This window comes from Ornithinimicrobium panacihumi (genome assembly GCF_052073805.1).
Taxonomy (GTDB): Bacteria; Actinomycetota; Actinomycetes; order Actinomycetales; family Dermatophilaceae; genus Ornithinicoccus; species Ornithinicoccus panacihumi.
This window is the reverse complement of record NZ_JBQGWG010000008.1, coordinates 57,298-151,069: the sequence shown is the minus strand read 5'-3', so window position 1 is coordinate 151,069 and position 93,772 is coordinate 57,298. Positions and strand designations below refer to the sequence as shown.

Below are 93,772 nucleotides of genomic sequence, written 5' to 3'. Positions count from 1 at the left end.
TGACGAGGCTCGTCGAAGTTCCCCAGTGATGCTCACTGAATTTCCCCACCTTGGGCGGTGGTCAGTGTAGGGGTTGGCGGGTGGCGGCTCGCAGGGTGCCCTGGCGGGCGTGGTGGTCGCGCAGCCGGTAGGAGTCGCCTTCGAGGTTGAGCACGACGGAGCGGTGCAGGAGCCGGTCGAGCATGGCTGCGGCGACGGTGCTGTCGCCTAGGACCTCGCCCCAGGATGCGACGCCGCGGTTGGTGGTGAGCACGATGGACGTCTTGAGGTAGCGCTGGGAGACGACCTGGAACAGCGCGGAGGCGGCCTCGCCGGGCAGCGGCAGGTAGCCCAGCTCGTCGATGATGAGCAGGGTTGGGCCGGCGAAGAAGCGCATGGTGGTGGCCCAGCGTCCTTCGATCGCGGCGCGGTGGCACCGGGCGGCCAGATCGGCGGCGGTGGTGAAGTAGGTGCGGTACCCGGCCTCGGCCGCGGCCCGGCCCAGGCCGACGGCCAGGTGCGTCTTGCCGACGCCGGGCGGGCCGATGAGCAGCACGTTGGTCGCCGACTCCAGGTACCGGCAGGTGGCCAGTTCGTCGATGAGCTTGCGGTCGACGTTCGGGGCGGCGTCGAAGTCGAAGTCGGCCAGGGTGGCCGGGGTGGGCAGTGAGGCGAACCGGAGCCGGCCGGCGAGCTTGCGGGCCTCGGTCGCCTCAACCTCGCGGGCGAGCAGGTGCTCCAACGTCGCGGTCATCGACCACCCCTGCTCGGCGGCGGTTGCCAGGACGGTGGGCAGGTGCTCGGCGGCGGCGTGCAGCTTCAACGCGGCCAGGTGGGAGCGCAGCTGCTGGTAGGTCGACGCCTGGCTGGTGATCATCGGCGCCGGCAGCGCCTCGGTCGTCGTCGCGGTCGTGGGTGTGGTGTTCATCGGGTCAGGGTGTTCCTTCCTCGGGCTGCTTTGTCGTAGGCGGACAGGTCGATGACCACGTCCGCGGTGGTGGCGGGCTCGGGTTGGTGGCGGGCGCGCAGCGCCTGCGCGGCTGCCTGGGCTGCGGGGCCGGGTGGGATGCGTTCCTTGCGCCGGTGCGGCACAGAGGCGTCGTGCCCGGCGAGGACGCGCGCCTCGAGCGCGGTGACGTGGGCGTGCTCGCGGACCATGACGCCAGCACCGTCGGGGGCGAGCTCGTGCCGGGCGATCACCGTCCCGGAGGTGGTGGCGATGTCGATGCGCGTGCTGCCCAGGCGCCAGGTGACGGTCACCTGGGCACGGGCGAGCTCGGGGGCGACGGAGTAGAAGTTGCCGCGCCAGGCCACCAGCGCCTGCGCCGAGACGACCCTCTCCTCGGTGATCGACGCGGGGAACGGGACGGTCGGGACCGGGGCCAGCGGTTCCTTGGCGGCGAGGGTGAGCACGGAGGCCTTCCCGTCGGGGCCGCCGGGCCGCATGCGGGCATCGCCACGGGTGGTGCAGAACTTGTCCAACGACGCCTGCGCCTGCTCCACGGTGACCTCGTCGGCCAGGGTGCGCCACCAGCGTTGGGCGGCGGTGTGGTTGGCCTTCTCCACCACGCCCTTGCGGTTGCCGCGCCGCGGCGGGCAGATCTCCACACCGACGCCGTAGTGCTTGGCCACCGCGGCGAACGACGCGGACACACGCCCGGTGGCCGGGTGGCACACGGTGGCCATCCGGTCGAACCGCCACGAGCGCGTGAGCCCGCCGAGCGCTCTGGTCACGCGGTCGAGGGCGCCGATGAGGTGAGCCTGGTCCATCGAAGGGCACAGCACGCCGCGCCACCGGCCGGAGTGGGCCAGGGCACCGACGAGCAGGAACGCCTTGGTGCCCCAGCCCCAGTGCTCGGGCGGGTCCGGCAGCTCGACCCAGTCCCACTGGGTCTCCTCACCCGGTGGGTGCTCGATCACCGCCGCCGGGCGGCCCTTCGTGCCGGCGCACGGTTCGCAGTGCGGGCGCAGCCCGCGGGTGCGGACCTGCCGGGTGAAGGTGGAGTAGGCCTTGTCGTACCCCAGCTCGACGACCTCGTCGTACAGGGTCATCGCCCACAGGTGCGGGTCCTCGGCCAGCCGGGCGCGGACGTAGTCCACGAACGGCTCGAACGGGTCCTGCCCCGCCGGCTTGCGGACGCCCGCGGCCCGGTCTCCGCGCAGGTAGGCGCGGATGGTCTTACGGTCCCGACCCAGATGCCGGGCGATCGCTGAGATCGTCCAGCCCTGCCGGGCCAACGCGTGAACTTCGATGTCTTCCTCCCGTGACAGCATGGGACGAGGGGCTCCTTCGAGTAGGCGTGTGGTCAGAGACCGCCATCATCGAAGGAGCCCCGCCCGTCCCCGGATGGGGCCACAGGGTGGGGAATTTCAGTGAGCAGAACTGGGGAGATTCACCTGAGCGCCGTCAAGAACGTCGGCAACCCAACGATGGCGAGTTGAGCCGTCGTGCTGGTAGTCGGTGTCCAGCTCCTGGAAGAACTCAGTGATGTACATGCTGGAGCGATACGGGAAGTACCTGGCTTCGTCCTCGTTCGCGGGATCATCACGGCCTACATTGCCTACGACGAGCTCGCCGAGGGATTCGAGATTACGACGACGGAACTTCACAAGTCCATTGTCGCAGGGGAGCGTCGACAGCCAACGGCTCCGCCGACAGCCTGCTCCGAGCGAACCGGCGTATAACCACGGCATCACTCCATGACCGAAGACGGGAGTGTCGGACTTGACTACGGCCGTCAAGCTTCGTGGCCGACGTCAGAGCAAGTCCTTCGCGTATGTCTACACCGTCATCCGGTGGATGCCGAACCGGCGCGAGATGGAGACCACGCTTTCGCCGCTGGCTCGGGCAGTTCGGATTGAGTCTAGTTCCCTCCCGGTCAGGGGTGTTCTAGTTCGTCTCCTTGGGGTTCTGACCACGCCAGGCTCACGCTCTGACGGCTCCAGCGGCGCGCCGCCAACCGAGAGTTTCGCCTGCTTCCACGCGGAACGGAGCCTCTCGAACCGCTGCCAGGTGTTCGGTTTGAGTCCGCCCAGGTCTACAGATCGAGACTTGATAGAACTCCTGCGCCCACGACTCGGCGGGTAGACTGGGGCGTGTGCCGATGTCCCGTCGGAGCGGCTGAACCGGCTTCCAGCAGGAGGGGCACGCAGAGGGCACGGGGTTGCCAGCGGGCTTCAGGAACCGCATGATTCCGCGCTTCTCAACTAGAACTGGGAGTTCTGAGTCGCGCCCTTCCCCTGCTGCTTCCCTGGGCCCGGACTGTCCTCGGGACCATGGGGAACGGTGCGCGCTACGAGCTGAACTACGACTGGTCCAGGCTGGGACCGACCCGCTGGGACGAGGGCTCGATCGTGACGCTGGAGGTCGATCTGGAGTCCTACGACGAGGCCGATGCCCTGCGGGCGGGGATCGAGCGGTGGTGGCGGGTCGAGACCGAGGGCAGGCTCACCCTGTGGCTGGTCTCCCACGGGCAGGACGCCTTCGACACGATCGCCCACTACGCGGACGAGGTGTATGAGGTGGCCCTCCACCTCGATCCTTCGGTCCGGATCGTCTGGACCGAGCTGCCCCATGAGCAGGGAGCCTCCGACGGTGTGCCGCGGCTCTCGCGCTGGGTGGCCGGGTCCGACCGCAGCACGACCTGACCCAACAAATCATCGGAGAGACATGCGCATCGTGATCGGTGCCCCGGCCAACGGGGCCGCGCTCAAGGACGCCATCGTGGCGGCGCTCAAGGCCGACGACCGGGTCGAGGAGGTCCTGGACCTCTCGACCTCGGACATCACCTACCCGGACGTGTCCTTCAGGGCTGCGGAGGCGGTGGCGGACGGACGTGCCGACCGCGGGATCCTGGTCTGCGGCACCGGTGTGGGCACCGCGATCGCTGCTTCCAAGGTGCCCGGGGTGCGGGCCGCGACGGCCCACGACCTCGTGACCGTCCGCGGGTCGGTGGAGAACTACGACGCCCAGGTCCTGTGCATGGGGCAGAACGTGATCGCGGCCCCCGCGGCCGTGGCCCTCGTCGACCTCTGGCTCGACCTGCGGCACGACCCCACCAGCGCCTACGGCGCCAAGCTCGCCGAGATCGAGGCCTACGAGGCGAGGTGACCCGCTCCCCGTCGGTGGGCCGTGGACGGGGCACGCCCGGTCACCAGGGCGGGCCTTCCCAGATGTCGGGATAGTCGGCGAGGGCGAGGAAGGCCTCGGCCTGGTTGGACGCATGGTGGCCCACGTCCGTCACCAGCTCCGACGCCAGGCCACGGCGGACGACCTGGCGCGCGCACTCCTCGCGCACGCCCTCGTCGCGCAGGGGGTCGCGGTCCGTGCGAAGTCCCGGGCTGGTGGCGAGCGCTCTGGTGATCACGAGCAGCTCGTCGTCGCGGAGCCCGGGGACGCCGGAGAGCGTGGCGGGCGGGTGCGTGCACTGCACGACCGGGCGCGGCGGCGGGCTCGAGGCGAGGTGGCCCTCCCATTCGTAGTCCTCGTCCGCCAGGAGGTTCTTGCGCAGCTGCTCGACCGCGCGGTCCTGGGGGACGCCCCGCTGGTCGACGGGGAGCATCCTGACCGCGCGCATCCGCACCGACGTGGTGCTTCGCGCGAGCTGCTCGGCGATCTCCTCGATCTCGACGCCGTCCCGGACGAGGCGCAGCAGGGTCTGGTAGTCGTCGTCGGTCCAGGGCTGACCGGTCCGTCTGGGTGGGGGCAGGGGAGTGCCTTCATGCAGGTTGCGGAGCGTCATGGCACGACTCTGCCCGGTCCGGCCCCTGCCCGGCAGAAGTTATCCACAGCCGGGCCTCAGAAAGCCCGGGCCAGCGCGACCTGTGCGTCGCTGCCGGGCAGCGCAGCCCCGCTTCCGCAACGGCGGTCAGGCAGGTGAACCGACCGGGTCGCCCTGGGCCTCGGGGACGTCGAAGTCGTCGCCGCTGAGCCGGTCCACGATCATCGCGATCGCCCCGTCGCCGGTCACGTTGGTGGCGGTGCCGAAGGAGTCGATGGCGATGTAGGTCGCGATCATCAGCGCGACCTGGGGCTCGGTGAAGCCCAGCATCGAGGAGAGCAGGCCGGCCGCGGTGACGATCGCGCCGCCGGGCACGCCCGGCGCGGCGACCATGGTGATGCCGAGCATGAAGATGAAGCCGATGAACAGCGGGATGTTGACCGGGACGCCGGAGAGGAACATCACGGCCAGCGAGAAGGACACGATCTTGACCGTCGACCCGCCCAGGTGGATGGTCGCGCACAGCGGCACGACGAAGGAGGCGATCGGGCGGCGGACGCCGGCGGCGATCGCCTGGCGCAGCGTGACCGGGATGGTCGCCGCCGAGGACGAGGTGCCCAGCGCCGTCACGTAGGCGGGGAGCATGGTCTTGAGGGCGGTGAGGGGGTTCTTGCCCGCGATCACGCCCGCGACGGTGAACTGCACCAGCAGGAGGAGGACGGTGAGGGCGAAGACGAGCAGGATCACCCCGATGAACGTCGCGATGACCTCGAAGACCTGGCCGCCGGAGGTCATGTTGAGGAAGATGCCGAAGATGTAGACCGGCAGCAGCGGGATGATCACGCCGGTGATGACCTTCTCGATCACCGTGCGGAACTCCACGAAGCCCTGCTGCAGGACCCCCTTGGGCATCAGGGTCAGCGCGATGCCGATGACGAAGGACAGGATCAGCGCGGTCATCACCGAGAAGGGCGGCGGGATCTCGACGGTGAAGAAGGGACTGAGCAGCGCGTCCTCGGGGTTGCCGACCTCGTCCAGCGACCCTGGCCTGAGCATGCGCGGGAAGATCGCCATGCAGACCAGGAAGGCCATCACCCCGCCGAAGAGGGTGGAGGCATAGGCGATGGCGGCCGTGATGCCCAGCCACTTCCCGGCGCCGCGCCCCAGCTCGGCGATGGCCGGGGTGATCAGTCCCAGGATCAGCGGCGGGATGATGAAGGACAGGAAGTTGCCGAAGAGTCCGTTGAAGGTGGCGAAGACCCGCACCAGCCAGTCCGGCGACCACAGCCCGACCAGGATGCCCAGCAGGATCGCGATGCCGATGCGCGGAAGGAGACCGATCTTCGTCATAGCCACACCGGGCAGGCTACGCGAGTTCGTCGTCGACGAAGACGGGCCGGGCGACACGCAGACCCGTCAGGACCAGGGCGACACCGCTGGCCATCAGGAAGATGAGGACCTCGGTCCAGCCACCGGTGAGGTCGTGGACGACGCCGACCGCCATCGGCCCCGCCGCGGCCAGCAGGTAGCCCACCGGCTGGACGAAGCCGGAGAGCCTGGCGGTGACCCGGGGGTCACGGGTGCGGGCGGTGATGAGGGCGATGGTGGTCGGGAAGGCGAAGCCCGCCAGCCCCAGCAGGACGGCCCACAGCCACGGGACCGTCGCCGGGGCGAGCAGCAGGCCGGCGTAGCCGGCGACGCACAGCGCCCCCATCGCCAGCATCCAGGGGGCCAGCGTGGGGGAGCGGTGGATCACGGTCGGCATGACCAGACCGCCCAGGACCCCGAGCGTGGTCAGCAGCGCGATGAGCGCTCCGGCGTAGACGGCTGACAGACCGGCGTCCCGGTAGATCTGCGGGAGCCAGCCGAACTGGACGTAGGCGTTCATCGACTGGATCCCGAACAGGAGCGTCAGGGCCAGGGCGGTGGGGGAGGAGGCGATCCGGGCCTCCCGCACCCGCGGCAGCGGGATGCGCCCGCGGCGGGCACGGCGCTCGCCGACCAGGATCGGCACCCAGGGCAGGACGGCGAGCAGGGCGACCACGCCCCATACCCCCAGGGCGGCCCGCCACCCCCACGGCGAGGCGGACGCGATCGGCGCGGCGACCAGCGACCCCAGGGCACCGCCGAGGGTCAGGCCGGCGCCGTAGATCGTCATGAGCAGCACGCCGCCGTCGACGCTGTGCCGCTTGATCCAGGCCGGGACGAGGACGTTGCAGACCGCCATGCCGGCCAGGGCCAGGGCCGTGGTGACCAGGAACAGTGCGGTGGACCCGGTGAGCACCCGCGACGTCAGCCCGGCGGCGATGGCCAGGATGCTCAGGAAGATGCTGGAGGTCACCCCGATCCGCCGGGCCAGCCCGACGGCCACCAGGCCGAAGGCCCCGAAGCACAGCCCCGGCAGGGCGGTCATCATCCCCGCGGTGCCACCGCTCATGCCGAGCCCGACCCGCACCTCCTCCAGGACCGGGCCCACCGAGGAGGCACCGGGCCGCAGGTTGACCGACAGCAGCACGATCGCCACCGACGCCAGGAGCGTCGGCGCGACATAGCGGAAGCCGCCGGCCCCGGGAACCGGGTCCGGCGACTTCCCGCCCTGCTCGTCCTGGCTCACTCGCGCAAGGCGTCGATCACCGCGTTGAAGGTGGCGGAGGGGCGCATGGCCGCGAAGGTCTTCTCCTCGTCGGGGTGGTAGTAGCCGCCGAGGTCGACCTCCTTGCCCTGCACGTCGAGCAGCTCCTGGGCGATCTGCTGCTCCTTGGCGGCCAGCTCCTCGGCCACCGGGCCGAAGCGCTCCGCGAGCTCGGTGTCCTCGGTCTGCTCGGCCAGGGCCTGGGCCCAGTAGAGCGCCAGGTAGAAGTGGCTGCCGCGGTTGTCGATCTGGCCCAGGCGTCGTGCGGGGGAACGGTCCTCGGTGAGCACCCGCTCGGTGGCCTTGTCGAGGGCGTCGCCGAGGACGGCCGCGCGCGCGTTGCCCTCGCGGTCGGCCAGGTGGCGCAGCGACTCGGCGATGGCGAGGAACTCGCCCAGGCTGTCCCAGCGCAGGTAGTTCTCGCTCTGCAGCTGCTGGACGTGCTTGGGCGCCGACCCGCCGGCACCGGTCTCGAAGAGCCCGCCGCCGTTCATCAGCGGGACCACCGAGAGCATCTTGGCGCTGGTGCCCAGCTCCAGGATCGGGAAGAGGTCGGTGTTGTAGTCGCGCAGCACGTTGCCGGTGACCGAGATGGTGTTCTTGCCCTCGCGGATGCGCTGGACGGAGAAGGTGGCCGCGTCGACCGGGGACATGATCTGCAGGTCTAGGCCGTCGGTGTCGTGGTCCTTCAGGTATGCGGTGACCTTGGCGATGAGGTTGGCGTCGTGGGCGCGGTTCTCATCCAGCCAGAACACCGCGGGGTCGCCGGTCGCGCGGGCGCGGGTGACGGCCAGCTTGACCCAGTCGCGGATCGGCTCGTCCTTGGTCTGGCAGGCGCGCCAGATGTCGCCCTCGGCGACCTCATGCTCCATGAGGACGGTGCCGGAGGAGTCGACGACCTGGACGGTGCCGGCGGCAGTCATCTCGAAGGTCTTGTCGTGGGAGCCGTACTCCTCGGCCTTCTTGGCCATCAGGCCCACGTTGGGCACCGAGCCCATCGTGGTCGGGTCGTAGGCGCCGTGGGCCTTGCAGTCCTCGATCACGGCCTGGTAGATCCCGGCGTAGGAGGAGTCGGGGATCACCGCGACGGTGTCGTCCTCCTCGCCCTGGGGGCCCCAGAGCTTGCCGCCGTTGCGGATCATCGCCGGCATCGAGGCGTCCACGATCACGTCGCTGGGGATGTGCAGGTTGGTGATGCCCTTGTCGGAGTTGACCATCGACAGGCGGGGCAGCTCGGCCAGCCGGGCCTCGATCGCGGCCCGGATCTCCTCGGCGCCCTCCACCTGGTCCAGGCCGGAGAGGATGCCGCCCAGTCCGTCGTTGGCCGACAGGCCCGCGGAGGCGAGCTGTGCCCCATACCGCTCGAAGACGTCGGCGAAGAAGGTCTCGACGGCGTGCCCGAAGATGATCGGGTCGGAGACCTTCATCATCGTGGCCTTGAGGTGCAGCGAGAAGAGGATGTCCTCCGCGGCGGCCGCCTCGACCTGCTCGGCCAGGAAGGAGCGCAGCGCAGCGACGTCCATGAAGGTGGCGTCGACCACCTCTCCGGCCTCGACCGCCAGGCCGTCCTTGAGCACCGTCGTGGTGCCGTCGGCGGCGACGTGCCGGATGGTGAGGGTGTCGGCCTGGTCGAGCACCACCGACTGCTCGTTGCTGGCGAAGTCCCGCTCGCCCATCGTGGCGACACGGGTCCTGCTGTCGGCGGACCAGGCGCCCATCGAGTGCGGGCGGCTGCGGGCGTAGTTCTTCACCGCGTCGGGCGCCCGGCGGTCGGAGTTGCCCTCCCGCAGGACGGGGTTGACCGCAGAGCCCTTGACCTTGTCGTAGCGGGCCCGGACGTCCTTGTCCTCGTCGGTCTGCGGGGACTCCGGGTAGTCGGGCAGGTCGAAGCCCTGCGACCGGAGCTCGGCGATCGCGGCCTTGAGCTGCGGGACCGAGGCCGAGATGTTGGGCAGCTTGATGATGTTGGCCTCGGGGGTGGTGGCCAGCTCGCCCAGCTCGGCCAGCGCGTCGTCCTGGCGCTGCTCATCGGTCAGGCGCTCGGGGAACTGCGCCAGGATGCGGCCGGCCAGCGAGATGTCACGGGTCTGCACCTCGATCCCGGCGGCGCCGGCGAAGGCCTCCAGGATCGGCTTGAGGGAGTAGGTCGCCAGCAGCGGCGCCTCGTCGGTGCGGGTGTAGACGATGGTCGACATCTTGGGCTCCTGGTGGGTTGCGGGCAGGACTGCCCACGAGTCTACGGAGCGGGGGCACCGGCCGGAAAAGGTGCGCTCACTCCTGCCGGTCGGAGGCGGCCTCGGCGGCCCGCTCGGCGATGGAGGCACCCGCGCCGTCGTAGAGGTTGATGACCACGTCAGCCCCGGTCCGTCGCAGGTCCTCGGCCTCGTCGTCGTACTGCGCGACGGCCGCGAGCACGCCGGAGTAGTCGCTGGCCACCAGCTGCTGCAGAGCGATCCGGTTGGCGCCGTGGAAGGGCATGGCCAGCACGACGATCTCGACCTGGCCGGTCGACTCCAGCCGGTGCCAGAAGTCGGCGTCGGCGGCATCGGCCTCCACGATCTCCATCCCCTGCTCGCGCAGCTCGGCCACCCGGGTGGGCAGGTTCTCCACGCCGAGCACCCGCAGGCCGTACTCCTGGGTGAGCTCCTCGGCCACGGCCCGCCCGATCCGGCCCATCCCCATGACCACCGCGGTGGCCTCCCCGAAGGAGATGGGGCGCTCGTGCGGGTGGACCCGCTCGGGGGAGTGGCCGGGCATCACCCGGCGGGCCAGGCCCAGGATCTCGTCGGACTTCTCGTTGATCAGCGCCGCGGCGACGAAGCTGGCCGCGACGGCGACCGAGACGACGACCAGCCAGTCCTCCTCCAGCCACGACGCGGAGCAGGCTGCGCGCGTCGAGCTTGAGCCCTATCCCGAAGAGCAGGAGCGTGACGCCCATCTCGGCGAGCAGGTCCAGATAGGGCAGCTCGCGCACCCCCGCGGCGTGCAGCAGGAAGCCGGCCAGCAGGAAGCCCAGCAGGGCCGGCAGCCGGAGCATCGTGGCGAACAGCCCGACGGCGAAGGTGGCCGCGATGAACAGTGTGACATCGCTCAGGGGCGCTCCGGGGGGTCGGGACGGGCGGCTGACGTCAGTCTCCCACCCGTCGATAGGATGGAGGGGAACGGATCCCGCTCGCGACGGGGCGGTCGGGAGGGCCGCGCTGGAGGTGGAGAGATGAACGCTCAGACGTCCGGATGGGTCGTGGTCGGGGCCGATGGTGGCCTGACCGACGGGGCGGCGGTGAGGTGGGCCGCAGAGCACGCCCGACGCACCTCTCGACCCCTGCTGATGGTGCACGCCAGCGAGCCTGAGTCCTTGGCCGCCCGGGCGGCCGTCGCGGGAGCCACGGACATCACCGCGCTGCTCGAGGCCGAGGACGAGACCAGCCAGGCGATGGCGGCGCAGGCCGAGCGGATCAAGGAGTCCTACGGCATCGAGGTGACGTTCGAGCGCCACCGCGGCTCGCCGGTCCGGGCGCTGCTGGCGCACGAGGACGACGCCGCCGTCATCGTGGTGGGCACCGGCCGCAAGGGCCCGCTGCGCGAGTTCGTGCTGGGCACCACCTCGCTGGGCGTGGCCGCCCAGGCGACCTGCCCGGTGGCCGTGATCAACCCCGATGTCGACGTCGAGTCGCTCACCCGCGGCCGGATCGGGGTGGCGATCGACGGCAGCCCGGACAGCCTCACCGGAGCTCTCGAGGCGGTCGAGCACGCCGCCCAGGTCGGTGCCACCGTCGAGGCGGTCAGCACCTGGTATCTCGAGATGGTCGACGGCTACGTGGTCACCGAGCCGGACAGCCCGGAGTGGAAGCATCTGGAGGACGGACGCACCTCGATGCTGCAGGCGGCGATGGCGCCTGCGCTCGAGCGCTTCCCGGACGTGCCGGTGGAGTATGTCGTGCGGCGGGGCCCGGTCACCTCGACCCTGGTCGAGATGGCCGAGGGCTGGGACCTCGTCGTCCTGGGCAGCCGTGGTCTGGGCGGGGTGCAGGGCCGTCTTCTCGGCTCGGTGAGCCAGCGTCTCATGCGCGCGGCACCGTGCCCGGTCGTGGTGGTGACCCGCCCCAAGTTGTGACGACAGCCGCCGCCCGAGGGTCGGTCACTCCCGCAACGTCAACTGCGCGAAGCGCCTGAGCAGGATCTCCCAGGGGCGGTGCAGTTCGGCCTGGCGGGTCCGCAGCTGCGCGATCGTGGCAGCCTCGGCCTGCGGGTCGGGGCCGGGCGACCAGGACGCGACGATGTCCGCGCCGACCTCGGGGTGGAACTGCACGCCCCAGGCGCGGCGCCCGAACCTGACCGCCTGCGGGGTCCCGTCAGGGGCCGTGGCGAGCAGGCTGGATCCGCGTGGCAGCCGCGTGACGATGTCGTTGTTCCAGTGCAGCACGGGGGTGCCGGTGGGCAGGGCCGAGGTGAGGGCGTCCACCCGGCCCTCGTCCGTGGCGGCGAAAGGCGCCAGGGTATGCAGCGCTCCGCCCGGGTTGCGGACCACCTCGCCTCCGAGCGCGGAGGCGGCCAGCTGGTGGCCCAGGCAGACGCCGAGGAAGGGGAGCCCCGCCGAGGCGGTGCTGGCGATCAGGGCCTTGGTGGGGGTCAGCCACCGGTGCTCGCGGTCGTCGTCGGCACCCATCTGGCCGCCCAGCACGATTAGGCCCACGTGCTCGACCAGGGCCGCCGGCACCGCCCGGCCCTGGTGGGCGGGCAGGATGTCGCACTCCAGACCTTCGGCGGCCAGCCAGGGCTCGATCATCCCGACCGGGCAGTCATCCTCGTGCTGGATCACCAGCACCCTCACGGTCACGTGCGTGGACCTTGTGGTGGTCCGCCGGGTCAGCCGGTCGCGTCCGTGACGCCCTTGGCGCCCAGGGAGGTGTCCGCGGCCTCGGAGGAGACCTCGGTCGGGTCGGTGACCTCATCCAGCGCGACCTCGTGCGGCCGGAGCTCACCGCTGGCGATCTGCTCGGCCCAGTGGCAGGCGACGCGGTGGTCGGCGGGGACACCGTCGATCTGCACCACCCGCAGCTGGGGGCGCTCGTCGTCGCAACGGGTCTCCTGGCGCCATGGGCAGCGCGTGTGGAAGCGGCAGCCCGAGGGCGGGTTGGCGGGGGAGGGCAGGTCGCCGGCCAGCAGGATCTGCTCGCGGGTGTCCTCCTGCACCGGGTCGGGGACGGGGACGGCGGACATCAGCGCGCGGGTGTAGGGGTGCAGCGGCGACTGGTAGAGGCTGTCGGCGTCGGCCTCCTCGACCAGGGCCCCGAGATACATCACCCCGATCCGGTCGCTGATGTGCCGGACGACCGCCAGGTCGTGCGCGATGACCAGGTAGGTCAGCCCGAACTCCTCCTGGAGGTCCTCCAGCAGGTTGATCACCTGGGCCTGGACGGAGACGTCGAGGGCACTGACCGGCTCGTCGGCGACGATCAGCTGGGGGTCCACGGAGAGTGCCCGGGCGATGCCGATGCGCTGACGCTGTCCGCCGGAGAACTCGTGGGGATACTTGCTCAGCGCCGTGCGGGGCAGACCGACGGCCTCCAGCAGCTCGGAGAGCCGGGCCCGGGCGTCGTGGCCCTTGGTCAGGCCGTGGGCGCGCATGCCCTCGAGGAGCAGCTGCTCCACCGTCTGGCGGGGGTCGAGGCTGCCCAGGGGGTCCTGGAAGACCATCTGCATGTGGCGGCGCTGCCGGCGCAGGGCCTCGCCCTTGAGCTCGGCGAGGTCGGTCCCGTCGAAGTGGACCTCGCCCTCGGTCAGCTCCTCTAGCTGGAGCAGGGCGCGGCCGAAGGTGGACTTGCCGCAACCCGACTCGCCGACCAGGCCGTAGGTCTCGCCGCGGTGGATCTGCAGGTCCATGCCGTCCACGGCGTAGACGTGGCCCACGGTCCGGTCGAAGATGACCCCGCGCTTGATCGGGAAGTGCACCTTGACGCCGCGGACGTCGACGAGCAGGTCGCCCTGGCCCTCGGTGCGCGGAGTCTGGTCCTCGACGGTGCTCGGGGACGTGCTCATCGTGCGGCCTCCTCGGTCGGGGCGGTCCCGGCGTCGTCCAGCCGGTTGGACTCCAGCGGGTTGTGGCATCGCAGCAGGCGGTCACGGCCCAGCTCTGGCCGGTCCGGGACCAGATCAGGCGTGCGCTCACGGCATGCCTCGATCTCCGAGGAGCAGCGCGGCGCGAAGGCGCACCCACCCTCCCACGGGATGTTGTCGGCGACCGACCCCGGGACGGGGGTGAGCCGCCGACCGCGCTCCTCGGTCAGCCGCGGGATCGAGGCCAGCAGCCCGCCGGTGTAGGGATGGCGGGGCTTGGCGAAGAGGTCGTGCCGCTCCGCCCGCTCGACGATCCGGCCGCCGTAGAGGACGTTGACGGTGTCGCACAGGCCGGCGACGACACCCAGGTCGTGGGTGATCATCATCAGCGCGGTGCCCGACTCGGTGACCAGCTCCTTGAGCAGCGCCAGGATCTGGGCCTGGATCGTCACGTCGAGGGCGGTCGTGGGCTCGTCGGCGATGAGGAGGCGCGGCTCGCAGGCCAGGGCCATCGCGATCAGGGCGCGCTGCCGCATACCTCCGGAGAGCTGGTGGGGATATTCCTTGAGCCGGCGGGTGGGGTCGGGGATACCGACCTTCTCGAGCATCTCGGCCGCCCTCTTCGAGGCGGCGCCGGACTTCATGCCCTTGTGCCGCTGGACCACCTCGGCGACCTGGACACCGAGGGGCACGACGGGGTTCAGCGAGGACAGCGGGTCCTGGAAGATCATCGCCATCTCGGCGCCGCGGCGGTCGGTCATCTGGGCGTCGGTGAGCGAGGTCAGCTCGGTGCCGTCGAAGCGCACCGACCCGCTCACCGTGTTGCCCCGGGAGGGCAGCAGGCGCATGATCGCCAGGCTGGTGACGGACTTGCCGCAGCCGGACTCGCCGACCAGGCCGACGGTCTGGCCGGCCTTGACCTCGAAGCTGACGCCGTCGACGGCGGTGAAGGGCTTCTTGCGGCCGAAGGTGACCGTGAGGTCCTCGACGGTGAGCAGGGCGTCGCCTGAGCCGGCCGCACCGCCCGGGGTGGAGGTCACGGTGGAGATATCTGTGGAGGGGCTCATCAGGTGCTCCTCAGCGACGGGACTTGGGGTCGATGGCCTCGCGCAGCGACTCGCCCATCAGGGTGAAGCCGAGCGCGACCACGATGATGCAGATCGCGGGGTAGAAGGCCAGATGCGGGAAGGAGTTGAAGTAGGGCTGGGCCTGGCCGAGCATCTGGCCCCACTCGGGCCGCGTGTCGTCCGGGTTGCCCAGGCCGAGGAAGGACAGGGCTGCCGCGTCGATGATGGCGACGGCCAGCACCAGGGTCGCCTGCACGATCACCGGGCCCAACGAGTTGGGCAGCATGTGCCGGAAGACGATGGGGGCCGGTTTGACGCCCAGGGCGCGAGCCGCGAGCACGTGGTCGCTGTGCCGCTGGGCCAGCATCGAGCCACGCAGGAGCCGGGCGAAGATCGGGATCTGGATGATCGCGATCGCCAGGATGACGCTCCACTGCGACGGCTTGAGGATGGCGGCCAGGGAGAAGGCCATGAGCAGCGAGGGGATCGACAGCATGACGTCGACCAGGCGCATCACGGCCGCGTCGACCCAGCCGCCGAGGCCGCCGGCGAGGGTGCCCAGGATGAGGCCGCCGGTGAGGCCGCCGAGCGTCGCGAGCACACCCACGATGAGGGTCTGCCGGGAGCCCACGATCAGGCGGGACAGCAGGTCGCGTCCGCGGTCGTCGGCACCGAGGGGGAAGCCCTCCCGTGGCGGGGGGACCGGGTTGGTCTGGCGGCTCACCTCGCCGATGAGCAGCCGGTCGGCCGGGTCGTGGGGCGCCAGCAGCGGGGCGAACAGCGCCAGCAGCACGAAGAGCACCACGATGCCGGCCCCGAAGAGGAAGACCGGGTCCGTGCGCAGCCGCTGCCAGGCGGACTGCCACAGGCTGACGCCGCGGTCGTCGCTGAGCGCGCCCGCCTCGGCCAGGGAGTCGATGCGGGCCTTCTTGCGGTCGCCGTAGCGGGGCCGGCGGGGCGGCTCGGGCTGGCCGGGCGTCGGGGCGCCGGGCTGGTCCGGCGCAGGGGCGCCGAGGCCGCGCCGGAAGCCCTCGCCACCACCAGACATCTCGGTCATCGGTCAGTTCCTCACTTCGTCCGGACCCGCGGGTCGATCAGCGCGTAGGCGATGTCGACGAGCAGGTTGACGACGATGTAGATCAGGGCGGCCATCATGATGAGGACCTGCAGGACGGGATAGTCGCGCTTCTCGAAGCCGAGCGCGAGGGCCTGGCCGATCCCGGGGAAGGCGAAGACCTTCTCGGTGAGGACGGCCCCCGCGAGGAGCGCTCCGACCTGCAGGCCGATGATCGTGATGACGGGGATCAGGGCGTTGCGCATGATGTGCCGGACCCGGATGGTCTGGGCCTTGAGGCCCTTGGACCGCGCGGTGCGCACGTAGTCCTCGTCCATGACGTCCAGGACCGAGGCGCGGGTGATGCGGAAGATCACGGCGAAGGGGATGGAGGACAGCGCCAGGGCGGGGAGCAGCAGGTGCTTCAGGGCGTCCCAGGAGGCGTCCCACTCACGGGTGAGGATGCCGTCCAGGACGGCGAATCCGGTCACCCGCGTGGCGTTGATCCCGGCGGTCTGGTAGCCGGACGGGGGCAGCAGGCCCCAGCGCACGGCGAAGAGGTACTTGAGCACGAAGGCCAGGAAGAAGACGGGGACGGCCACCCCGATGAGCGAGCCGATGACCAGGCCGGTGTCCATGGGGGTGCCCCGGCGGCGGGCGGCGATGTAGCCCAGCGGGATGGCCAGGACGAGCGCGATGCCCAGGGCGAAGATGCTCAGCTCGATCGTCGCCGGGAGGCGGGTGAGGAAGACGTCGAGGGCGGGCTGACCACGGAAGACGCCGGTCGAGATGCCGAAATCGCCGGTGAGCGCACGCTGCAGGAAGGACCAGTACTGCACCGGCAGCGGCCGGTCCAGCCCGAGCTGACGGGTCAGCTCGGCGGCGGCCTCCGGCGACCCGCGCTCACCCAGCAGGGCGCTGACCGGCCCACCGGGGAGGGCGTGCAGCCAGGCGAAGAGCAGGATGCTGAGGATGAAGAGGGCGAGCACCATCTGCAGTGCTCGCCGGACGATGAACTTCAGCACGGGACCTCCAGGTGCGCCGGCTCAGGACGGGGGTGTGCGTGGGGCGGCGGGCCGGGAAGTGCTTCCCGGCCCGCCGCGTCGGTCCCGACCGCAGGGCCTCGGCCCTGCGGTCAGGGCCTCACTCCGTGATGGTGACGGTGGAGAAGTCCTCCGCCGTCAGCGGGCTGGCGACCAGACCCTGGACGTTCTCCGCGACCACGATGGCCGGCGGGGAGTGGCTCAGCGGGGCGCCGATCAGCCACTCGGGGCTCATGATCTTGGCGTTGAGCTCCTCGTAGAGCGCCGTGCGGGCCGCCTCGTCCGGCTCGGCGTCGGCGGCCGTGATGGCCTCCTGCAGCTCGGCGTGGAAGTCGTAGGCGCTGGTCCCGAACTGGTTGTCGTCACCGCAGAAGAAGGCGCACAGGAAGTTGTCCGCCGAGTTCAGGTCACCGGTCCAGCCGAGGAAGAACGCGGGAGCCAGGCTCTGCTGGGTGCCGTCGATGTAGCCACCGGCCCAGGGCTTGGAGATCGGGTTGACCGTGATGCCCGCGGCCTCCCAGTCGGACTTCACCGCGTCGTAGATGGCCTGCGGGTTCGGCATGTAGGGCCGGGTGACCTCGGTCGGGTACCACAGGTCGATCGTCAGGTCGGACTTGCCGGCCTCCTCCAGGAGCTGCTTGGCCTTCTCGACGTCGTACTCGTAGGCGGCGATGTCGCTGTTGTAGCCGGAGACGGTGTCGGGCATGAACTGCGTGGCCACGGTCGCGCCGTCGGGCAGCTGGCTCTTGACGAGCTCGTCACGGTTGATCGCGTGGTAGAGCGCCTGGCGGACCAGCGGGTCCTCCAGCTGCGGGTCGGCCACCGGGTTGAAGGCCAGGTAGAGGATGTTGAACGGGTCGCGGATCTCGACCTGGTTGCCACCGGCCTCGAGCTCGGCCCAGTCGACGGGGTTCGGCAGGTCGTAGCCGTGGATGGTGCCGGCCTCGAGCTCCTGGCGGCGGGCGGTCTCGTCGGAGATGATCCGGAAGATCAGCTCCTTGACGCCGGCCTTGTCGCCCCAGAAGTCGTCGTTGCGCTCCAGGATGACGTTGCTGGTGCCATCGAAGGACTTGAACTTGAACGGGCCGGTGCCGGTCGGGTGCTCGCTGGCGTAGGCGGGGAAGGCGAAGCCCTCACCCTCCACGGCGATGTCGTTGGCGTCGTATTCCTCCAACGCCTTGGGCGAGGAGATGCCGTAGGAGCTCTGGGACAGGACGCCGGGGAACTTGCCGGTCGCGCGGGAGATCTTGACCTCGGCGGTCATCTCGTCGACGGCCGTGCAGGACTCGTAGAGGGAGCCGTCGCCGAAGCCGAAGTCGTTGCCGTAGTAGTAGGCCGCGGACGGGTTCTGGCCGGCCTCGTTCTGGTCGGCCCAGCGCTCGAAGTTGTAGCAGACCGCCTCGGCGTCGAAGGGCTCGCCGTCGTGGAAGGTCACGCCCTCCTGGAGCGGGAAGGTCCAGGTCAGGCCGTCCTCGCTGCTCTCCCAGCTGGTGGCCAGCTCGGGGACGAACTCGGTGCCGCCGGGCTCGATGCCGACCAGGTTCTGGAAGATCTGGCGGGTGACCCGGAAGGTCTCGCCGTCGCTGGCGTAGAACGGGTCGAAGGTCGTGGGGGCGCCGGCCGCGCCGAAGACGAAGGTGGCGTCGCTGCCTTCGCCACCGGGGGCCGCGGTGCCACCGGAGCCGTCGGTCGAGGCGCCGCCGTCCGTGCTGCCGCCGCCGCCGTCGTTGCCGGTGTCACGCTCGGACTGGGCGCAGGCCGACAGACCGAGGGCGAGGATTGCCGTGGCCGCGGTGAGCGCGACCTTGCGGTTCTTCATCGATGTCCTCCTGAAGGGGGTGCCGGACAGGGCTGTATCCGGTTTCCGCAGACCTCATCACATCCGGAGGGGTGAGGGGAAGAGGCGTGCCGCATTCTTGACAGGACTGTGACCAAACTTCGGTGACCGACCATCTGCGCCTGTGCGGCATCCCTGCGGCCGGGTCGTGACTGCGGCACCTGCGGTGCCAGGATCGGGGGTATGGAGCACACGGCACCTCTCCCTCCGGTCCTGGTCGCGGCCGTGGCCCTGGTGGACGACCTGGCCAGGCCCACGCGGGTGCTGGCCGCACGGAGGACCGAGCCGCCGGCGCTGGCCGGTGGCTGGGAGTTTCCCGGCGGGAAGGTCGAGCCGGGGGAGACCGGTGAGCAGGCGGCGGTCCGGGAGTGCGCCGAGGAGCTCGGGGTCCGGGTCGTCCTGGGGGACCGGATCGGTGGCGGCTGGCCCCTGTCCGGCCGGGCGGTGATGGACCTGTGGTGGGCGGTGGCCGCACCCGGGGAGCCGGAGCCGGAGCCGCTCGAGGACCACGACGCGCTGCGCTGGCTCACGCGGGAAGACCTTCTCGACGTCGCCTGGCTGCCCGCAGACCTGCCGATCGTGGAGCACCTGGCCGAGCTGCTGCATACCGGAGCGTGACGGAGCAGGGTCAGATTCCTGCGAGAATATTCCTCATGCCTCATACCCCCACCGGGACCAGCGTGCGCGCTGACATCCGCAACGTCGCCATCGTCGCCCACGTCGACCACGGCAAGACCACCCTCGTCGACGCCATGCTCACCCAGGGCGGAGCCTTCGCCGAGCACCGCAAGGAAGGCACCGAGGTGGAGCGGGTCATGGACTCCGGCGACCTCGAGCGTGAGAAGGGCATCACGATCCTGGCCAAGAACACGGCCATCCGCTACACCGGCGTCCACGCCCCCGAGGGCGGGATGACCATCAACATCATCGACACCCCCGGGCACGCCGACTTCGGCGGCGAGGTCGAGCGCGGCCTGTCCATGGTCGACGGAGTCGTCCTGCTCGTCGACGCCTCGGAGGGGCCGCTGCCGCAGACCCGTTTCGTCCTGCGCAAAGCGCTCGCGGCCCACATGCCGGTCGTCCTGTGCATCAACAAGGTCGACCGCCCCGACAGCCGGATCTCCGAGGTCGTGGACGAGGTCTACGCGCTGTTCATGGACCTGCTGGACGAGCACGACCCCGAGATGGTGGAGACGGCGCTGGAGTTCCCCATCGTCTACGCCTCGGCCAAGAACGGCCGTGCCTCCCAGACCGCCCCGGCCAACGGCGAGCTGCCGGACAGCCCGGACATGGAGCCGCTCTTCGAGACCATCCTGGCGACCGTGCCCGCCCCGACCTACGACGAGGGCCACCCGCTGCAGGCGCACGTCACCAACCTCGACTCCAGCCCCTTCCTGGGTCGCCTGGCGCTGTGCCGGGTCCACCAGGGCACGATCCGCAAGGGTCAGCAGGTGGCGTGGTGCCGCAAGGACGGCAGCGTCGAGAAGGTCAAGATCACCGAGCTCCTCCTCACCGAGGGCCTGGAGCGCAAGCCTGCCGAGCACGCGGCGCCCGGCGACATCATCGCGATCGCCGGCATCCCGGAGATCACCATCGGGGAGACCCTCGCCGACGCCGAGGACCCGCGCCCGCTGCCGCTCATCACGGTGGACGAGCCGGCCATCTCGATGACGATCGGCACCAACACCTCGCCCCTGGCCGGCCGGGTCAAGGGCGCCAAGGTGACCGCCCGCCTGGTCAAGGACCGCCTGGACAAGGAGCTCATCGGCAACGTCTCGCTGCGGATCCTGCCGACCGAGCGCCCCGACGCCTGGGAGGTCCAGGGCCGTGGCGAGCTGGCGCTGGCGATCCTCGTGGAGCAGATGCGGCGCGAGGGCTTCGAGCTGACCGTCGGCAAGCCCCAGGTCGTCACCAAGGAGGTCGACGGCGTGCTGTCCGAGCCGGTCGAGCGCCTCACCATCGACTCGCCCGAGGAGCACCTCGGCACCATCACCCAGCTGCTCGCCTCCCGGAAGGGACGGATGGAGCAGATGACCAACCACGGCACCGGCTGGGTCCGGATGGAGTATGTCGTGCCCGCGCGCGGCCTCATCGGCTTCCGCACCGAGTTCCTCACCGAGACCCGGGGCACCGGCATCGCCAACCACGTCTTCGAGGGCTACGCCCCGTGGTTCGGGGAGATCCGCACGCGCCAGTCCGGCTCGCTCGTGGCCGACCGCGCCGGCGCGGCCACCAGCTATGCGATGTTCAACCTCCAGGAGCGCGGCACCCTCTTCGTCGAGCCGGCCACCGAGGTCTACGAGGGCATGATCGTGGGCGAGAACTCCCGCGCCGACGACATGGACGTCAACATCACCAAGGAGCGCAAGCTGACCAACGTCCGCTCCGCCGGTGCCGACGTGCTCGAGCGGCTCATCCCGCCGCGCCTGCTCTCGCTGGAGCAGTCGCTGGAGTTCTGCCGCGAGGACGAGTGCGTGGAGGTCACCCCGGAGGCGGTGCGGGTCCGCAAGGTCGTGCTCGACGCCACGCTGCGGGCCCGGACGGCGGCGAGGGCGAGGAACCAGTCGTGACGGGCAGGACCGCCGCCGCGCAGCAGCCGGTCACCGGCCCGGACGCCCGGCCCGACCTCCGGGACGGGTTCGACGACCTGGGACGGCCGCTGCGGGTGGTGGCGGTCCACGCCCATCCCGACGACGAGACCCTCGCCACCGGGATCGCGCTCGCGCACCACGCCGCCGCGGGCGACGACGTCCACGTCGTCACCGCCACCCTGGGCGAGGAGGGTGAGGTCATCACCCCGGCCCTGGCCCACCTGGAGGGCACGGAGGAGCTCGGCACCCACCGGATGACGGAGATCGCCGCCGCGACCCGCGCCCTCGGCGTCACCCACCACTGGCTGGGTGGCGCGACGCCGCGCTGGCGGGACAGCGGCATGGCCGGCTCGGAGGCCGCCGCGCACCCGCGGGCCTTCGCTGCCGCCGACGTGGTTGAGGCCGGTGCCGTGCTGGCGTCCCAGCTGCGGCAGCTGGACCCCGACGTGGTGCTCACCTACGACCCGCACGGGGGCTATGGCCATCCCGATCACATCCAGACCCACCGGGTCACCGTCGAGGCGGTGCGGGCGCTGGCCGCCGACGGACGCGGCCCGCGCCTCTACGTCGTGGTGGTGCCCCGCTCCTGGGCCGTCGAGGACCGGGCGTGGTTGCGGGCCCACGTCCCCGAGGGCACCCGCAGCCCCGCGGGCGGGGTGGCCGTCGTGCCCGCCGAGGACGAGTCCTACGCCGTCGGGGTGGTCGAGGACGAGCTGGTCACCCACGCGGTCGTGGCGCCGCACGCACTGCCCGCCCAGATGGCCGCGCTGCAGGGGCACCCCACCCAGGTGACCGTCCACGACGGCTGGTACACCTTGAGCAACGACATCGCCGCCCGGCTGCCCGGCCGGGAGGGCTACGCGCGCTGGGGGGTGGCCGGGACGTGACGGGCCAGGTCGACCGAGGCCGCTACAAGCAGGCCATGGGCCGCTTCGCGACCGGCGTGGCGATCGTCACCTCGAGCTTCCGGGGTCACGACGTCGCCCTGACCGTCGACTCGCTGACCAGCGTCTCCCTGGACCCCGTCCTGCTCCTGGTGAGCCTGCACGCCGAGGCGCGCGTGCTGGAGGGGATCGAGGAGGGCGCCGACTGGGGCGTCAGCATCCTCACCGAGCAGCAGCGCGCCCTGGCGACCTGGCTGGGTGAGCCGGGTCGTCCGTTGCACGATCAGCTGGCGCGGGTGCCGCATACCCGGGGAGAGGTGACCGGGACCGCCCTGGTGGAGGGGGCGCTGGCGACCTTCGAGTGCCGGACGCACGCCGTCCACGTCGCGGGCGACCACTCGATCGTCGTCGGCGAGGTCGTCGCGCTGCAGGCGCGCCCCACGGACGAGCATGCGCTGATCCACTACCGTGGAGGGCTGGGCGGGCTGCGCTAGCCCGTCCGTGACTCGAGGAAGGCACGCGTCGGTATGGCTGAGGAGAGGGACGCCGGTGCGCGGCTCCGCGAGGAGACGCCGCGGGGCACCGGTCAGGAGTGGGGCGCGGTCGTGCTGCGGCTCCTGGCCGCCCTGCTGGTGCTGGCCGCCATCTACGTGGGCGCCGCCCTCTACTTCAAGGACCGTCCGCCGGCTGGCCTCAGCGTCGCCGGCGTCGAGATCGGCAACCTGACCCACGACGAGGCGATCGAGCACCTCGGCCGCGAGCTGGCCGACCAGGAGAAGGCACCCCTGACCCTGGCGGTGCAGGCCGTCGATGACGGGAAGCCGGTCGGCGACCCGACCCCCTTGACCCTGGACCCGGCCGAGGCCGGGCTCAGCTACGACTACGAGGCCACGATCCAGGGCGTGACGGGGTTCACCCTGGACCCCAGGGTCATCTGGTCCCACATCGCCCGCAGTGAGCGTGAGCTGCCGCTCGTCGGCACCGTCGACCGTGAGGCGCTGGACGCCGCCGTCGCCGCTCTCGCCGAGGACTACGACCAGGAGCCGGTCGAGGGGGAAGTCACGCTCGTCGACGGCGAGGTCGAGGTGGTGGATGCCAGCCACGGCCGCGAGCTGGACCGCGAGGCGACCGCCGACGCCTTCGCCTCGGGGTGGCCCGCCGCCCCCGAGCCGGGGACCACCGTCGAGGCCGCTGCACCCCCGCCCTTCCTCTCCCAGGCCGAGGTCGACCGCTTCACCTCTGAGGAGGTCGAGCCTGCGCTGGCCGCACCGCTGAGGGTGACCGCGGTGGACGGCGAGGGGGAGGACGCCGAGGAGGTGACGGCCGAGGTGCCTCCGCGGGAGATCGCCGCGATGCTCTCCATCGACCGCAGCCCCGAGCACGCCCTGTCGCTGACGCTGGACGAGGACGCGATGCTCGAGCGTCTGCGCCAGGATCTCGGTCAACTCGAGCGTGGTCCTGCGGACGCGACCGTCCGCCTCGACGGCTCCACCGTCAAGACCGTGCCGGCCCGGTCCGGCGCGGCCCTCGACGACGAGGCCCTGATGACCGCGGTCGGTGCCGCCCTCACCGCCTCGGGCGAGGAGCGGGAGGTGCGCACCGAGCTCACCCCGGTGGAGCCGGAGATCGGCGACGAGGTCGCCAAGGCCTGGAAGTTCAGCACCATGGGCTCCTTCACCTCCGAGTTCCCCGGCGGGGAGGTCAACGCGGCGCGGTCGCACAACATCCGCACCGCGATCGAGCGGCTCAACGGCGTCGTCGTCATGCCGGGGGAGCAGTTCTCGCTCGGGGCGGCCCTCTCGCCCATCGATGCCTCGGGCGGCTACCAGGAGGCACCCGTGATCAACAACGGGCGTCTCGTCATGGGCATGGGTGGCGGTCTGTCCCAGGTGTCGACCACCGTCTTCAACACCTCGTGGTTCTCCGGCGTCCAGCTCGACGCCCACACCACCCACTCGTTCTACATCCCCCGCTACCCGGCGGGGCGCGAGGCGACCATCTCCTACCCGGGGCTGGACAACCTCTGGACCAACGACACCTCCACCCCGGTGGTCATCCGGACCTGGACCGAGGACCACACGATCCACATGGAGTACCTCGGCAAGCGGCAGTACACCGTCGAGACCATCGAGGGCGAGCGGCAGAACATCCAAGAGCCCGAGCGGATCGTCGACGACGCCCCCACCTGCGTGACCCAGGCGCCGTCGCCGGGCTTCACGATCTACGTCGCCCGGGTGCTCAGCCAGGGCGGCGAGGTGGTCGGCCGGGACGAGTACACCACCACCTACATCCCCGAGGACGAGGTCGTCTGCACCCACCCCGACGCCAACTGAGCGCCTGCCCGGCGGCGTGCCCACACCATTCACCGTGGTCGGGGGAGAGCTCGGGACGGGCCTGTGCGGTGCGATCGGTCCGGACGGATTAGGCTGTGGGTCATGACGTATGTGATCGCTCAGCCTTGCGTGGATCTCAAGGACAAGGCCTGCATCGAGGAATGTCCTGTCGACTGCATCTACGAGGGTGAGCGTTCGCTCTACATCCACCCCGACGAGTGCGTGGACTGCGGCGCGTGCGAGCCGGTCTGCCCCGTCGAGGCGATCTACTACGAGGACGATGTGCCGGAGGAGTGGGCCGACTACTACAAGGCCAACGTCGAGTTCTTCGATGACCTCGGCAGCCCCGGCGGCGCGGCCAAGCTCGGCCTGATCCCCAAGGACCACCCGATCGTCGCGGCACTGCCGCCGCAGGCGCACGACGAGTGACCAGCGCACGTCCCCGCCCCGCCCAGACAACCAGGGAGAACGCATGACCGAGTCCACCACCGCCCAGCCCGCCGTCCTGCGTCACGGGGAGCACGAGCTCGAGCTGCCGGTCGTGCCGGCGACCGAGGGCAACAACGGCCTGGAGATCAGCGCGCTGATGAAGACCACCGGGGACACCACCCTGGACGTCGGCTTCGTCAACACCGCCTCGTGCTCGTCGGCCATCACCTACATCGACGGCGACGCCGGCATCCTGCGCTACCGCGGCTACCCGATCGAGCAGCTGGCCGAGAAGTCCAGCTTCCTGGAGACCTCCTACCTGCTGATCTACGGCGAGCTGCCGACCTCCGCCCAGCTGGAGGAGTTCGACCAGACGGTCCGTCGCCACACCCTCCTCGTGGAGGACATGAAGCAGTTCTTCGACGGCTTCCACCGCGACGCGCACCCGATGTCGGTGCTCGCCTCCGCCGTGTCGGCGCTGGGCACCTTCTACCAGGACAGCATCAACCCCCGCGACCCCGAGCAGGTCGAGATCTCCACGATCCGGCTGCTCGCCAAGCTGCCGACGATCGCCTCCTACGCCTTCCGTCGCAGCCAGGGCAAGTCGCTGCTCTACCCGGACAACAGCTACAACCTCGTGGAGAACTTCCTCTGGATGACCTTCGGTCAGCCCACCGAGCCCTACGAGATGGACCCTGACCTGGTCAAGGCCCTCGACCTGCTCTTCATCCTCCACGCGGACCACGAGCAGAACTGCTCCACCTCCACGGTGCGCCTGGTCGGCTCCTCCGAGGCCAACCTCTTCTCCGCCATCTCCGCGGGCATCCACGCCCTGTCCGGCCCGCTGCACGGTGGCGCCAACAGCGCGGTGCTCTCGATGCTGGAGAAGATCAAGGCGGACGGGGGTGACGTCGGCGAGTTCGTCCGCAAGGTCAAGAACAAGGAGGACGGCGTCAAGCTCATGGGCTTCGGCCACCGGGTCTACAAGAACTACGACCCGCGCGCGGCCATCGTCAAGAAGACGGCCCACGAGCTGTTCGAGAAGGCCGGCAGCAACGAGCTGCTCGACCTGGCCATGCAGCTGGAGGAGCACGCCCTCAAGGACGACTACTTCGTCGAGCGCAAGCTCTACCCCAACGTCGACTTCTACACCGGTCTGATCTACGAGTCGATGGGCTTCCCCAGCGACATGTTCACCGTGCTCTTCGCGATCGGCCGCCTCCCCGGCTGGATCGCGCAGTACCGCGAGATGATCAACGACCCAGCCACCAAGATCGGGCGCCCGCGCCAGGTCTACATCGGCGAGGCCGAGCGCTCCTACGTCGGCGCCGACCAGCGCTGATCCGGGATCGAGCCGGCCTCGTCCGGCGCCGGAGCGAAGGCCCCCGCCCCTTCCGGGCGGGGGCCTTCGGCATGCTCCGCAGCATGCGTCAGTCGGTGGCCCGGAGCCGGATGACCACGGTGGTCGGGTCGGCCGGGTCGTCGGAGCCCGCGTCAGGGTCGGCCGGTGGCCAGGCCAGCGGGTCGGAGTCGCGGTCCCACGCCCGCCCGGCGACCTCCACGGCCACGATCTGCTCGGCCTCGGCGTGCGCCACAGCCCACGCGGCCAGCGCCCAGGCCTGCGTCTCGTCGGCGGCGTCGACCGTCACGGTGGTGGCGTCCGGGCTGGTCTCCGGGGTCGCAGGGACGCCCAGCTGACGCTCCAGCTTGGCCGCGGTGGCCGCCGGGTCGCCGGCCGCCTCCGGGGCCTTCAGGTCGCAGCCCATCACCGTGCTGCCGCCCTCCTGCCCCGTCAGGACCGAGGCCAGGACCCGTCCCTCCCACTCGTGGTCGGCGTAGGCGGTGGGGAAGGCGCTGCGCTGGACCTCCTGGGCCACCTCGGTGACCACGCCCTCCTGCCAGCCGGGCACCCGCTCCAGCGCGTCGTAGAAGGCATTGCTGGCGTAGACGGGGTCGGTGACTTGCTCGACGCTGCCCCAGCCCTGGCTGGGGCGTTGCTGGAAGAGCCCCTGGCTGTCGGCGTGGCCGTAGCGCAGGTTGCGCAGCTTGCTCTCCTGGATCGCGGTCGCCAGGGCGATGGTGGCGGCCCGGGCCGGCAGTCCGCGGGCCACGGCGACGCCGGCGATGGTCGCGGCGTTGGCGGCCTGCTCCGGGGTGAGGACGACCTCCGCTCCCGCAGCCTGGAAGACGCAGCGTGCCGGCCTGAGGCGATCCACGACCCACCCGGCTCCCAGCACCGCGGCGACCGCGGTGGCGACGACCACGAGGACGGTGACCAGGAGTCGACGGGAGCGTTGCACGAGCAGGAGTGTAGGTGGCCGCCCTGCGCCTCCCCGCTGCGACAGGCGCGGACCGGCCACGGCTGGCATAGGGTCGGTCCGTGGCCTCTCGACAGATCTACCAGAAGGGGCCGGTGACCCTGCGGGGCAGCCGGGTCCCACGCACCACCACCGACCAGCGGCTGCTGGAGAGCAGAGACTCCCGCGACTGGGTCCACACCGACCCCTGGCGGGTGCTGCGCATCCAGGCCGAGTTCGTCGAGGGTTTCGGCACGCTGGCCGAGCTGGGTCCGGCGGTCGCCGTCTTCGGTTCCGCGCGCACCGGACCGGAGCACGCCGCATACCGGATGGCCGAGGAGGTCGGCGCCGAGCTGGTCCGCGCCGGCTTCGGGGTCATCACCGGTGGGGGACCGGGCACGATGGAGGGTGCCAACAAGGGTGCTGCCGAGGCAGGGGGCACCTCGGTGGGGCTGGGGATCGAGCTGCCGCGGGAGAGCGGGCTGAACTCCTACGCCAACGTCGGGATCAACTTCCGCTACTTCTTCGTGCGCAAGACCATGTTCGTCAAGTACGCCGAGGGCTTCGTCGTCCTCCCCGGCGGGGTGGGCACGCTCGACGAGCTCTTCGAGGCGCTGACGCTGGTGCAGACCGGCAAGATCACGCACTTCCCGATCGTGCTGATGGGCACCACCTTCTGGGCCCCGCTCCTGGACTGGCTGCGCGACACCGTCCTGGCCGAGGGGATGATCTCGCCGGAAGACCTGGACCTGCTCCGGGTCACCGACAGCGCGGCGGAAGCGGTCGCGTGGATCGTGGAGTCGCAGGACGAGCGTCGAGGGTCGGGGTTCTCAACGCGTTCCTGACGTGCGAGGATCTGTGCCGTGATCATCATCGGGGTCGTCGCGGCCGTGCTCGCTGTGGGCGCCGCCACCGCGTGGGCGGTCGCCAGGACGGACGTCGCAGGGGTGTCCGAGCCGGTCTCGACCGAGTCCGCCCGGGCGCTGCCGACCGGGCCGCTGCAGGCCGCCGACGTGCAGGAGGTCCGCTTCGACCAGGCGTTGAGGGGCTACCGGATGCGGCAGGTCGACGCCGCGCTGGACCGGCTGGCGACCGAGCTGGCCGACCGCGACGAGGAGATCACCCGACTGCGCTTCGAGCTGGACGACCGCAGGCGGCAGGAGGAGCCCCAGCCGGGGACGCACCACACCGGAGGCCAGGCACGATGACCATCACCCCGCCGCACCCCGACCTGTCCGTCGGGCCCGACGGAGTCGTCCGGTGCGGATGGCCCGGGATCGGGCACGCCGACTACCGCGACTACCACGACCGTGAGTGGGGCAAGCCGGTGCACGGCGAGACCGCCCTGCTGGAGCGGCTCTGCCTCGAAGGCTTCCAGAGCGGGCTGTCCTGGCTGACCATCCTGCGCAAGCGCCCGGCCTTCCGGGCGGCCTTCGCCGGCTTCGAGGCCGAGACGGTGGCCGAGTTCACCGATGCCGACGTCGACCGGCTCATGGAGGACGAGGGCATCGTCCGCAACCGGCGCAAGATCGAGGCGACGGTCACCAACGCCCGGGCCACCCTCGCGCTGCGCGAGTCCGGAGGCCTGGAGGAGCTGCTCTGGACCCATGCGCCCGAGCCCTCGCCGCGCCCACGCCGCTTCGCCGACGTGCCCTCCCAGACCCCCGAGTCCGAGCTGCTGGCCAAGCGGCTGCGCAAGATCGGCTTCGTCCAGCTCGGGCCCACCACGGTCTACGCCACGATGCAGGCCTGCGGGCTGGTCGACGACCACCTGGTGGGCTGCTTCCGGGCGGGTGCCTCGCGCTCGGGGGCGCGGCACTCCGGAGGGATGCGCGCCACCTCATGACCTCCGCCGCAGTGCCGCTGCGGCGTCTGCTCGATCTCCGCTTCGTCCTGGCGGTGCTCGCGATCTGGACGCTGTGCCGTGCCCTCACCACGATCATCCTGGTCCAGCTGGCCCACCACTGGCAGGACCCGTCGGTCTACGACGACCCGGGGGTGCCGCGCTACTTCCAGTTCGCCACGCTCTGGGACGGGGAGTGGTACCAACGCATCGCCGAGCGGGGCTATCCCGAGGAGCTGCCGCGCAACGACGCCGGCGAGGTGCGCCAGAACCCGTGGGCCTTCTACCCGATCTTCCCGCTGCTCGCGCGCGGCCTGACGCTGCTGACCGGGCTCCCTTTCGCCGTCACCGGCACCATCGTCGCCACGCTCCTGGGGTATGCGGCAGCTCTCGTCGTCGCCGGACTCCTGCGGGAGAAGGTCGGGGTCGCGGCGGCACTGGGCGGGGTGGCGTTGCTGGGGACCTACCCGAGCGCGCCGACCTTCCAGGTGGCCTACACGGAGTCCCTGGCGCTGCTCCTGCTGGCCGGGGTGCTCTGGCTGCTCGTGCGGCGCCAGTGGTGGGCCGCGGCGGTCGTGGCGCTGCTGACCGGTCTGGCCCGGCCCGTCGCGCTGCCGCTGGGACTGGTGGCCCTGGTCGCCGTGATCGTGCGGTGGCGAGGCAGGCGGGAGCGGCCGATCGACCGGGTCGAGTACGCCGGCATGGGCTCCGCCCTCGTGGGCTGCGGACTGGCCGGGCTCATCTGGCCCGCCATCGCATGGGGGGCCACGAGCGAGGCGGACGCCTACACCCGGACCATGTCCTCCTGGCGCGGCGGGGAGACGGTCACGCCCTTCCTGCCGACCATCGAGCGGGTCCAGTGGCTGTGGGGAGACACCCTGGGCCTGGTGGTGCTGGCCGCCGGCCTGGCCCTGCTCGTCGTCGCGGTGGCCGGACCGTGGGCCCGGGGTCTGGGCGTGGAGCTGCGCACCTGGTGCCTGGGCTACGTGCTCTACCTCTTCGCCGCGCTCGACCCGTGGACGAGCATCTACCGCTACCTGATGCTCCTCTTCCCGCTCTTCGTGCTCATGGTCGGTGGCGGCTGGCGGGAGGGTGAGCGCCCGACCCCGACCTGGGTGCTCGTGGTGCGCACGGTGACGATCGCCGCCCTCTTCGTGGCCTGGCAGGTCTGGTGGAGCTGGGAGCTGTTCCGCTTCGTGCCGCCGCGCGACGACCCGCCGTGATCGGAAGGGGACGGGCCGCAGCGTGGTGCGCCGAGATCAGCGACCGGTGAAGGTGGGCTTCTCCTTGGCCAGGAAGGCGGCCACCGCGCTCTGGTGATCCTCGCTCGTGCCGGTCCGGGTCATCAGCTCGTCCTCGTGCGCCAAGGAGTCGGGCAGGCCGTGCCCGGCGGAGAAGGCCACCGCGCGTCGGACCGCTCCGTAGGCGCGGGTGGGGCCGTCCGCCAGGTGGGCGGCGACCTCGGCGGCGCGGGCCTGGAGGTCGTCGGCGGCGACGATCTCGGTGACCAGGCCCAGGTCCAGGGCCTCCTGAGCGGGGATCGTGCGCGGGAAGAAGAGCAGCTCCTTGGCCCTCGCCGGTCCAACCAGCCGGGGAAGGGTCCAGGAGGTCCCGGAGTCGCACGACAGCGCGATGCCGGTGAAGGCCAGGTTGAAACCCGCGGTGTCGGCCACGTAGCGCAGGTCGGCGGCGAACGCGAAAGCCGCCCCGGCGCCCGCCGCGACACCGTTGACGGCGGCGACCACAGGTTTGTCCATGGTCGCGATCAGCTCCACGACGGGGTTGTAGTGCCTCGCCACGGTGGTCCACAGCTGCTCGGGGTCCTCCGCCAGGAGGGAGACGTGCTCCTTGAGGTCCTGGCCGACGCAGAAGGCTCGTCCGGTGCCGGTCAGCACAACGCAGCGGACCGCATCGTCGGACGCGACGTCACGCAGCGCCGACAGCAGGGCCTCCTTGGTGGCGACGTCGAGGGAGTTCATCGAGTCCGGACGGCTGAGGGTCACGGTGGCGACACCGCCGTCGCGGGTCACGGCCACCGGGGACGGGGAGTTGACGGCATCGGTGCTCATAGCGTCAATCTACGACGGGTGGGTCGGCCACGACGCCTCGGCCGTCAGCCCCAGCGCCCGGGCCACGTGGATCTCGGCGGCAGGCCGCAGGGCACCTGCGACTGCCAGGAAACGGGCCCGCGCCTCGTGCCCGGCCCAGGTCGGGGGCAGCACCTCGGCAGGCAGACCGGGGTCGGAGAAGAGGAACTTGCGCCACCGGTGCACCAGCTGGGTGCGCAGCCGGTAGGCCTGCGGCGGGTCCAGGGCGGCCAGCCCGTCCAGGGGCGGCAGCTCGGCGGCGAAGCGGGCGTACGCGTGGTGCAGACCCTCCAGGTCCCAGACCGACGCGGCGTCCAGCGGTTCGTCGAGCGGCCCGGTGAGGCTCGTCCAGGTGGCGCCGTGGGCCGCCAGCGTCGGCCCCAGCTCCGAACTGGCCCACGGGCTGATCCAGGTGGAGGAGGCCAGCCGGCCGTAGCCCAGATAGCCCAGGGAGGCCGCCACCTGCTCGCGGCGCCGACGGTCTCCCCGGTGCTCCACGACGACCACGTGCCACGTGCCGGGCCAGGCGCGGGGGCCGTTGGCGTAGATGCGGTCGTGCGCCCCCGCGAGACGGCCCTGGGCGAGGGGAGTGGCCGCATACCCCCGGGTTCCGTGGCGGGACTCGGCCTGCAACCAGCCCTCGCGGACGAGGCGGGAGATGGCGGTCCGGGTGGCGGGCGGCTGGACCTCGCACGCCTCGGCCAGCGCCACGACCACCGACACCGGCGCCCACCACCCCAGTGCGGACAGGTGGTCGCCGTACAGGTCGACGACGGCGGATCGGGCATGCACACAGAAAGTATCCCAGGACGGTCGTCGATCAGCGTTGAGACAGGTCGATTAGGCGGGCCGTGGGGAAGGGGAGATAATAGGTCACATCTGTGAGACCCCACGCACCGGCGCGGGGAGCGGTCCTTGGCCGCCACACGAGGAAGGGCAACCCATGGCAGCAATGAAGCCTCGCACCGGCGACGGCCCCCTGGAAGTCACCAAGGAAGGCCGAGGCATCGTGCTTCGGATGCCTCTGGAGGGTGGAGGCCGGCTGGTCGTCGAGATGAACGCCGACGAGGCCACGGCCCTCGGTGACGCCATCAAGGAGTGCGTGGGCTGACGACGGCCCTGACGCGGCGAGCCCCCGGTGACCATCGGTCCCGGGGGCTCGCCGCGTTCAGGGTCGGTGCTTCACGGATCACCCACGGTCAGCGCTTGACGGCGACGAAGAGCCCGTCGCCCACCGGCAGCAGGGCCGGGAGGAGGCGCTCGTCCTCGCGCAGGCTCTTGCCCAGGTCGCGCAGCAGCGTGGTGACCTCGTCCCGGGCGGCGGGGTCGGCCACCCGGTCGTGCCAGAGCATGTTGTCGAGGACCAGCACCCCGCCCTGGCGCAGGAGACGGAGGGCCTCCTCGACGTAGACGGGATAGCTCTCCTTGTCCGCGTCCACCAGGACCAGGTCGTAGGCGCCGTCGGTGAGGCGGCCGATCACCTGGGCCGCGTCGCCGCTGATGACGCGGGTCCGCTGGGGCGGGATCCCGGCGGCCTGGAAGGCCTCCTTCGCTGCGCGCTGATGCTCGGGCTCGCTGTCGATGGAGGTCAGGATGCCGTCCCGCGGCATGCCCTGCAGGAGCCACAGGCCGGAGCTGCCCGCCCCGGTGCCGATCTCCACGACGTGACGCGCCGCGACCGCCGCGACCAGCATGCGCAGGGTCGCCCCGGCGGCGGTGGAGAGGGGGCGGGCGCCCAGCTCCTCACCGCGACGCTGAGCGTCCTCGATCACGGGGTGGGGGGTGATGAAGTCCTCGGAGTAGGCGACCGAGGAGAGCTTCGCAGAGGCCATGGGGCCACCCTATCGGCCGCCTCTCGTCCAGCCTCCTCCCAGCCTGGCCTGGTTGGGTGGGGCGCATGAGTCGGGAAGCGCAGGTCGGCAGCGGCTCCACGGTGTCCGAGGACTGGCAGCCACCGTCGTGGGAGGAGATCGTCCGCGAGCACTCCGCCCGCGTCTACCGCCTGGCCTACCGGCTCACCGGCGATCCCCACGAGGCCGAAGACCTGACCCAGGACGTCTTCGTGCGCGTCTTCCGCTCCCTCGAGCGTTACCGCCCCGGGACCTTCGAGGGCTGGCTGCACCGGATCACCACCAATCTCTTCCTGGACAAGGTCCGGCGTCGACAGCGGATCCGCTTCGACGCACTCACCGAGGAGCTCTCCGCCCGGCTGCCTCTGCGCTCCAGCGGGACCGATCCCGAAGAAGTCTTCGCGATGACCCACCTGGACGCCGACATCCAGGCGGCGCTGATGGCGCTCCCGCCGCACTTCCGGGCGGCCGTCGTGCTCTCCGACATCGAGGGCTACTCCTACGAGGAGGTCGGGCAGACCCTGGGCATCAAGCTCGGCACGGTCCGCTCCCGGATCCACCGGGGCAGGGCGCTCCTGCGGACCTCGCTGGCGCACCGCCGGCCCGCGGCCCAGACCAGGCAGGCCACCAGCCTCCGTCCGGTCACCACGCTCGGCTGACCGCCCGCTGCCTGCGACACCCCGGCGCAGGCAGCTCCGACGACGGGTCGGGTGACCTCGGTGCGGGATTTCCCACCGGGTCTTGGCACAATCGGTGTCCATGACCGACCCCACCGTCCCGGTGCCCGTGAGCCCCAGGCGGGCCACGCGTCCGCGCAGCCAGGTGCCGGTGGTGCTCGCCTCCTTCGTCGCCGGGGCCGTCGGGGGTCTGGGCGGCGGCGTGATCGCCTCCAACGCGATGGGATCCGGGCCCTCCGGTCAGACGTCGACCGCCCCGACGAGCGACCGGGCGACCGAGCCGTCGAGCACCGCCGGTGCGGGGACCCCCGCCACCGCGGCGCCGCATACCGAGCAGGATGCCTCGGTGACCGAGGGGATCGCCCCGGTGCCCGCGGACGGCACGATCGCCGGCCTGTCCCGATCGGTGCTGCCGAGCGTGGCGCTGGTCGCGCTCGGCCCGGAGGGACGGGACGGTCAGGGATCTGGCTTCGTGATCCGGGACGACGGCTACGTGCTCACCAACCACCATGTGATCGCCGCCAGCACCACAGGTGGGGGCATCTCGGTGCATCTTCCCGGCCGCGAGCCGATCGAGGCGGAGGTCGTCGGGTCGGACCCCGTCTACGACATCGCCGTGCTCAAGGTCGAGGCGCAGGACCTGGCCGCGCTGCCCTTCGCCGACTCCGACGAGGTCGAGGTGGGGCAGACGGTCGTGGCGGTGGGAGCACCCCTGGGCCTGGACAGCACGGTGACCAGCGGGATCGTCTCCGCCCTCAACCGACCGGTGGTCGCCGGCGAGGAGATGGACGTCAGCTACATCAACGCCATCCAGACCGACGCCGCGATCAACCCTGGCAACTCCGGGGGCCCGCTGCTGGACCTGGCCGGTCACGTGGTGGGGGTCAACTCGGCCATCGCCCAGCTGCCCTCGAGCTCGTTCGGCCCGGCAGGGTCCATCGGGCTGGGCTTCGCGATCCCGGCCGACCAGGCCAGCCGGACCGCCGAGCAGATCATCGAGACCGGCAGCAGCCAGCATCCCGTCATCGGCGTGCACGTGGACGTGCGCTACACCGGCGAGGGGGCACGGGTGATGGGGGAGGGCGAGTCGGACGCCGACCCGGTGATCCCCGGCGGGCCGGCCGAGGCGGCAGGGCTGCGACCGGGGGAGGTGATCCTGTCCGTGGACGGGACCCGGATCAGCGACTACCAGCACCTGCTGGTCGTGCTGCGCTCCCGCGAGATCGGCGAGCAGGTCGAGCTCGAGGTCCGCGCCGGCGACGGCCGGGAGCGCACCGTGAGGCTGACCCTGGCCGGGTCCGGGGGATAGGTAGGCTGTGGCTGCGGTGCGGGGACGGGCGGTCGAGGTGGCCGTCCTCCGGGACGAGGAGGCTGCGTGCTGAACATCCAGGGCGAGGAGGTCATCCTCCTCGTCATCCTCGCCTTCCTGATCCTGGGCCCCAAGCGGCTTCCCTACTACGCCGGCAAGCTCGGCGAGGCCGTCAGGTCGCTGCGCTCGATGGCAGAGGGCGCCAAGACGCAGATCAAGGACGAGCTGGGTCCCAGCTTCGACGACGTCGACTGGCGTCAGCTCGACCCTCGGCAGTACGACCCCCGCAGGATCGTGCGGGAGGCCCTCACCAGCCCCGGCGCGGGGTCCGCCGCCGCAGCCACCGCCTCGGCGTCGGCGGGCGGCGGGGCGACCGCGGCTGCAGCGTCCGTCGCTCGGTCCGCGGCTCCGCCCTCCCCGTGGGGCAGTGCGGCACACGATCCGAGCCTTCCGACGCCCTTCGACACCGACGCCACCTGACCAGCCGCCGGCACGGCCGGCGGGGGCCAGGTGGCGTCGACGGGTAGGTCAGCGGTTGACGGTCGGGGTGATCCCCAGCTTGCGGCCGGCCAGGCCCCGCCCGCGGCGAGCCAGCTGGCGGGCGACGCCGCGCAGCGCGGTCGCGGCGGGGGAGTCGGGTGCGTCGAGGACCACGGGACGACCCTGGTCGCCGCCCTCGCGCAGGGCGATGTCGAGCGGCACCTGACCCAGCAGCGGCACCTCGGCGCCGATGGATCGCGACAGCGACTCCGCCACGGCCCGACCGCCACCGGAGCCGAAGAGCTCCTGGCGGGAACCGTCGGGCAGCTCCAGCCACGACATGTTCTCGATCACGCCCACGAGGCGCTGGTGCGTCTGCATGGAGATCGCCCCGGCCCGCTCGGCGACCTCTGCTGCCGCCTGCTGCGGCGTGGTCACCACGATCAGCTCGCTGCCGGGCAGCAGCTGGGCCACCGTGATGGCGATGTCGCCGGTGCCCGGGGGAAGGTCCAGGAGCAGCACGTCCAGGTCGCCCCAGTAGACGTCGGCCAGGAACTGCTGGACGGCGCGGTGCAGCATGGGGCCGCGCCAGACGACGGGCTGGTTGCCCGGGACGAACATGCCGATCGAGATGACCTTGACGCCGCTGGGCTCGGCGACCGGGGGCAGGATCATGTCGTCGACCTGGGTGGGGGGCTGGGTGACGCCCAGCATCCGGGGCACCGAGAAGCCGTAGATGTCGGCGTCCACGACGCCGACCCGCAGGCCTTCCTCGGCCAGGGCGGCGGCGAGGTTGACCGTGACCGTGGACTTGCCGACGCCACCCTTGCCGGAGGCGACGGCGTAGACGGTGGTGAGCGAGTCGGGGCGGGCGAAGGGGATCTCCCGCTCGGCCGCGCCACCCCGCAGCTGCTCACGCAGGTTGCCGCGCTGCTCGTCGCTCATCACGCCCAGCTGCACGTCCACGCCGGTGACGCCCTCGACGGCGGACACGGCGGCGGTCACGTCACGGGTGATCCGGTCCTTCAGGGGACAGCCGGGGACCGTGAGGAGCACGCCCACCCGGACGTGTCCCTCGTCGGAGACGTCGACGGACTCGACCATGCCGAGTTCGGTGATTGGCTTCTTGATCTCGGGGTCGTCGACCGTCGAGAGGGCAGCCTGGAGAGCTTCGGTGCTGGGTAGTGGCATGGGGTCCATCGTAGGTCGCCCGGCCGCCTGCTCCGTCGTCAGGGGCGGGACGGCGGGGGGTCCTTCCGGGTGCCGTCGGCCCCGGCGGGCCGGTCTGCCTCCTGCTGCTCCCGACGCTCCTCCATGTCCTCCAGCAGCGCCCGGAGCTCGGAACGGATGAAGTCGCGGGTGGCCACCTCGCGCATGGCGATCCGCAGCGCCGCGACCTCGCGGGTCAGGAACTCGGTATCGGCCAGGTTGCGTTCGTTGCGGGCCCGATCCTGCTCCATCTGCACCTTGTCGCGGTCGTCCTGACGGTTCTGCGCCAGCAGGATCAGGGGTGCGGCGTAGGAGGCCTGGAGACTGAGCATGAGCGTCAGGAAGATGAAGGCATAGGGGTCGAAGCGCAGAGACGCCGGGGCGAGCGTGTTCCACAGCAGCCAGATGACCACGAAGGCCGTCATCCAGACGAGGAACCGCGCGGTGCCCATGAACCGGGCGAAGCGCTCGGCGAAGGCCCCGAAGCTCTCGGGATCCATGGTGGTCTGCGGCATCCAGCGGCGCGACTTCGCCAAGGGTTGGTCGAGACGGGCGCCCGCGCGCGTGGAGGGCGGGGCGGTGCGCCCGGGAGCCGGGCGGCGAGGCGTCTGCTCAGACATCGGCCACCTCCGTCATCGGTCGGTCCTCCAGATCGTCCTCGCGCCAGTCCTCGGGCAGGATGTGGTCGAGGACGTCGTCCACGGTCACCGCACCCAGGAGCCGGCCCTCCTCATCGGTGACCGGCAGCGCCACCAGGTTGTAGGTGGCCAGTGCACGGGTCACCTGACCGAGCGACGCGTCGGGGGCGACGGGGTCGATGTCGGGGTCGAGGATCGAGCCCACGGGCTGGTGCGGCGCCTCGCGGAGCAGGCGTTGGATGTGGACGCTCCCCAGCAGCCTGCCGGTCGGTGTCTCGTGCGGGGGACGGGTGACGTAGACCAGCGAGGCGGTGGCCGGGTGCAGCTCCTCCCGCCGGACCAGCGCCAGGGCCTCGGCGATCGTCGCCTCGGGGCCGAGGATGACCGGCTCGGTGGTCATCAGTCCTCCGGCGGTGTTCTCCTCGTAGGTGAGCAGGCGCCGGATGTCCGCGGCCTCGTCCGGCTCCATGAGCTGGAGGAGTTCCTCCTGGGTGGCCGTGGGCAGGTCCGAGATGAGGTCGGTCGCGTCATCGGGCTGCATCGCCTCGAGGATGTCCGCCGCGCGCTCGGTGGGCAGCTGGGTGAGGATCTCGAGACGGTCGTCGTCGGGCAGCTCCTCCAGCACGTCGGCGAGGACCTCGTCGTCCAGGGCGTCGGCGACCTCGGCGCGGCGCTTGGGTGTCAGGTCGTGGATGGCCTCGGCGAGGTCCTGGGGCTTGAGGTCCTCGTAGGCCTCGAGGAGGGCGGTGGCCGCCTGTGCGGGGCCGGCCAGGTGGAGACCGTCGACCTGGTCGATGTCCACGAGCACGGTCTCCCCACGACGACGCATGCGCAGGCCACGGCTGGCCCGTGCGGCGTCGACCTTGCGGGCGTAGACCTTGGTCAGGCGCCAGTCGCCGCTGCGCTGCCGCTCCATGGCGACGTCTTCCACGACGGCTGTGCTCCGGTCCTCCAGGAGGGTGACCTGGCGGTCGAAGAGCTCACCCACGACCAAGGTCTCGGCGTGGCGCTTGGCGAACCGTCGCATGTTGACCAGCCCGGTGGTGATCACCTGACCGGCGTCGATCGAGGTGACGCGGGTGATCGGGACGAAGACGCGCCGACGGCCGGGCACCTCGACCACCAGGCCGATGACCCGGGGCCCCTGAGCGGTCGCCCGACCGGTCATGCTGACCACCACGTCCCGCACCCGACCGACCTCGTCACCGAGGGGGTCGAAGACGCTCAGGCCGTTCAGTCGGGCCACGAAGACGCGGGGAGAGCTCACAGGGTCGAGGATAACCGCTCCGGGGGTGAGCGAAGTCACCACGAAAATGGCAATAACTAGCCTCACCTGCGGGTTTATCATTGATGTGGGGCCAAGGATCTGCCCCAACATCTCCCCCTACCGGATCGTCCTGAAAGGACAATGCAGCTCACCATGGGCCCGACCATCATGTACGTCCCCTCCGCCGGCCGCTCCTTCCGCCACACCCTGGCGCAGGACGTGGCGCGTCGCCCCGTGCGGCCACGCCGGCGCTTTTTCCGCCGCTGACGCGGCGCGCCGCCGATCCCTCGGCGGCGCCGACAGACAAGACCCCCGTGACCGATCGGTCCGGGGGTCTCGTGCGTCCGGGGCAGGGTGCCGGGGTCGGGATCCGGGTCAGGCCCGGGGATCGGTCCGCCGGCCACCGTCGCGGACCCAGGACTCCACGTCATCGGCCGTGCGGGGGAGCATCGCCGAGAGGTTCCGGCAGCCGTCGGCCGTGATGACGACGTCGTCCTCGATCCGGACCCCGATGCCGCGCAGCTCTTCGGGCACGAGCAGGTCGTCGGACTTGAAGTAGAGGCCCGGCTCGACCGTCAGCACCATGCCCTCGCGCAGCTCGCCGTCGACATAGTCCTCACGCAGCGCCAGGGCGCAGTCGTGCACGTCGATGCCCAGGTGGTGGCTCGTGCCGTGGACCATCCAGCGGCGGTGGAACTGGCCCTCGTCGGCGTCCAGAGTCTGCTCGAGGGTGACCCCCTCGGGGAGCAGGCCCCACTCCAGCAGGTGCCGGGCGATGACCTCGATGGCGGCGGCGTGCACGTCCTTGAAGCGGTTGCCCGGCCGTGCGGCGGCGAGGCCCGCCTCCTGCGCCTCCAGGACGGCGTCGTAGACCTTGCGCTGGGCCGGGCTGAAGGTGCCGTTGACCGGGATGGTGCGGGTCACGTCGGCGGTGTAGAGCGAGTCGGTCTCCACACCGGCGTCGAGGAGCAGCAGGTCGCCGTCCACGAGATCTCCGGTGTTGCGGATCCAGTGGAGGGTGGTGGCGTGCTCGCCCGAGGCGCAGATCGAGTCGTAGCCCACGCCGTTGCCGGCATGCCTGGCGTGCAGGCCGAAGATGCCCTCCACCCAGCGCTCGCCGCGTCCGCGGCGCAAGGCCTCGGGCAGCTGCTCGACCACGGCGTCGAAGGCGGTGGCGGTCGCCTCGACCGCATCCTCCATCTGCCGGACCTCCCACTCGTCCTTGACCATCCGCTGGTGGGACAGGCTCCTGGCCAGCTCGGCATCGGTGGCCTGGGCGGCCTCCAGGCTCTGCGCGTCGGTGACGACACCGGTCTGCTCGCGGACCTGGTCCACCAGGGCCGCGACCTCGCGGTCGGCGTCCCGCACGACCCGCAGCGCCAGCCCGCCCGGGCCCACGTCCTTGCCCAGTGCGTCGCCCAGCTCGTCCAGGTGGCGGGTGGTCACGCCCAGCTCGGAGGCCGCGCTGGCCAGCGTCGCCCGGCTGCCCACCCAGAACTCTCCCACCCGGGAGTTGGCGAAGAACTCGTCGCTGTCGCGGTCGGCCAGCGGCACGAAGTAGAGGACCGGCTCGTGCCCGGCGGGGGAGCCGTCCTCGGCCACGACCGGCTCCAGGACGAGCACCGCGTCCGGCTCCCGGTCGGCGCCGAGCCCGGTGAGGTTGGCGAAGGCGCTGTGGGGGCGGAAGACGTAGTCGGTGTCGTTGCTGCGGATCTTCAGACCGCCGGCCGGGACGACCACCCGGGTCCCGGGGAAGGCGGCGGAGACGCGCTCGCGGCGCGCTGCCGCATACCGTGCCGCCTCGGTGATCGAGGGCACCTCGGTGCTGCGGGGCGCCCAGCTGGACCCCATGAAGGCCCGGAAGGCCTCTCCGGTGGGGCGGTTGCGGTGCTCGGCCTGGTGCTGCTTCTCGCTGGCATTCACCCGGCCATGGTAGGCAACGCGGGCATTCACCTCGCGGTCAGGCTCGGCCCCTAGTCTTGGGACAGTGAGTGAGGAGACGAGGCCACTGCCCGCGGCGCAGCCCCTTCCCGTCGTGGAGGTGGGCGAGGTGACCGGCCCGGTCCGGATCAGCTCGCCCCAGGTGTCGGCGGCAGCGCCCGCCGTGGCCCGGGCCTGGCGCAGCCGGGCCGCTCACGTGGTCAAGGGGGTCTCGCCCCCCACCGTCGCCCTGGGCACCCGCACCGGTGGTGACGACGCCGTCAGCCAGCGCCAGGCCAGGGCCGTGATCGACCTGGCGCTCCGGGTCGGCGAGGCGATGCTGTCGACCGGGGCGTCCGCCGCCGACTGCGTCGCCACGGTGCTGCGCCTCGTGCAGGCCTACGGGGTCCGTTCTGCGCACATCGACGTCACCTTCACCTCGATCACGGTCTCGATCCACCGCGGCCTGCACGAGGACCCGCTCTCGGTCATGCGCATCATCCCGGCGCGCTCACCCGACTACACCCGCCTCGAGGGGGTCCAGCGCCTGGTCGACGAGATCGTGGGGGCCTCCGCAGCCGGGGGCACCCCGATGGACGTGGACGTCGCCCGGGTGCGGCTGATGCGCATCCTGTCGGCGCCCCACCCCTACCGGAGATGGGTCGTCACCCTGGGCAGCGCCCTGATGGGCATCGGCGTCGTGATGCTCTTCGGCGCCTCACCCGGTATGTGGCTGGTCGCCGGCCTCTCGGCCGCCCTGGTGGACCGGGTCCAGCGGGTGCTCTACCAGGGTGGGGTCGCGGCCTTCTTCGCCCAGGCCGTGAGTGCGGCCGTCTCGGCACTCATCGCCCTGCTCCTCTTCTGGTCAGCGGGTCAGGGGCTGGACGTCCTGGGTGTACGGGCGCCCTCGCTGGTCCTGATCTCCGGGATCGTGATCCTCCTGGCGGGGCTCGGCCTGCTGGGCGCGACTCAGGACGCGCTGGACGGCTACTACGTCACGGCCGGCGCCCGTGTGCTCGAGGTCATCCTCATGACGCTCGGCATCGCCGTCGGGGTCGCCGCTGTCATGGGGCTGGCCAACCGGCTCGGGGTCTCCATGGAGGTCCAGGCGAGCACGTCGCTGGGGGGCAACCTGCTGATCACCGTCATCGGGGCCGTCATGGTGGCCACGGGATTCTGCCTGAACACCTACACCGGCGTCCGCACGACCCTGCTGTCGATCGGCATCGCGATCCTGGGCTGGCTGGTCTTCATCGGCGGGCTGGCGGTGGGCCTGGGCGGTGCGGCCGCCTCGGGGCTGGCCGCAGCGCCGGTCGGTGCCCTCGCGGTGGCGGCCCACAAGATGCTCCGCGTCCCGGAGATGGCCGTGGCCACGGCGAGCATCGTCGCGCTGCTTCCGGGGCTGGCCGTCTACCGGGCGATCAACCTCTTCCTCGCGGACAACCCCGCCGTCGTCGGACAGGCTGTGCTGCAGTTCGGGACAGCGGTCTCGACGGGGCTCGCGCTGGCCGCGGGTCTGTCGATCGGTGGCTTCCTGGCGAGGCGGCGGTTCGGACTGGACCTGGCCTCCCGCCGCGCCCGTCGCCGGGCGCGGGGGACGCACGTCTCAGGCTGACGGGCCGGGCCCGTCAGCCCGAGCTGGTCAGTCGTTCCAGCTCCACGACTCCAGCAGCTCGTCCAGGACGGGGGCGGCCTCCTCGGCCTGCTCCTCCAACGCCGACAGCGTCACGACGTAGAGGGTCCCGTCGTGGCTGATCCAGCGCTGCGTCTGGACGAGGCTCTTGCCCTGGACCTCGCGCACGATCCGGTAGCCGGGCGCCTTGTTGCCGTCGACCGGGGCGGCCTCGAGGATCTCGTACTCCGAGTCGTCACCGGCGAGCTCCTTGGCCGCCTCCTCGACCGCCGAGGTCAGGTTGCTGACGTACTCGTCCTCGGTGACGAGGATGTTGGTGTAGAAGCCGTCGGTCTGCTCGGGAGCCTTGATGGCCAGCTGCACCGAGTCCACGTCGACCAGGTCGATCGCGTCCTCCCAGCCGGCGGGGGTCGTCACGGTGAAGGCGCCGCCCTTGGCGTCGAGGGTGGTGGGAGCGGCCGAGCTCGCGGCCGAGTCGTCCGCCGTGCTGCTCGGCTCCTCCGTGGTGGGTGCCGTGTCCGTCGTCGCTGCGGCGTCCGTGGTCGCGGCCGTGTCCGTCGTGGAGGTCTCGCTCTCCGTCTGCTCCGGGGTCGTGGGTGTGGCCGCGGTCGACGGCGTGGCGTCGTCGAGAGGCTCCTCCTGGGCGCAGCCCGTGAGCAGGCCCAGGGACAGCGTGAGCCCCAGACCGGCGCGGGCGAGACGTCGACGGGGGGAGGTGGACGGGGAAAGCGACATGAAACTCCTCGGTGCTCGGACGTCCGGTGGGGTCCGGCTCGCCGCAGATGTCGAACCTCCAGTATGCAGCCTCTCGTCACCCCCTACGGTGTTCTCCATGTCCTACCTCGACCGGGGCTCCGTGATCGACCTGCACACCCACTCCGACCGCAGCGACGGCAGCGAGCCGCCCGACGTCGTCGTGGCCCAGGCCGCCCGGGCGGGGCTGGACGTGGTCGGTCTCACCGACCACGACGTCATCAGCGGGTGGTCGGAGGCGGACCGGGCCGGCCGTGAGCACGGCGTCGTCGTGGTGCCGGGGATCGAGATCTCCTGCAACCACCACCGCATCTCGGTGCACCTCCTGGCCTACCTGCCCGACGGGCAGGACCAGGCGCTGATGGAGGAGCTGGCCCGCAGCCGTGACAGCCGGGACACCCGTCTCCGGGCGATGGTGGACCTGCTGGCGGCCGACGGCTATCCGGTCACCTACGAGGAGGTGCTGGCCGTGGCGGGGCCGGAGGCGACCCTCGGGCGGCCGCACATCGCCGACGTTCTCGTGCGCAACGGTGTCTATCCCCGCCGGGACGATGCCTTCGTCGACGTGTTGGCCTCGGGCTCTCCCTACTACGTGGCCTACCACGTGCTGGATCCCGTGCGGATGACCGAGCTGGTCGTGGCTGCGGGAGGGGTCCCTGTCCTGGCACATCCGTTCGCCTCGAGCAGGGGCAGGACGATCGACGAGGGGCTCGTCGAGCAGATGGCGCTCGCCGGGCTCGCGGGGCTGGAGGTCGACCACCGGGACCACGGGCCCGAGGAGCGGGACCGGGCGGCGACGCTCGCGGAGCGGCTGGGTCTGCTCCGGACGGGATCCAGCGACTACCACGGCACGGGCAAGCTGAACCGGCTGGGCGAGAACACGACCGCCCCCGTGGTCCTGGAGGAGATCCTCGCTCGGGCCACGGGGTCGGGACTGCTGGGGGCGGTCTAGCCGGTCAGTCGCCGGACGGTGCTCCGCCCTTGGCGGCGGCGCCTCCGGTGAGGTTGATCCGGCGCCGGCGCCGGGGTGCACCGCCGCGACGCTCGGCGCCCTCACGCTCGGTGCGGGTGCCCTCACGCTCGGTGCGCCCGCCCTGACGGCCGTCCTGGGAGCGGCCACCGTCACGACCGCCGGAGCGACCACCGCGGCCGCCCTGCCCGCCGCGACCGCCCGAACGGCCGGAGCGGTCCCCACGGCCACGGTCGCCGCGCGGGGAGGGACCACCGAGGTCCTCGAGGCGCTCGGCGTCCAGGCCGGCGTGGGTCCTGGCCGACTTCGGCAAGGTGCCACGGGTGCCCTCGGGGATGTCCAGGTCGGTGAACAGGTGGGGGCTGGAGGAGTAGGTCTCCTCGGGCTCGGGATAGCCGAGGTCCAGGGCCTTGTTGATCAGGCTCCAGCGCGGCATGTCGTCCCAGTCGACGAACGTGACCGCCACGCCCGTCGCCCCGGCGCGGCCGGTGCGACCGATCCGGTGCAGGTAGGTCTTCTCGTCCTCGGGGCACTGGTAGTTGATGACGTGGCTGACCGCCTCGACGTCGATACCACGGGCCGCGACGTCGGTGGCGACCAGGACGTCGACCTTGTTGTTGCGGAAGGCTCGCAGCGCCTGCTCGCGGGCGCCCTGGCCGAGGTCGCCGTGGATCGCGGCGGCGGCGAAGCCGCGCTGGGCCAGCTCGTCGGCGACCTTGGCGGCCGTGCGCTTGGTGCGGGTGAAGATGATCGTGCGGGCACGGTCCTTGGCCTGCAGGATGCGGGCCAGCATCTCGACCTTGTCCAGGGCGTGCGCGCGGTAGGCGAACTGCTTGACGGCGGCCACCGTCTGACGCTCGTCGCCGTCCTCGCTCATCGCGCGGATGTGGGTGGGCTGGGTCATGTACTGGCGGGCCAGGGCCACCACGGCCCCGGGCATGGTCGCGCTGAAGAGCATGGTGTGGCGACCGGCCGGGGTGAGGGCCAGCAGCTTCTCCACGTCGGGCAGGAAGCCCAGGTCGAGCATCTCGTCGGCCTCGTCCAGGACGACGGTGCGGGCGTGGCCCAGGTTGAGGTGCCCCTTGGCGGCCAGGTCAAGGAGGCGGCCGGGGGTGCCGACGACGACCTCGACACCCTTGGCCAGGGCCTCGATCTGCGGCTCGTAGGCGCGGCCGCCGTAGATGGTGACGACGCGGATGCCGCGCTTGGCGCCCGCGCGCGTCAGGTCGCCGGCCACCTGGACCGCGAGCTCGCGCGTGGGTGCCACGGCCAGGGCCTGGGGAGCACCCTTGCCCGGGAGATCCGCATACCCTTCGTCCCCGGGCGCGGTGACGTTCTGCAGCATGGGCAGACCGAAGCCGAGGGTCTTGCCGGTGCCGGTCTTGGCCTGGCCGATGATGTCGTGCCTGGACAGGGCCACGGGCAGGGTCATCGCCTGGATGGGGAAAGGGTGGGTGATCCCGTGCTCCGCCAGCGCGCTGACGATGTCGGGGTGGATGCCGAAGTCGGCGAAGGTCTTGGTCTCTTGCACGTCGAACTCACGATCGTCTCGAAGGATCCGAGCAGGCGGACGGCGCTGGCTCGGGCTCTCGGGCCGATCGGGAATCTCTTCGAAATGGTGGTCGGGTGCCTCGCCCGACCAGCAGCAACCGCAGGGGGTCTGCGGCCGACCGGTCACCGGTGAACTCTTCAAGGGTAGCGGATCGCCCCGGTGACCACGGCGTCCGTGAACGGCGACGGCGCGCCCCCTCGGAGGAGGGGACGCGCCGTCGAGGCTCAGGCTGAGGTCAGCTGATGCGCTTGTGGGTGTTGTCCTTGCCGGTGATCGCGCCGTAGGCCAGGACGACGACAAGAGCGCCGATGATGCCCAGGACCAGGCCCCAGGGGTTCAGCAGACCGCCGCTGTAGTCGAAGAAGAACATGGCGGCCAGCGCGCCCAGCAGGGAGCCGATGGCGCCCAGCAGGACGGTCATGCCGGCCGAGAGGTTCTGACGGCCGGGCAGGATGAGGCGGGCCAGGGGGCCGACGATGCAGCCAGCCACGAGGGCCGCGACGAGAGTGCCGAGGTCGAAGTCCATGGTGAGTACCTTTCGAGAAGTCAGTCCAGCAGGGGACCGGTTTCCCTCTGCCTGGCGCCGGGGATGCCCGACGCCGCTTCATACAACGGCAGTCACACTAGTGGCATTCCACCACCTGCGCGAATGAAAACGTCACGTGTCGCCAGCGGGGGGCTCACCGCACCCCGCGGACGGCGACCGGGTCAGTGGGTGCCGAAGCCGACCCGGGCCTTCTCCTGGGCACCGATCTCGACGTAGCCCAGGGCCGAGGTCGGCACCAGGATCTTGCCGCCCTTCTCGTCCTCGAGCTCGATGACGGGAGCGCCGGAGCCGACCGCCTCGGAGACGGCGGCGCGGACCGCGTCGGGGGACTGGGTGGACTCGAAGGCGATCTCGCGGGAGACGTCACGGATGCCGATGCGGACCTGCACGGGTTCCTCCTGGTGTGGGTGGTCTTTCCTGGGACGAGGCTAACCCGCCGGACCGACTCACCCTCCCTCCGCCGCCGGGGAGGTGCCCTTGTCGGTCTGCGGGACGGCTCCGATGCCCCGCCATATGACCCTGCGGACCAGGGCCACGGCCTCGTCGCGGGGCAGGCCGGAGTCGCTGTCGTACCAGTGGCGCGCGGCGGCCTGGACCTGCCCGACCAGACCGGCACCGAGGAACACACACTCGGCCCAGCCCAGGTCGGTCTGCTCCTGGAAGATCCGCCCGACCGCCTCGGCGCAGGCGGTCTGCACCTGCTCCAGGATCTCGGCCACCGCGGGGTCGCCACCCATGTCGGAGGCCATGACGAGGGTGTAGCCCGACTCCGGGCGGTCGACGAACTCGAAGTAGGCGTTGATCGCCGCCTCGATGCGCTCGTCGTTGTCCGTCGTGGAGGTCAGGGCCGCCTCCACGGTGTCCACGACGTGCGCGCGGACCTGGTTGGCGATCGCCAGGTAGAGCTCGAGCTTGCTGTCGAAGTGCTGGTAGAGGACCGGCTTGGAGACGCCGGCCCGCTCGGCGATCTCATCCATCGCCGTTGCGTGATAGCCCTGTGCGGAGAAGGCCGACAGGGCTGCCTGCAGCAGCATGGCCCGCCGCTCGTCGCGGGGCAGTCTGGCTCGGGTGCTGGTCCCAGCCTGGTCGTTGAGCGGCACGTCGGACTCCTTCTGTTGTCACACCATCCTAGATGTGTCCCCCCGCGAGCCAGGCCTGCCAGGAAGGTCCGTCGGTGCTCGATGTTGAGATAGGGGTATGCAGCAGCACGAGGGCCCGGATCCGTCGCACCTCCCGGTGCGTCGGGTGCCCGACCCCGCCCAGGAGCGCGCGGTGGCCCACCGGGGAGGGGTGCTGCTCCTCATCGGCGCGCCGGGCACCGGCAAGACCACGGTCGTGGTGCGCCAGGTGCAGGAGCGGGTCGCGGCGGGGATGCCTCCCGACACGTGCCTGGTGCTGGCCCCCACGCGCGTGGCGGCGGCCAGGCTGCGCACGGCCATCGGCCGGGGCCTGGGCCGCACCTTCACCGAGCCCCTGGCCAGGACGCCGTCGTCGCTGGCCTTCTCGATCCTGCGGCTGGCCGCAGCAGGATCGGGAGAGCCGTTGCCGCGGCTGTTGTCCGGGGCCGAGCAGGACGTCATCCTGCGAGAGCTGCTCGCAGGGCACCGCGAGGAGGGGAGAGGGCCGGACTGGCCCGCGCACGTGCGTCCGGCACTGGCCACCGCCGGCTTCCGGGCCCAGCTGCGCGATCTGCTCATGCGTGCGGTCGAGCACGGGCTCGAGCCGGGCGACCTGGCTGCGATGGCGGACGAGCACGACCGCCCGGAGTGGGCGGCGGCGGCCGAGGTGCTCGCGGAGTACGACGAGGTCACGGCGCTGTCCGACCCGGGCAGCTACGACCCGGCGTGGATCTGCACCGCTGCGGCGGACGTGCTGGAGGACGACCCTGACCTTCTGGACTCCGTCCGGCAGCGTGTCAAGGTCCTCCTGGTGGACGACGCGCAGGAGCTGACCGCCTCGGCAGACCGCTTGATCCGGGTCCTGCGCGGCCCGGGGAGCGACCTCGTGCTGGCGGGTGACGCGGACGCGACCGTGCTCGGTTTCCGCGGTGCCGTGCCGGGCCGCTTCGTCCGGATGGCCCACGACCTCGCCGGGCCTGATGGCTCCGAGGAGGTCGTCCTGGCGACGAGGCACCGCGGGCGGCGGGAGCTGGTGGAGGTCGCAGCCAGGGTCGCCGACCGGATCGGGGCCGTGCACGGCGCCGGTCATCGGCGCCCAGGAGTTCCTCACGCGGCCGCGGGGCTGCCCTCCGCGGTCGAGGTCGGGGTCGCCCGCAGCCACGCCCAGGAGTGCGCGGCGGTCGCTCACTGGATGCGGCGGGCACACCTCCTGGAAGGGGTGCCCTGGCACTCGATGGCGGTCATCACGCGCTCCGGTGCACAGCAGCAGCTGGTCCGCAGGGCGCTGGCGACCGGTGGGGTGCCGGTGCGTCAGGACCGGTCCGGGATCCCTCTCGGTCACGACCCAGCGGTCCTCCCGCTGCTCACGGCCTTCGACGTGGTGACCAGGCCGGGACCGGTGCTGCGGCCGACCCCGGAGGAGGCTGCGTCGTTGCTGGCGGGCCCGCTGGGTGGGGTCGACCCGGTTCAGCTCCGTCGGCTCCGTCGCCGGGCCAGGGCCCAGGAGCGCCGCGACGGTGGGGGCCGGAGCGCTGACGAGGTCCTGGCGGACCTCCTCGCCGACGACGATCTCGGGGCCACGACGCCGGCCGACCTGCCGGTCGACCTGGCGCCGGTGGTGCGCGTGGGACAGGTGCTCCGAGCGGGTCGTCGAGCAGCGGTCGGTGCCCAGCACGACCCCGACGAGGCCCCCTCGCCCGGCAGCGCGGAGGACATCCTGTGGGCGCTGTGGTCCTCCTCGGGGCTGGCCGCGAGGTGGGCGCGTCAGGTCGAGGGCGGAGGCGCGTTGGGCGCCCGCGCCGATCGCGACCTCGACGCGGTCCTGGTGCTGTTCGGGGCTGCAGAGGCCTACGTGGAGCGACTTCCGGGTGGCAGCGCCCGCAGCTTCCTGGACCACGTGCGCAGCGCCGAGGTCGCGGCCGACACGCTGGTGGTGGGTGCGCGGTCCACCGAGTCGGTGGAGGTGCTCACCCCGCAGCTGGCCGCCGGGCGTCAGTGGCGTCGCGTGGCGGTCGTCGGCGTGCAGGACGGGGTGTGGCCCGATCTTCGGCTCCGCGACACCCTGCTGGGCGCCGAGGCGCTCGTGGCGGCGCTGCGTGGGCAGGCGATCTCCGGGACCGAGGGCCTCCGGGCTGCGCAGGCCCAGGTCCGCACCGACGAGCTGCGCCAGTTCCACGTGGCCGTGGGACGGGCGGAGGAGAGTCTGCTGGTGACCGCGGTGGCCAGCACCGACGACCAGCCCTCCAACCTGCTCGACCTCGTGGACCCCGACTATCGCGAGCGGCCCCCGCTGGAGGCTCCGGCGACGCTGACCCTGCGCGGCCTCGTCGGAGCCCTGCGGCGGGAGGCCGTGGCCTCCCAGCGGTCGGGCGACGTGACGGCCCGGGACCACGCGGTGGACACGTTGCTGGTGCTGGCCGCCGCCGACGTGGCTGGCGCCGATCCACGCCGCTGGTGGGACGTCAAAGAAGTGTCCAGCAGGTCCGCGCTCGTCCCGGAAGGGCCGGTGCGGGTCTCCCCGAGCCGGGTGCAGACCTATCTCGACTGCCCGCTGCGGTGGTTCCTGACCAGCAGGGGCGCCGACACGGGGGAGGCCACCGCAGCCTCGATCGGCACGCTGGTGCACGCCGTCATCGCCGATCGGCCCGAGGCCGAGGCGCAGGGGCTCGAGGCGGAGCTCGACCGACGCTGGCCCGAGCTGGGCCTGCGTCCCGGCTGGGTCGCGGACAAGCAGCAGGCCACGGCCAGGCAGATGATGCAGCGCTATGCCGCCTACGTCCGACAGGCCGAGCAGGAGGGCCGTTCCCTGCTCGGCACCGAGCTGGACCTCGCGGTGCTGGTGCAGCCGGACCCGGATGCGGCGGGGCAGCGGGAGGTCGACCTGGTCGGGCGGGTCGACCGGGTCGAGCAGGACGCCGAGGGCCGCGTGGTGGTCGTCGACCTGAAAACGAGCTCGTCCAAGCCGACCAAGGACGAGCTGAAGTCCCACGCACAGCTCGCGGCCTACCAGGTCGCGGTCGAGGAGGGGGGCTTCCACAGCTTGGCACCCGGTGCGGCCAGCGGAGGTGCGGCGCTGCTCAACCTGGGCAGGACCGAGAAGGAGCTGAGCCAGGTGCAGGCTCCGGTGGGAGAGGCAGACGACCCGACCTGGGCCAAGGAGCTCGTGCTCACGGCGGGCGCCGGGATGGCGGGCGCGACCTTCCAGGCCCGCGACCTCGGGCAGCGGTGCCGTCGTTGCCCGGCGCGGTTCTCCTGTCCGCTCCAGGACGAGGGGAGGACACGGTGAGCTATTCACCTGCCGAGCTGGCCGACCTGCTCGGCACGCATCGACCCACGCCTGAGCAGGAGGCGGTGATCCGTGCACCCTTGGCTCCGGCGGTGGTGGTCGCCGGCGCCGGCTCCGGGAAGACGGAGACGATGGCGGCTCGCGTCGTGTGGCTGGTGGCCAACGGTCACGTCCAGCCGCAGGACGTCCTCGGGTTGACCTTCACGCGCAAGGCGGCGCTGGAGCTGTCCCTGCGGCTCGCGGACAAGCTGGCGCTGCTCCGGGCGGCGGGCATCGGCCCCGGCGCGCAGCCTGGACCGGACCGGGGGACGCACGGTGACCTTGCCCCGACACCTGCCGCGACACCTGCCGCGGGAGGCCCTGGGGCGGGTCCCGACTCCTTCGACCTGCCCACCATCTCCACCTACCACGCCTACGCCGGGCGGCTGGTGAGCGAGCACGGGCTGCGCCTCGGTGTCGAGCCGGACGCCCGGCTGCTGACCGAGGCCGGGTCGTGGCAGCTCGCGCACGAGGTCGTGGCCTCCTACGACGGGGACATGGCGGCGATGAACCGCGCCGAGTCGACCGTCGTCCGAGCCGTGCTGGCGCTGTCCGGGGAGCTCGGGGAGCACCTGGTGGAGAGCTCGGAGGCGCTCGGCTGGATCCAGCGGCTGGAGGCCCGGCTCCGGGCGCTGCCGGGCAAGGACGGCGGCCGACCGACGGTCGCAGGGCGGGACACCGCAGACCTGCTGGCGGTCCAGGCGCTGGTGTATCCGCTCGTGGAGCGTTACCGGGAGGCCAAGGCGGCGCTGGGGGTGCTGGACTTCGGCGACCAGATGGCGCTCGCCGCCCGGCTTGCCCGTGACGTCCCACAGGTCGCCGCGGCCGAGCGGACGCGCTTCGGGGCCGTCCTCCTGGATGAGTTCCAGGACACCTCGGAGGCCCAGATGGTCCTCCTGCGGTCGCTCTTCGGCGGAGCCCACATGCCCATCACCGCCGTCGGTGACCCCCACCAGTCCATCTATGGCTGGCGCGGCGCCAGCGCGACGACCCTGACCCGGTTCCCCAAGGAGTTCGCGGTCGGTGACGTCGAGGCGGAGGTCCTGCACCTGTCCACCTCGTGGCGCAACGACGACAGCATCCTTGCCGTGGCGAACGCGGTGGCCGAGCCTCTGCGGGCCGTCACGCCCATCCCGGTCCGGACGCTGGAGCCCCGGCAGGGTGCGGGCCCGGGTGCTGTCGAGGTCGCCCGCCTGACCGACCATGTGAGCGAGGCCGAGCACCTGGCCGCCTGGGTCAAGGAGCACTGGGGCAGGCCGGGCGCACGCACGGCCGCGGTGCTGTGCCGTGCCCGCGCCCAGTTCCCCACGATCGTGGAGGCCCTGCGTCGGCAGGGTCTGCCCGTCGAGGTCGTCGGCATCGGAGGCCTCCTCGACTCACCCGAGATCCTCGACCTGGTCGCCCTGCTGTGGACCGCGCAGGAACCCACCCGGGGAGATCAGGTGATGCGCCTCCTCACCGGTCCGGTATGCCGGCTGGGGGCTCTCGACATCGACATCCTCTGGGGCTGGGCACGCCTCCAGGGTGCTCGTGAGGCGCTCGGCGAGGACTCCGCCGGACCTGAGCGTGAGCACGCGGTCGTCCTGGCCGAGGCGCTCGACGCGCCGCCCCCGCCCACGTGGGTCGATCCAGCGGGACGACACCTCAGCCCGGAGGCGGCCGCGCGTGTGTCCTGGCTCTCCAGCGTGCTGCGCCGGGTGCGGGCCCTGGTGGGGCTTCCGCTACCCGACCTGCTCCTCGAGGCCGAGCGCCTGCTCGGCCTGGACCTGGAGATCTCAGCCGATCCAGACCTGCACCCCACGTGGGGCCACGCCCAGCTCGACGCGCTCGGAGAGGTGGCGGCAGGCTATGCCGCAGGCGCCGAGCGCGCGACGCTGGGGGGATTCCTGTCCTGGCTCGATGCGGCGCGAGAGCATGAGCGAGGGCTGGAGGGGGCGGAGGTCCCCGAGCTGGCCGAGGTGGATGTGGACGCCACGGCGGTGCAGGTGCTCACCGTCCACGCGGCCAAGGGCCTGGAGTGGGATCTCGTCGCCGTGCCGGGGCTGGTGGAGGGGACCTTCCCCTCGGGGACGGTGCGGGCGAGCCACGACGGGCACCAGTGGAAGGTCGGTCCCCGCCGCGATCGAGGATGGCTCTCCGGGATCGGACGGCTCCCGACACCGCTGAGGGGGGACCGTGAAGGTCGCCCGAGGTTGGGATGGTTCTCGGTGGCCGACACCAAGGAGCTCGCCTCCGAGCTTGAGCGGACCGCTCTCGAAGGCGGGCGGTTCGTCATCCAGGAGGAGCGCCGCCTGGCCTACGTGGCGTTCACCCGCGCCCGGTCGAGGATGCTGCTCACGGCGCCGGTCTGGTCCACCGGCAAGTCACCGAGGGTGACCTCCAGATTCCTGATCGAGGCGATCGAGGCCCCCGGGGTGGACGTCGCGGTCCGCGAGTGGAGCGCGATGCCTGACCCCGACGACCCCTTCGACCGCGACAACCCCAGGCTCGCGGAGGAGACGAGTGCGCCCTGGCCCACGCAACCGCACCCACGCCGGCAGGTCGTCCGGGACCTGGTGACCGCGCTGGTGTCCGCCCGATCCGCCGGGGCGCCGAGCCCCACCGCGGCCGATCGCGCGGAGGACGCGAGCAACCCGTGGGACGAGATGGCGCGCCTGCTCCTTGCCGAGCGCGACGCCGAGACCAGCCGCTCGACGCTGCCCGAGGTGCCGGACGCCCTCTCCACCTCGTCGGTGGTCAACCTGGCGTCCGACCCGGCCGCCTACCGCGCGCAGCTGCGGCGGCCGATGCCCACGCCGCCGTCACCCCACGCGAGGCTGGGCACCAGCTTCCACGCCTGGGTGGAGCAGCACTACTCCTCCGCGGCGCTGGTTGACCTCGAGGACTGGGCGACCGCCGAGGATGAGATCTCTCCCGAGGAGGATCTGGAGGTGCTCCGGGCGAACTTCCTGGCCAGCGAGTGGGCGGACCGATCTCCCATGGACGTCGAGGTGGGCATCGAGACCACCGTGGCCGGGAGGTCTGTCCGTGGACGGCTTGACGCGGTCTTCCAGGACGCCGACGGCGGCGTGACCATCGTCGACTGGAAGACCGGTCGACGGGGAAGTCCCGAGCGGGAAAGGCTCCGCTCCCTGCAGCTGTCCGTCTACCGCCTGGCCTACGCGCGGCTGACCGGGATGGACCCCGGTCTCGTCCGTGCCGCCTTCTTCTTCGCAGCGAGCGGCGAGACGGTCCGGCCCACCCTGGCCGAGCCGGACGAGATCGAGACGCTCCTGGCCGATCTCACGTCCTGACGGCCCCGGCGGGGCCATCCGGATCCGAGTCGTCGTCACCGGCGTTCTCGTCGAGGGCACCTTCGCCCGTGGCGCGGCTGTCCTCCTCGACCTCCGGCATCCCGTAGAGCTCGTGGAGACGCTCCTCCGGCTCAAGCCCCGCCAGGTCGTCGAGAGGGTCAGGGTTTCCTGCGGCGTCGGAGTCCTCACCCCGCTCGTCATCGGTCGCGTGGAGCAACAGGGAGCTCTCGAGGTGGTCCTGATCCGCTCCGTGCTCCTCGTCATCGTTCGTCCCCGGCTCGACAGGTGCGGGCTGGGTCGGCACCTCGATGGTCAGGTCAGTCTCGTCGACGGGGGCCTGGACGACCGGGGTCTCATCGACGTCCTCGTCGAACAACTCCTCGTCGGTCGTGTCCTGGTCGACCGCGTAGTCGTCGACCGCGGAGTCGTCGGCCGCGGACTCCTCTCCCGGCGCCCACGCGTCCTCGCGCACCTGGCTGTCCTCCGCGGACTCTCCCTCCCAGCCGGCGACGTCATCGCCCCGCTCGCCGGTGGGGTCGTCGGTCGGGTCGTCGTGCCACTCCTGAGCATCGACGACCTCTGTCTGGTCCCGGGCCTCGTCGGCCGTCACGGCCCCCACGCCGACGCGGTGGCGGGCGGTCGTGGGCACCAGGCCCTCGTCGTCCTCGGTCAGGCGGTCCATCCGGCGCAGCGCCTCGACCACGCGGCGTGCGGTCTCCTCGCGGCCGTCCTCCACGGCTCGCGCGAGCCCACGGATCGCGCGGAGCTCGGAGGCCAGGCGCGCGCGGGCGTGCAGGTAGGGGTCCGGTCGCTGGGCGCGTGCCAGCGAGTAGCTGTCCAGCACCGACTCCCAGGCAGGGCGGGAGGATCGGACCAGCAGCTCGGCGAGGTCGGCGGCGGGATCACCGATGCACGCCTCGTCCCAGTTGAGGACGGCCACCACCCGACCGCTGGCCGCGTCGCGCTCGTCGGAGAACGCGACCAGCAGGCTGTCGCCGCCGAAGCTGCCGTGCACCGGAGTGGTCCCGAACTGCCACAGGGGGGCGGCGTCGAAGGCCTCTTCCCAGCGGGCGAGGAGACCCGTCGGGACCCGACCCGTCTCCGCGGCCCGGTCGACCTCGGCGATCGCTCGTTGGCGGACTCCTGCCGCGTCGAAGGCAGGGACGTCCTGGGCCTCGAAGACCGCACGCGGGATGTTGTGGACGGCCGCGATCGCCCGCCCGACCGCGCTGGCCAGCCCCGGACCTCCGGGCAACCTGGTCAGATCCAGGGGAGATCCCTCCAGGAACGGATACACGACCGCCGCCCCGTCGGAGCCCACGGAGGCGTGCCCGGCGGCGGCCGGGACCTTGAACGGGACGTGGCGGGGGAGCTGGCGCACCAGCTCCTCATGACGTTGGAGCCGGGCACCGGCGACGGCCGTCAGCGGCGAGTGGATGACCCACGTCCTCCCCGTCGCGTCCTCGACGACGGCCCGTTGGATCTCCAGCTCGCGGTCGGAGTCTCCAGGGCGGATGCCGGCCACCGTCACCGGCTTCATGCCGGGCACGGCGGCGCTGGCGAGAGCTGCCAGGGCCAAGTCGCTACGGATCACGTGTCCACCGTATGCGGTGCGCCCGGCCTGACCATGGAGGCTGCCCCGGCAGGTCCTGGGCTGTCACCGCAGCCACCTACAGTTGCTCGTGTGAGCCGCCGCGACGAGACCCTGCTCGACCTGTCGCTCTCCCGTGCCTCCGTCGACCGCTCCGCCCACGTGCGAGGTGACGAGGAGTTCCTGAGCACGGCGCTGGCCGACCCCGGGACCAGGATCCTCACCCTGCACGAGGGGCGGACGCCGTGGGTGCCCCGTGCAGATACGGCGACGGCAGGGCCGTCCTCCGCGCTCTGCCTGCGGCCGCCCGACCCGTCCGACGTGCAGCGAGATCCGTGGTTCCTGGGGAGGCTGGGCGGCACCGCATACTTCGCCGTGACGGTGGCAGACGCACAGGGTGAGGGGCGGCAGGGGGCCCGGTGGGGGAGCCTCCGGGAGATCGGTGCCAATCTTGACGATGACGAGGCCGGCCTGCTCACCACGGCCACGGCGCTCGCCGGCTGGCACCGCACCGCCGACCACTGCCCGCGGTGCGGATCGGCCACCCGGGTCGTCCACGGCGGGTGGGCGCGAAGGTGCCCCGAGGACGGCTCGGAGCACTACCCCCGCACCGACCCGGCAGTGATCATGGCGGTGACCGATCCGTCGGACCGTCTGCTCCTCGGGACCGGCCTGCCTTGGCCGGACGGGCGGGTCTCCGTCCTGGCCGGATTCGTCGAGGCGGGAGAGACCTTGGAGGCTGCGGTGGCCCGCGAGGTCATGGAGGAGGTGGGGATCGCGGTGGACGCCATCGTCTACCGGGGGAACCAGCCCTGGCCCTTCCCCGCCTCCCTCATGCTCGGATTCCGCGCGTCAGCCCGGCAGACCGAGTTGATCGTCGACCCGACGGAGCTGCGTTTCGCCGCCTGGTTCAGCCGGCCCGAGCTCGCCCGAGGCGTCGAGGCGGGCACCTTGACCCTGCCCGCCCGGCTGTCCATCGCTCGCGCCCTCATCGAAGAGTGGTTCGGGGAGCCCATCCACGTGCCGGGGGAGGACGAGTGAGCGTGCCACCCCCGGGAGGCGACCCGGACCAGATCCTCGCCGGGCTCGACCCGGAGCAGCGGGAGGTCGCCGCCCACCCGTCCGGGCCGATGGTCGTGCTTGCCGGGGCCGGCACCGGCAAGACCAGGGCGATCACGCATCGCATCGCCTACGGCGTCGCCAGCGGCGCGTACCACCCCTCACGAGTCCTGGCCGTCACCTTCACCGCGCGGGCGGCCGGGGAGATGCGGACACGGTTGCGGGGGCTGGGCGTCCCCGCGGTCCAGGCCAGGACGTTCCACGCCGCCGCGCTGCGCCAGCTCCAGTTCTTCTGGCCGCAGGCCGTGGGCGGCGCGCCGCCGGAGGTGCTGTCGCACAAGGCCCCTGCAGTCGGAGAGGCAGCGGGCCGACTGCGTCTGCGCCTGGACCGGGCGGGGATCCGGGACGTCGCTGCCGAGATCGAATGGTCGAAGGTGAGTCTGCTCACCTCCCAGACCTACGCCGCCGTCGCCGCACGACAGGGCCGGGTCACCGCGGATCTCGACCCGACCGCGATGGCCAGGCTCATCGAGGTCTACGGCGAGGTGTGCACCGAGCGCCACGTGGTCGACTTCGAGGACGTGCTGCTCCTCACCGCAGGAATGCTGGACGAACATCCGCGCATCGCGGCGCAGATCCATGAGCAGTACCGCCACTTCGTGGTGGACGAGTACCAAGACGTCAACCCGCTCCAGCAGCTGCTGCTCGAGCAGTGGCTGGGGGAGCGGCAGGATGTCTGTGTCGTAGGGGACCCCGCCCAGTCCATCTACTCGTTCACCGGTGCCTCGGCGGACCATCTGCTGGACTTCTCCCGGCGCCACCCCGGGGCGCGGACCGTGCGTCTGGTCCGCAACTACCGCAGCACGCCGCAGGTCATCCACCTGGCGAATCTCATTCTCGGGGGCGGGGCCCGGCCGGCGGGCGCCGGGCGGGGCGGTGCTCGGCCCGCCCCGTTGGAGCTGGTGGCGCAGAGCGGAGACGGGCCCCGTCCGTCCCTGGTCGCCCATGCCGACGACGAGGCGGAGGCCGACGGCGTCGCCAGCACCGTGCAGGGCTTCCTCGACGAGGGCGTCCCGGCCAGCGAGATCGCGGTGCTCTACCGCACCAACACCCAGTCCGAGCCGATCGAAGGAGCGTTGGCCCGGGCAGGGATCCCCTACCTGGTCCGCGGAGGTGAGCGGTTCTTCTCCAGGGCGGAGGTCCGGCAGGCCATCCTGCTCCTGCGGGGGGCGGTCCGCGCGGACGACGGATCCACGTCCTTGGGCGAGACGGTGCGCGCGGTCCTGTCGGAGGCCGGTTGGGCCGCCGAGCCGCCCCGGTCGGGCGGGGCGACACGGGAGCGGTGGGAGAGTCTCCAGGCCCTCGTGGTCCTGGCCGACGAGACCGAACGCACCGCGCCCGACAGTCGGGTGCGTGATCTGGTCGCCGAGCTGGACCGCAGGGCTGCCGAGCAGCATGCGCCGACCGTCCAGGGGATCACGCTGGCGTCGTTGCACGCGGCCAAGGGGCTGGAGTGGGACGCGGTGACCATCATCGGGTGCAGCGAGGGGCTCCTCCCGATCACCCTCGCGGACACCCAGGAGCGGGTGGAGGAGGAGCGGCGCCTCCTCTACGTCGGGGTCACCAGGGCCCGGCAACGGCTCGTCCTCAGCTGGGCCGCGGCGCGGACGCCGGGCCGCCGGGGGAGCCGTTCGGTCTCCCGCTTCCTCGCACCGGCAAGCTCCGTCCTGGGGGAGGCGGCCGCCGCCGGACGGCCACGGCGCGGCAAGAAGGTGGCCCGACCGGCTCGCCCCCGTGTCTGCCGCACCTGCGGGGGCATGCTCGAGTCCGCTGCCGAACGGAAGGTCGGGCGGTGCGACGCCTGCCCTCCGACCTACCAGCAGGCCGTGTGGGACGCACTGCGGGCCTGGCGCAAGCAGACCGCCCAGGACGCCAAGGTTCCGGCCTACGTGGTCTTCACCGATGCCACGCTCACGGCCATCGCCGAGACGGTGCCGGCGGACCCGGAGGCACTGGCACAGATCTCAGGGGTCGGCGAACGCAAGCTCGGGCTCTACGGAGATCAGGTCCTGGCGGTGCTCCGCCGGTCGGCGACCCCAGAGGCGCCCGACGGGACCGCGATGACGGGAAAGATGACGACCCGCGATAAATAGGTTGCTCCCCGTTCGGAGCAGCGCCTAGAGTGTCCAACGTCCAGCCTGAGGCCACCGGCCTGCAGGGTCGCGCATCGCACGAGAGGAGGGTGAACAGCATGGAGAACACCATGATCGTCACCGGCTTCGGCGCCTACGCCGGCAGCCAGGTCGCGCCTGTCACCTTCGGTGTGGCTGCGCGCCTGCGCGAGTCCCGCTCCGCGACCGCGACCAACCCTGCGTTCGCGCCGAAGCCCGCCCCCGCCCTGGACACGACTCCACCCCGAGCCAGCTAGCACCCACCTGCTGCTGCGACTGCCGGCCGCGAGTCCTCGTCCGAGGATCCGCGGCCGTCGTGCTGTTGCACCGTCTCAGCCCTCGCCTTCGGATCCTGCTCGACCCCGCACCGGAAGCGACACCCATGACGACCGCGACCCGACCACCGCACGACCGACGGCACCACCAGCAGAGAGGAACCGACGTGCAGACACTGACGCGCCGGCACGCGATGCAGCACAGCTCGCAGGACGGGCATGCCCACGGACTCGGGCTGGTGGCCTGGACCCCGGCTCCCGAGATGTACCCGTGCCAGGACCACCCGGCCGACCTGTGGTTCGCCGAGCTGCCCGACGAGGTGGAGGCGGCCAAGGCGCTGTGCATCGAGTGCCCCATCCGCGAGGCCTGCCTCGCCGGGGCGCTGGAGCGCCGCGAGCCCTGGGGTGTCTGGGGAGGTCAGCTCGTCCTCGCGGGCGTCGTCGTGCCGCGGAAGCGCCCACGTGGGCGTCCGCGCAAGGACGCCGGCCAGGCGGCGTGACCCAACCCCCTCCGGGTGAGCACCATCGCTCACCCGGAGGGGTGCCACCGGCAGGCAGGGTGCCTGGACCACCGCCGGGCCACCACGTGCGGTGGCTCAGGGCCGATCTCGTGGGCCATGCCACGCTGCGGGCACCGGCCGGCGAGCACCGACGTCGCCAGGATCAGTGTCAGTCCGGTGGCGGCCTCCTCCACGGCGGGTGGCAGCTGCACCGGGTCGGCCTGGACTGCCGGGTGGCCCCACACCTCCAGGAGCTGTGGCCAATGGGGGTCGAGGTCGCGTCGTTGCAGGTCCAGGCAGTGCAGGCAGGGGCCGTCCAGGCCGGAGACCGGCCCGACGATCACCCGGCGCGCCTGCACCACCACCGGCAGGGTCGGACCTGACCTGCGCACCGCGAGCAGCGACGCCTCGGGTGCCACCACGTGCTGCTGGACGAGAACGAGGAGCCCGGTCCCGTCGTCCCGGGCCGGGTCGATCTCGCCGAGCGCCGCCCGGAGCCGCCCCGCGATCCTGCCGTGCCCGAGCACCGGGCAGTGGGAACCGGGCCGGGAGCAATCCGTCGTCCCGGCAAGGCGCTCGGCGAAGCCGTCTGCGACGCCGCCCGGCGGCAGCCCGGACAGGAGGACCGCGCCAGGACCGACACCAATCTGCCACCCCTCGGGCCGCGGCGCCCCGGCCACGGGCCCCGGCGACCTGGGGCTGGGAGACGAGGCGTGGTGGGACACCCGTTCACCCTGACATCTCGGGCGTCCGGGCGGTGCCGGTTGTCCACAGGCACCGCCCCGTCTCAGCTCACGCCTGTGACGGTCCTTCGCCGCCGAGGAGCCGCTCGATGTCCTCGTCGGTGATCGTGAGCTCTCCCTCCTCGGGGGACCGTCGCTCGACGTAGCCCAGGGGATCATCCAGGTCTGCCGCGGTCGGAGCCACGTCGGGATGGCCCCAGGCCTCGTCCCGACCGCTCGCCCCGCGAGCGTCCTCGAGCGCAGCCCAGAGGTTGGCCGCGTCCCGGAGCCTGCGAGGACGAAGCTCGAGGCCCACGAGAGAGGCGAAGGTCTTCTCCGCCGGCCCACCGGTGGCACGGCGGCGGCGGACGGCTTCGGCCAGGGCATCGCCGTGCGGGAGGTGGGGGCCGGTCGCACGGGCCGAGACCACGTCCACCCAGCCCTCGACGAGTGCCAGCAGCGTCTCGAGGCGGGTCAACGCGGCCTGCTGGGCCGGGCTGGGCTCGGGCGAGAACAGGCTGCCGCCCAATGCCTCCTGCATCGCCTCGGCGTCCTGGGGGTCGACCTGACGGATCGCCTCCTCGATCCCCTCGGTGTTGATCGTGATGTCCCGGGCGTAGTCCTCCACGGCGGTGAGGAGCTGGGGGCCCAGCCAGGGCACCCCGGCGAAGAGCCGGACGCGGGCGGCCTCCCGCACGGCCAGGTAGAGGTGGACCTCACCCCCGTCGATCTCGAGACCGTCCGCGAACTCCGCGACGTTGGCCGGGACCATCGCGACCGCCTCGTCGCCCAGGAGCGGGATACCGACCTCGGTCCCCGAGAGGGTCTCCGCAGCCAAGGTCCCCACCGCCTGGCCGACCTGGCCGCCGAACATGCTCGCGCTCATCCGGCGGACCATCGGCTCCATCTGACCCATCAGCGCGGCGGGGTTCATGCCCGGGGGCAGGCCCGGGATGGGCGGTGCCCCGTCCTGTCCGAGGTCGGAGAGCTGGGACTGCATGGCAGCTGTCATCGCGGACTGCAGCCCTTCGGCCACGGGGGTGGTCAGACGCTCCCACACCGGCAGCGTCAGCTCGACCCACTCGGCGCGGCTCAAGGCCCTCGCCGGTCCGTCGGGGCGCGGCAGGTCCGTGACCTCGTCCAGCCAGAGGCTGGCGACCTGGACCACCTGCTCCACGTCCCGCCTGGTGCCTTCCCCGATCGAGGTGTCGCCGGCCTGGGCGACGACCTGCCGCGCCAGGTCGTGCGCCAGCTCGGAGTTGACGGGGCCGTCGTCAGCGGCACCACCACCCATGAGCATCTCGACCTGGCTGCGCATCGCGGCCACCTGGGCGGGGTCCAGGTCGCCAAGTCCCATGGACTCGAGCATCTCTCGCATCTGCGGGGGCACGGGTCCGCCGAAGAGCGCCTCGAAGGGGTCCTGCCCCGGGTCGTCGGGACGCTCGGACGGGGTGTTCTCTGGCACGGTGCGGGTCCTTCCTGCGGTTTGACTGTCACCAGCCTGCCATCCCTGAGAGGATGACGTCGCTCACGGGGCGCGGTCGGCGCCCAAGATGACAACACCAGGAGGCCTGGTTGAGTTCCAGCAATCCCGAGCCGGACCGCGCGCGGCTCCGGGTCGGGCTGACGGGGGCCACCTCGCAGTTCGGGTCCGAGATCGCGCGCCACCTGCTCTCCGGCGGCGCCGAGGTCGTCGGCCTCGACGACCGGGCGGGGACCATGGCCGGCGTCGACTGGCGTCCTGTCGACCTGGCCTCGCCCTCGGTCGTGCCCGCGCTCGAGGACGTGGACGTCCTCATCCACCTGGCAGGTGAGACCGACCTCGCCAGCGCGCTGGCCGAGCAGCCGGCCGCCCGCCGGGCCCGCCAGGTGGGGACGGCCCGGACCCTGACGACGGCTGCCGCCACGGTCGGCGTCCGGCACCTGCTGGTCGGCACCAGCGCGATGGTCTTCGGCGCGCGACCTGGCAACCCGTCGCCCATCCGCGAGGACAGCCCGCTGCGGGGCCGACGACCGCGAAGCGCTGGTCGCCGACCTCGTGGCGGTGGAGCACGAGCTGGGCCTCGTCTCTGCCGATCACCCCGAGCTGCAGGTGACGATCGTGCGTCTTGCCGCACTGGTCGGTCCCGGTGTCGACACGATGATCACCCGTCACTTCGAGGCCCCGAGACTCCTCACCATCCGGGGGACGTCGCCGGCGTGGGCCTTCTGCCACGTCGAGGACCTCGCGTCGGCCCTCCCCGTCGCCGCGAGAGCAGGCGCGGACCTGCCGCCGGTGATCTGTGCGGCCGCACCGGGGCATCTCACCCAGGCGGAGGTCGAGGAACGCTCCGGCATGAGGCACATCGACCTCTCGGAGCAGGCCGCCTTCTCGGCGGCTGACCGGCTCCACCGCCTCGGGGTGGTGCCGGTGCCGGCCAGCGACCTCGCCTATGTCGCCCACCCCTGGCTCTGCGAGCCCAAGGCCCTGACGGACCTCGGCTGGGTCCCGGTCCACGACAACGCCGAGTGCCTCGAGGTCCTGCTGGAGGGTGTCCACGGCCACCGCGCCGTGATGGCCCGCCGGCTGGGCTCCCGGGACGCGCTGGGCGCAGCCGCGGCCGGCGCCGCGAGCGCGGCCGTCGCCGCCGTCGCCACCGCAGCCCTGGTGCGCCGCCGCCGGGGCCGGGCCTGAGCATCCAGGGACTTCCCGGTTCGGTTTGGCATGATGACGCGGTGACCCAAGAACTGCCGCGCGTCGTCACCGAGCTGCGTGAGACCCCGTTGTCCGTCGACGAGGCGCTCGCGGCCGTCACCCACCCCCGCGCCGGAGCGGTCGCCATCTTCGTCGGGACCGTCCGTGAGCACGACGAGGGCCGCGAGGGAGTGACCGAGCTGGACTACAGCGCCCACCCCTCAGCACTGGACCACCTCACCAGGGTGGCCCGAGAGGTCGCGCTCGGCGACGAGGTCCACGGCGTGTATGCGGTGCACCGCACCGGCCCCCTGGCCGTCGGGGACATCGCGGTGGTCTGCGCGGTGTCCGCCGAGCACCGGCCCGAGGCCTTCGCCGGCGGTCGGGCCCTGATCGAGGAGCTCAAGGCACGGGTGCCGATCTGGAAGCGGCAGGAGTACACCGAGGGCGAGCACAGCTGGGTGGGGATGTGAGCAGCTACCACCAAGGCTTCGAGAGCGCGGGCGAGCGTCCGCCGCATACCGGGATCGGACGCCGTTCCGGCGGCCTGCTCGTGCTCGTGGCGCTCCTGGTGCTGGCGATGGGACTGGCCAACTGGATCAAGGTGGACGAGGTCGTCTACCGTCCCGGCCCCGTCTACGACACCCTCGGCGCGATCGACGACACCAACGTCGTCCAGATGGACGACGAGCTGGAGACCTATCCCACCGACGGCAAGCTCTACTTCACCACCATCCGGCTCCAGGGTGGCCCCGGGGACCCCCTGACGGCGTGGTCCTGGCTGATGGCCACGTTCGACGACTCCGCCACTCTCGTCCCCCGCGAAGAGGTCTTCCCCGAGGGTGTGACCGCCCAGGAGGTCCGGGAACAGAACACCTCGCTCATGCAGCACTCCCAGGAGGACGCGGCCGTCGTCGCCCTCCGGGCCGCCGGGGTGAAGGTGCCGGAGAAGGTCATGGTCGCCCAGGTGATCGCCGACGCCCCGGCGGACGGCGTCCTGCACGTGGACGACCAGATCCTCACGGTCGAGGGCGACGAGGTGACCGACACGGAGATGGTGCGTTCTCGTCTGCAGGACGTCGAGGCGGGCGAGTCCGCGTCCATGGAGATCTTGAGGGAGGGCACGAAGCAGACGCTGTCGGTCCCCACCAAGAAGGACGAGGAGACCGGCCGCACCATCGTCGGCGTCTATCTCGCGCCCCTCTACGACATGCCCTACGACGTCAAGGTGGAGGCGGGCAACGTCGGCGGTCCCAGCGCCGGCCTGATGTTCGCGCTGGCCATCTACGACACGATCACCCCGGGCACGATGACCGGCGGCAAGTCGTTCGCGGGCACCGGCACCATCTCGGGCAACGGGAGCGTGGGGCCCATCGGTGGCATCACCCAGAAGATGCACGCGGCCCAGGATGCAGGTGTCAACCTCTTCCTGGCGCCTGCGGGCAACTGTGCCGAGGTCGTCGACGGGAGGCCGGACGACCTGCTGGTCGTGCCGGTCTCGACCTTCGAGGAGGCCGAGCAGGTCGTGGAGCAGGTGGCGGGGGCGGACGCGGCCCAGATCAGCGCTGCTGATCTGCCCACCTGCGAGCAGGTGGTCGAGCAGACCACTGACGAGACCGAGGCCCCTGAGAGACCCAGGCCCCCTGAGACCCAGGCCCCCTGACGGCCGGCGTCTCAGTCCTTGAGCGTCATGGCCAGAGCGGCGGTCAGACCGGGGGCGATGTCCTTGCCGATCGCGACCGCGTCGTCGCTGTCGTGGTCGCGCTGCCGCAGCAGGCAGATCTGCTCGCCGTCGCGCAGGCAGGCAGCCAGGAGCCGGACGTCCTTGCGGTCGGGGTGGGCCGCGAGCCGGTCCGTGGCGGCGGCCGGGTCCTGGGGCAGATCACGCTCCGCCTCGGGCGGCACGACGATCCGCTCGACGGCCAGCGCGACACCCTCGACGTCCTCGGGCCAGGAGACCCGACCTAGCAGCGACTCCAGGTCCGCGGTGCGGGGCAGACCCTCCTGCTCGACGGCGGTGAAGCCTTCGTCGTCGGCCTCGGCCAGCTGGTCGAGGAGGGCAGGCTCCCGCTCGCGCAGCAAGGCGGTACGCACCAGGGCGAAGAGCCTGGGCGGCTGGTCCCAGCCGAGCCGGGACACGTGCCGCTCGGTGTCGGCCGCGGCCGCCAGGAGCGCGGACGGGGCGGGGGGCTGAGGAGCGTCGGGGGAGTTCGGCACGGGTCCATCCTCGCACCTCGCACGGCCGTGGTCGGGTGCCCACCGCAGCGCCGGTTAGGCTGAAGGGGTGAGCCTGCCTGACGACCGACCCGATCCCGACGAGCAGTCCGGGCCGCCCCAGGGCGGCCCCTCGCAGCCTTTCGGGGCGGGGTCAGGTCCGCGGCCGGGCCACCCCGCCGGCGGTGGATCCGGTGGTGGTGCACGGGGTCCACGCAGGCCCTCGGCCCAGGGTGGCGGTCGCAGCCGACTGATCCCCACGCTGCTCATCCTGGTGGGTCTGCTCCTCGCCGTCGGCTATGGCGCCACCCTCTGGACCGAGTTCCTCTGGTACGACTCGGTGGGCTACCGCTCGGTGCTGACCACCCGCCTGCTCACCCAGGTCGGGCTGTTCCTCATCGCCGGCGCGCTCACCGCGATCATCGTCTGGTCCGGGCTGTGGCTGGCCTGGCGGCACCGTCCGATCTACGCGCCCAGCACCCCCGAGCAGGCCGCGCTCGACCGCTACCGGGCGGCGCTGGACCCGATGCGGCGCGTGGTCTTCGCTGCCGGTCCGCTGCTGCTGGGCGCCTTCGCGGGGACGGCCGCCGCGGCGCAGTGGCAGACCGTCCTGCTCTTCCTCAACCGGCAGCCCTTCGGGGAGGTCGACCCCCACTTCGGGCACGACATCGGGCTCTTCGTCTTCGGCCTGCCGTTCTGGCAGATGCTCGTCTCCTTCGCCACCCTGGTGCTCGGCCTGGCGATCATCGGTGCGCTGCTGACGCACTACATCTACGGGGGCCTGCAGCTGCAGGGCACGGCGCGCGGTTCGCGCACCACCACGGCGGCCCGGATCCACCTTGCCATCCTTCTCGGGCTCCTCCTCGTGGTGCGTGCCGCAGGCTACTGGATCGAGCGCTACTCGCTCTCCATGACGCAGCACGCCCGGATCACGGGTATGCAGTACACAGACGTCCACGCGCTCCTGCCGACCCGCGGCATCCTTGCCGCCGCCGCGCTCCTGTGCGCCCTGTTCTTCATCGCCACCATCTGGACCAAGGCCTGGCGCCTGCCCCTCATCGGGCTCGCGGGCCTGCTCGTCGTGGCCCTGCTCCTCGGCGGGGCCTATCCCTCGCTGGTGCAGTCCTTGCGGGTGCGGCCGTCGGAGGCCCAGCTGGAAGCCCCATACATCCAGAAGGCCATCGACAGCACCCTGGCCGCCTACGGCCTGGACGAGCTGGAGAAGATCGACTACAAGGCCGAGACCCGTGCCGAGTCCGGGCAGCTGCGCAGCGACGCGGCGACCGTGCCGGGCATCCGGATCGTCGACCCGAGCCTGGTCTCGCCGACCTTCCGCCAGCTCCAGGGTGTCCGCAACTACTACCAGTTCTCCGACGCCCTCGACGTCGACCGCTACGAGATCGACGGTGAGCGGGTCGACACCGTCATCGCGGTCCGTGAGCTGAACCTCGCGGGCCTGCCCGAGGGGCAGCGCAACTGGGTCAACGACCACACCGTCTACACGCACGGTTTCGGTGTGGTCGCGGCCTACGGCAACCGGCGCACGCCCGAGGGTGAGCCGCAGTTCTACGAGCGCAACATCCCGCCGGTCGGCGGGCTGGGCGAGTACGAACCGCGGATCTATTTCGGCGAGGCCTCACCCGTCTACTCGATCGTGGGAGGACCGGACGACGGACCCGACCGCGAGCTCGACTACCCCGCCAGCGGCACCGAGACCGCCGGCGAGGTCCGCAACACCTATCAGGGCGACGGAGGCGTCGAGATCGGCGACTTTGCCCGCAAGGCCGCCTACGCGATCAAGTACCGCCAGCTGGAGATCCTGCTCTCCGACTCGCTCAACAGCGAGTCCCGCATCCTGGACCACCGCAACCCCCGCGAGCGGGTCGAGCGCGTGGCTCCCTGGCTGCGCCTCGACGGCAATCCCTATCCCGCCGTCGTCGGTGGCCGGGTGCAGTGGATCATCGACGGCTACACGGTGAGCAACCGCTATCCCTACAGCCAGATGGAGGACCTGGGGGAGGCCACGGCCGACTCGCTGCAGGCCGCGGCCAACGTCCGGTCCATCGGTCAGGGCCAGGTCAACTACATCCGCAACTCGGTCAAGGCGACCGTCGACGCGTTCGACGGCAGCGTCAAGCTCTACACCTGGGACGAGGAGGACCCGCTGCTGAAGGCCTGGAGCCAGGCCTTCGACAACACGGTCCTGCCGATGTCGGAGATCGACGGCGACCTGATGAGCCATCTGCGCTATCCCGAGGACCTCTTCAAGATCCAGCGCGAGGTGCTGTCCCGCTACCACGTCAACGAGGCGGGTTCCTTCTTCGGCGGTCAGGACTTCTGGGCGGTCTCGGAGGACCCGAGCGAGTCGGGCGAGAACAAGCCGGCGATCCCGCCCTACTACCTCTCGATCGCGATGCCTGGCCAGGACGAGCCGACCTTCAGCCTGACCACCCCCTACATCCCCACCGGTTCCCGGCAGAACCTGACCGGCTATCTGGCCGTCGACGCCGATGCCGGGGCCACCCAGGGTGAGCGGCGTGAGGGCTACGGCAAGCTGCGGATGCTCGTCCTGCCCAGGGACAGCACGGTGCGCGGCCCGGGGCAGTTCCAGAACGACATCAACTCCTCCAACGCCCCGTCCAAGGCCTTCTCGCAGACGCTGTCGCAGTTCCTCAACCTGAACAGGCAGCCGCCCTCCCAGGTGAAGATCGGCAACCTGCTGACGCTGCCCGTCGGCGACGGTCTGCTCTACGTCGAGCCCATCTACGTCCAGGGCGAGGCAGGGTCCTCCTACCCGCTCCAGCGCCTCGTGGTCGTGGCCTTCGGCAACGACCTCGCGTGGTCCGACACCCTGGACGGCGCCCTCGACGAGCTCTTCGGTGGTGATTCCGGCGCCACAGCCGGCGACGCCGGTGACGACGGCACCCCGCCCGCGGACGACCCCGGGGGAGAGGGGAGCGGTGCGGAGGAGCCCGAGGCTGCGCTCGCCCGTGCCATCGCCGACATCGAGAAGGCTTTCGCCGACGGCGAGGCTGCGCTGGCGGCCGGTGACTGGGAGGCCTACGGGGCGGCCCAGGAGCGGCTGCAGGCCGCGATCAACCGCGCGGTGGAGGCCAGCCCCGAGGGCGGCTCCATCTCCCTCCCCGGTGATGCTCAGGGTGAGGCCCCGGGAGATGAGGCGGAGCAGACCCAGCAGCCCTGACCTGCCCGCGTGGGTCCCTCCGCCAGGATCGCGACCGCGATTTGGACCCACGCGGCAGGTGTCGTAGACTGAGGTTTCGCAACGACGCGGGGTGGAGCAGCTCGGTAGCTCGCCGGGCTCATAACCCGGAGGTCGCAGGTTCAAATCCTGCCCCCGCTACAAACCGCTCAGTGCGAGCGAAGGCCCGGACCAACTGGTCCGGGCCTTCGTGATTTCCGCCGCCCGGCACGTAAGGTGTGGCCACCATGCCCCTGGACTTCCCCCTCTCCACCACCACGTTGGACAACGGCCTGCGCGTCGTGGTCAGCAGCGACCATTCCGTCCCGAGCGTCTCGATCAACCTGTGGGTCGAGGTCGGCTCCGGGCACGAGCGGCCCGGCAGCACCGGGCTGGCGCACCTGTTCGAGCACCTGATGTTCCAGGGCTCCGAGCTGGTCGGCGAGGGAGAGCACATGTCCCTGCTCATGGCCCAGGGCGGACGGGCCAACGCGACCACCTCCTTCGACCGGACCGCCTACGTGGAGTCGGTCCCCACGGGCGCGCTGGAGCTCGCCCTGTGGCTCGAGGCCGACCGGCACGGTCACCTGCTCCCGGCCCTGACCCAGGCCAACCTGGACAACCAGCGCGACGTCGTCGTCGAGGAGAAGCGGCAGCGCTACGACACGGTCCCCTACGGCGAGGCCCTGGCCCACGCCTGCCGCCTCGTCTTCCCCGAGGGTCACCCTTACCGGCACACCCCCATCGGCTCGATGGAGGACCTGCTCGCGGCGACCCTCGAGCACACTCATGACTTCTTCACCGCCCACTACGGCCCGGCCACGAGCATCCTGACCCTGGTGGGCGACGTCGAGCCCGCGGACGCCTTCGCGATGGCGCAGACCTATTTCGGCCACCTCCCCACGGGCCTGACCGCGAAGCGTCCGGAGCCGGCCGCGCCGCTGGGCCCGATGACCGAGCCCGCCGAGCTGGACCTGGTCGAAGACGTCCCGTCCGAACGCCTCTACCTCTGCTTCCGACTGCCGGCGGTCTCGGACCCCGACTTCCTGCCCTGCGCGATGGCGCTGGACTCCTTGGCCTCGCTCAGCGTCTCCCGCCTCCACCTGCGTCTCCTGCGCCGGGACGAGTCGGCCAGCGGGCTGTCAGCCTCCGCCCTGGGCTTGGCGCAGGGGTCGCTGGGTCTGCTCGTGGCGGACATCTCCGAGGGACGCACCCTCGCCGAGGTCGAGGCCACGATCCGGGAGGAGCTGATGGACTTCGCCCGCACCGGGCCCGAGGAGGCACAGCTGGAGGCGTCCCGTGCAGACACCGAACGCTCCTGGCTGGAAGCCCTGGCCGCCTTCGACGAGCGGGCCGAGCTGATCAGCCGCGCCACGGCGCTCTTCGGGGACCCGCAGCGGATCAACACCTACCTGGACCAGGTCGTGGCCGTGACCGCGGAGCAGGTCCGCCGCGCCGCCGAGGTCTGGCTGCAGCCCTCCGGCATGGCCCCGATCCGCTACCGGCAGGAGGCCAACCGATGAGCACCCGTGTCACGGTCCGACCCGACGTCGCGCCACCGGCCCCCTGGGTGTTCCCGGTGCCGCAGGAGCACCTTCTGACCAACGGTATGCGGCTCCTGCTGGTCGATCTTCCAGGGCAGCACGTGCTCTCCCTACGGGTCGCGCTCCGACTGCCCGTCTCGACCGAGCGCGCGGGCGCCGAGGGGGTGACCCTCATGATGGCGCGCGCGATGGACGAGGGGACGGCACGGCATACCAGCGAAGAGATGGCAGCCCTCGTCGAACGCCACGGCATCGCCTGGGGCGCGGGCGCGGGGGAGCGCGGGGTCCACCTCGGGTGCGAGGTCACCTCCGGGCACCTCGGGACCGCTCTTGAGCTCGTGCACGAGGTCCTCGCCGAGGCCACCTTCCCCGAGGCCGAGGTGGCCCGGATCGTCCGGCACCGGGTCGTCGACATCGCCCACGACCTGGCGGACCCGGGCGCCCGCGCCTCGCTTGAGTTCATCGACACCTACTTCGACGAGCGGGACCGCCCCCACCTCCCGCTCGGCGGGACCAGCCAGACCATCTCCTCACTCACGGCCGAGGACCTCCGGGCCCGGCACCGCGAGCTGGGGCCGGACGGGGGCACGGTCGTGCTGGCCGGGGACCTGTCCCGCGTGCCGGACGTGGTGGGAGCGCTGGAGGCGACACTGGGCACGTGGACAGGGTCCGGCCGATCGTCCGCGGCGCCGGGGCCGGCACGCCGGGCCGACGATGCCGCCCGGGCCGTCCTCGTCGCCCGGCCCGGGCTCGCCCAGACCGAGCTCTACCTGGGACGTCCCGGGCCGGACCGGCGCACCCCGCACGGCTGGGGGACCTACCAGGCGCTGGGGATGCTCCTCGGAGGCGCCCCGCACGCGAGGATCGATCGGGTCCTGCGCGAGGAGCGCGGCTACACCTACGGCATCCGGGCAGGTTTCCGACCCCGGTCGGTGGGCGGTCTGTGCGTCGTAGGTGGCTCGGTCCGCGCCGACGCCACCGCGCCTGCGCTGGAGGAGCTGGTGGGGATCCTGGCGGTCCCCGGTGCGGACTTCACGGTCGAGGAGGTGCGCTCGGCGGCCGACTTCGTGGCGATGACGGCACCGGGCCGCTACGCCACCGCGGACGCGATCGCCGACGAGCTCGTGTCCCTGGCCGATGACGGACTCGACCACGCGACGGTCACGCGGACCCTGGACCAGCTGCGCACGCTGGGGCCCGAGCAGGTGAGCAGGGCGTGGGACGAGGTGCGGCAGGGCCCGGGCTGGACGGTCGTGGTGGTCGGGGACCCGCAGCACGAGGCAGCCTTGGCGGGCCTTGGTCTGGGGCCGGTCAGCGTCGTGCACTAACCGATCGGCGCAGCTCAGCCCTCGGGGAGACGTCCACGCCGGTTGAGGTCGTAGATGTTGGCGTGGTGGCTGTCGTCGACCCTGTCGGGATCGACCGTGTCAGCCTCGACCCGGTCCTGCGTCCCGTCGCCGTCGTGCATGCCCTCGCCGTCGCCCATCCGGTCGCCGTCGCCCATCCCTTCGCCGTCGTCCATCCGGTCGACGTCGTCCTCGTCGGGACCGTCCCCACTCGCACCGGGCCCCTCGTCCACCACCGGCGTGAGGAGGGCGAGGACCTCGTCGTGGAGCAGACTGTTGGTCACCACGGCCGGCGTGGTGGCTCTCGCCTCCGGCCCCGTGACGGGCGCACCCCAGGGGTCGGTGATCCGGCCGCCGGCCTCGCGCACGAGGGCTCCGATGGTGGACAGCTGGAAGCGGTCCATGTAGATGCCCAGGGATACGTCGACCGCGCCCTCTGCGGCCAGCGCGTGGCTCCAGAAGTCTCCGAAGGCGCGGGTGCGCCAGATGCGGTCGGTGAGCTGGGCGAAGCCTTGGCCGTGCGGCCCGAAGAGCCAGGAGGCGATGTCGTCGGCCGACCCGGAGGCATGCTCGAGCACCGCGGTGTCGCTCACCCCGACCTGCTTGGCCCGGGCCAGCGTCCGGCCGGTCCAGGCGCCGGAGCCGTGGCCGGCCCACCAGCGGCGGGCCAGCGCGGGTGCGGCGATCAGGCCCAGGACCGGCTCGTCCTCGACGACGAGGGAGATCAGGGTGGCCCACACCGGGACGCCCCGGACGTAGTTGGTGCCACCGTCGAGGGCGTCGATGACCCACCGGCGGTCGCCGTGCCCGGTCGTCTCCAGCAGCCTGCCCTCGACCCGGTCGCGCGGGCGGGTGCGCTGCAGCTGGTGGCGCAGCAGCTCCTCGAGCCGGGTCGCGGCGCTGGTGGTCAGGGTGCCGTCCCCGGCCACCGTCACCTCCTGGTCCGGGGCGCCGAAAGACTCCAGGGCGGTCCTCTCGACCGAGTCGGCAAGGACGTGGGCGAGGCGGAGGTCGTCGTCGAAGCTGGCCACCTGCCCACGGTAGCCGTTGCAGGTCATCGCCTCGCACCGGCTCGCGGAGGCACGCGGGTCGCCGCGCGGTCCTGGCCGGACGGTCCTGGACCCGCGTGAGCCGGCTGAGTGGGCCGGACGAGTCTGTCAGCTGCGTTCGTCGCCGGTGCGGCTGCGCAGCAGCCGGCGGAGCGACTCCAGGCGCTCGGGGCCAGCCGGGCCGGCACGCCCGGAGGCCACCCACGCGTCGAGACCGCAGTCGGGCTCGTCGTGGCTGCACCCCCGTGGGCAGTCCTCGGTGCCGGGCAGCAGATCCTCGAAGTGCTCGATGAACGTGTCCGGGTCCACGTGTCCGAGGCCGAAGGAGCGCACGCCCGGGGTGTCGACGACCCACCCGCCGTCGGGCAGCTCGAGCGCCACGGCGGAGGTGGAGGTGTGCCGCCCTCGTCCGGTGACGGCGTTGACTGCGCCGGTCGCCCGATCGGCGAACGGGACCAGGGCGTTGACCAGCGTGGACTTGCCCACGCCGGAATGCCCGACGAGGACGCTGGTCCGTCCCACGAGGTGCGCGCGGACCTCGTCGACCCCGGCCGGGTCCAGCTCGCCGGAGTCGCCGTCGCTGCGACTGACGACGTGGGGGACCTCGAGGGCCCGGTAGTGCCGGAGGAAGAGGTCGGGGTCGGCGAGATCGGCCTTCGTCAGCACCAGCAGCGGATCGAGCCCTGCGTCGTAGGCCGCCACCAGGCACCGGTCCACCATCCTGGCGCGCGGCTCGGGGTCGGCAAGCGCGGTGACGATGACCAGCTGGTCGGCGTTGGCCACGATGATCCGCTCTACGGTGTCGGAGTCGTCCGCGCTGCGGCGCAGCACGGTGTCCCGCTCCTCGATGCGGACGATCCGGGCCAGCGTGCCCTCGTCGCCGCTGGTGTCGCCGACCATCCCGGCACGGTCGCCCACCACCACGCGGGTCCGTCCCATCTCGCGGGCCCGCATGGCGCTGACGGTCCGGTCCTCGACGCGGACCGTGTAGCGGCCGCGGTCCACCCCCGTGACCATCCCGACGACGGCATCCTCGTGGCTGGGGCGGTCCTTGGTCCGTGGCCGCGTGCCGCGGCGGGACGGGCGCTCGCGGACGGAAGACTCGTCCAGGTGGTCGTAGCGCCCGCTCATCGGGTCACCCCCACGGCCCGCTCCCAGGCCCGGTCGAAGCCGGGGAAGGTCTTGTCGGCGGTGGTGACGTCCTCGACGAGGACACCGTCGACGGCTGCGCCCACGACCGCCGCGAACATCGCCATCCGGTGGTCGTGGTAGGTCTGCAGCGTCGCCCCTCGCAGGGCCGCCGGCCGGATCTCCAGGCCGTCGTCGGTCTGCGTGACGTCGCCCCCGAGCCGGGAGATCTCCGTCTCCAGCGCCGCGAGCCGGTCGGTCTCGTGGCCGCGCAGATGGCCCACGCCGCGGATCCGGGTCGGGCCCCCGGCCAGCACGGCCAGGGCGGCGACGACCGGGGTGAGCTCGCCGATCTGCGAGAGGTCGAGGTCGGCCCCGCGCAGACCGTCGGGCCCGCCGCGCGCGAGCAGGCCATCGGGGCCCGGCTCGGCGGAGGCGCCCATGGTCCGCAGCACCTCCCGCATCTGCTCGCCCGGCTGCGTGGTCCGTGCCGGCCAGCCCGGCAGCCTCACCTCGCCGCCGGTCGCCGCGGCCAGCGCGAGGAAGGGCGCGGCGGAGGAAAGGTCCGGCTCGACGGTGACCTCGAAGCCCTGGACAGCTCCGGGAGCGACCCGCCAGGTGGTGGCGTCAGGTCGTGTCACCTGGACACCCACCTGCTCGAGGACCTGCACCGTCATGTCGAGGTGGGCGCCGCTCGGCAGGGACGACCCGTTATGCCGTAGCTCCAGCCCCTCCTCGAACCTCGCCGCCGCGAGCAGGAGTGCGCTGACGAACTGGGAGGAGGCGGAGGCGTCGATCTCCACGTGGGAGCCGGCGACCAGGCCGCGACCGACCACCGAGTAGGGCAGACCCGGCCCGCCCTCGACCTCGACCCCGAGCGACCGGAGCGCGTCAAGGACGGGGCCGACCGGGCGGGAGCGTGCCGTCTCGTGCCCGTCGAAGCGCACCGGCCCGTCGGCCAGCGCGGCCAGCGGCGGGACGAAACGCATGACCGTGCCTGCCTGTCCGCAGTCGATGTCCACCCCGCCCCGCAGGGGTCCGGGGGTGATCGACCAGACGTCGTCGGCGCTGGTGTCGACCTCGGCACCCAGGGCCCGCAACGCGTCCACCATGCGTTCGCTGTCCCGCGAGCGCAGCGGTCGGTGGATCCGGGAAGGGCCGTCGGCCAGGGCGGCGAGCACGAGCCACCGGTTGGTGAGGGACTTGCTCCCGGGCACCTCGACCACGGCCTGGACGGGTCCGCGTGCACGCGGGGCGGGCCAGGTCTGAGGCTGGGTCATTGAGCTGCTGCTTCCTGCCGGACGGGTGCTGTGGGCCCAAACTATCCGGTCACGGTGGCCAGGAAGGTCTGCACCTGTCCCACGACGCGGTCCAGGTCGCGGCTGGGGGAGTGGTTGCCCGGCACCTCCACGAGGGTCAGGACCTCACCCGGCACGGCGGCCCGCACCTCCTCGGGCGAGCCGAAGGGGTCGGTCCGACCCTGGACGACGAGCGTGGGCAGCCCCGCGCCCACGGGGAGCGCCAGCTCCTGCGCCCGGCTCCGGTCCGGCCGACCCGGCGGGTGGAGAGGAAAGGCCAGGCAGACCACGCCGCCCAGGCCCTCGATCGCCGCTCCAGCGCCGTCCACGCTGCACCGGCAGGCGACGCGGGCACCCGCGCTGCGTCCGCCTAGCACCCACGGCCGGGGCAGGTCGACATCGTGCGCCCGCTGCCATCCGGTGTCAACCAGGGTGTCCACGACGTCCCGCCAGGCCCGGTCCAGGGCTGGTGCCCTGGTCGCGACCTTCCGGCCGGCGACGCGCCAGGGCTGATCCACCAGCACGACGGTCCAGCCGTCGTCGACGAGCGCGAGCAGGGCCAGGACGTCCGCGGCGTCCCGCTGGCCACCGGCCCCGTGGCCCAGGATCAGGGTCCCCCCGGGCGCGCGCCGTGCCCCCACCGCGGAGACCGCTGGTGTGTGGACCCGGACCTCGGCGGGTCCCTCGACCGTCTCGACCCGCAGCCGGGGCGGTGACGAGGCAGACCCGTCCTGCCTCACGTCCCGACCACCTCGCCGGTGACGGGATCGACGGCCCCGACCAGCTGCTCCCGGTCGATGGGCTCCATCAGTCGGGCGCCGTTGCTGCGTGAGGAGTTGACCGCGGTGCTCACGGCCCAGGCCTGGAACCTCCCGGGGACGTGCGAGGCGTCCAGCAGGGAGCGCACGTCCGTCTCGTCGGTCAGTGCCGGGTCGAGCCAGTCCGCCCACGCCTCCGGCTCGAGGGCCACGGGCTGTCGGTCGTGGATCCGGTCCAGTCCCGGCTCGGCGGCGGTGGTGATGATCGTGAAGGACACGACCCAGGACAGCGGATCCTCGCCCGGGGCAGCGGGGTCCTTCCAGAACTCGTAGAGCCCGGCCAGCGCGAGCGGGGTGTCGTCGTGGCGGCTGATGAAGAAGGGCTGCTTGCGCGGCTTGCCGCGGGAGTCGAGCGCGACGGGGGAGGCCTGCCATTCGTACCAGCCGGTGATCGGCACCAGGCACCGACGCCGGAGCGCGGCCCGGGCGAAGGCCGGCTTCTCGAGCACGGTCTCCGCACGCGCGTTGGTCATCCGGTTGCCGATGGCGGGATCCTTGGCCCAGGACGGCACCAGCCCCCAGGTCAGCAGCCGGAGCTGGCGGACCGCGTCCGCGCCCGGAGAGCCACCGTCGGAGCCACCTTCCCGCGGGGCCCGCGTCAGCACCACCGGAGCCTGCTTCGTGGGCGCCATGTTGTGGTCCGGCTCGCCCGGGGGCGGGCTCTGAGGAGACTTCAGCAGGCTGCGCGAGCGCTCGCCGGTCGCGTCAAGCACGACCTCGTAGGCCTCGACGAGCTCGTCGGGGTTGGCCGTCGCCGCATAGCGCCCGCACATCAGCCGCGCCCACCCACGAGGCCCGAGCTGGTCCGGAGACGGGGATGGGGGCTCATTGGCGGTAGCTGCTCAGGAAGTTGCCCATCCGCTCCAGCGCGGCCTGCAGGTCGGTGGCCCACGGCAGGGTCACGATCCGCAGGTGGTCCGGCGAGGGCCAGTTGAAGCCGGTGCCGTGGACGACCAGGATCTTCTCCTGCTCGAGCAGGTCGAGACACAGCCGCTCGTCGTCGTGGATCTCGTGCACCTCGGGGTCGAGCCGCGGGAAGACGTAGAGCGCGCCGGTGGGCTTGACGCAGCTGACACCCTCCATGTCGTTGAGCATCGACCAGGCGATGTCGCGCTGGACGGCCAGACGACCACCGGGCTTGATGAGGCTCTCGATGCTCTGCTGCCCCGAGACCGCCGCCTGGATGGCGTGCTGGGCGGGGACGTTCGGGCACAGCCGGGTCGAGGCCAGCAGGTCGATGCCCTGCAGGAAGCCGGCGGCATGCCCGGTCGGTCCGGTGATGGCCACCCAGCCCGCGCGGTAGCCCGCGACGCGGTAGGTCTTCGACAGCCCGTTGAAGGTGAGGCACAGCAGGTCCGGGGCCAGGGACGCGATAGAGACGTGCTCGGCGTCGTCGTAGAGGATCCGGTCGTAGATCTCGTCGGCCAGCAGCAGGAGCGAGTGCTCTCGGGCCAGGTCGACGATCGCCTGCAGCGCCTCCCTGGAGTAGACGGCCCCCGTGGGGTTGTTGGGGTTGATCACCACGATCGCCTTCGTGCGCGGGGTGATCTTGGAGCGGATGTCCTCGATCGAGGGATTCCACCCGTCCTCCTCGTCGCACAGGTAGTGCACCGGGACCCCGCTGCTGAGGCTGGTCGCCGCCGTCCAGAGCGGATAGTCGGGGGAGGGTATGAGGATCTCGTCACCCGGGTCGCAGAGCGCCTGCAGCGTCATCATGATGAGCTCGGAGACGCCGTTGCCCAGGTAGACGCGGTCCACATCGAGGTGCGGGAAGCCCGGGACCTCCTGGTAACGGGAGACGATCGAGCGGCGGGCGCTGAGGATGCCCTTGGACTCCGAGTAGCCCTGGGCCGTAGGCAGGGCGGCCATCATGTCGCGCAGCACCGCGTCCGGGGCCTCGAAGCCGAAGGGCGCCGGGTTGCCGATGTTGAGCTTGAGGATCCGGTGCCCCTCCTGCTCCAGCTGCAGAGCGCGGCTGGCCACCGGCCCCCGGATCTCGTAGAGCACGTTCTGCAGCTTGGCGGGCTGCGTGAGGGGTCGGAGCGGGGTGCTGGAGCGCTGCGGGGTCACGTGCCCATGCTGCCACGCGGGGCGGGAATGACCGGGGCTGGCTCGCGCGTTCTCCTGCACGACCCACCACGAGGCAGGAGGAGCGCGTGCTCATCACCGCAGTGACCCCGGGGGAGCGGGCCGGAGCCAGCGCTCTGGTCGGGACCCACGGGCTAGGCTGGTCGACGATGGATACCGATCAGCCCACTCTCGAGGAGCTCGAGGCCGCAGCCCTGGCCGAGGCGGACGCCACGGTGGACGTGGCCACCGAGTCGCCCCAGGACCGCGCGGCCCGGTTCGAGCGGGAGGCCATGCCGCTGCTCGACCAGATGTACAGCGCGGCACTGCGCACCACCCGCAACCCCACCGACGCAGAGGACCTGGTCCAGGAGACCTATGCCAAGGCGTTCGCGGCCTTCCACCAGTACCGCCCGGGCACCAACCTCAAGGCCTGGATGTACCGCATCCTGACCAACAGCTACATCAACACCTACCGCAAGAAGCAGCGTCAACCCCTGGAGTCCGACGCGGCCGAGGTGGAGGACTACCAGCTGGCCAGGGCCGCCTCGCACACGAGCAAAGGTCTGCGCTCGGCCGAGATGGAGGCGCTGGACCACCTGCCCGACAGCGACGTCAAGCGCGCGCTGGCCTCGATCGGCGAGGACTTCCGGATCGCGGTCTATCTCGCGGACGTCGAGGGCTTTTCCTACAAGGAGATCGCCGAGATCATGGAGACCCCGATCGGCACCGTGATGTCGCGCCTGCACCGGGGTCGCAAGCAGCTGCGTGAGTTGCTCACCGACTATGCCGTCGAGCGCGGCATCGTGACGGCCGAGGAGGACGAGTCGTGAACGAGCTCAACCAGTCGCCCGAGCACCGACCTGCCGACTGCGCGGACGTCGTCCTGAGGTTGTTCGAGTTCGTCGACAACGAGACCGGACCCTTGGACCATCGGTTGATCCAGGCCCACCTGGACGAGTGCGGGGCCTGCCTGGCGGAGTACCAGCGCGACCTGCTCCTCAAGGCTCTCGTCCGCCGCGCGTGCGTCTGCGAGCAGGCACCGCCGACCCTGCGCTCGCAGATCATGACGCGGATCACCACGACGGTGACGGTGGTCCAGGCCACGCGCCGGCCTTCCCAGGACTGAGCGCGCGCCGAACACCCCCGTCATGCACGAGGCCGGTGCTCCCGATCGGGAGCACCGGCCTCGTGCGTGCCTGTCGGCGGCCTCGTGCGGGCCACCTGCTCAGGCGTTGGGCTTCTTGCCGTGGTTGGCGCCCTTCTTCTTGCGGTCGCGACGCTTGCGTCCACGCTTGCTCATGAGTGTCTCCTAGCGGATGGTCGGCTGGGACCGTGCTGCGTGCTGGCGGTCCGCGGACGAACCATCTTCGCACACCCCCGGCCGCACTCGCGTCATGACTGTGACGCCCGTCACACGTTTGGTCAAGATTTGTTCAAGAAATGCCCACGGGGGCCGTTTGCTCTGGTAGCTACAGGTGCCCCTGTGGCATGGTGGGGCCACCCTAGCGGCTGTCACAGACCGGGCACGGCGCCCGTGCGACGTGGGGGCCATCGACGAAAGGATCTGCCGTGCTTCAGTTCCTCATGAGCATCCTCGCCAGTGGCGTCCCAGGCTTCAGCCCCGACATCGTCTCCTGGGAGGACTGACGACACAGCATGCGCCGACTCAGGCGCATGCAGAGACCCGGGGGCGTGCAGCCCCCGGGTTCGTCACGTCCATCCGGACGTGGACATATATCGCGCTGCTGCTCGCGCTGGCAGGTCTTGGTGCGTGGTGGGGTGAGAGCCTCGACTCCCCGCACAGCCATCTAACCGCCACGGTCCTGATCCCCCTCGTGGGGCTGGGCATCCTGGGTGTGATCCTCCGCGAGCGGGATCTCGGACCGCACCTGGGGGTGTCGATCGCGACGGTCGTGCTGGCAGCCGCCCTCCCGTTGTCCGGGCCGATGGGCGCAGTGCTCGTCGGGTTCATCTCGTACGCCAGCGATACCGGCGCCAAGACGCTGCGGACCCGGGCTTTCAACGCCTCAATGACGGCTGCTGTGGGTGCTGTCGGGGCGATCGTCTATCTGGGCGCTGGAGGACAGCCGATGATGGCACCCTTCCCGCCGGAGGACCAGCTTCTCCTCCAGGTCGGCCTCCCGCTCCTCGTCGCCTACGTGGCGATGACGGCCGCCAACGTCCTCTTCTACGCCGGCATGTCCGCGATCGTGCGCGGCACGAGAGTCGTCCACGTGGCCTGGCAGACCGCTCGGCAGCTCGGTCTGGGCTACCTGGGCCATGTCGTGATCGCCTTTCTCTTCGCGGTGCTGTGGGGTCCCGCGGGGCTGGGCCCGCTCAGCGCGGTCTTCGTCCTGGGGCCGCTGGTCGCCGCGCACTGGACGATCGGCCGGGGGGCGGCCGCCCGTCGCGAGCACGGCGAGACGGTGGCGACCTTCGTGGCAGCTCTGGAGCAGGCCGATCCGCAATCCGTCGGGCACAGCGCCAGGGTCGCCGACCTCGCCGACCGGATGGCCCCGCTCGTGGGGATCGAGGGCGACGCCGCGGAGTCCCTCCGCTATGCCGCGCTGCTGCACGACATCGGTCTCGTCGCGGTGCGGCCCGAGCTCCCGCCGGACACCGCCGACCACCTGGCCTACCTGAGCGCCATCAGCGCGCACCCGCAGGCGGGCGTCTCCGTGCTCCAGGGGCTCGACTTCCTGCAGGATGCCCTCCCCACGATCGCCCACCACCATGAGCGCTGGGACGGACGCGGCTATCCGGCAGGTCTGGCCGGCGAGCACATCCCGCTCGCGGCGCGCGTCATCGCGGTCGCGGACGCCTACGACGCGCTCACCACCGACCGGGCGGGCGAGCCCCTGGACCAGGCCTCGGCCATCGCCACGCTCCGGGCCCGCGCCGGATCGCACCTCGACCCCAAGGTCGTGGAGGCGCTGGCCACCTCGCTGGCGCGGGTGCCGAGCGGCCCACGGCGGGCCCGCCGTGCGGCCGAACCGTCGATGGCCGGCTCCCATGGTCCCGGGCCGCTGGTCCTCGACCACGACGACCCGCTCATCAGCGATGACTTCGCAGAATGGCAGCCCGAGCCGGCGGGGAGCGAGGGCCGGTGACACTCACCCTGACGACCGCCATCATCGGGGTGGTCGCGATGATCCTGGGGGAGTGGTGGCGGACCGAGGCGCCCGGCGCGGCCCGGGACGCACCCATCGCCCAGGCGACGGGCATCGCGCTGGCGATGGCCACCTGCTGGCCCGGTGAGCTCGGCACCGAGAGCGGTGAGCACCGCTGCACGCTGTGGGGGCTGCTGGGACCCCTTGCTCTGGCGCTCGGAGCGACGCTGGTGGTCGGCCTGGCGCGTCGTGGCCGCGGGAACCTGGTGGCCGACGTGGGTCGCTGCCTGGCGTCGGTGCTCACCGCAGGCCTGCTCGCCCGGGTCCCCGGGCCGGCCGGGAACACCCTGCTGGAACGGGTCGGGCACCCCCAGGCCAACGCGGGCCTGATCTCCGTCCTCCTCCTCATCGTGGCGGTGCTCGCGGTCTGGGTGCCGCTGGTGGCCCGGGCGCTGCGGGCGGCGGCCTACGACCCTGCCTCCTTCGGCCACCGGCTCTTCACCGACGTCCAGCGCTCGGGGGTGCTGCCGCTGGCCACCGCGACCACGGCGGCCGTGATGGCGATCGCCCTGCCCGTCCTCGGCCCCGCCACGCTCATCCTGTTCCTCGTCCCGATGGCCGTGCTGCTGCCGGCCGTCACGAGCCAGCGCAGCGTGCGGGCCGCCCAGCAGCAGACCATCGTGGCGCTGGCCGGGCTCACCGACCAGGCGGGGTTCACCTCCGCCGGCCACGCCGTCCGCGTGGCTGCCCTGGCCGTCCCGGTGGCTCGGGACGCCGGCGTGGAGGACGAGGACCTCGCGGACGTGGAGACCGTGGCCCTGCTGCACGACGTGGGCCAGGTCGGGCTCGACCGCCCCATCCCCGGCGGTGCGACGACCGAGATCTCGATGCGGGACCAGCGCCGGGTCGCCGCCACCGGGGCGGCGATCCTGGCGCGCACCGCCCAGCTGTCCCGGATCGCACCTCTCGTCGCGGACGTGGGGGTCCCGCACCACCGGGCGCGCGAGCGGGGCGACGTCAGCGCGGTCTCTCGCGTCGTGCGCGTGGTCTCGGCCTACGACGACCTCGCGGGTCACGGTACTCGGCTCGGTGGCGCAGGGGGGCCGGTCGCGGCCCTCGAACGGCTGGTGCGCTCCGCGCCACGGGAGTTCGACCCCGACATCGTCCGGGCGCTGCTGCGTCAGCTGGAGAGGAGAGGCGACCTGACCCTGTCCGAGGGTGACCGGCTCAGGAGCCTGCTGGTCCCAACCGTCGCCGGGGCGGGCACGGCGCCGAAGGCTCCGGCTCCGACGCCCGCCCACCCCGGGACCCAGGTCCAGCTGCGCTCGGGACGGCTGCCGCCCGCGTAACCTGGAGGGGTGCTCCTGGCGATCGACACCTCCACCACAGCCATCGGCGCTGCCCTCCACGACGGGCAGCAGGTCCGCTCGCGCGCCGTCCACCTCAGCGCCCGCAGCCACGGCGAGCTGCTCGCCCCCTCGATCGTGCAGGTGCTCCAGGAGGCCGGTGTGGACCGGCGGGAGCTCACCCGGGTCGTCTGCGGGGTCGGGCCAGGACCCTTCACCGGCCTGCGTGTGGGCGTGGTGACCGCCCAGGTGCTCGCCCACAGCCTCGGTCTCCCGACCCCTGCGGGCATCTGCTCGCTCGACGCCCTGGCGCACGCGTGCCGTGGCCGGCACGAGGGCCCGCTGCTCGTGGCCACCGATGCCCGTCGCAAGGAGGTCTACTGGGCCACCTACGAGGTGGGGCCGGACGGCGCGCGGCGTCTGGACGGCCCCGGCGTCGCCCGGGCCGCAGACCTCCCCGAGGAGGTGCGCGCCCTCCCGTCCGTGGGACGGGGGAGCGTTCTCTACCCCGAGGCGCTGCCGCATACCCTCAAGGGCGGTCCGCTGGACGTCGACCCGGGCGAGCTCGCGGACCTCGCGGTCCGGCTGACGATTGGGGACCACCCGGACGCCGGGGAGGCGCTCCTGGACCCGGAGCCGCTCTACCTCAGGCGCCCCGACGCCGTCGAGCCCGCGCGGGTGCCCGGCGCCGAGCGGGGACTCGTCTGATGGGCGAGGTGCACCTGCGCGAGGCACGGTGGACCGACCTGGCCACCATGGCCCGGGTCGAGCAGGAGGTCTTCCCCGACGACGCGTGGTCCGAGGCGTCGCTGTGGGCGGAGCTGGCCCAGCGGCCGCGGCGCCGCTACCTGGTCGCCGAGTGCTCGACCGACGCAGCAGCGAGCGTGCTCGGCTACGCCGGGCTCGACCTGGCGGGCGAGGTCGCCGACGTGATGACGGTGGTGGTGGCACCCTCGGCCCGGGGGAGAGGCCTGGGAGCGACGCTCATGCACGCGCTGCACCGCGGCGCCGTCGAGGCGGGGGCGACGTCGATGATGCTCGAGGTGCGGGCCGACAACGCCGCTGCGCTCAAGCTCTACCGGGACGAGGGCTACGAGACGGTCCGGACCCGCCCCGGCTACTACCGGACCTCGACCGGACCGTCGGTCGACGCCCTGATCATGCGCAAGGACCTGGAGCCGGACGAGCTGTCCGGGGAGATGAACGAGGATGACGCCGATGACTGATCACGAGCCGCTCGTCCTGGGCGTGGAGTCCAGCTGCGACGAGACCGGCGTCGGCATCGTCCGGGGCCGCACGCTGCTGACCAACTCCGTGGCCAGCAGCGTCGACGAGCACGCGCGCTTCGGCGGGGTCGTGCCCGAGGTGGCCAGCAGGGCGCACCTGGAGGCGATGGTGCCCACCATCCAGCGGGCCTGCGACGAGGCCCAGGTCCGGCTCGCCGACGTCGACGCCATCGCGGTCACCGCCGGACCCGGGCTGGCCAGCGCGCTGGTGGTCGGCGTCGCCGCAGCCAAGGCCCTGGCGGTCGCCCTCGACAAGCCGCTCTACGGCGTCAACCACCTCGCCGGGCACGTGGCCGTCGACGTGCTCGAGCACGGGCCGCTGCCCGAGCCGTTGATCGCCCTCCTCGTCAGCGGGGGTCACTCCAACCTGCTCCTGGTGCGCGACATCACCACCGACGTCGAGTCCCTCGGCGCCACGCTCGACGACGCGGCGGGGGAGGCCTTCGACAAGATCGCCAGGATCCTCGCGCTGCCCTATCCCGGTGGTCCGCACATCGACCGGGTCGCGGCCGACGGCGACCCGAAGGCGATCCGCTTCCCCCGCGGGCTGACGACCGGGCGCGACCTGGAGCGGCACCGCTTCGACTACTCCTTCTCGGGGCTGAAGACCTCCGTCGCCAGGTGGGTCCAGGCCCGGCAGGACGCCGGCGAGCCCGTGCCCGTGGCCGACGTCGCCGCCAGCTTCCAGGAGGCCGTGGCCGACGTGCTCACCCGCAAGGCGGTCGCCGCCTGCCAGGAGCACGGGGTCGAGGACCTGCTCATCGGTGGTGGTGTGGCGGCCAACAGCCGGCTGCGGCTGCTGGCAGAGGAGCGGTGCGCCCGCGCCGGCATCCGGCTGCGTGTCCCGCGCCCCGGTCTGTGCACCGACAATGGCGCGATGATCGCCGCGCTCGGGGCCGAGATGGTGATGCGGGGCCGTGAGCCCTCCCGCCTGGACCTGCCGGCCGACTCGTCGCAGGACATCGAGCTGATCCAGGTCTGAGCCCTGTCCTCAGGCGTCCGGGCCGAGGGGGGAGACCACGAGCGCCTGGGGCGTCGCCCCGACGGTGGTCAGCACCAGGACGACCTCCGGCCCGGGGCGCTTCTTCAGCCTCAGCTCGGCCCGGAAGCGCTCGGGGTCGGTGGCCACACCCCGCTTCTTGATCGTCACCCTGCCGGCACCCCGCTCCCGCAGCGCGGCGCGCACGGACCTGGCGTGGAGCGGGAGGACCTGCTCCACCGCATACCACCGCATCCACGGCAGCTGCACCGGAGCCGACGCGGAGACGTAGCCCACCCCCGCCGCGAGCTCGCGCCCGTCGACGGCCTCCGCCGCGGCGCCGGCCAGGTCGGCGGCCAGGACGGCCTTGTCCGGCTCTCCGAGAAAGGGCCCGAGCTCGGCGCCGGACCCGAGGGACGCCGGTGCGCTCGCTGCGGGGCGCACGAGATGCCAGTCGGGCCCACGCCCCACGACGGCGCTGGTGCCCGGGTGATCGACCGCGGCGCCCCACCACACGGCGCACTCGACCACGTCGCCCTCGACCGACACCCACTCGGCCTCGGCACCCGGCGGCAGGTCCTGGGCGGCGAAGCCCGGCGACAGCTTGGCCCCCGCCGCCCGCACGCGCGCAGCGACCTCCTGGACCTGCTCCCAGGTGGGGGACAGCTCGGAGAGCCGCCACACACGGCGGGTCCGCCCGGTGATGTCCGCCACGCCGGGCGTGCGCCGGGCCGGGTCGAACCAGACCCCGTCCTGCGGTCCCGGGCTCACCTCGTCCACCTCCGCGCACAGCACCTCTGCCCGGGGGTATGGGGCGAGGTTGGCCCGGGCGGCCGCCGCCACCTCCGGGTCGCGCTCGACCGCGGTCACGGCGAGGCCGGCCTCGGCGAGGGCGAGGGAGTCCAGGCCCAGCCCGCAGCCCAGGTCCCAGACCCGCTCCACCCCGGCGTCCAGGAAGCGTCGGGCGTGCCGACGGGCGACCTGCGGGCGGGTGGCCTGCTCCACCCCGTCGGCGGTCAGCAGGAGCCTGTCCACGACGGGGCCGAGCCGGGTGCGCGCCCGGGAGCGCAGCCTGGACTGCGTCAGTGCGGCGCTCACCAGCTCGGGCGGGACGCCTTCTTCGCGCAGGCGTGCGGTCAACGGCAGGAGCTGATCCTCGTCGTAGTCGGGCAGCCGCGCCAGCAGCGCCCGGCCCTCGTCGGAGGACAGCAGCGCGAGCGGGGAGGGAGAGCTGTCCGCTGAGGTCACGGTGCCATTGTGCGCCAGCTAGATTGGAGCCATGCGGAGGATCCTGGCGCCCGAGTTCGCCACCCTGGCCCGCGACGCGCGTCGGTTCGCGCTCAAGGCGGCGGTAGGCGGCTTCGCGGCCCAGATCGCGGTGGCCGTGGGCATCACGGCCGCCGACCGGGTCCGCAAGAGCCGTGCCAAGGAGCACGAGGCGCCTGCCGACGAGCCGCTGGAGGCGAAGGTGCGCGGCAACGAGGTGAAGACCTACACCTTCGGCCGTGACCTCTACCGCGACATGCTGGCGGCGATCGACGACGCCCAGGACTATGTCTACCTGGCCTCCTACATCTGGAAGGGCGACGAGGTCGGCCAGGACTTCAAGGACGCCGTCATCAGGGCGGCGGACCGGGGGGTGCTGGTCTGTCTCGTCTACGACGGCTTCGCCAACCTCGTGGTCCCGGGGGAGTTCAAGGAGTTCCCCGACTCCGTGCACGTCCTGCGCTTCCCGATCCTGCGCTCGCGGCTGCCGATCATCGACGTGCGCCGCACCGGTCGCGACCACCGCAAGATCCTGGTGGTGGACGGCCGGGTGGGTTTCGTGGGCGGCTACAACATCGGTTCGCTCTACGCCAACCGGTGGCGGGACACGCACCTGCGGCTCCAGGGCCCAGGTGTCTGGGAGCTGGAGAACGCCTTCGTCGACTTCTGGAACCGCCACCGGGGCCGGCGGCGGCCCGAGCTGCCCGACAGCGGGTCGCCCCACTGGGACGCCTCGGTGCACGCCGCGCGCAACGAGCCGAGCCGTCTCATCTACCCGGTCCGTGCCCTCTACCTGGAGGCCATCGACCGCGCCATGCACCGGGTCTGGATCACCCAGGGTTACTTCATCCCCGATCCGGAGATCCTGCACTCGTTGCTCGGGGCGGCGGCCCGGGGCGTGGACGTGCGGGTGATCATGCCCGAGCGCTCCAACCACGTCATCGCCGACCTGGTGGCGCGCTACTACTGGGCCGAGCTGCTCCGGGGCGGCGTCAAGCTGCACCTCTACCAGGACGTCATGGTGCACGCGAAGACGGCCACCGTCGACGGCGAGTGGGCCACCATCGGCACGGCCAACATCGACCGGCTCTCGCTGCGCGGCAACTACGAGATCAACCTGGAGCTGGTCGACCCCGACCAGGCGGCGCACATGGAGACGATCTTCCGCCGCGACCTGGAGCGCTGCCGCGAGATGACCATGGCCGAGTGGAGCCAACGGCCGCTGCACTACCGGGCGATGGAGTCCTTCCTGCGACCGCTGGAGTTCATGCTCTAGCCACGCTCTGGCACTCGGCTTGACCGAGTGCTAATCGCCACCTAGATTCACCTTTAGCACTCTCGGCACGCAAGTGCCAGCGCCCCGGGACCACGGCGCGGTCGACCCCCGCGACGGCGACCACCGCCACGGGCCCGGCGGCACGGAGTGGGTACGCACACCAGCAACCCAAGCCGGCGGCATATGCCGCCGTCGGAACGAAAGGGAAGGTAACCGTGTCGGTTTCCATCAAGCCGCTCGAGGACCGCATCGTCGTCAAGTCCGTCGAGGCCGAGCAGACCACGGCCTCCGGCCTCGTCATCCCGGACACCGCCAAGGAGAAGCCCCAGGAGGGCGAGGTCCTGGCGGTCGGCCCGGGCCGTATCGACGACAACGGCAACCGCGTCCCCATGGACGTCAAGACCGGCGACCGCGTCATCTACAGCAAGTACGGCGGCACCGAGGTCAAGTACGGCGGCCAGGAGTACCTGATCCTGAGCGCGCGCGACGTGCTCGCGATCGTCGGCTGACGAACCTGCCGTCAGCACCTAAGTGCGCCCCGGCCCCTAGCTAGGGGTGCGGGGCGCGCTCGGCTCAGCACACCACATACCTGAAAGGAGCTGTGCGCCGATGGCGAAGCAGCTGGAGTTCAACGACAACGCCCGCAAGGCCCTGGAGCGCGGCGTCGACGCGCTGGCCAACGCGGTCAAGGTCACCCTCGGCCCCAAGGGCCGCAATGTCGTCCTCGACAAGAAGTGGGGCGCGCCGACCATCACCAACGACGGCGTGACCATCGCCCGTGAGGTCGAGCTGGACGACCCCTACGAGAACCTTGGCGCGCAGCTGGCCAAGGAGGTCGCCACCAAGACCAACGACATCGCCGGTGACGGCACCACCACCGCGACCGTCCTGGCCCAGGCCATGGTCAAGGAGGGCCTGCGCAACGTGGCCGCCGGCGCCAGCCCGTCGGGCCTCAAGCGCGGCATCGACGCGGCCGTCACGGCCGTCAACGACCGCCTGCTCGCCAACGCCCGCGAGCTCGAGGGTCGCGACGAGATCGCCCAGGTCGCCAGCCTCTCGGCCCAGGACAAGGCGATCGGCGAGCTCATCGCCGACGCCTTCGACAAGGTCGGCAAGGACGGCGTGATCACCGTCGAGGAGTCCTCCACCACCGCGATGGAGCTGGACTTCACCGAGGGTATGCAGTTCGACAAGGGCTACCTCTCGCCCTACTTCGTCACCGACACCGAGCGCATGGAGGGTGTCCTGGAGGACGCGCTCATCCTGCTCCACCAGGGCAAGATCTCTGCGGTCGCGGACCTGCTCCCGCTGCTGGAGAAGGTCGTCGGCGCGGGCAAGCCGCTGTTCATCGTGGCCGAGGACGTCGACGGCGAGGCCCTCTCGACCCTGGTCGTGAACAAGATCCGCGGCACCTTCAACGCGGTGGCCGTCAAGGCCCCCGGCTTCGGCGACCGCCGCAAGGCGATGCTGCAGGACATGGCCATCCTCACCGGCGGCCAGGTCGTCGCCGAGGAGGTCGGCCTCAAGCTCGACCAGGTCGGCCTGGAGGTCCTGGGCACCGCGCGTCGCGTCGTGACCACCAAGGACTCCACCACCATCATCGAGGGCGGCGGTGACGCCCAGGCGGTCACCGACCGCGTCGCCCAGCTGCAGGCCGAGGCGGCCGCCAGCGACAGCGACTGGGACCGCGAGAAGCTCCAGGAGCGGATCGCCAAGCTGGCCGGTGGCGTGTGCGTCATCAAGGTCGGCGCCCACACCGAGGTGGAGCTGAAGGAGAAGAAGCACCGGATCGAGGACGCCGTCTCCGCGACCCGCGCCGCGATCGAGGAGGGCATCGTCGCCGGCGGCGGCTCGGCCCTGATCCACGCCTCCACGGCCGTGGACGAGCTGGACCTGTCCGGTGACGAGGCCGTCGGCGCCGCCGTGGTCCGCAAGTCGGTCCAGGAGCCGCTGCGCTGGATCGCCGAGAATGCCGGCCTGCAGGGCTACGTGGCCACCACCAAGGTGTCCGAGCTGCCCCTCGGTCAGGGCCTGAACGCCGCGACCGGTGAGTACGGCGACCTGATGGCCGCCGGCGTCATCGACCCGGTCAAGGTCACCCGGTCGGCGCTGCGCAACGCCGCCTCGATCGCCTCGATGGTGCTGACCACCGACACCCTGGTGGTCGAGAAGCCCGAGGACGAGGACGAGGACGGCCACGGGCACGGTCACTCGCACTGACGCCCACCGCCCGTAGCACGACGGCGGCCCCCGCCCCGGATCAGATCCGGGCGGGGGCCGCCGGTGTGTGCGTGGGGGAAGGGCGAGCCGTCAGGAGGCGTCGCCGTCCTTGGCCTCGGCGTCAACGAGGGCGTGGTAGGCGGTCCGCTCGTCCTCGGTCATGCCGCCCCAGACGCCGTAGGGCTCACGGGCGGCCAGGGCGTGCTCGCGGCACTGCGCCAGCACGGGGCAGGTGCCGCACACCTCCTTGGCGCGCGCATCCCGCCGACGGCGGGCAGGTCCTCGCTCGCCCTCGGGGTGGAAGAACACCTCGGGGCTGGAGGTGCGGCAGGCTCCTTCGAACTGCCACTCCCACAGGTCGGCCACGGGGCCGGGGCCATCGATCTGTGCCACTAGGGGATTCTCCTCATCATGGGGCGAGACCACTGTAGCCCCAGAAACCGGTTCCAGGACAACGTCCGCCCAGGACAACGTCGCCGGTCGCCCTGGACTTCCCGGGGAGGGCCACGGCCGCGTCGTCGACGGTCCTAGACTGAGGCACCATGACCCCGGCCGACGAGACTGCTGCGCTGCCCCCCGCCTTCGCCCGTATGGGGCTGACCTACGACGACGTGCTCCTCCTGCCCGGGGAGACCGACCTGACCCCGGACGAGATCGACACCTCCAGCCGGTTGACCCGCGAGATCACCCTCAAGGTGCCGCTGGTCTCGGCGGCGATGGACACGGTCACCGAGGCGCGGATGGCGATCGCCATGGCCCGGCAGGGCGGCATCGGCATCCTGCACCGGAACCTGTCGATCGAGGACCAGGCCTACCAGGTCGACCTCGTCAAGCGGACCCAGACGGGCCGCATCGCCAATCCCGTGACGATCGGCCCGGACGCCACCCTGGAGGACTTCGACGCGAGGTGCGGGGAGTACCGCGTCTCCGGCCTGCCCGTGGTCGACGGGTCGGGTCGCCTGCTGGGCATCTGCACCAACCGCGACCTGCGCTTCACCCCGGTGGCCGAGTGGGCCACCACGCTGGTGCGCGACATCATGACCCCGACGCCCCTGGTGACGGCTCCGGCCGACGTCAGCCGCGAGGAGGCCACGGCCATCCTGCGGGCGCACAAGCGTGAGCGCCTGCCGCTCGTCGACGACGACGGGCGTCTGCAGGGTCTGATCACGGTCAAGGACTTCGTGAAGTCCGAGCAGTTCCCCCGCGCGAGCAACGACTCCCAGGGACGGCTGCTGGTCGGGGCGGCAATCGGCTACTTCGGTGACGCCTGGGAGCGGGCGACCACGCTCGTGGACGCGGGCGTCGACGTCCTGGTCGCGGACACCGCGCACGGCCACGTGCGGATGCTCATCGACATGGTCCGCCGGCTCAAGACCGACCCGGCCACGCGGCACGTGCAGGTCGTCGGCGGCAACGTCGCCACCGCGGCCGGGGCGATGGCCTTCGTCGAGGCGGGCGCCGACGCGGTGAAGGTCGGCGTCGGCCCGGGCGCGATCTGCACCACCCGCATCGTCACCGGCGTGGGCGCGCCCCAGCTCACGGCCGTGCACGAGTGCGCCGAGGCCACTCGCGCCGCGGGCGTCCCGGTCATCGCCGACGGCGGCCTGCGGCACTCCGGGGACATCGCCAAGGCGCTGGTCGCCGGGGCGGGCACGGTGATGATGGGCTCCATGCTGGCCGGCTGCGAGGAGGGCCCGGGAGAGCTGATCTTCGTCAATGGCAAGCAGTACAAGGCCTACCGAGGCATGGGCTCGCTGGGCGCGATGAGCTCCCGCGGGAAGAAGAGCTTCTCCAAGGACCGCTACTTCCAGGCCGACGTGGCCAACGACGACCAGCTCATCCCCGAGGGCGTCGAGGGCAAGGTGGCCTACCGGGGAGCGGTCGGCGCGGTGCTCCACCAGATGGTGGGAGGGCTGCGGCAGTCGATGTTCTACGTCGGCGCCCGGTCGGTCCCCGAACTGGCGGAGAAGGGGCGCTTCGTGCGCATCACCCAGGCCAGCCTGCAGGAGAGCCACGCCCACGACATCGAGATGACGGCCGAGGCACCCAACTACACCCGGTGAGAACACCCGGTGAGGTCTTCCCCACACCCTCCGGGGCGGTGCTCCGCCGCCCGGGCCGGTGTGGGAGACGAGGATCGGCGCGGGCGCTGGGTAGCCTGTGCGGGTGAGCGAGATCGAGATCGGCCGGGGCAAGCGCGGACGGCGTGCCTACACCTTCGACGACATCGCGGTGGTGCCCTCGCGGCGCACGCGTGACCCGGAGGACGTCTCCATCGGCTGGCAGATCGACGCCTACCACTTCGAGCTGCCGGTGCTGGGCGCGCCGATGGACTCGGTCGTCTCCCCGGCCACGGCGATCCAGATGGGTCAGCTCGGGGGACTGGGCGTCCTCGACCTCGAGGGTCTCTGGACCCGCTACGAGGACCCCACGCAGGCGCTGTCCCGGATCGCCGAGCTGCCCCCGGAGGAGACGACCTCGGCGATGCGGGAGCTCTACTCCGCACCGATCCGCCCCGAGCTCATCACCCAGCGGCTGCGCGAGATCCGCGAGGCGGGCGTCACGGTCGCCGGCGCGCTGTCGCCGCAGCGGACCCAGCAGTTCTGGAAGGTCGTCGTCGACGCAGGGGTCGACCTCTTCGTCATCCGTGGCACCACGGTCTCGGCGGAGCACGTCTCCGGCCGGGCCGAGCCGCTCAACCTCAAGCGCTTCATCTACGAGCTCGACGTGCCGGTCATCGTCGGCGGGGCCGGCACATACACGGCCGCCCTGCACCTCATGCGCACCGGCGCGGCCGGCGTGCTCGTCGGCTTCGGCGGGGGGTCGACCCACCGCACGCGCGTCACGCTCGGCATCCACACCCCGGCCGCGAGCGCGATCGCCGATGTCGCGGCGGCCCGCCGGGACTACCTCGACGAGTCGGGCGGCCGCTACGTCCACGTCATCGCCGACGGCGGCATGAGCGTGTCGGGCGAGGTCGTCAAGGCCATCGCCTGCGGAGCCGACGCCGTCATGCTCGGGGCCGCCCTGGCCCGGGCGGCGGAGGCGCCCGGCAAGGGCTTCCACTGGGGGTCGGAGGCCCACCACGTCGAGCTCCCCAGGGGCGAGCGGGTCGACGTGGGCACGGTGGGCACGCTCCAGGAGGTCCTCACCGGCCCCGCCGTGGGTGCAGACGGCACGACCAACCTCATGGGTGCGCTGCGTCGGGCGATGGCCACGACCGGCTACACCGACCTCAAGGAGTTCCAGCGCGTGGAAGTTGTGGTGGCCCCCTATGGCGAGCACTGATCCCGGCGGCGGGCCCGAGAGCCCCCGGCACCGCATCGTGGTGCAGAACGATCCCGTCTACCGGCGCCGCCGCCTGGTCGTCGCGATCGGTGCCGTGCTCGTCCTGCTGCTGGTGGCCCTGCTCGCCTGGCTGTGGCTCGGTCGCGACCGCGGCGCGGCCGACGAGGCCGGCACGACCCCCAGCTCGCCGGTGGCCGACCTCACCGCCCCGGCGGCCGGCGGCGACGCCGCGGACGCCTCCGAGGAGGCCACGGAGGCCGACGCGGCCACCGAGGACGATGGTGAGGCTGCCGACGGTCAGAAGGACGCGTCGGGGTCGGACGACGACGCCGGGGCCGGCAAGGCCGTCTGGCAGAAGGACCCTGCCCCGACCGAGCACCGCAGCGACGCCACGGCGCTGGAGCAGGTCGACTACTTCGTCGAGGGGACGCCCAAGTCGGTGGTCTCCTCCGGCCACGGCCTGGTCATCACCAACAACATGATGTACAGCAACAACTCCAGCATCATCGACGCGGAGAGCCGCGAGGTGCTGGACCGGATCGACGACTCCGTCGACCTGGGCGCGTTCGGCATCGAGGGCCACCCCGGGCTGTCCGTCGGCGCACCGGTCGAGGCGACGTGGACCACCGACGGTCGCTACGCCTACGTCTCCCAGTACTCCATGTCGGGCCCCAACTTCCCCCGTGAGGGCTTCGACGACTGCGTCAAGGACAGCGGCGTCGACCCCTCCATGGTCTACCGCTTCGACGCCGAGGAGATGACCTGGGACCAGGTCATCCAGGTCGGTGCCGTGCCGAAGTATCTCGAGCTCAGCCCCGACCAGAAGACGCTCCTGGTGAGCAACTGGTGCGACTACACCGTCTCGGTGGTGGACACCGCCACGGGGCAGGAGACCGGCACCCTGGACGTGGGGCGCAACCCGCGCGGCATCGTCGTCATGCCGGACAACAAGACCGCCATCGTCACCGCGATGTGGAACCAGCAGGTCTGGCGCCTGGACCTCGAGGAGATGACCAGCGAGGTCGTCCTGGAGACCCCGCCCGGCCCGCGGCACCTCAACCTGAGCCCCGACGCCGAGACTCTCTACCTCGTGGTGGCGCGCGCCGACGTCATCTACAAGCTCGACCCCGAGACGATGGAGATCGTCGACGAGGTCAACCCCGGCCAGGAGCCGCGGTCGATGACGATGTCGCCCGACGGCTCGGCGCTCTACGTCGTCAACTACGACGAGGCCTCGGTGTCCAAGATCCGCACCTCCGACATGGAGGTCATCGACAAGGTCCAGGTCGACGCCTTCCCCATCGGCATCGACTACGACCCGGTCACCAACTCGGTGTGGGTCGCCTGCTACGGCGGCGGGATCTACGTCTTCGACGACCAGACCACCCTGCTGGAGCCCTCAGCCTGATCACCTACCCTGACAGGGTGCTGCGGACCGCTCTGAAACCAGGATGGCTGGCTCTCCTGGGGCTGCTCATCGTGGTCCTGGTCTCCTTCTACCAGCTCGGTATGTGGCAGCTCGGCGTCTCCTCGAACAAGGCGGCGCGAGAGCTCGCGGCGGAGCAGGCGGCGCGCCCCGAGCAGCCCCTCACCGACGTGACGGCGCCCCGCCAGGCCTTCCCCCGCGAGGGTGCCGGCCTGCCGGTGTCGGTCGAGGGCGTCTACCTCCCGCAGGACCAGTTCCTCGTCCCCGACCGGCTCCTGGAGGGGCGGTCCGGCTACTGGGTGGTGACCCCGCTGCAGGTCGAGCAGGACGGCGGCACCGGTCTGCTCCCCGTCGTGCGGGGCTTCGTCACCGATCCCGCCGCCGCGGACGTGCCGGGCACCGACGGGGTGGCCCTGACCGGCACCTACGCCCCGAGCGAGTACGCCGCCCCCGGCGACCTGCCCGAGGGACAGCGCTCGGCGATCGACACCGCCGACCTGGCCAACGCCTGGGACCAGCCGA

At 71.8% G+C, this 93,772-nt stretch carries 86 protein-coding genes, 1 tRNA gene and 1 pseudogene (1 of these 88 cut by a window edge); 48 read left to right on the top strand and 40 right to left on the bottom strand.

The window, feature by feature from the left end:
• Nucleotides 1-61: 61 nt before the first annotated feature.
• From istB to ACTMMA_RS09830, 3 genes are all read right to left on the bottom strand, one after another.
• Nucleotides 62-907 (bottom strand): IS21-like element helper ATPase IstB, encoded by an 846-nt coding sequence (istB, locus tag ACTMMA_RS09840; RefSeq protein ID WP_441188763.1) that lies wholly within the window; start codon nt 905-907, stop codon nt 62-64.
• A complete protein-coding gene (locus ACTMMA_RS09835; RefSeq protein ID WP_441188762.1) occupies nt 904-2,253 on the bottom strand; it encodes a Mu transposase domain-containing protein in 1,350 nt (449 codons plus the stop codon). Before ACTMMA_RS09835 ends, istB begins: the two co-directional genes overlap by 4 nt.
• A 96-nt stretch (nt 2,254-2,349) precedes the next feature.
• The gene (locus ACTMMA_RS09830; RefSeq protein WP_441189945.1) at nt 2,350-2,589 is read right to left on the bottom strand and encodes a hypothetical protein; all 240 of its coding nucleotides are present in this window, start codon (nt 2,587-2,589) and stop codon (nt 2,350-2,352) included.
• Nucleotides 2,590-3,255: 666 nt separating this feature from the next.
• On the opposite strand from ACTMMA_RS09830, the gene ACTMMA_RS09825 reads away from it, so the two are divergent.
• Nucleotides 3,256-3,627, top strand: coding sequence for a hypothetical protein (locus ACTMMA_RS09825; RefSeq protein WP_441189944.1), 372 nt, complete (start codon nt 3,256-3,258; stop codon nt 3,625-3,627).
• Nucleotides 3,628-3,649: 22 nt separating this feature from the next.
• Nucleotides 3,650-4,090: an RpiB/LacA/LacB family sugar-phosphate isomerase gene (locus ACTMMA_RS09820; RefSeq protein ID WP_441189943.1), complete on the top strand. Its 441-nt coding sequence runs from the start codon at nt 3,650-3,652 to the stop codon at nt 4,088-4,090.
• 40 nt (nt 4,091-4,130) lie between these two features.
• Here ACTMMA_RS09820 and ACTMMA_RS09815 read toward each other — a convergent pair whose 3' ends face one another.
• From ACTMMA_RS09815 to ACTMMA_RS09795, 5 genes are all read right to left on the bottom strand, one after another.
• Nucleotides 4,131-4,721 (bottom strand): hypothetical protein, encoded by a 591-nt coding sequence (locus tag ACTMMA_RS09815; protein WP_441189942.1) that lies wholly within the window; start codon nt 4,719-4,721, stop codon nt 4,131-4,133.
• A gap of 126 nt (nt 4,722-4,847) precedes the next feature.
• On the bottom strand, nt 4,848-6,050 hold the full coding sequence (locus tag ACTMMA_RS09810) for a dicarboxylate/amino acid:cation symporter (protein WP_441189951.1): 1,203 nt from the start codon (nt 6,048-6,050) through the stop codon (nt 4,848-4,850).
• 16 nt (nt 6,051-6,066) lie between these two features.
• Nucleotides 6,067-7,314 carry a CynX/NimT family MFS transporter gene (locus tag ACTMMA_RS09805; RefSeq protein ID WP_441189941.1) on the bottom strand — a complete coding sequence of 416 codons (1,248 nt, stop codon included), beginning with the start codon at nt 7,312-7,314 and terminating at the stop codon, nt 6,067-6,069.
• Nucleotides 7,311-9,527 (bottom strand): NADP-dependent isocitrate dehydrogenase, encoded by a 2,217-nt coding sequence (locus tag ACTMMA_RS09800; protein WP_441189940.1) that lies wholly within the window; start codon nt 9,525-9,527, stop codon nt 7,311-7,313. Before ACTMMA_RS09800 ends, ACTMMA_RS09805 begins: the two co-directional genes overlap by 4 nt.
• A gap of 76 nt (nt 9,528-9,603) precedes the next feature.
• Complete coding sequence (locus ACTMMA_RS09795; protein ID WP_441189939.1) at nt 9,604-10,089, bottom strand: NAD(P)-binding protein; 486 nt, start codon at nt 10,087-10,089, stop codon at nt 9,604-9,606.
• A 457-nt stretch (nt 10,090-10,546) separates the two neighbouring features.
• Between ACTMMA_RS09795 and ACTMMA_RS09790 the strand changes: the two genes are divergently transcribed.
• A complete protein-coding gene (locus tag ACTMMA_RS09790) occupies nt 10,547-11,446 on the top strand; it encodes a universal stress protein (RefSeq protein WP_441189938.1) in 900 nt (299 codons plus the stop codon).
• 24 nt (nt 11,447-11,470) lie between these two features.
• Here the strand turns inward: ACTMMA_RS09790 and ACTMMA_RS09785 are convergent, their stop codons facing one another.
• The 6 genes from ACTMMA_RS09785 to ACTMMA_RS09760 form a co-directional block, all read right to left on the bottom strand.
• Entirely contained in the window at nt 11,471-12,169 is a 699-nt protein-coding gene (locus ACTMMA_RS09785; protein ID WP_441189937.1) for a type 1 glutamine amidotransferase, read from the bottom strand.
• Between the two features lie 29 nt (nt 12,170-12,198).
• Nucleotides 12,199-13,371, bottom strand: coding sequence for an ABC transporter ATP-binding protein (locus ACTMMA_RS09780; RefSeq protein ID WP_441189936.1), 1,173 nt, complete (start codon nt 13,369-13,371; stop codon nt 12,199-12,201).
• The gene (locus tag ACTMMA_RS09775; RefSeq protein WP_441189935.1) at nt 13,368-14,456 is read right to left on the bottom strand and encodes an ABC transporter ATP-binding protein; all 1,089 of its coding nucleotides are present in this window, start codon (nt 14,454-14,456) and stop codon (nt 13,368-13,370) included. The genes ACTMMA_RS09780 and ACTMMA_RS09775 overlap by 4 nt, the downstream gene beginning before the upstream one ends.
• A gap of 10 nt (nt 14,457-14,466) precedes the next feature.
• On the bottom strand, nt 14,467-15,513 hold the full coding sequence (locus tag ACTMMA_RS09770) for an ABC transporter permease (RefSeq protein WP_441189934.1): 1,047 nt from the start codon (nt 15,511-15,513) through the stop codon (nt 14,467-14,469).
• 11 nt (nt 15,514-15,524) lie between these two features.
• Nucleotides 15,525-16,535, bottom strand: a complete 1,011-nt coding sequence (locus tag ACTMMA_RS09765) for an ABC transporter permease (RefSeq protein ID WP_441189933.1) — start codon at nt 16,533-16,535, stop codon at nt 15,525-15,527.
• A 118-nt stretch (nt 16,536-16,653) separates the two neighbouring features.
• The gene (locus ACTMMA_RS09760; RefSeq protein WP_441189932.1) at nt 16,654-18,372 is read right to left on the bottom strand and encodes an ABC transporter substrate-binding protein; all 1,719 of its coding nucleotides are present in this window, start codon (nt 18,370-18,372) and stop codon (nt 16,654-16,656) included.
• Between the two features lie 201 nt (nt 18,373-18,573).
• Between ACTMMA_RS09760 and ACTMMA_RS09755 the strand changes: the two genes are divergently transcribed.
• The 7 genes from ACTMMA_RS09755 (at nt 18,574) to ACTMMA_RS09725 (ending at nt 25,969) form a co-directional block, all read left to right on the top strand.
• The gene (locus ACTMMA_RS09755; protein WP_441189931.1) at nt 18,574-19,008 is read left to right on the top strand and encodes a (deoxy)nucleoside triphosphate pyrophosphohydrolase; all 435 of its coding nucleotides are present in this window, start codon (nt 18,574-18,576) and stop codon (nt 19,006-19,008) included.
• A 35-nt stretch (nt 19,009-19,043) separates the two neighbouring features.
• The gene (typA, locus tag ACTMMA_RS09750; protein ID WP_441189930.1) at nt 19,044-20,960 is read left to right on the top strand and encodes a translational GTPase TypA; all 1,917 of its coding nucleotides are present in this window, start codon (nt 19,044-19,046) and stop codon (nt 20,958-20,960) included.
• Entirely contained in the window at nt 20,957-21,868 is a 912-nt protein-coding gene (mshB, locus tag ACTMMA_RS09745) for an N-acetyl-1-D-myo-inositol-2-amino-2-deoxy-alpha-D-glucopyranoside deacetylase (RefSeq protein ID WP_441189929.1), read from the top strand. The genes typA and mshB overlap by 4 nt, the downstream gene beginning before the upstream one ends.
• Nucleotides 21,865-22,359, top strand: coding sequence for a flavin reductase family protein (locus ACTMMA_RS09740; RefSeq protein ID WP_441189928.1), 495 nt, complete (start codon nt 21,865-21,867; stop codon nt 22,357-22,359). The genes mshB and ACTMMA_RS09740 overlap by 4 nt, the downstream gene beginning before the upstream one ends.
• A gap of 33 nt (nt 22,360-22,392) precedes the next feature.
• Nucleotides 22,393-24,198 (top strand): VanW family protein, encoded by a 1,806-nt coding sequence (locus ACTMMA_RS09735; protein WP_441189927.1) that lies wholly within the window; start codon nt 22,393-22,395, stop codon nt 24,196-24,198.
• A gap of 102 nt (nt 24,199-24,300) precedes the next feature.
• Entirely contained in the window at nt 24,301-24,627 is a 327-nt protein-coding gene (gene fdxA, locus ACTMMA_RS09730; RefSeq protein WP_441189926.1) for a ferredoxin, read from the top strand.
• 43 nt (nt 24,628-24,670) lie between these two features.
• A complete protein-coding gene (locus ACTMMA_RS09725) occupies nt 24,671-25,969 on the top strand; it encodes a citrate synthase (protein ID WP_441189925.1) in 1,299 nt (432 codons plus the stop codon).
• 88 nt (nt 25,970-26,057) lie between these two features.
• Here ACTMMA_RS09725 and ACTMMA_RS09720 read toward each other — a convergent pair whose 3' ends face one another.
• Nucleotides 26,058-26,927: a hypothetical protein gene (locus tag ACTMMA_RS09720; RefSeq protein ID WP_441189924.1), complete on the bottom strand. Its 870-nt coding sequence runs from the start codon at nt 26,925-26,927 to the stop codon at nt 26,058-26,060.
• Between the two features lie 80 nt (nt 26,928-27,007).
• Between ACTMMA_RS09720 and ACTMMA_RS09715 the strand changes: the two genes are divergently transcribed.
• The 4 genes from ACTMMA_RS09715 to ACTMMA_RS09700 are packed head-to-tail and all read left to right on the top strand — an operon-like array spanning nt 27,008 to nt 29,990.
• A complete protein-coding gene (locus tag ACTMMA_RS09715; protein WP_441189923.1) occupies nt 27,008-27,769 on the top strand; it encodes an LOG family protein in 762 nt (253 codons plus the stop codon).
• 18 nt (nt 27,770-27,787) lie between these two features.
• Nucleotides 27,788-28,132 carry a DivIVA domain-containing protein gene (locus tag ACTMMA_RS09710; protein WP_441189922.1) on the top strand — a complete coding sequence of 115 codons (345 nt, stop codon included), beginning with the start codon at nt 27,788-27,790 and terminating at the stop codon, nt 28,130-28,132.
• On the top strand, nt 28,129-28,770 hold the full coding sequence (locus ACTMMA_RS09705) for a DNA-3-methyladenine glycosylase I (protein WP_441189921.1): 642 nt from the start codon (nt 28,129-28,131) through the stop codon (nt 28,768-28,770). Before ACTMMA_RS09710 ends, ACTMMA_RS09705 begins: the two co-directional genes overlap by 4 nt.
• Nucleotides 28,767-29,990 carry a hypothetical protein gene (locus tag ACTMMA_RS09700; protein ID WP_441189920.1) on the top strand — a complete coding sequence of 408 codons (1,224 nt, stop codon included), beginning with the start codon at nt 28,767-28,769 and terminating at the stop codon, nt 29,988-29,990. The genes ACTMMA_RS09705 and ACTMMA_RS09700 overlap by 4 nt, the downstream gene beginning before the upstream one ends.
• A 36-nt stretch (nt 29,991-30,026) precedes the next feature.
• Here the strand turns inward: ACTMMA_RS09700 and ACTMMA_RS09695 are convergent, their stop codons facing one another.
• A complete protein-coding gene (locus tag ACTMMA_RS09695) occupies nt 30,027-30,836 on the bottom strand; it encodes an enoyl-CoA hydratase/isomerase family protein (protein ID WP_441189919.1) in 810 nt (269 codons plus the stop codon).
• 9 nt (nt 30,837-30,845) lie between these two features.
• Complete coding sequence (locus ACTMMA_RS09690) at nt 30,846-31,646, bottom strand: PaaX family transcriptional regulator (RefSeq protein ID WP_441189918.1); 801 nt, start codon at nt 31,644-31,646, stop codon at nt 30,846-30,848.
• Between the two features lie 151 nt (nt 31,647-31,797).
• Between ACTMMA_RS09690 and ACTMMA_RS09685 the strand changes: the two genes are divergently transcribed.
• Nucleotides 31,798-31,965: a DUF3117 domain-containing protein gene (locus ACTMMA_RS09685; protein ID WP_420747089.1), complete on the top strand. Its 168-nt coding sequence runs from the start codon at nt 31,798-31,800 to the stop codon at nt 31,963-31,965.
• An 88-nt stretch (nt 31,966-32,053) separates the two neighbouring features.
• Here ACTMMA_RS09685 and ACTMMA_RS09680 read toward each other — a convergent pair whose 3' ends face one another.
• Nucleotides 32,054-32,686 (bottom strand): O-methyltransferase, encoded by a 633-nt coding sequence (locus ACTMMA_RS09680; RefSeq protein WP_441189917.1) that lies wholly within the window; start codon nt 32,684-32,686, stop codon nt 32,054-32,056.
• 65 nt (nt 32,687-32,751) lie between these two features.
• Between ACTMMA_RS09680 and sigE the strand changes: the two genes are divergently transcribed.
• From sigE to ACTMMA_RS09665, 3 genes are all read left to right on the top strand, one after another.
• Nucleotides 32,752-33,363, top strand: a complete 612-nt coding sequence (gene sigE, locus ACTMMA_RS09675; RefSeq protein ID WP_441189916.1) for an RNA polymerase sigma factor SigE — start codon at nt 32,752-32,754, stop codon at nt 33,361-33,363.
• A gap of 100 nt (nt 33,364-33,463) precedes the next feature.
• Nucleotides 33,464-34,690, top strand: coding sequence for a S1C family serine protease (locus tag ACTMMA_RS09670; RefSeq protein ID WP_441189915.1), 1,227 nt, complete (start codon nt 33,464-33,466; stop codon nt 34,688-34,690).
• Nucleotides 34,691-34,756: 66 nt separating this feature from the next.
• Nucleotides 34,757-35,170, top strand: coding sequence for a twin-arginine translocase TatA/TatE family subunit (locus ACTMMA_RS09665; RefSeq protein ID WP_441189914.1), 414 nt, complete (start codon nt 34,757-34,759; stop codon nt 35,168-35,170).
• A 48-nt stretch (nt 35,171-35,218) separates the two neighbouring features.
• Here the strand turns inward: ACTMMA_RS09665 and ACTMMA_RS09660 are convergent, their stop codons facing one another.
• The 4 genes from ACTMMA_RS09660 to ACTMMA_RS09645 all read right to left on the bottom strand — a co-directional run bounded on the left by ACTMMA_RS09660 (nt 35,219) and on the right by ACTMMA_RS09645 (nt 40,207).
• Complete coding sequence (locus tag ACTMMA_RS09660; RefSeq protein ID WP_441189913.1) at nt 35,219-36,361, bottom strand: Mrp/NBP35 family ATP-binding protein; 1,143 nt, start codon at nt 36,359-36,361, stop codon at nt 35,219-35,221.
• A 38-nt stretch (nt 36,362-36,399) separates the two neighbouring features.
• Nucleotides 36,400-36,999 (bottom strand): DUF1003 domain-containing protein, encoded by a 600-nt coding sequence (locus ACTMMA_RS09655; RefSeq protein WP_441189912.1) that lies wholly within the window; start codon nt 36,997-36,999, stop codon nt 36,400-36,402.
• Nucleotides 36,992-38,284: a magnesium transporter MgtE N-terminal domain-containing protein gene (locus tag ACTMMA_RS09650; RefSeq protein WP_441189911.1), complete on the bottom strand. Its 1,293-nt coding sequence runs from the start codon at nt 38,282-38,284 to the stop codon at nt 36,992-36,994. The genes ACTMMA_RS09655 and ACTMMA_RS09650 overlap by 8 nt, the downstream gene beginning before the upstream one ends.
• A 375-nt stretch (nt 38,285-38,659) precedes the next feature.
• Nucleotides 38,660-40,207 (bottom strand): aminopeptidase P family protein, encoded by a 1,548-nt coding sequence (locus ACTMMA_RS09645; protein ID WP_441189910.1) that lies wholly within the window; start codon nt 40,205-40,207, stop codon nt 38,660-38,662.
• A 64-nt stretch (nt 40,208-40,271) separates the two neighbouring features.
• Here ACTMMA_RS09645 and ACTMMA_RS09640 point away from each other — a divergent pair, with 64 nt between their 5' ends.
• Nucleotides 40,272-41,819: a threonine/serine exporter family protein gene (locus ACTMMA_RS09640; protein WP_441189909.1), complete on the top strand. Its 1,548-nt coding sequence runs from the start codon at nt 40,272-40,274 to the stop codon at nt 41,817-41,819.
• Nucleotides 41,820-41,846: 27 nt separating this feature from the next.
• On the opposite strand, the gene ACTMMA_RS09635 is transcribed toward ACTMMA_RS09640, so the two are convergent.
• Nucleotides 41,847-42,572, bottom strand: coding sequence for a hypothetical protein (locus ACTMMA_RS09635; RefSeq protein ID WP_441189908.1), 726 nt, complete (start codon nt 42,570-42,572; stop codon nt 41,847-41,849).
• Nucleotides 42,573-42,669: 97 nt separating this feature from the next.
• Here ACTMMA_RS09635 and ACTMMA_RS09630 point away from each other — a divergent pair, with 97 nt between their 5' ends.
• Nucleotides 42,670-43,542, top strand: coding sequence for a PHP domain-containing protein (locus tag ACTMMA_RS09630; RefSeq protein WP_441189907.1), 873 nt, complete (start codon nt 42,670-42,672; stop codon nt 43,540-43,542).
• A gap of 4 nt (nt 43,543-43,546) precedes the next feature.
• On the opposite strand, the gene ACTMMA_RS09625 is transcribed toward ACTMMA_RS09630, so the two are convergent.
• The 4 genes from ACTMMA_RS09625 to ACTMMA_RS09610 all read right to left on the bottom strand — a co-directional run bounded on the left by ACTMMA_RS09625 (nt 43,547) and on the right by ACTMMA_RS09610 (nt 46,759).
• Nucleotides 43,547-45,091 (bottom strand): DEAD/DEAH box helicase, encoded by a 1,545-nt coding sequence (locus ACTMMA_RS09625; RefSeq protein ID WP_441189906.1) that lies wholly within the window; start codon nt 45,089-45,091, stop codon nt 43,547-43,549.
• 256 nt (nt 45,092-45,347) lie between these two features.
• Nucleotides 45,348-45,638, bottom strand: a complete 291-nt coding sequence (locus ACTMMA_RS09620) for a GlsB/YeaQ/YmgE family stress response membrane protein (protein ID WP_441189905.1) — start codon at nt 45,636-45,638, stop codon at nt 45,348-45,350.
• 182 nt (nt 45,639-45,820) lie between these two features.
• Entirely contained in the window at nt 45,821-46,048 is a 228-nt protein-coding gene (locus tag ACTMMA_RS09615; RefSeq protein WP_441189904.1) for a DUF3107 domain-containing protein, read from the bottom strand.
• A 57-nt stretch (nt 46,049-46,105) separates the two neighbouring features.
• The gene (locus ACTMMA_RS09610) at nt 46,106-46,759 is read right to left on the bottom strand and encodes a TetR/AcrR family transcriptional regulator (protein ID WP_441189903.1); all 654 of its coding nucleotides are present in this window, start codon (nt 46,757-46,759) and stop codon (nt 46,106-46,108) included.
• A 97-nt stretch (nt 46,760-46,856) separates the two neighbouring features.
• Here ACTMMA_RS09610 and ACTMMA_RS09605 point away from each other — a divergent pair, with 97 nt between their 5' ends.
• Entirely contained in the window at nt 46,857-50,063 is a 3,207-nt protein-coding gene (locus ACTMMA_RS09605) for an ATP-dependent helicase (protein WP_441189902.1), read from the top strand.
• Nucleotides 50,060-53,395, top strand: coding sequence for an ATP-dependent helicase (locus ACTMMA_RS09600; protein ID WP_441189901.1), 3,336 nt, complete (start codon nt 50,060-50,062; stop codon nt 53,393-53,395). Before ACTMMA_RS09605 ends, ACTMMA_RS09600 begins: the two co-directional genes overlap by 4 nt.
• On the opposite strand, the gene ACTMMA_RS09595 is transcribed toward ACTMMA_RS09600, so the two are convergent.
• The gene (locus ACTMMA_RS09595) at nt 53,385-54,989 is read right to left on the bottom strand and encodes a phosphotransferase (protein WP_441189900.1); all 1,605 of its coding nucleotides are present in this window, start codon (nt 54,987-54,989) and stop codon (nt 53,385-53,387) included. The two genes, ACTMMA_RS09600 and ACTMMA_RS09595, sit on opposite strands and share 11 nt — an antisense overlap.
• 90 nt (nt 54,990-55,079) lie before the next feature.
• On the opposite strand from ACTMMA_RS09595, the gene nudC reads away from it, so the two are divergent.
• The 4 genes from nudC to ACTMMA_RS09575 all read left to right on the top strand — a co-directional run bounded on the left by nudC (nt 55,080) and on the right by ACTMMA_RS09575 (nt 58,991).
• The gene (gene nudC / locus ACTMMA_RS09590; RefSeq protein WP_441189899.1) at nt 55,080-56,027 is read left to right on the top strand and encodes an NAD(+) diphosphatase; all 948 of its coding nucleotides are present in this window, start codon (nt 55,080-55,082) and stop codon (nt 56,025-56,027) included.
• A 2-nt stretch (nt 56,028-56,029) separates the two neighbouring features.
• Nucleotides 56,030-58,198, top strand: a complete 2,169-nt coding sequence (locus tag ACTMMA_RS09585; protein ID WP_441189898.1) for an ATP-dependent DNA helicase UvrD2 — start codon at nt 56,030-56,032, stop codon at nt 58,196-58,198.
• A 98-nt stretch (nt 58,199-58,296) separates the two neighbouring features.
• On the top strand, nt 58,297-58,473 hold the full coding sequence (locus tag ACTMMA_RS09580; RefSeq protein WP_441189897.1) for a hypothetical protein: 177 nt from the start codon (nt 58,297-58,299) through the stop codon (nt 58,471-58,473).
• A 281-nt stretch (nt 58,474-58,754) separates the two neighbouring features.
• On the top strand, nt 58,755-58,991 hold the full coding sequence (locus ACTMMA_RS09575; protein WP_441189950.1) for a WhiB family transcriptional regulator: 237 nt from the start codon (nt 58,755-58,757) through the stop codon (nt 58,989-58,991).
• 29 nt (nt 58,992-59,020) lie between these two features.
• Here ACTMMA_RS09575 and ACTMMA_RS09570 read toward each other — a convergent pair whose 3' ends face one another.
• Together ACTMMA_RS09570 and ACTMMA_RS09565 are read right to left on the bottom strand one after the other, a co-directional pair.
• Nucleotides 59,021-59,671: a hypothetical protein gene (locus ACTMMA_RS09570; protein WP_441189896.1), complete on the bottom strand. Its 651-nt coding sequence runs from the start codon at nt 59,669-59,671 to the stop codon at nt 59,021-59,023.
• A 112-nt stretch (nt 59,672-59,783) separates the two neighbouring features.
• A complete protein-coding gene (locus tag ACTMMA_RS09565; RefSeq protein WP_441189895.1) occupies nt 59,784-61,178 on the bottom strand; it encodes a zinc-dependent metalloprotease in 1,395 nt (464 codons plus the stop codon).
• 110 nt (nt 61,179-61,288) lie between these two features.
• Between ACTMMA_RS09565 and ACTMMA_RS09560 the strand changes: the two are divergent.
• The 4 genes and pseudogenes from ACTMMA_RS09560 to ACTMMA_RS09545 all read left to right on the top strand — a co-directional run.
• A pseudogene (locus ACTMMA_RS09560) lies at nt 61,289-61,711 on the top strand (NAD-dependent epimerase/dehydratase family protein); the annotation flags it as partial.
• Between the two features lie 46 nt (nt 61,712-61,757).
• Nucleotides 61,758-62,387, top strand: a complete 630-nt coding sequence (locus ACTMMA_RS09555; protein ID WP_441189952.1) for a Rossmann-fold NAD(P)-binding domain-containing protein — start codon at nt 61,758-61,760, stop codon at nt 62,385-62,387.
• 41 nt (nt 62,388-62,428) lie between these two features.
• A complete protein-coding gene (locus tag ACTMMA_RS09550; RefSeq protein WP_441189894.1) occupies nt 62,429-62,860 on the top strand; it encodes a molybdenum cofactor biosynthesis protein MoaE in 432 nt (143 codons plus the stop codon).
• The gene (locus ACTMMA_RS09545; RefSeq protein ID WP_441189893.1) at nt 62,857-64,050 is read left to right on the top strand and encodes a YlbL family protein; all 1,194 of its coding nucleotides are present in this window, start codon (nt 62,857-62,859) and stop codon (nt 64,048-64,050) included. The genes ACTMMA_RS09550 and ACTMMA_RS09545 overlap by 4 nt, the downstream gene beginning before the upstream one ends.
• An 11-nt stretch (nt 64,051-64,061) precedes the next feature.
• Here ACTMMA_RS09545 and ACTMMA_RS09540 read toward each other — a convergent pair whose 3' ends face one another.
• Nucleotides 64,062-64,604: a PPA1309 family protein gene (locus tag ACTMMA_RS09540; protein WP_441189892.1), complete on the bottom strand. Its 543-nt coding sequence runs from the start codon at nt 64,602-64,604 to the stop codon at nt 64,062-64,064.
• Between the two features lie 67 nt (nt 64,605-64,671).
• Between ACTMMA_RS09540 and ACTMMA_RS09535 the strand changes: the two genes are divergently transcribed.
• From ACTMMA_RS09535 to ACTMMA_RS09520, 4 genes are all read left to right on the top strand, one after another.
• On the top strand, nt 64,672-67,803 hold the full coding sequence (locus ACTMMA_RS09535; RefSeq protein ID WP_441189891.1) for a UPF0182 family membrane protein: 3,132 nt from the start codon (nt 64,672-64,674) through the stop codon (nt 67,801-67,803).
• Between the two features lie 85 nt (nt 67,804-67,888).
• A tRNA-Met gene (locus ACTMMA_RS09530) sits at nt 67,889-67,962 on the top strand.
• A gap of 86 nt (nt 67,963-68,048) precedes the next feature.
• Nucleotides 68,049-69,323, top strand: a complete 1,275-nt coding sequence (locus ACTMMA_RS09525; RefSeq protein WP_441189890.1) for a M16 family metallopeptidase — start codon at nt 68,049-68,051, stop codon at nt 69,321-69,323.
• A complete protein-coding gene (locus ACTMMA_RS09520; protein ID WP_441189889.1) occupies nt 69,320-70,672 on the top strand; it encodes a M16 family metallopeptidase in 1,353 nt (450 codons plus the stop codon). Before ACTMMA_RS09525 ends, ACTMMA_RS09520 begins: the two co-directional genes overlap by 4 nt.
• 14 nt (nt 70,673-70,686) lie before the next feature.
• Here ACTMMA_RS09520 and ACTMMA_RS09515 read toward each other — a convergent pair whose 3' ends face one another.
• From ACTMMA_RS09515 to ACTMMA_RS09490, 6 genes are all read right to left on the bottom strand, one after another.
• Complete coding sequence (locus ACTMMA_RS09515; protein ID WP_441189888.1) at nt 70,687-71,721, bottom strand: inositol monophosphatase family protein; 1,035 nt, start codon at nt 71,719-71,721, stop codon at nt 70,687-70,689.
• A gap of 126 nt (nt 71,722-71,847) precedes the next feature.
• Nucleotides 71,848-72,870 carry a ribosome small subunit-dependent GTPase A gene (gene rsgA / locus ACTMMA_RS09510; protein ID WP_441189887.1) on the bottom strand — a complete coding sequence of 341 codons (1,023 nt, stop codon included), beginning with the start codon at nt 72,868-72,870 and terminating at the stop codon, nt 71,848-71,850.
• A complete protein-coding gene (gene aroA / locus ACTMMA_RS09505; protein ID WP_441189886.1) occupies nt 72,867-74,147 on the bottom strand; it encodes a 3-phosphoshikimate 1-carboxyvinyltransferase in 1,281 nt (426 codons plus the stop codon). The genes rsgA and aroA overlap by 4 nt, the downstream gene beginning before the upstream one ends.
• Before the next feature lie 41 nt (nt 74,148-74,188).
• A complete protein-coding gene (locus tag ACTMMA_RS09500) occupies nt 74,189-74,905 on the bottom strand; it encodes an alpha/beta hydrolase family protein (protein WP_441189885.1) in 717 nt (238 codons plus the stop codon).
• The gene (locus ACTMMA_RS09495) at nt 74,902-75,756 is read right to left on the bottom strand and encodes an SOS response-associated peptidase (protein WP_441189884.1); all 855 of its coding nucleotides are present in this window, start codon (nt 75,754-75,756) and stop codon (nt 74,902-74,904) included. Before ACTMMA_RS09495 ends, ACTMMA_RS09500 begins: the two co-directional genes overlap by 4 nt.
• Before the next feature lie 52 nt (nt 75,757-75,808).
• Entirely contained in the window at nt 75,809-77,053 is a 1,245-nt protein-coding gene (locus ACTMMA_RS09490; protein WP_441189883.1) for a pyridoxal phosphate-dependent aminotransferase, read from the bottom strand.
• A 167-nt stretch (nt 77,054-77,220) separates the two neighbouring features.
• On the opposite strand from ACTMMA_RS09490, the gene ACTMMA_RS09485 reads away from it, so the two are divergent.
• Together ACTMMA_RS09485 and rsrA are read left to right on the top strand one after the other, a co-directional pair.
• Nucleotides 77,221-77,883 carry a sigma-70 family RNA polymerase sigma factor gene (locus ACTMMA_RS09485; RefSeq protein WP_441189949.1) on the top strand — a complete coding sequence of 221 codons (663 nt, stop codon included), beginning with the start codon at nt 77,221-77,223 and terminating at the stop codon, nt 77,881-77,883.
• On the top strand, nt 77,880-78,179 hold the full coding sequence (rsrA, locus tag ACTMMA_RS09480) for a mycothiol system anti-sigma-R factor (protein ID WP_441189882.1): 300 nt from the start codon (nt 77,880-77,882) through the stop codon (nt 78,177-78,179). The genes ACTMMA_RS09485 and rsrA overlap by 4 nt, the downstream gene beginning before the upstream one ends.
• A gap of 99 nt (nt 78,180-78,278) precedes the next feature.
• Here rsrA and ACTMMA_RS09475 read toward each other — a convergent pair whose 3' ends face one another.
• On the bottom strand, nt 78,279-78,353 hold the full coding sequence (locus tag ACTMMA_RS09475; RefSeq protein ID WP_441189948.1) for a 50S ribosomal protein bL37: 75 nt from the start codon (nt 78,351-78,353) through the stop codon (nt 78,279-78,281).
• Between the two features lie 535 nt (nt 78,354-78,888).
• On the opposite strand from ACTMMA_RS09475, the gene ACTMMA_RS09470 reads away from it, so the two are divergent.
• Genes ACTMMA_RS09470 through tsaD form a run of 5 tightly spaced genes read left to right on the top strand, consistent with a single transcriptional unit; the run spans nt 78,889 to nt 83,777 of the window.
• The gene (locus ACTMMA_RS09470; RefSeq protein ID WP_441189881.1) at nt 78,889-80,163 is read left to right on the top strand and encodes an HD-GYP domain-containing protein; all 1,275 of its coding nucleotides are present in this window, start codon (nt 78,889-78,891) and stop codon (nt 80,161-80,163) included.
• Nucleotides 80,160-81,512, top strand: coding sequence for an HD-GYP domain-containing protein (locus ACTMMA_RS09465; protein ID WP_441189880.1), 1,353 nt, complete (start codon nt 80,160-80,162; stop codon nt 81,510-81,512). Before ACTMMA_RS09470 ends, ACTMMA_RS09465 begins: the two co-directional genes overlap by 4 nt.
• Nucleotides 81,513-81,521: 9 nt before the next feature.
• Complete coding sequence (gene tsaB, locus ACTMMA_RS09460) at nt 81,522-82,217, top strand: tRNA (adenosine(37)-N6)-threonylcarbamoyltransferase complex dimerization subunit type 1 TsaB (protein WP_441189879.1); 696 nt, start codon at nt 81,522-81,524, stop codon at nt 82,215-82,217.
• Nucleotides 82,217-82,735, top strand: coding sequence for a ribosomal protein S18-alanine N-acetyltransferase (rimI, locus tag ACTMMA_RS09455; protein ID WP_441189878.1), 519 nt, complete (start codon nt 82,217-82,219; stop codon nt 82,733-82,735). Before tsaB ends, rimI begins: the two co-directional genes overlap by 1 nt.
• Entirely contained in the window at nt 82,728-83,777 is a 1,050-nt protein-coding gene (gene tsaD, locus ACTMMA_RS09450; RefSeq protein ID WP_441189877.1) for a tRNA (adenosine(37)-N6)-threonylcarbamoyltransferase complex transferase subunit TsaD, read from the top strand. The genes rimI and tsaD overlap by 8 nt, the downstream gene beginning before the upstream one ends.
• Before the next feature lie 9 nt (nt 83,778-83,786).
• Here tsaD and ACTMMA_RS09445 read toward each other — a convergent pair whose 3' ends face one another.
• A complete protein-coding gene (locus ACTMMA_RS09445; RefSeq protein WP_441189876.1) occupies nt 83,787-85,022 on the bottom strand; it encodes a class I SAM-dependent methyltransferase in 1,236 nt (411 codons plus the stop codon).
• Nucleotides 85,023-85,053: 31 nt separating this feature from the next.
• Between ACTMMA_RS09445 and ACTMMA_RS09440 the strand changes: the two genes are divergently transcribed.
• The 3 genes from ACTMMA_RS09440 to groL all read left to right on the top strand — a co-directional run bounded on the left by ACTMMA_RS09440 (nt 85,054) and on the right by groL (nt 88,536).
• On the top strand, nt 85,054-86,316 hold the full coding sequence (locus ACTMMA_RS09440) for a phospholipase D-like domain-containing protein (RefSeq protein WP_441189875.1): 1,263 nt from the start codon (nt 85,054-85,056) through the stop codon (nt 86,314-86,316).
• A gap of 215 nt (nt 86,317-86,531) precedes the next feature.
• Nucleotides 86,532-86,825: a co-chaperone GroES gene (groES, locus tag ACTMMA_RS09435; protein WP_441189874.1), complete on the top strand. Its 294-nt coding sequence runs from the start codon at nt 86,532-86,534 to the stop codon at nt 86,823-86,825.
• 100 nt (nt 86,826-86,925) lie between these two features.
• Entirely contained in the window at nt 86,926-88,536 is a 1,611-nt protein-coding gene (gene groL, locus ACTMMA_RS09430; protein ID WP_441189873.1) for a chaperonin GroEL, read from the top strand.
• 90 nt (nt 88,537-88,626) lie between these two features.
• Here groL and ACTMMA_RS09425 read toward each other — a convergent pair whose 3' ends face one another.
• A complete protein-coding gene (locus tag ACTMMA_RS09425; RefSeq protein WP_441189872.1) occupies nt 88,627-88,929 on the bottom strand; it encodes a WhiB family transcriptional regulator in 303 nt (100 codons plus the stop codon).
• Nucleotides 88,930-89,078: 149 nt separating this feature from the next.
• Between ACTMMA_RS09425 and guaB the strand changes: the two genes are divergently transcribed.
• From guaB to ACTMMA_RS09405, 4 genes are all read left to right on the top strand, one after another.
• Nucleotides 89,079-90,599: an IMP dehydrogenase gene (gene guaB / locus ACTMMA_RS09420; protein ID WP_441189871.1), complete on the top strand. Its 1,521-nt coding sequence runs from the start codon at nt 89,079-89,081 to the stop codon at nt 90,597-90,599.
• 103 nt (nt 90,600-90,702) lie between these two features.
• Entirely contained in the window at nt 90,703-91,824 is a 1,122-nt protein-coding gene (locus tag ACTMMA_RS09415) for a GuaB3 family IMP dehydrogenase-related protein (protein ID WP_441189870.1), read from the top strand.
• Nucleotides 91,811-93,232 carry a YncE family protein gene (locus tag ACTMMA_RS09410; RefSeq protein WP_441189869.1) on the top strand — a complete coding sequence of 474 codons (1,422 nt, stop codon included), beginning with the start codon at nt 91,811-91,813 and terminating at the stop codon, nt 93,230-93,232. The genes ACTMMA_RS09415 and ACTMMA_RS09410 overlap by 14 nt, the downstream gene beginning before the upstream one ends.
• A gap of 17 nt (nt 93,233-93,249) precedes the next feature.
• Nucleotides 93,250-93,772, top strand: the 5' portion of a protein-coding gene (locus ACTMMA_RS09405; protein WP_441189868.1) for an SURF1 family protein. Its footprint extends 263 nt past the window's final position; only the first 523 of its 786 coding nucleotides appear in the window; its start codon is at nt 93,250-93,252; its stop codon lies beyond the right edge, outside the window.

Coding starts and splice junctions, on each gene's coding strand:
- istB (WP_441188763.1), bottom strand. CDS start 907: ATGAACACCACACCCACGACCGCGACGACGACCGAGGCGCTGCCGGCG.
- ACTMMA_RS09835 (WP_441188762.1), bottom strand. CDS start 2,253: ATGCTGTCACGGGAGGAAGACATCGAAGTTCACGCGTTGGCCCGGCAG.
- ACTMMA_RS09825 (WP_441189944.1), top strand. CDS start 3,256: ATGGGGAACGGTGCGCGCTACGAGCTGAACTACGACTGGTCCAGGCTG.
- ACTMMA_RS09820 (WP_441189943.1), top strand. CDS start 3,650: ATGCGCATCGTGATCGGTGCCCCGGCCAACGGGGCCGCGCTCAAGGAC.
- ACTMMA_RS09815 (WP_441189942.1), bottom strand. CDS start 4,721: ATGACGCTCCGCAACCTGCATGAAGGCACTCCCCTGCCCCCACCCAGA.
- ACTMMA_RS09810 (WP_441189951.1), bottom strand. CDS start 6,050: ATGACGAAGATCGGTCTCCTTCCGCGCATCGGCATCGCGATCCTGCTG.
- ACTMMA_RS09800 (WP_441189940.1), bottom strand. CDS start 9,527: ATGTCGACCATCGTCTACACCCGCACCGACGAGGCGCCGCTGCTGGCG.
- ACTMMA_RS09795 (WP_441189939.1), bottom strand. CDS start 10,089: ATGCCCGGCCACTCCCCCGAGCGGGTCCACCCGCACGAGCGCCCCATC.
- ACTMMA_RS09790 (WP_441189938.1), top strand. CDS start 10,547: ATGAACGCTCAGACGTCCGGATGGGTCGTGGTCGGGGCCGATGGTGGC.
- ACTMMA_RS09780 (WP_441189936.1), bottom strand. CDS start 13,371: ATGAGCACGTCCCCGAGCACCGTCGAGGACCAGACTCCGCGCACCGAG.
- ACTMMA_RS09775 (WP_441189935.1), bottom strand. CDS start 14,456: ATGAGCCCCTCCACAGATATCTCCACCGTGACCTCCACCCCGGGCGGT.
- ACTMMA_RS09770 (WP_441189934.1), bottom strand. CDS start 15,513: ATGACCGAGATGTCTGGTGGTGGCGAGGGCTTCCGGCGCGGCCTCGGC.
- ACTMMA_RS09760 (WP_441189932.1), bottom strand. CDS start 18,372: ATGAAGAACCGCAAGGTCGCGCTCACCGCGGCCACGGCAATCCTCGCC.
- ACTMMA_RS09755 (WP_441189931.1), top strand. CDS start 18,574: ATGGAGCACACGGCACCTCTCCCTCCGGTCCTGGTCGCGGCCGTGGCC.
- typA (WP_441189930.1), top strand. CDS start 19,044: ATGCCTCATACCCCCACCGGGACCAGCGTGCGCGCTGACATCCGCAAC.
- ACTMMA_RS09735 (WP_441189927.1), top strand. CDS start 22,393: ATGGCTGAGGAGAGGGACGCCGGTGCGCGGCTCCGCGAGGAGACGCCG.
- fdxA (WP_441189926.1), top strand. CDS start 24,301: ATGACGTATGTGATCGCTCAGCCTTGCGTGGATCTCAAGGACAAGGCC.
- ACTMMA_RS09725 (WP_441189925.1), top strand. CDS start 24,671: ATGACCGAGTCCACCACCGCCCAGCCCGCCGTCCTGCGTCACGGGGAG.
- ACTMMA_RS09705 (WP_441189921.1), top strand. CDS start 28,129: ATGACCATCACCCCGCCGCACCCCGACCTGTCCGTCGGGCCCGACGGA.
- ACTMMA_RS09700 (WP_441189920.1), top strand. CDS start 28,767: ATGACCTCCGCCGCAGTGCCGCTGCGGCGTCTGCTCGATCTCCGCTTC.
- ACTMMA_RS09695 (WP_441189919.1), bottom strand. CDS start 30,836: ATGAGCACCGATGCCGTCAACTCCCCGTCCCCGGTGGCCGTGACCCGC.
- ACTMMA_RS09685 (WP_420747089.1), top strand. CDS start 31,798: ATGGCAGCAATGAAGCCTCGCACCGGCGACGGCCCCCTGGAAGTCACC.
- ACTMMA_RS09680 (WP_441189917.1), bottom strand. CDS start 32,686: ATGGCCTCTGCGAAGCTCTCCTCGGTCGCCTACTCCGAGGACTTCATC.
- sigE (WP_441189916.1), top strand. CDS start 32,752: ATGAGTCGGGAAGCGCAGGTCGGCAGCGGCTCCACGGTGTCCGAGGAC.
- ACTMMA_RS09670 (WP_441189915.1), top strand. CDS start 33,464: ATGACCGACCCCACCGTCCCGGTGCCCGTGAGCCCCAGGCGGGCCACG.
- ACTMMA_RS09660 (WP_441189913.1), bottom strand. CDS start 36,361: ATGCCACTACCCAGCACCGAAGCTCTCCAGGCTGCCCTCTCGACGGTC.
- ACTMMA_RS09655 (WP_441189912.1), bottom strand. CDS start 36,999: ATGTCTGAGCAGACGCCTCGCCGCCCGGCTCCCGGGCGCACCGCCCCG.
- ACTMMA_RS09635 (WP_441189908.1), bottom strand. CDS start 42,572: ATGTCGCTTTCCCCGTCCACCTCCCCCCGTCGACGTCTCGCCCGCGCC.
- ACTMMA_RS09630 (WP_441189907.1), top strand. CDS start 42,670: ATGTCCTACCTCGACCGGGGCTCCGTGATCGACCTGCACACCCACTCC.
- ACTMMA_RS09620 (WP_441189905.1), bottom strand. CDS start 45,638: ATGGACTTCGACCTCGGCACTCTCGTCGCGGCCCTCGTGGCTGGCTGC.
- ACTMMA_RS09605 (WP_441189902.1), top strand. CDS start 46,857: ATGCAGCAGCACGAGGGCCCGGATCCGTCGCACCTCCCGGTGCGTCGG.
- ACTMMA_RS09580 (WP_441189897.1), top strand. CDS start 58,297: ATGGAGAACACCATGATCGTCACCGGCTTCGGCGCCTACGCCGGCAGC.
- ACTMMA_RS09575 (WP_441189950.1), top strand. CDS start 58,755: ATGTACCCGTGCCAGGACCACCCGGCCGACCTGTGGTTCGCCGAGCTG.
- ACTMMA_RS09525 (WP_441189890.1), top strand. CDS start 68,049: ATGCCCCTGGACTTCCCCCTCTCCACCACCACGTTGGACAACGGCCTG.
- ACTMMA_RS09520 (WP_441189889.1), top strand. CDS start 69,320: ATGAGCACCCGTGTCACGGTCCGACCCGACGTCGCGCCACCGGCCCCC.
- rsgA (WP_441189887.1), bottom strand. CDS start 72,870: ATGAGCGGGCGCTACGACCACCTGGACGAGTCTTCCGTCCGCGAGCGC.
- aroA (WP_441189886.1), bottom strand. CDS start 74,147: ATGACCCAGCCTCAGACCTGGCCCGCCCCGCGTGCACGCGGACCCGTC.
- ACTMMA_RS09495 (WP_441189884.1), bottom strand. CDS start 75,756: ATGTGCGGGCGCTATGCGGCGACGGCCAACCCCGACGAGCTCGTCGAG.
- ACTMMA_RS09485 (WP_441189949.1), top strand. CDS start 77,221: ATGGATACCGATCAGCCCACTCTCGAGGAGCTCGAGGCCGCAGCCCTG.
- rimI (WP_441189878.1), top strand. CDS start 82,217: ATGGGCGAGGTGCACCTGCGCGAGGCACGGTGGACCGACCTGGCCACC.
- tsaD (WP_441189877.1), top strand. CDS start 82,728: ATGACTGATCACGAGCCGCTCGTCCTGGGCGTGGAGTCCAGCTGCGAC.
- ACTMMA_RS09440 (WP_441189875.1), top strand. CDS start 85,054: ATGCGGAGGATCCTGGCGCCCGAGTTCGCCACCCTGGCCCGCGACGCG.
- groL (WP_441189873.1), top strand. CDS start 86,926: ATGGCGAAGCAGCTGGAGTTCAACGACAACGCCCGCAAGGCCCTGGAG.
- guaB (WP_441189871.1), top strand. CDS start 89,079: ATGACCCCGGCCGACGAGACTGCTGCGCTGCCCCCCGCCTTCGCCCGT.
- ACTMMA_RS09410 (WP_441189869.1), top strand. CDS start 91,811: ATGGCGAGCACTGATCCCGGCGGCGGGCCCGAGAGCCCCCGGCACCGC.